Here is a 115343-nt window from a genome sequence, read left to right on the forward strand (position 1 = left end):
CGAGGCGTGGACGGTCACCCCGTTCCAGGCGAAGGGCAGTACCGGCTCGGCAGCCCCCTCCAGGGTCACCACCATCACGGCGTGCAGGGCCGCGTCGAGCAGCGCCGGGTGCAGCACATACAGCGGGGCGTCGGCGCGCTGCTGCTCGGGCAGGGAGACCTCCGCGAAGACGTCGTCCCCAAGCCGCCAGGCGCGCCGCAGGCCCTGGAAGACCGGCCCGTACTCGTACCCCAGGTCGAGGAAGCGGTCGTAGACACCCTCGACGTCGAGCTCCTCGGCGCCGGCGGGCGGCCAGGCGCCCGACTCGACCAGGGGCTCGGCGATGTCCGCGGTCCCGGTGATGAGCGATCCGGCCGCGTGCCGGGTCCAGGAGGAATGTTCCTCGTCGCCGCCTGACCTCGAGTGGATGACCAGCTCGCGCCGTCCGTCCGCGTCCACGCCCTTGGCGGTGACCTGGAGTTGGACCGTTTCCTGCTCGGACAGCAGGAGCGGGGAGGCGAGGGTCAGTTCTTCCAGCCGCTCGGCGCCGACCTGGTCCCCGGCGCGGACGGCGAGCTCCACGAAGACGGTGCCGGGCAGCAGGACCTGCCCGTTCACGGCGTGGTCCGCGAGCCAGGGATGGGTGCGCAGCGAGAGCCGGGACGTGAGCACCACGCCGCCGTCGTCGGCGAGCTCGACCGCCGCGCCGAGCAGGGGATGCCCGGCCGTCTTCAGACCGGCGGCCGACAGATCCTGCGCCGCGCCCTGAGCCGGCTCCAGCCAGTAGCGGCTGCGCTGGAAGGCGTACGTCGGCAGATCCACCGTGCGCGCCGAGGCCACGGCGAAGGCCGCCCGCCAGTCCACCGGCACGCCCTGTACGTAGAGTTCGGCGGCGCTCAGCAGCAGCCGGTCCAGCCCGCCGTCGTCCCGGCGCAGCGAGCCGACGGACACGGTGGTGGCCTCGGCGTCCTCGAAGGTCTCCTGGAGCCCGACCGCGAGGACGGGGTGCGGGCTGATCTCCACGAAGGTGGAATGACCGTCGGTGAGGAGGGCGCGGACGGTGTCTTCGAAGAGGACCGTCCGGCGGAGGTTGGTGTACCAGTAGCCCGCGTCCATCGTCGCCGTGTCGATCACGCCGCCGGTCACCGTCGAGTAGAAGGGGACGGCGGATGCCTGCGGCTCGACGGGGGCGAGCAGACCAGCCAACTCACCCTCGATCGCCTCCACATGAACGGAATGCGAGGCGTAGTCCACCGGAACACGACGGACCCGCACACCCTCGCCCTCCAGCACGGCGAAAAGCTCGTCCAGCGCCCAGGCGTCTCCCGAGACCACCGTCGAGGACGGACCGTTGACCGCAGCCACCGAGATCGCACCCTCCCAGGCCGCGACCCGCTCCCGCACCACAGCCACCGGCAGCGGCACCGACAACATCCCGCCCCGACCCGACAAAGCCAAAATCGCCTGACTGCGCAACGCCACCACCCGCGCCGCATCCTGCAGGGACAGAGCGCCCGCAACGCAGGCGGCCGCGATCTCCCCCTGCGAATGCCCCACCACCGCAGCCGGCGTCACACCGAGCGACTCCCACAACGCCGCCAACGACACCATCACCGCGAACAACACCGGCTGCACCACATCCACCCGGTCAAAACCAGGCGCACCCTCCACCCCCCGCACCACGTCGAACAACGACCAGTCGGTGAACGGGTCCAGCGCCTCCGCACACTCCGCAAAGCGAGCGGCGAACACCGGCGAGGAGTCGAGGAGCTCCACCGCCATCCCCACCCACTGACCCCCCTGACCAGGGAAGACGAAGACAGGTCGGCGCATGGAGCCGCGAGGCGCGTGGGCGGCGCCAGTCACGGTGTTGGCGGCGGGCTGACCGGCCGCGAGGGCTTCGAGTCCGGCGCGGAGGAGGTCCGTTGTTGCGCCGACGACGACTGCCCGGTGGTCGAAGACCGCGCGCGTAGTGGCGAGCGACCAGCCGATGTCGGCGGGCGTGCGTCCGGGTTCGTGGTCGAGGTGGGTCAGGAGTTTGCGCGCCTGGTCCGCGAGGGCCGCTTCGGTGTGGGCCGAGAGCAGCCAGGGCCGCGGGGTGGTCTCGTCTTCACGTTGCTCGGCCTCCGGATGCGCCTCGGGTGCTTCTTCGACGATGAGGTGGGCGTTGGTGCCGCTGGCACCGAAGGAGGAGACGGCGGCCCGGCGGGGCGCCTCACCGCGCGGCCACGGCCGGGCGTCGCTCAGTAGCCGTACGGTCCCGGACGACCAGTCGACCTTCGGGGTGGGCTCCTCCACGTGCAGGGTCCTGGGCAGGACCTGGTGGTGCAGCGCCATCACCATCTTGATGACCCCGCCGACACCGGCGGCGGCCTGGGTGTGACCGATATTGGACTTCAACGAGCCGAGCCACAAAGGCCGTTCGGCATCCCGGCCCTGTCCGTAGGTGGCCAGCAGCGCCTGCGCCTCGATCGGGTCGCCGAGGGGTGTGCCCGTGCCGTGCGCCTCGACCGCGTCCACCTCAGCGGGGCGCAGTCCCGCGTTGGCGAGGGCCTGTCGGATGACCCGCTGCTGGGAGGGGCCGTTCGGGGCGGTCAGGCCGTTGGACGCACCGTCCTGATTGACGGCGCTGCCGCGCGCCACGGCGAGGACGCGGTGCCCATTGCGCCGGGCGTCGGAGAGCCGTTCGACGACGAGGACGCCCACCCCCTCCGCCCAGCCGGTGCCGTCCGCGCCGGCGGAGAACGCCTTGCAGCGGCCGTCGGGCGACAGCGCGCGCAGCCTGCTGAACTCGACGAACGTGTTGGGGGTGGTCATGGCGACGACGCCGCCCGCGAGCGCGAGGGAGCACTCGCCGGAGCGCAGCGCCTGCGCCGCGAGATGCAGGGCAACCAGCGACGACGAGCAGGCCGTGTCCACGGTCACCGCCGGGCCCTCCAGGCCGAAGCTGTAGGACAGGCGGCCGGACATCACGCTGGCGGCGTTCCCGGTCATCAGGTAGCCGTCGTAGTCCTCGGGGCGGCCGGTCAGCAGGTCCGGATAGTCCTGGCCGTTGGAGCCGACGAAGACGCCGGTGCGGCTGCCGCGCAGGGCGTGCGGGTCGAGGCCCGCCCGCTCGAACGCCTCCCACGCCGTCTCCAGCAGCAGCCGCTGCTGCGGGTCGAGGGAGCGGGCCTCGCGGCGCGAGATGCCGAAAAACTGCTCGTCGAAGAGCGGCAGCTCGGGTAGGAATCCGCCCTGCTTGGTATAGGTCTTGCCGGGCTTGTCGGAGTCGGTGTCGTACAGGTCCTCGATGTCCCAACCCCGGTCGGCGGGGAACTCGGAGACGGCGTCGGTGCCGTCCGCGACGAGCCGCCACAGCGCCTCCGGCGAGTCAACGCCGCCCGGGTAGCGGCAGGCCATGCCGACGATCGCGATCGGCTCGTCGGCGGGCACGGCAGCCGGGATCTCCTGTGCGAGGCCGTCGTCGGCAGCGCTCTGGCGGCCCAGGTCCAGCAGGTACGCGGCGAGGACGAGCGGGGTGGGGTAGTCGAAGACGAGCGTGGTCGGCAGTTCGAGGCCGGTGACCGCGCGCAGGCGGTTGCGCAGCTCGACGGCCGCGAGCGAGTCGAACCCGACGTCCTTGAAGGCACGTTCGTCCGCCACCGCGTCCGTGGACACGTACCCCAGGACCTGGGCGACCTCTCGGCGTACGGCGTCGAGGACGAAGGCGAACCGCTCGGCGACCGGCCGCTCGGCGACGCCACGCTGCCAGTCCGAGGCCCCATCGCACTCGGGCTGCCGGCTCTTTGCCTCGGGCAGGGCGGCGAGCACCGGCCGGTGCCGGGCGGCGGTGAACTCGGGCAGGAACTCGTCCCAGTCGATGTCCGCGACGACGCGCCCTGGTTCGGCCCGGTCGGCCACGGCCCGTGCCAGGGCGTCGAACGCGGCTGCCGGATCGAGGAGCCCGATGCCCCGGCCGTGGCGCGGCCCCGCGTCCCCTGTGGCCCACGGGCCCCAGGCGATCACCGTGCCGGCGAGCCCCCGCGCCCGGCGCCGTTCGACCAGCGCTTGCGTGTATGTGTCCGTGAGCGCCTGCGCACCCAGCCCGGGGGATCCCAGGACCCCGACGAGGGAGCCGTACAGCACGAACTGCGTCGCGGGGTCGTCGATCAGCTCGTCCAGGTGGGTGGCACCCAGGATTCGCGGGGTGGTCGCGGAGCGCAGCTCGTCCGCGGGCACGTCGACGAGGTGCCGCCCCTCCACGTCGTCGGCACCGGAACCGGCCAGGTGCAGCACGGCGTCGAGCCCGGCGCCCTTCAGGTCCCCCACCACCCGGGTGAGCTCCGCGCGGTGGGTGACATCGCAGGAAAGGACCGTGGTCGGCACCCCGTCACCGGTCAGCGAGTCCGCCAGCTCCGCGGCACCGGGCGCGGCGGGGCCGCTGCGGGAGAGGAGGACCAGCCGCTCGGCACCGTTTGCCGCGGCCCAGCGCGCCGCCCGGCTGCCGAGCTCGCCGGTGCCACCGGTGATCAGGACAGTGCCGGTCGGCTTCCAGGGCTCTGCCCCTGCCGCGCCGCCGCCTTCCGACCGCGCCGGGTCAGGGGTGCGCACGAGACGCCGGGCCAGGATCGCCGAACCGCGTATGGCGGTCTCGTCCTCGCCGCCCGCGTCCCTTGCGGCGGCGCCGAGGACGGCCACAAGCCGCTCGGCCGACTCCGACGAGACGGCATGGCCGTCACCGCCCGGCAGGTCGATCAGGCCGCCCCATCGCTGCGGCTCCTCTACGGCGGCGATCCGGCCGAAGCCCCAGAGCTGGGCAGATCCGAGAGGGCCAGGGTCATCGGGACCGGTCGACACGGCACCGCGCGTGACGCACCAGAGGCGGGCTTCGACACCTGCGTCGGAGAGGGCCTGCCACAGGGCGAGGGTGTCCGGCACCTCGCCGGGTGCGTCGAGGAGGGAGAGGACGCCGAGCAGGGGCTCATTCGGACCCAACTCTGCAATGTCCTCGGCGAGTCGGGCGCGATCGCGCTCGGACACGACGAGGCGGCGCACGTCGGCACCACGGGCACGCAGGGCGGTCTCCACCACGCCCGCCCACCCCTCTTCCGGCTCGGGGCCAAGGGCCAGAAGCCAAGTTCCCGGCAGATCGACGGGAGACATGCCGTCGACCTCATGCCACTCGACGCGGTAGCTGCGGTCGGCCGGGGACGGGAGGTCTGCTCCTCCGTCGCGCCAGGTGTGGGTGACGTCGGAGGTGAGCCAGTAGCGGTCGCGTTGGAAGGCGTAGGTGGGCAGGTCGACGGTTCGGGCGCCTGAATTCTCGAACAGCACCTCCCAGTCGACGGAAGCCCCGATGGTCCACAGCGCGGCGAGAGCCTTGACGGCGGTCTGGGGTTCGTCGCGGTTGCGGCGCAGCATCGGCGTGCAGCCCAGGACCAAGGGGGAGAGCGCCGCGTCCGGGCCCACCTCCACGAAACGGACGGCGCCTGCCCCACGGGCGGCTTCGACGTCGTCGTGGAAGCGAACAGTGTCGCGCACATGCCGTACCCAGTACTCCGGATCGGTCACCTCCTTGACAAGCGTGAGCTGCGGCTCGTGGAAGGTGACCTGGGCCAGGACCTGACGGAAGTCCTCCAGCATCGGCTCCATCAACGGCGAGTGAAAGGCATGGCTGACCGACAGCCGCTTCACCTTCCGGCCCTCGGCCTCGAAACGAGCGGCGATCGCCACAACGGCCGACTCCTCGCCCGAGACCACCACCGCCTCGGGACCGTTCACCGCAGCGATGGATACGTCGTCCGTCAGCAGCTCGGCCACCTCGGCCTCAGTCGCTTGGAGGGCCACCATCGCGCCGCCCAAGGGCAGTCGGCTCATCAGCCGACCGCGCGCGGTGACCACTCGTACCGCATCCTCGAGCGACCAGACCCCCGCCACATGGGCGGCCGCCAGCTCACCGATCGAGTGCCCCACCAGCACCTCAGGGGTCACACCCCACGACTCCAACAGCCGGAACAGCGCCACCTCACACGCGAAAATCGCCGGCTGCGCCCACGCCGTGTCCCCCAGCACCTCCACCGGACCGTCGAACATCACCTCCCGCAACGACCCGCCAAAAGCCCCGCACACCTCATCCAGAGCCCTCGCGAACACCGGATACGCCGCATACAACTCCCGGCCCATCCCCACCCGCTGAGAACCCTGACCGGAGAACACAAACCCGGTCCCACCAGTACCCGCGAATCCGCGAGCCAGTTGACGGCCGTCGTCCATCACCACGGCCCGGTGCTCGAACACGGACCGAGTCGAGACCAGCGACCATCCGACATCCACGGGATCCAGCCCCGGAGTCCAGTCCCCCAGCCGGCTCAACTGCCCCCGTAGCGCCTCGGAGGACCGCCCCGACACCACCCACGGCACCACAGGCACCGAAACACGTGCAGGAGTCTCCCCCGTCTCCTCCGCCGGCGCCTCCTCCACAATCACATGCGCGTTCGTCCCACTCGCCCCGAAGGCGGACACCCCGGCCCGGCGAAGCCGCCCCTCCTCAGACGCCCACTCCCGCGCCTCCCGCAACAACTCCACCGCACCCGACGCCCAGTCCACCTGCGCCGTCGGCTCATCCACATGCAGCGTGCGCGGCAGCACCCCCTCACGCAGCGCCATCACCATCTTGATCACACCGGCCACACCCGCAGCCGCCTGCGCATGCCCGATGTTCGACTTCAACGAACCCAGCCACAGGGGGCGTTCGGTATCCCGCCCCTGCCCGTACGTCGCCAGCAGCGCCTGCGCCTCGATCGGATCCCCGAGTCGCGTCCCCGTGCCGTGAGCCTCCACCGCGTCCACATCCGCCGTCGACAACCCGGCACTCTCCAAAGCCGCCCGGATCACCCGCTGCTGCGACGGACCGTTCGGCGCCGTCAACCCATTACTCGCCCCGTCCTGGTTGACCGCACTCCCCCGCACCACCGCCAACACCCGATGCCCCAACCGCCGGGCATCCGACAACCGCTCCACAACCAGCACACCCACACCCTCGGCCCACCCCGTGCCATCCGCATCCGCCGAGAACGCCCGGCACCGCCCGTCCATCGACAACCCCCGCTGCCGACTGAACTCCAGGAACTCCCCCGGGGCGGACATCACCGACACGGCGCCGACCAGTGCCTTTTCGCATTCGCCCGAGCGGAGTGCCTGGATCGCCAGGTGCAGGGCGACCAGGGAGGAGGAGCATGCTGTGTCCAGGGTCACCGCCGGGCCCTCCAGGCCGAGCGTGTAGGCGATGCGGCCGGAGAGGAAACTGGCGATGTTGCCGGTGAGGAGGTATCCCTCGTAACCCTGCGGTGCCTCGTGGAGCGCCAGGTAGTCCTGGTTGGTGAAGCCCGCGAAGACGCTGGTGCGGGTCTCACGCAGGGAGTTGGGGTCGATGCCGGCCCGCTCCACGGCCTCCCAGCAGGTCTCCAGCAGCAACCGCTGCTGGGGGTCCATCGCCAACGCCTCGCGCGGGGAGATACCGAAGAACCCGGCATCGAACTCGGCCGCGTCGTGCAGGAAGCCGCCCTCGCGGACGTAGATCTTGCCGGGCTTGTCGGGGTCGGGGTCGTAGAGCCGCTCGACGTCCCAGCCACGATCGGCAGGGAACTCGGAGATGGCGTCCGTGCCGTCGGCCACCAGCCGCCACAGGTCCTCGGGGGAGCGCACACCGCCCGGGTAGCGGCAGGCCATGCCGACGATCGCGACGGGCTCGCCGCTCTCCAGCGCCTTGATGCGGCGGCGGAGTTGTTCGTTCTCCTTCACCGAATTGCGCAGTGCGGCGACGATTTCTTCGGTCGATGCAGCCACTTGTCCGACCCCTTCGCAATGCCGTAGGACGCTAGTTCTGGCGGGACGCGATCCTGACGAGTTCTTCGATGTCCATGGCGTCGACCTCGGCCGCTGGGTCCTCGCCGTCGTGCGGGTCGCTCCCGCGTGTGTCGCCCTGGGCGGCCGCCTCATCGTCGGCCTGCGCGTCGGCCAGTGCGCGCAGTTGCTCGAGCAGGCCCACCTCACGGAGGCGGCTCAGCGGGATGACGCTGATCAGCTCCTTGACGTAGGTCTCGTCCTCGCCCGGGTCCGCCGGCTGCCGGTGGCCGTTTCCGGCGGCGGCCGGTCGTTCCGGCAGGAGTTGCTCGCGCAGGTGTTCCGCGAGCTTGGCGGGGGTCGGGAAGTCGAAGACCAGCGTGGCGGGCAGGGCGAGCCCGGTGGCGGTCTTGAGGCGGTTGCGCAGCTCGACGGCGGTCAGCGAGTCGAAGCCGATCTCCTTGAGCGCGCGCTCCGCCCGGATGCCGGTGCCGGAGGTGTGTCCGAGGACCGCCGCCACCTCCGAGGTGACCAGCTGCAGAATCCGCTTGCGCCGCTGGGCGGGCGGGAGCGCGGCCAGGGTTGCGGCCAGCTGGGGCGGCTGCTCCGGTGTGGCCGATGCCGTGCTGTCGTCGCGCAGTCGCCGTGCCTCGGGCAGGTCCCCGAGGAAGGCGCTGGCACGGCGCAGGGTGAAGGTCGGCAGGAAGATCTTCCAGTCCATGGCGGCGACCGTGAGAGTGGCGCGGCGTTCGGCGACGGCCTGTGCCACGGCCCTGATCGCGAGGTCCGGGTCCATGGTCAGGACGCCGCTGCGGTCGAGCTGTCGGCGCTTGTCGTCGGCGAGCATGCCGCCGCTGCCCCAGGATCCCCAGGCGATGGAGGTGGCGGGCCGGCCCTGGGCGCGCCGCCGGTGGGCGAGCGCGTCGAGGTAGCTGTTGCCGGCCGCATACGACCCCTGTTCGCCGCTGCCCCACACTCCGGCGACGGAGGAGAACAGCACGAACGCCTCCAGGTGGGTGTCGTCGATCAGTTCGTCGAGGTGCCGGGCGCCGATCACCTTGGTGGCGAGGGCACCCGCGAACTCGCCGGGGTCCGTCTCGGCGAGCGGAACGTAGTCGACGGCGCCCGCGGTGTGGACGACCCCGCGCACCGGGCCGTGTGTCTCCGCTTCGCGGATCAGCGCGGCGACCTCCTCCCGGTCGGTCACGTCACAGGCGGCAATCGTCACTCTCGCGCCCAAGGCCTCAAGTTCGGCGGCGAGTTCGCTTGCGCCCGCAGCGTCCGGACCGCTACGGCTGGCCAGCACCAGATGGTCGGCGCCCGCCCCGGCCGCCCACCGCGCCATGCGGGCGCCGAGCGAACCGGTGCCGCCGGTGATCAGCACGGTCCCCGTCGGCCGCCAGGCGGGCGTGGCGGAGTCGTCGTACCGTTCGGCGCGGGTGAGGCGGCGGGCGAGGAGACCGGACGGCCGCACGGCGATCTGGTCCTCGCCGGTGGCGCCGGACAAGGCGAGCAGCAGCCGGTCGACGGTCTGCGGGGTCGGTGTCGCGGGCAGGTCGACCAGGCCGCCCCAGCGCTGCGGGTGCTCCAGGGCGGCGACGTAGCCGAGTCCCCAGACCAGCGCGCCGGCCGGGTCGGCGGCCTGACCGTCGTCGGGCGCGACGGCGAGCCGTGTGGCGCACCAGAGCGGTACGTCGGCGTCGAGGTCGCCGAGGGCCTGGAGCAGACTCAGTGTGGCGGCGACTCCCCTGGTGACTCCCCGGTGTTCGGGGTCCTGGCCGGTGTCGAGGGAGAGCAGGGAGACGATGCCCGCAACCGGTGCGGCGGTGGCCGTCCGCAGCTGGTCGGCGAGTGCCGTACGGTCCAGGGATGCGAGTGTCAGGGCGAGGTGGCGGACGTCGGCGCCGTGCCCCGCGAGTCCGTCGACTACGGCCGTCACCCAGGCGTCGTCCCGGCCCACCTCGCTGTACACCAGCCAAGTCCCCTTCGTCTCGGCCTTGCCGGCGGGCGGCACCGGCTGCCAGGTGGTCCGGTACCGCCACCCGTCGAGCCTGCCCTGGTCCTGTCGTCGGCGGCGCCACGACGCAAGGACGGGCAGCACCGCCCCGAGCGGTTCCACGAGGCCGTCGTCCGCGATGGACGCGGCCAGCGCCTCCACGTCGCCGTCCTCCACGGCCCGCCAGAAGTCGTCGTCGACCGGATCGCCGGCGGCCACGGGGGCGTCGCCCGGCAGGGGGCGGGTGGTCAGCCAGTAGCGCTCGCGCTGGAAGGCGTACGTGGGCAGCGCGACGGGCCGCACGGGTGTGTCTCCGAGCACCGCCTTCCAGTCGACGGCGGCGCCACGGACGTAGAGCTCCGCCGCGGAGTGCAGCACGCGCCGCATGCCGCCGTCGCCCCGGCGCAGGGTGCCGATGCCGCCCGCCTCGACGCCGGCGTCCTCGGCGGTCTCCTGAAGGCCCATGGTGAGCACGGGGTGCGGGCTGGACTCGACGAACAGGCGGAAGCCGTCGGCGAGGAGGGCGCGGACGGTGTCCTCGAAGCGGACGGTCTGGCGGAGGTTGGTGTACCAGTAGCCCTCGTCCATCGTCGTCGTGTCGATCAGGCCGCCGGTGACCGTGGAGTAGAAGGGGATCCGGGACGTGCGCGGCTCGATCGGCGCCAGTGCCTCGGCCAACTCGGCTTCGACGGCTTCCACATGGGCGGAGTGGGAGGCGTAGTCCACCGGGATGCGACGGACGCGTACGCCCTCGCCGGAGAGGTTGGACAGCATCGCCTCAAGGCTGGCCTCGTCGCCGGAGACCACGGTCGAGGCCGGACTGTTGACCGCAGCCACGGAGAGTCCCTCGCCCCACTCGGCGAACCGGGCGCCCACCTCGTCCGCGGGCAGCGCGACCGAGGCCATGCCCCCGCGCCCGGACAGGGCGAGGATCGCCTGGCTGCGCAGGGCCACCACGCGCGCCGCGTCCCGCAGCGACAAGGCGCCCGCCACGCAGGCCGCGGCGATCTCGCCCTGCGAGTGGCCGACGACGGCCGCGGGCATGACGCCGAGTGACTCCCAAACGGCGGCCAGGGACACCATCACCGCGAACAGCACCGGCTGCACCACATCCACCCGGTCCAGGCCCGGCGCCCCCTCGGCCTCCCGGACCACGTCCGTCAGGGACCAGCCGGTCAGCGGGTCCAGCGCCGCCGCGCACTCCGTGAAGCGGGCCGCGAAGACCGGCGAGGACTCCAGCAACTCCACCGCCATTCCCGCCCACTGGCCTCCCTGACCCGGGAAGACGAAGACGGGCCGACGCGACTCCGCGGTGTCCGCGATGCCCAGGACGACGTCCGGGTGGGACTCGCCGCGGGCGATCGCAGCCGTGCCGCTCACGAGTCGTGCGTAGTCGGCCCCGAGGATCACGGCACGGCACTCGAAGGCCGTACGGGACTCCAGCAGCGCCCGTGCGACGTCCCGGGAAGGCGCGTCACCGGCGGCCGCGATCAGCCGCTCCGCCTGGTCCCGCAGCCCGGCCTCGGTCCGCGCGGAGACCAGCCAGGGCACGAGGCCGCCGGGGCGCTCCTCCGGGTCCTGGGCGGCGGCCCGCGGGTCCGGCGTCACAGGGGTGCCGTGGGCCGGTGCCGCGGCGCTGCTCCGGTCCGACGCCTCGATGATGACGTGGGCGTTGGTGCCGCTGATCCCGAACGACGAAACCGCCGCCCTGCGGGGCGCGCCGCTCTCGGGCTCGGGCCAGGGCCGCTCCTCGGTCAGCAGCCGTACCGTTTGGGACGACCAGTCGACCTGCGGAGTCGGCTCGTCGGCGTGCAGGGTCCTGGGCAGTACCGCGTCGCGCAGCGCCAGTACCGTCTTGATGACCCCGCCGACCCCGGCGGCGGCCTGCGTGTGCCCGATGTTCGACTTCAACGAGCCCAGCCACAGCGGCCGTTCGGTGTTCCGCTCTCTTCCGTACGTGGCCAGCAGGGCCTGCGCCTCGATCGGATCGCCCAGCTTCGTCCCCGTACCGTGCGCCTCCACCAGGTCGACGTCCTCGGGTCGCAGTCCGGCGGCGGACAGCGCGCGGCGGATGACCCGCTGCTGGGAGGGACCGTTCGGCGCGGTCAGGCCGTTGGATGCACCGTCCTGGTTGACCGCGCTGCCCCGCACCATGGCGAGCACCGGGTGTCCGTGGCGCCGGGCGTCGGAGAGCCGCTCGACGAGCAGGACGCCGACGCCCTCGCCCCAGCCGGTGCCGTCCGCGCCGGCCGAGAACGCCTTGCAGCGGCCGTCGGGCGACAGCCCGCGCTGACGGCTGAACTCGACGAAGGTGCCGGGCGTCGACATCACGGTGGCGCCGCCGGCCAACGCCATGTCGCACTCGCCCGCCCGCAGCGACTGCGCCGCCAGGTGCAGGGCTACCAGCGACGACGAGCACGCGGTGTCCACGGTCACCGCCGGGCCCTCCAGTCCGAGGGTGTAGGCGATGCGCCCGGACACGACGCTGCCGGTGTTGCCGGTGAGCAGTACGCCCTCGAGCTGCTCGGGCATCCGCTCCAGGGGCGGCGCGTAGTCGTGGTACATGATCCCGGTGAAGACGCCGACACTGGTGCCGCGCAGGGTGCCGGGGTCGATGCCGGCCGTCTCGACGGCCTCCCAGGAGGTTTCGAGGAGCAGCCGCTGCTGGGGGTCCATCGCCAGGGCCTCGCGGGGCGAGATCCCGAAGAACGCGGCGTCGAACTCGGCGGCGTCGTGCAGGAAGCCGCCCTGGCGGGTGTAGGTCGTGCCCTGCCGGTCGGGGTCGGGGTCGTAGAGCCGCTCGATGTCCCAGCCCCGGTCGACGGGAAAGGAGGAGATGCCGTCGGTGCCGGTGCGCACGAGCTGCCACAGCTGGTCGGGAGACATGACCCCGCCGGGGTAGCGGCAAGCCATGCCGACGATCGCGACGGGCTCCTCGTCGTCGACGGGCCCGGCGGCCCGCGTCGTCTCGGCGGCCGGAGCGCCCAGTGCCTCGGCCTCCAGGAACGCGGCGAGGGCGGTGGGGGTCGGATAGTCGAAGAGGAGCGTCGCGGGCAGCCGCAGCCCGGTCGCCGCGTGCAGCCCGTTGCGCAGTTCCACGGCGGCCAGGGAGTCGAAGCCGATGTCCTTGAACGGCTTGGCCGGATCGATCGCGTAGGACGAGGGGTGGCCGAGCACGAGCGCCGCCTGCTCGGCGATGAGCAGCATCAGCACCCGCCCGCGTTCCTCGGCTGTGAGCCCGACGATACGGCCGTGCAGCGCACCGCCCCCGTCCGCGGCGCGCGCCGCCGCCGCGCGCCGGACCGGGGACCGGACCAGGCCGCGCAGCAGTGCCGGTACGCCGTCCGGACCTGCGTGCGCCCGTACGGATGTGGTGTCGAGCCGCAGCGGGACGAGGAGGGCCTCGTCGTGGGCCAGTGCCACGTCGAAAAGCGCGAGCCCCTCGTCCTCGTCGAGGCTCGCCACACCGGCGCGGGCCATGCGCGCCAGGTCGGCGGTGTCCAGACGCTCCGCCATGCCCCCGCTCTGGTCCCACAGCCCGAAGGCGAGGGCGTGCGCCGGCAGCCCCAGGGCACGGCGGTGGGCAGCGAGCGCGTCGAGGAAGGTGTTGGCGGCCGCGTAGTTGGCCTGCCCGGCGGCCCCCACCAGTCCGGAGACCGAGGAGAACAGCACGAACGCTGAGAGATCGAGGTCGCGCGTCAGCTCGTGCAGATGCCAGGCCGCGTCCAGCTTGGGCCGCAGGACGCGGTCGAGCCGCTCGGGGGTCAGGGCCCCGATGACACCGTCGTCCAGGAGGCCGGCGCTGTGGACGACCGCGGTGAGCGGCAGGTCGTCGGGGACGGTCGCGAGCAGCGCGGCAGTCTGCTCCCGGTCCGCCACGTCGCACGCCTCGATCCGTACCCGGGCGCCGAGCGCGGTGAGTTCGTCCGTCAGCTCCCGGGCCCCTTCGGCGGCGGCTCCGCGCCTACTCGTAAGGAGCAGGGAGCGCACCCCGTGCCGGGTGACGAGGTGCCGGGCGAGCAGACTGCCGATCCGGCCGAAGGCACCGGTGAGGAGGACCGTGCCGGAGGGGGCGAAGCGGAGCTCCGCGGCGGTGTCGGTGGCGGGAACGCGCGCCAGCCTCGGCACGTGTGCGGTGCCTGCGCGCAGCGCGAGTTGCTGTTCACCGGTGGCGACCGCCGCGACGACGGTGGCCGTGCCGGCCTGGACACTGTCGGTGTCGACGAGCACGAGGCGTCCGGGGTGCTCGGTCTGCGCGGTGCGCAGCAGGCCCCAGAGAGGGGCAGCGGCGAGCCCGACGGGGTCGTCGACGGCCGAGGTGGCGGTCGGGACGGCGCGCTGGGTGACCACGACGAGCCGGGCGGCCGCGAACCTCTCGTCCTCGAGCCAGCCCCGTGCGAGCTCCAGGGCCTGCGTCACCTGCGTGTGCGCACGGTCAGGTACGGCGCTTTCGGCGCCGTCCGCCCCCGTGGCGAAGTGCGCGACGACGGCGTCCGGGACAGCCCGGCCCGCGTCGACGGCTCGACGGAGGGCGTCGAGGTCGTCGTAACGGTCGAGTCCGGTTTCGGCCGGCCACGGACCGATGTACGCGGCGGAGAGGGCGGCGGTTGCGGGCAGCGGGTGTTCGACCCAGTCCACACGGTAGAGGTTTTCCTGGAAGGCGGTCCGCGCGCCGCGCAGTTGACCTGCCTCGACCTGCCGCCAGGTCAGGGCGTCGACGGCGGCCACAGCACGACCGGCGGCGTCGAAGACAGTGAGCGCCGTGATGTCGGTACCGGCGCGGATGAGCCGTACCCGCAGGGTGGTGGCGCCCCACGCGTGCACCCGCACCCCGCTCCACGAGAACGGCAGCCGCCCGGTCATGTCCTCACCCAGCAGCCCGCTCAGTCCGACGGCATGCAGCGCGGCGTCCAGCAGGGCGGGGTGAACGGCGAACTCCTGGGCGCTCTCAGCGATTTCCCCGGGAAGCTCGACCTCGGCGAAGACCTCGTCGGCACGGCGCCAGAGGGCACGCAGCCCCTGGAAGGCCGGCCCGTAGGCGAACCCGTCCCCGGCGAGCCGTTCATAGGCCTCCACCGCGTCCAGTTCGACGGGCTCTGCACCGGCGGGGGGCCACTGGGCCAGGCTGTCCGCCGCCTCTACCGCGGGCGCGCCGAGCACACCGGTCGCATGCCGCTCCCACGACGCCTCGTCCCCGCCCTCGGGCGTCTCGGCCCGCGAGTGCACCACAATCTCGCGCCGGCCGGACTCGTCGGGGACACCGACGGTCACCTGGAGCTGGACGGCGCCCTGCTCGGGGAGGACCAACGGGGCCTGGAGGGTGAGTTCCTCGACGGTGGGGGCGCCGACCTGGTCCCCCGCCCACACGGCCAGCTCCAGGAAGGCGGTGCCGGGGAGCAGGACCGTGTCCAGGACGGTGTGATCGCTCAGCCAGGGATGCGAGCGACGGGAAAGACGGCCGGTGAGGACCAGGCCGTCGCCTTCGGCGAGGTGAAGGACTGCGCCCAGCAGCGGGTGCGCGGCTCTGCCCAGACCGGCGGACGACAAGTCACCGGTGTGGGTGACGTCGGGGGTGAGCCAGTAGCGGTCGCGTTGGAAGGCGTAGGTGGGCAGGTCGACCGTGCGGGCGCCTGAATTCTCGAACAGCGCCTGCCAGTCGACGGAGGCCCCGGTGGTCCACAGTGCGGCGAGGGCCTTGACGGCGGTCTGGGGTTCGTCGCGGTTGCGGCGCAGCATCGGCGTGCAGCCCAGGACCAAGGGGGAGAGCGCCGCGTCCGGGCCCACCTCCACGAAACGGACGGCGCCTGCCTCGCGGGCGGCTTCGACGTCGTCGTGGAAGCGAACGGTGTCGCGCACATGCCGTACCCAGTACTCCGGATCGGTCACCGGCGAGGTCAGGGTGAGCTGCGGCTCGTGGAAGGTGACCTGGGCCAGGACCTGACGGAAGTCCTCCAGCATCGGCTCCATCAACGGCGAGTGAAAGGCATGGCTGACCGACAGCCGCTTCACCTTCCGGCCCTCAGCCTCGAAACGAGCGGCGATCGCCAGTACGGCCGACTCCTCGCCCGAGATCACCACCGCCTCGGGACCGTTCACCGCAGCGATGGATACGTCGTCCGTCAGCAGCTCGGCCACCTCCGCCTCGGCCGCCTGAAGCGCCACCATCGCCCCACCCGACGGCAGCCCACTCATCAGCCGACCGCGGGCAGCCACCACCTTCACCGCATCCTCCAGCGACCAGACCCCCGCCACATGGGCGGCCGCCAGCTCACCGATCGAGTGCCCCACCAGCACCTCAGGGGTCACACCCCACGACTCCAACAGCCGGAACAGCGCCACCTCACACGCGAAAATCGCCGGCTGCGCCCACGCCGTGTCCTCCAGCACCTCCACCGGACCGTCGAACATCACCTCCCGCAACGGCCCGTCGAACACGGCGCACACCGCATCCAGAGCCCTCGCGAACACCGGATACGCCGCATACAACTCCCGGCCCATCCCCACCCGCTGAGAACCCTGACCGGAGAACACAAACCCGGTCCCACCGGCAGCCGCGACCCCCGTCACCGGCTCACCAACCCCGTCGACCACCACGGCCCGCTGCTCAAAGACCGACCTGGTCGTGATCAGCGACCACCCCACATCGACGGGATCCAGACCACCCGCCCACTCCGACAGCCGACCCAGCTGCCCCCGCAACGCCTCGGCCGTCCGCCCCGACACCACCCACGGGACGACCGGGACGGAAACACCGGCTCGCGTCTGCTCACCCTCTTCCTGAGCCGGCGCCTCCTCCACAATCACATGCGCGTTCGTCCCACTGATCCCGAACGACGAGACCCCGGCCCGCCGCAGCCGCCCCTCCTCAGACGCCCACTCCCGCGCCCCCCGCAACAACTCCACCGCACCCGACGCCCAGTCCACCTGCGCCGTCGGCTCATCCACATGCAGCGTGCGCGGCAGCACCCCTTCACGCAGCGCCATCACCATCTTGATCACACCGGCCACACCCGCAGCCGCCTGCGCATGCCCGACGTTCGACTTCAACGAACCCAGCCACAGGGGGCGTTCGGCGTCCCGCCCCTGCCCGTACGTCGCCAACAGCGCCTGCGCCTCAATCGGATCCCCCAGCCTGGTCCCCGTACCGTGCGCCTCCACCACATCCACATCCGCCGCCGACAACCCGGCACTCTCCAAAGCCGCCCGGATCACCCGCTGCTGCGACGGACCGTTCGGCGCCGTCAACCCATTACTCGCCCCGTCCTGATTGACCGCACTCCCCCGCACCACCGCCAACACCCGATGCCCCAACCGCCGGGCATCCGACAACCGCTCCACAACCAGCACACCCACACCCTCGGCCCACCCCGTGCCATCCGCATCCGCCGAGAACGCCCGGCACCGCCCGTCCATCGACAACCCCCGCTGCCGACTGAACTCCAGGAACATCCCGGGAGTCGCCATGACCGTCACACCGCCCGCGAGGGCGAGGGAGCACTCCCCCGCCCGCAGCGCCTGCACCGCCAGATGCAGCGCGACCAGCGACGACGAGCACGCCGTGTCGACCGTGACCGCCGGCCCCTCCAGGCCGAAGGTGTAGGCGATCCGGCCGGACATCACGCTGGGAGTGGTTCCCGTGAGGAGGTAGCCGGCGAAGCCGTCGGGGGCGTCCTGGGCTCGGGGGCCGTAGTCGTGTGTGGTCGCGCCGACGTAGACGCCGGTGCGGCTGCCGCGCAGTGTCCCCACGTCGAGGCCCGCGCGCTCCAGCGCCTCCCAGGAGGTCTCCAGGAGGAGCCGCTGCTGGGGGTCCATCGCCAACGCCTCGCGCGGGGAGATACCGAAGAACCCGGCATCGAAGTCGGCCGCGTCGTGCAGGAAGCCGCCCTCGTGGGCGTAGCTGGTGCCCCATTGCTCGGGATCGGGGGCGTAGAGCCGCTCGACGTCCCAGCCGCGGTCCTCGGGGAACGCGGAGATGGCGTCCGTACCCTCGGCAACCGTCCGCCACAACGCCTCCGGCGAGTCGATCCCACCCGGGTAACGGCAGGCCATGCCGACGATCACGACGGGCTCGTCCACGGCGACCGTGGCGGCGGCGCCGACGCCGGTCCGAGGATCCGGGGCGCCCGCCAGTTCGCCGAGGATGTGCTGTATCAGCCGCTCGGGCGTCGGATGGTCGAAGACGACTCCGCCCGAGAAGGCCAGCCCGGTCGCGTCGTGCAGGGCATCGGCGAGTTCGACGGACGTCATTGAGTCGAAGCCGAGTTCCTTGAAGGTCCGGGTCAGGTCGGTCGAGCCTGCCTCGGGGCGGCCGAGGGTGCCGGCGATCCGGTCGCGTACGAGCTTGCGCACCGCCACGGTACGGTCGTCGTCCGGCAGTTGGGCGAGCGGATGGTCGGTGGCGGCGACCCGGTCGGCCGCGACGGCCGCGGCACGCCGCTCACCGCTTCGGCCCGCCCCGGGGCGCGCCACGTCGAGCCAGAACCGCTCCCGTTGGAAGGCATAGGTGGGCAGGTCGGCCAACGGACCGTTCAGCGTCGGCAGCTGCGCCGCGAGGTCCACCGGCACTCCGCGGGTGTGCAGCTGGGCGAGAGCCGTGGCGGCGGTGAGGTTCTCGTCGCGCTCGCGCCGCATCACGGGCACTGCCGTGGCACCGGGGATCGCGGCCGGCACCAGAGCCGACAGGACGGCGTCGGGGCCGATCTCCATCAGGGTGCCGACATCCCGGTCGGCGAGGGTCCGCAGGGTGTCGTGGAAGCGGACGGGCTCACGGACATGGCGTACCCAGTAGGTGGGATCGCGCAGTTCGTCGTCCTCGGCGATCCGACCGGTGAGGTTGGAGACGACCGGGATCATGGTGTCGTGGCAGGCGGCGGTCTCGACGACCGCGCGGAAGGCGTCCAGCATCGGTTCCATGCGCGGGGAGTGGAAGGCATGGCTGACGGCCAGACGCTTGGTCTTGCGGCCCTGCCGGGCGAAGCTCGCGGCGACGACGGTGACGGCGTCCTCGTCGCCGGAGATCACCAGGGCATCGGGACCGTTGACCGCGGCGAGGGCCACCCGCTCGGGACCGACGGCCTCGAGCGCCTCGCCGATCTCGGCCTCGGTGGCCTGGACGGCGGCCATGGCGCCGCCAGCGGGCAGCTCCTGCATCAACCGGCCCCGGGCGGCCACGATGCGGGCGGCGTCCTCAAGTGACCACAGCCCGGCGGCGTGGACGGCCGCGAGTTCGCCGATGGAGTGTCCGGCGAGAACGTCGGGCCGTACCCCCCAGGAGCGGACCAGGCGGTAGAGGGCGGTCTCGACGGCGAACAGGGCCGGCTGTGTCCATGCGGTGCGGTCGAGCAGTCCGTCCGGACCGTGCAGCATCACTTCGCGCAGGCTGCCGTCGAGGAACGGGTCAAACGCCTCGCAGACCTCGTCGAAGGCGCGTGCGAACTCGGGATGGTCTGCGAGAAGCCGGCGTCCCATGCCGACGCGCTGGGCGCCTTGTCCGGTGAAGAGCAGGGCGAGGCCGGCGTCCATGACCTCGCCGCGTACCGCTCCGGGCGTGGTGGTACCGGCGGCGAGCGCGGTGAGGGCGCGGGTGAGGGACGGCAGGTCGCCACCGACGGCGACCGCCCGGCGCGGGAACGTCTCCCGGGTGAGCAGCAGGGAGCGGGCGATGTCGGCCGGTGGCGGGCAGTCGTCGCGGGCCGCGAGGTCGAGCAGGTTCTGTGCCTGGGAGCGCAGGGCCGATGCGGAGGTGGCGGACAGCGGCCAGAACATGAGGGGCCTGGCGTCGTCGGCTGCCCCGGATGCGGAGGGCGCGGCGGGCCCCTCGTGGAGGTGGGTGCCTTCTTTCGGAGAGGGAGTGACGTCACCGGTGCGGGGAGCTTCTTGGAGGACGACGTGGGCGTTGGTTCCGCCCATCCCGAAGGAGCTGACGCCCGCGATGAGTGGTCGGTCGGGGTTCGGCCAGGGGGAAAGCCTCTGCTGGACGCGCAGGTTGAGGCGGTCGAGGGGGATGTCCGGGTTCGGTGTCTCGTAGTTGAGGCTGGCCGGGATCATCCGGTGCTTGAGGCAGAGGACGGTCTTGAGGAGTCCGGTGATGCCTGCGGCGCCGCTCAGGTGGCCGAGGTTGGTCTTCACGGATCCGACGGCCAACGCGTCGCCCGAAGGGCGGGCCGCTCCGAGGACCGCGCCGAGCGCGGCTGCCTCCACGGGGTCCCCGGCCCTGGTGCCGGTGCCGTGCAGCTCCACGTACTGCACCGCGTCGAGCGGTACCGCTGCCTGTCGGTAGGCCTGCCGCAGGACGGCGCTCTGGGCCTGCGGATCGGGGGTGGTCAGGCTGCGTCCGCCGCCGTCGTTGTTGGTGGCGCTGCCCCGGATGACGCAGTGGATGCGGTCACCGTCCGCGACGGCCTGCCTGAGGTTCTTGAGCACGACCGCTGCGCCGCCCTCGCCCGGGACGTAACCGTTGGCGCGGGCATCGAAGGCGTAGCAGCGGCCGTCGGGGGAGATTCCCCCCCAGCGTGCGGCGAGGAGGGTGCTCTCGCCGAGCAGGTGCAGGTTGACGCCGCCCGCGAGGGCGAGCCCGGACTCGCCCCGGCGCAGGCTCTCGCAGGCGAGATGGACGGCGACCAGGGAGGAGGACTGGGCGGAGTCCAGGGTCAGACTGGGACCGCGGAGCTTGAGGAAGTAGGAGAGCCGGTTGGCGACGAGGGCGCGCTGGGCGCCGGGCATGGCGTGGTGGGCGCCTGCTTCGTAAGTGGCGTCCTGGTGGAGGAGTCTGGCGTAGTCGTCCGCGTTGACTCCGACGAAGACCCCTACGTCGAGGCCCCGCAGTGTGGAGGGGCGGATGCGGGCGTCCTCCATGGCCTCCCACCCGAGTTCCAGCATGAGGCGTTGCTGGGGGTCCGTGAATTCCGCTTCGCGGGGCGTGATGCCGAAGAAGTCGGCGTCGAAGTCGGCGATCCGGTCGAGGAAGGCTCCACGTTCGAGTCCCGCCGTGTTCCCGAAGCCGGGGAGGTCCGCCGAGTCGTCGGCCCACCAGCGGTCCCGGGGCACGTCGGTGACGGCGTGCCGACCGTCGCTCAGCATGTCCCACAGTTGATCGGGTCCGTCGGCCTTCGGCAGGCGGCAGGAGATCCCGATGATCGCGACGGCGTCGTCGGGGACGTCTGCCGTCCGGAGTTTCTCGGCTGTGACGTGACCTGCTTCGCGCATCGTCGCTCCCCGTTCGGAATTGGGCGGCAGTCCGGCTGGTGAATTTCAGTGCAGGAGAATCGGCTTGACCGTCACTCCGTTTTCGGAGTCCTTGACGGCGGCCGAGATCTCGTCGAAGGCGTAGGTCCGCACGAGTTTTTCGAAGGGAAATCGTCCGGCGGCGTGGAGATCCATGAGCTGTGGAATGAACAGGGCGGGGACGATGTCGCCCTCGATGACGCCGTGCACGGTGCGCCCCATCAGCTGGGTGAGGTTCAGGGACACGTCCTGTCCGCTGCCGGCCGAGCCGGCGATCGCCGCGACACCGGACATGGTCAGCGAGTCGACCGCGCTGCGGGCCGTCTGCGGCAGGCCGACGGCATCGAGGGCGAAGTCCACTCCGCCGCCGGTGGCCCGGACGAGGTCGCCCGCGATGTCGGGTGCGCCGGCGTCCAGGAGGTGGGTGGCCCCCAGCTCGGCGGCGAGGTCCAGCCGCCCGCGGTGCAGATCGACGGCGTAGATGGGGTCGCAGCCCGCGATCTTGGCGGCCATGATCCCGGCGAGGCCGACCGCACCGGCGCCGAACACGGCGATGGAGGCGCCGGGTCGGGGTGCGAGCACGTTGAGGACGGTTCCTGCGCCGGCCTGGAGTCCGCAGCCGAGCGGGCCTGCGAGCCGCAGGTCCAGATCGTCCCGGACCTTGATCACCGACCGCTGGGGGACGACGACGTGTCCGGCGAAAGAGGACTGCCCGAAGAAGTGGCCGTTGAGTTCAGCGCCGTCCCCGTCGTGGTAGGCGGTGGTGCCGTCCGTGCGGCGGCCGCGCAGGTTCAGCGGGCCCCAGTACGCGCAATGCATGGGGTGCGCCGACCGGCAGTTGCGGCAGCGCCCGCAGCTGAGCGGGGCCAGGACGACCCGTTCGCCGACCGCGCAGGTGTCGACGCCGACACCGACCGCCTCGACGATGCCGCTGCCTTCGTGGCCCAGGACTGCCGGTAGCGCGGGGGGCAGCACCTGGTCGCGGACCAGCAGGTCGGTGTGGCAGACGCCGCTGGCGACGATCCGTACCCGGACCTCGTCGGGACGCAGTTCGTCTGTAACCGATATCTCTTCGATCCGGAAATCCCCCGCCCTGTCGCGAAGAACAGCGGCCCGAGTAGTAACCATCCACTCTCTCCCTGCCAGGCAATGCGTTCTCCGAGACTCCGTCGCCGGCCTGCGGTCCACAACCCCTAGAAAACCGGTACCGCCACGGATGCAGAAACGGGAGCGGCCACCCCCTAGATATCCACTATCCGCGGGTAAGGCGATCCGCGGTAAGCCGTCGATACCGCCGCTCTCTTTCCGGATATTTAGGGGTTGTTGGATCGGACGGCCGCTGCGAGATTCGTGGAAACAGTGATGCGCCGAGAGGAAGGGCACAGGCGTCCCCACGATGAGCAACGTCAGGACGGACAGCGATTGGATCCGCCGGTACCACCCGTCCGAGAAGGCCGCGATCCGTCTGGTCTGCTTTCCGCACGCGGGTGGTTCCGCCAGCTACTTCCGTGATATCTCGGTCGCGCTGGCACCGGAGGTCGAGGGGCTCGCGGTCCAGTACCCGGGCCGGCAGGACCGCAGGAGCGAGCCTCCGCTACGCAGCATCGAAGAACTCGCCCGGGGTGCTGCGTCGGCGATCGCCCCGTGGACGGACCGCCCGCTGGCCCTGTTCGGGCACAGTATGGGGGCGATGGTGGCGTTCGAGGTTTCCGCGTCACTCGCCCGTGACGGCATCGCCCCGTCAGTGCTCTTCCTCTCCGGGCGCCGGGCCCCCTCCCGGGTGCGTAAGGAGAACGTACGGCTTCGCGACGACGCGGGAATCATGGCGGAGCTCCGTCGACTCGGCGGCACGGATGACGCGTTGATGGAGGACGAGGAACTCTGGCAGATGGTTCTGCCCGCGCTCCGCGCCGATTACCACGCCGTGGAGACCTACCGCCCGCGCCCCGGCGCCGTACTCGACTGCCCGATCGTCGCTCTTGTGGGCGACACGGATCCCCGGACCACCGTCGACGAGGCCCGTGCCTGGTCCGAGCACACGACCGGCCCGTTCGACATGAAGGTCTTCCAGGGCGGCCACTTCTATCTGAACGCACAGGTCCCGGCGGTGCTCGACGTGGTGCGTACGCGGCTGCACTCGCTGGGGTCGCGCGTCACCCCACCCGAGACCGCCGCATAGCCGGCAACTCGTTCCCTCTCTTCAACGCGGAGGTGCCCACGATGTCCCAGATCAAGGTTCTCCTGGTAGGCGGCCCGTCCTACTTCCCCGACGAGGAGCGCATTCAGTTCACTGCCTCGCTCACAGAGAAGATCAAACACCGCTTCGAGGCGGGCTACGAGCACTTCGTCCACGAGGGCGACTTCACGACGCTCGACAACGAGAAGCTGGCGGTGTTCCAGTGGACCGCGCGCACCGCCATCGCGGAGTGAGCGCCGGGTGACCTCCAGCAGTCTGGCCGAGTTGCGCGAGATCCGTGCGGCGGCTTTGGCCGGTCCGAGCGAGAAGGCGACCGAGGCGCAGCACGCCAAGGGCAAGCTGACCGCACGGGAGCGCATCGAGCTGCTCCTCGACGCGGGCTCCTTCCAGGAGGTCGAGCAGCTGCGCCGGCACCGGGCGACCGGGTTCGGCCTGGAGGCCAAGAAGCCGTACACCGACGGTGTCATCACCGGCTGGGGCACGGTGGAGGGCCGTACGGTCTTCGTCTACGCCCACGACTTCCGCATCTTCGGCGGCGCGCTGGGCGAGGCCCACGCCACGAAGATCCACAAGATCATGGACATGGCCATCGCGGCCGGAGCCCCGCTGGTGTCGTTGAACGACGGCGCGGGCGCCCGTATCCAGGAGGGCGTCTCGGCCCTCGCGGGCTACGGCGGCATCTTCCAGCGCAACACCAAGGCATCGGGCGTCATCCCGCAGATCAGCGTGATGCTCGGCCCGTGCGCGGGCGGCGCGGCCTACAGCCCCGCCCTCACCGACTTCGTCTTCATGGTCCGCGAGACGTCCCAGATGTTCATCACCGGACCGGACGTGGTGAAGGCGGTGACGGGCGAGGAGATCACCCAGAACGGCCTCGGCGGCGCCGACGTGCACGCCGAGACGTCCGGTGTCTGCCACTTCGCCTACGACGACGAGGAGACGTGCCTCGCCGAGGTGCGCTACCTGCTGTCGATGCTCCCGCAGAACAACCGGGAGAACCCGCCGCGGGTGGAGTCCTCCGACCCGGCGCACCGGCGTTCGGACGTCCTGCTCGACCTGGTGCCGGCGGACGGCAAACGGCCGTACGACATGGCGAAGGTGATCGAGGAGATCGTCGACGACGGCGAGTACCTCGAGGTCCACGAGCGCTGGGCCCGCAACATCATCTGCGCCCTGGCCCGCCTCGACGGCCAGGTCGTCGGCATCATCGCCAACCAGCCGCAGACGCTGGCGGGGGTGCTGGACATCGAGGCGAGTGAGAAAGCGGCGCGTTTCGTCCAGATGTGCGATGCCTTCAGCATTCCCCTGATCACCCTGCTGGACGTACCGGGCTTCCTGCCCGGCGTCGACCAGGAGCACGGTGGAATCATCCGCCACGGCGCGAAGCTGCTGTACGCGTACTGCAACGCCACCGTGCCGAGGATCTCCCTGATCCTCCGCAAGGCGTACGGCGGGGCCTACATCGTGATGGACAGCCAGTCCATCGGCGCGGACCTCACCTACGCCTGGCCGACGAACGAGATCGCGGTGATGGGTGCCGAAGGTGCCGCCAATGTCATCTTCCGGCGTCAGATCGCCGAGGCGGAGGACCCCGAGGCCATGCGGGACCGCATGGTCAAGGAGTACAAGTCCGAGCTGATGCACCCCTACTACGCCGCGGAGCGCGGCCTGGTCGACGACGTCATCGACCCGGCGGAGACCCGCGAGGCTCTCATCAGGTCCCTGGCCATGCTCCAGTCGAAGCACGCCGACCTGCCCTCCCGCAAGCACGGCAACCCCCCGCAGTGACGCTGCTCGCCCCACCACGAAGCAGAGAGGTCTCGCCATGGCCAACGACGCGATACCGGGCAAGGCACACATGGCCGAACCGGGCACCGAAGAGCAGGTCCCCGATCCGGCAGAGGTGGTCCGCAGGGTCGTCGCGTGTTTCAACGCCGGGGAGTTCGACCCCTCGCTCTTCGCCGCGGACGTGGTGGACCACGTGGCCCCACCCGGAACACCCCCCGGCCCGGCCGGCTGGCGCCATAAGTGGGAGTCCATGCGAGCGGCCTTCTCCGATCTGCGGTCCACGATCGAGGAGACCGTCGTCAGCGGTGACCTGGTGTGCAATCGTCACACCGTCCGGGGGACACATACGGGCGACTTCATGGGCGTGCCGGGCACGGGCCGCACGTTCGAGGTGCTGGCGCTGGACATGCTGCGGGTGCGCGACGGACAGATCGTCGAGCACTGGGCGGTGAACGACCTGTTGTCGCTGGTCGCCCAGTTGGGACTGGAACTGCCGGGGCCGGGCAGCGACTGAGGCGGACGCACACATCGTGGTGCCCCGGTCGCGACGGACGTCGAGACCGGGGCACCGGGTCGAGCAGAAGCTCCTGTGGATCGCCGGGCGTACCCGACGCCTGACCGGTCATGCACGCTGTGGCTCCACCCGGACGGCCGACGATTCCAGCCACGGACTTCGAAGCGCCAGTCGGTCCACGGGCCAGACCCCCGAGCGGAGCCACAGCGATCCTCACCTTCAGTCCAGATTGAGCTCCGGTTGCTCCTGTCGGACCGCTGCGGGCATCCTCTCGGCGCCGCGGACGCCCGGCCGTTCGGCCCTCGGCCTGCTCCACCGCCGCATGGCGGGCATCTCGACCCATTCGTGCAGCAGCCAGGCGGCGATCAGCGCCACGACGAACCCGGCGGCCCACAACCCGAGCGCGGCAGGGGTGCTCCACGTCTCGACGGGGCCGATGAGACGGTGCCCATAGTGCAGCACCAGCCAGTGCACCATGTAGAACGCGAAGGAGATCTCGCCGAGCCGCACCATCACCTTGCTGCGCAGGCCCCAGGTGGTGGCGGAGCGGCGGTCCGCCTCCGCCGCGGCCGGCACGAGAAGGGCCAGCGGGATGATGCCGGCCGCGGCGAAGGAGTAGAACATCGGGACCTTCACGACGACGTAGTAGTCGCACACCGCCAGGATCGCCGCGGGGGCGAAACCCAGGTTGATCCATCGGCCGGTCAGCACGATGCGCGCCATCAGAATGCCCACCACGAACTCGAAGAGGTGGGCCAGTGGAAAGACCTTCATGAACCACGAGCCGTAGAAGGTGACGTTGTAGCCGGGGATCACGGGCTGCTGAGGCAGCAGCGAGGTGACGAGCGGGGTGCACATCACGACGGCGACGGCGACGATCGCCGCCGGCCACAGCAGGGCCGGCCGTATCTTGCGGACGAGCCAGATGATCAGCGGAAAGGCGAGGTAGAAGAGCGCCTCGCAACACAGCGACCAGGACGGCGCGTTCAGGCTGACCATCGTGTCCGACCAGGGGAACCATGCGTGCAGCAGGAAGAGATTGAGCGTCGCCACGTGCCAGTTCAGTACGAGCCCGGGGGACTTGACCGTGACCAGCAGGACGAGTGCCATCACCCAGGTGACGACGTGCAGCGGGTAGATCTTGGCCAGCCGTCGCCGCCAGAAGCCCCGTACGGTGTCATGGGGTCTCGCCGACCAGGTCAGCACGAAGCCACTGAGGACGAAGAAGAACGAGACGCCGTACCTGCCGCCGGGCTCCAGAACGCGATGTGTCCAGGAGGCGACCCCCTGATCGCTGAAGACGGATTCGATCGACGCGTGCGTAAAGAAGACCAGTAAGGCAGCGATAAAACGCATTCCGGTCAGCGACGGGAGACGCGCGCCAGGTGGCCTCTGATTGTTTTCAAGCATGCCGGATGGCCTCCGAGTCAGGTATGGCAGCCTTGACCGATCTGTGCTGGAAAACACATTACTTTATGGCTGGATTGATGCGGCCCCTAAGAATCCACAGGGAAAACGGAGGCAAACACTCCACCTTGCTGACGGAAAATGCGCCGACCACACGACCGGACAGTGCAGAGCATGCCGTAACGCGGCCCGCGTTACGGCATGAGACTTCCCTAATGGGGGGTGGTGGTAGTTGTTGGGAGTGGGCAACGATCAGTCACGGAACTGCAGTGATCAACTATTCGATCACGGAGGCCCGCCCCGGACCCGACCGACACTGCAGGGACGAGGCCGGCACCATGAGGGGGCAGGTGGAGAAAAGCCCGCCCAAATTTTTCCGCGCCGATGACGCCGCGTACCGCTAAGGCAAGAGACGATTACCGAGCGGGAGAATCCGTGGAACACTTGGAAAGGGTCACCGAATTCAACATTCTCAGCTCGCTCCTGGACAATGCCGCGCAAGGCGACGGTAGCATCGCGATTGTGCTCGGCCCGCAGGGATCGGGCAAGACGACACTCATGTCGGCTGTCGCGAAAACGGCAACCTCCCGCGGTTTCGAGGTGGAGACAATTACGTTCCCGCACCTCTCGAAGACCCTTCCGCTGGAATCCCCGGTCCGGCCCGGCACGGTACCTCGGCTGCTCTGCGTCGACGACGTGCAGGACGCGGACGTCGCGTCGCTGCGGGCGATGACCGGGTTCGCACGGGACATACAGTCGCAACCGGTGCTCCTCGTCCTCGGGGAGAGATCCACACTGCACCACACGCACCGGCGGGGACTCGCCGAACTCGCCGGCCGGCCCTACTGCCGCACCCTGCACATGGAGCAACTGCCCCCCACGGCGGTCGTACGCATGGCTGCCCAGCAGTTCGGGCTGACGCTGAGCAGCAGCAGCACCGCCGAGCTGATGCAGCTGGCCGGCGACAATCTGTCCCTGCTCAAGGCGCTGCTCGCCGACTACCAGCGGCTGCGGGAGGGGGGCGCCGTCGCCCCCTCGGTTCCCCAGGTACCGGGCGCGTGCTACCGCGAGGCGGTTCTGAGCTGCTACAACCGCAGCACCGCGGAGGTCCGGGAGGTGGCCCAGGCCATCGCCGTCCTCGACGAGTACAGCACGGCGCGCAGCCTGGCCGAGGTGGTCGGCACGACTCCGGAGAACGCCGCCCGGACGCTGACCGCTCTCGCTTCGGCCGGGTTGGTGGCCAACAGCCGTTTCCGGCACCCGGTGGCCTCCCAGGCGATCCTGTCCTCGATCCCGTTGCAGCAGGGCTCCGCATTACGCCGTCGGGCGGCCATCGTGCTGCGGACGATGGGGGTGCAGGCGGTCAAGGTGGCACGGGTTCTGATCGCGGCAGACCACACCGACGCCTCCTGGACCGACTTCCTGGCCCAGGAGGCCGCCGCCCAGGCGCTGGCACTCAACGACCGGGAGCTGGCGGTCAAGACCCTGTGGTTGGCGGTGCGCGGCATGTCGGACGGCGCGAGGCGCGCGGAGACCCTGGGCCAGATCGCCGAGATCCAGTCGGCCGACAACCCCGAGCACTGCGCACAGTGCCTGCACGAAGCGCGAGCGCTGATCGGCACCGACGCGTTGTGGCAGAAGCGGTCCTCCCTGCTCAGCGAGCAGATGGCGCGGCGAGGCATGGCGACGGAGGCAGTCGCCGAACTGGAGACACTGGCCGGTCGGCTCGATGCGCGGCAGCTGTCGGCGCATGCCGAACTGGAAGCCGATCGCCTCCTCCTCTGCGGTGACTACCCGGCACTCACCCGTACGTCGTCGGCACGTCTGGACGACCCCGTCAGGACCACCGCGTTCAGCACCGCCTCCAACCGGTTCGCGGCGGTCTGGCCCCTGGTGCGGATGCTGACGAGCGAACAGCCGGATCCTGCCGCCGCCGAAGCCGCGTCCAAGGCGTTGTACCACTCCTCCTTCACTGAGAACTCCGCGCCGGCCGTGCTCGCCGGCCTCTCCGCGCTCCTGTACGCGAAGGAGTGGAAGCTCGTCCATTCCCTCACGGACAAGCTGGTGGACGAGGCCGCGGTGCGACGCGCACCTGTATGGCAGGCCCGGTTTCTTGCGATACGGGCCGAGGCGTCGCTGGGTGAGGGGCGGTACTCCGACGCGGCCGCGGACTCCGAGGAGGCCATGGCCATGCTGCCCACGCCGTCCTGGGGCGCCCGGTTCGGCGGCCCACTGGCCTCGCTCCTGCTCGCCCGGGTCATGACCGGCGAACTCTCGGACGCCAGGAGAGGGGCGGCGCAGCCTCTGCCCCCCGCCTCGTTGGACACCCGGCACGGACTGAGATTCCTGTACGCCCGCGGTCAGGTCAACCTGGCCGAGGGCCGGGCCGAAGCGGCGCTCGCGGACTTCCTCACCTGCGGCCGGCTCATGGTTGCCTGGGGCGTCGACCACGAGCACATCCTGCCGTGGCGGCTCGCGGCGGCCGGTGCCCAGCTGCTGCGGGGCGACCAAGAGGCCGCGGTGGATCTTGTCGACGAGCGGAACACCCGGCTGGAGACACTCGGACGGCCGATGAGCGCCGACGAGGGGTACCGCTCGGCGCGTGAGCAGCTGTACGACGTACTCGCCAGAGCCGTGGAGCGCGGCGAACTCGTCGAGTCCATCAGGACCCTGACCCTGAACGAGACGGCTCCGCCCAGCGCGAGGCCCGCCCGTTACCGGATAGAGGACCGGTTCTCCCGCTACCTCAACAAGCTCACCTTCTCCGAGCGGAAGGTGGCCATGCTGGCGGCGACCGGCAGCAGTAATCGTGTCATCGCCCGCTCGCTGTCGCTGAGCATCAGCACGGTCGAACAGCACCTCACCCACACCTACAAGAAGCTCGGTGTCGCGGGACGGCAGCAACTGCGCGCCATGATCGGCTGAGCCGCGCCTCGCCGCACGAACACACCACGATCCCACGGGCCGAACATGCGCCCGCCGCACGACGACCAAGGGTTCCGCCTCGTGCCACAGCGTGGCGTCATGGACGGAATTCCCCTGCCACACGAAGGAGAACGACGGCATGCTGACTTCCGTCAAGGACGGAGCGTGGACGGTGGGAGCGGCTCCCGGAGCGCTGCCGGTGCTCGGTCACTCGCGCCAACTGCGTCAAGATCCCCTGGGTTTCCTCAGTTCCCTGCACGAATACGGCGACATCGTCGCGATCCGCATGGGGCCCGTACCGCTCAACGTCCTGTGCCGCCACGACCTCGCGCACCATCTGCTGGTCGAGCGCTCCAAGGACTTCGGCCGGGGCGGTCCCTTCCTCGAGAGGTCCCGCACGATCATGGGCAACGGCCTGGCCACGTCGACCGGGCCGGAGCACATGCGGCAGCGCAGAATGTCACAGCCTGCCTTCCACTCCCAGCACATAAAGTCGTACATGCGGGTCATGCAGGAGGAAGCGGACGCCATGACCGGCGGCTGGCGGCCCGGTCAGGAGGTCGACATCGTCAAGGAGATACACGATCTCACCACCCGGGTGACGCTGCGCTGCTTCTTCACCATGTCGACCACCGGGTCCGAGTCGGCCGGGACCGTCAACCAGGCGGCGGACTCGCTGGACCGGTTGACGGCCGGCATGTACAAGCAGATGACAGCGCCCCTGGCGATCCTCGGGAAGCTGCCCACCGCCGCGAACCGGCGATACCAGGAGGCGGTGCGCCAGTTCGACGAGACGGTCGACAGGATCATCGCCGACCAGCGCAGCACCACGACCCGCGACGACCTGCTCGGTCTGCTGATGTCGGCCCAGGACGACGAAACCGGTGCCACGTTCAGCAACGAGGAACTGCACGACCAGGTCATCACCTTCCTGGCCGCCGGCATCGACACCACCGCCAACACCCTCGCCTGGGCTCTGGGTCTGATCTCGCAGTATCCGGACGTGCAGCAGAAGTTCCAGGCCGAGATCGACTCCCTGCTCGACGGCGAGGACGTGTCGTACGACAACATCCGCTCGCTGACGTACATCAACGCGATCCTCGACGAGACGCTGCGCCTCTACCCTCCGCTGTGGATGCTGACCCGCCGGGCGCTGCGCGACACCACGCTGGGCCCGCACCGCTTCCCGGAGGGCACCCAGTTCGCGGTCAGCCCGTATGCCCTCCAGCGCGACCCCCGCGTGTTCGAGGAGCCCGAACTGTTCGACCCCGAGCGGCGCCAGCGGCAGCCCGACCTTCCGCGTAGCTCGTTCATCCCGTTCGGGGCGGGCGTGCACAAGTGCATCGGCGACGCGTTCGCCATCACCGAGTCCACCATCGCACTGGCCACGATCGGGCGGCGCTGGCACCTGCGCCTCGCGCCGGAGAGCAACCCGCTCAAGCCGCAGACGGAGATGACGCTGGGCCCCGCGTCGGTGCGCGTGACCCCCGTTCCCCGGGCGGCGTGAGCCGCCGCACCCGCCCCGCGGCGGCGCTACCCACGCAGCGCGGTCCTGGCCCAGGCGGCGACCTGAGCCCGTGACTCGATGTTCAGTTCGCTACGCAGACGAGCCAGGTGGGTGGCCACCGTCCGCGGGGACACGCCCAGCCGATTGGCGATCTGGCTGTTCGTAAGCCCTTCCGCCACGAACAGCGCGATGTCCAGTTTCCTCGCGGACAGCACACCGGTGCGTTGCTCCTCCGCGGTCTCGTGCGGCCAGGTCGCGCCCAGCGCGAAGGCCCGCGCGAGCCGCGGGGAGAGGGTGACCGCCACCCTTCGGATCCGCTGCACCTCAGCCGGCTGCTGCCGACCCACGAACGCCTGCAGCTGGCGCTCCACTTCGTCGTCCAGCCACATCTGCTCGGTCACCCTGCCCTGTTCACTCATGGCACGGGCCAGCTCCGCGAGCCGCAGCGCCCGCAGCCGGTCCCCGTCGGCCACGACGGCCGCGGCCAGCCGGCTGAGTGGCCGGTGCAGCAGTCCGGCGTCGTCCGGCAGCCTGCGCAGCAGCTCTTCGGCGTGGGCCGCGGCCCTGGCGGACTCTCCCGCGGCCAGGGCGATGTCGGTCGCGACGTCGAAAGCCTGTACTGCGCCCGCCTCGTCGTACTCGGGCAGGGACCCCAGCACATCGGAGATCGTCCGGGAGGCCTGGTCCAGGTCGCCCGCGGCCATGCTCGTGATGGCCAGATGCTCAAGACAGGCGGCTTCGTCGAGGACACCGCCGTACTCCCGCACAATGGCCAGGGCCTGCTGCGCCGTGGCCTCCGCAGCCGCGTGCTGCCCGATCCGACGCAGGCAGGAGGCCAGGGCGAGAAGCGCGCGGGCCCGTACGGTCCGGTACTCGCACTCGCGCCGGCCACGGGTGCCATCAGCGGTGTGACGCTCCCCGATCAGCTCGGCCGCGCGCGAGGCGTAGGTGACCGCGTCGATCAGGAAGCCACCGGCCAGTTTGACCTCGGCGAGTTCCGTCATCAGGACCGAACGGTCGGCGCAGTCGGCCGCCATGTGCAGGGCCCGCTCCCCCAGACGTCCGATCAGGGCGTGCTCACCCCTGGCCCGCAGCGCCCTGGTGAGTGCGGCGACCAGCACCACGTGCCGCTCGTCGTCGGCGCGGGCCGTCCACTCGACGGCGCTGAGGAGGTGCTGGTGCACCTGGCAGACCCTGGACAGCAGTTCCCGGGGCACGGTGATGCGCTCCACCACCGGTTGACACAGGTCCACCAGCCAGTCGATCAGCAGGTCGCGGGTGGTCTCCGCCTCCCCGGCCTCCTCCAGCAGCTCACCCGCGTATCTGCGTACCGAACCGTACTGGCGCAGCTCCGTCCCGTTCGGCGAGTCCACCGTGGCCACCAGCAGGGACTTGGCCCGAAGCTGGGTGAGGAGTTGTGCACTGTGCTGGGTGGACGGCGCGTCCTGGCCGCATACCGCCATGGCCAGGTCCAGGTCGAACGGCCCGGAAAGCACCGACAGCCGACGGAACACGGCCTGCTCGGCGGCGCTCAGCCGGTCGTAACTGGAAGCGAACGCCGACAGGAAACTACTGTGCCGGTCGCTCGCGGTGCGGCTTCCGACGGTCAGTACCTTCGCCGACTGCCGGACCCGGGTCAACAGCTCGGTGACCGTCAACAGGCCGACCCAGTGGGCGGCAAACTCGATCAGTAGGGGCAGTCCGTCCAACTCGACGCAGAGTTCGGCGACGGCGGCAGCGTTGTCGTGGCTCAGTGCGAAGTTCGGGTTGCCCGACGAGGCCCGCTCCACGAAGAGTTGGCCCGCCTCGGAACGCAGCAGCGCCTTGGGGGTGCTCGCGGTCGGCGCGGGCAGGGACAGCGGGTCGAGCCCGAGCACGGTCTCGCAGGGGATGCGGAACGCCTCCCGGCTGGTCGCCAGTATCCGCAGCCCGGGGCAGCGGGACAACAGCGTCTCCAGAAAACTGGCGTAACGTTCCACCACCTCCTCGCAGTTGTCGAGCACCAGCAGCACCTGCTGAGCGCCGAGTGCCGCGAACAGTGACTGCTCGTCATCGTGGTCCGCCCCAGGGGCGAGTGCCGTGGTCAGGAGGCCCGGAAACCGCTCGGTGCCGCCTCGTCCGTCCAGGTCGAGCCAGACCACCACCGCGCCGTCGCCGGACGACGCCTCGACGTGCTGCATGGCGAGCCGGCTCTTGCCCACGCCCGGTGCCCCCGTCACCGTCAGAAGCCGCTTGCCGGACAGGGTCCTGAGACGCTCCAGTTCCCCGGCCCGGCCGGTGAACTTGTCCAGGCGGACGGGAAAGGTGGTGGCGCCGAGCGGCCGCGGGTGAGCGGTCGACCGCTCCGTGGCGGCCAGTCTTCGCCGGTAGGCCCGCTGCCGGCACGCGTTGGAGCAGTACTGCTTGTGTGTTCTGGTGCGCCGCGTGGACGGTACGACGATACGAGATTCACAGATGACGCAGTAGATTGCCGATACTCCCAAGGATCGCGCTCCTCTTCGTCTGTTCCCTTCGCGGTACAGCGGGCGTCCAGGAACGGTGCTCCCACGGCGCGGACGAGGACTACATCTGCAGCGCGCCTCCGGAGAAGGGGCCGTCTCCCGCCGACGAGACCGTCTCCTGGGCCGACTCGGCGATCACGTGACGCGGAATGCCGCAGGGGCTCTGGGCGGCCACCCAGGCGGCGAGCTGGGTGCGTGAGTGGATGCCGAGTTTGGCGTAGATCCTCTTCGTGTGGGACGCCACGGTGCTCTCGGCTATCTGCAGGTAATCGGCGATCCGCCGGTTGCTCAGCCCCTGGGCGATCAGCATCGCGATCTCGTGCTCCCGCCTGGTCAGGGCCGACGACTCCGGGACCGACAGCCGGTCTGCGCTGCCCAGCGCATAGCTGATGAGCTGCTGGTCGGTGCACGCCTGGGCGGTCTGCCGGATGTCATCGGCCTCCTCGGCCGTCAGGTGCGCGGTGGCGACGAAGCGCGCGTCCGCGAGCTTTCCTTCCCACCACCGGGGGACGCGGGTCGACTCGCCCGCTCCGTTGCGGAACCTCTCGTAGGCGGTCAGCAGCACCAGGCAGCGGCTCGGCTGTCCCCGGAGCAGCGCGATGAGGGCAAGGCCGCCGATGGGATAGAAGCAGCTCGGGCCGGAGGAGTGGAAAATGCCGACCGCGGTCCGCATGTGGTCCTCGGCGGCGTCCAGGGCGCCCGTGGCGAGATCACTGGCTCCCGCCACGAAGCAGTAGCTGGCGTACTGAAACGGCTCGGCCTGCTGTTCGAAGGACGGGGTGGTGACGGATATCGCGGCGCACGCTTCGGCATTCTCGCCGACGCCGAGCAGGAACCAGGCGTAGATGTGCGAGCACAGGGAGAGGCTGAAGTCGTCGTTCAGCTGCCTCGCCAGAGCGATGGACTCCTCGAAGCACCGGCGCGCCGAATCGTCGTCCTCCAGCCGTACGTAGACGCAGGCGAGCGACGTGAGCGCGCGGACGAGCACAGAGCTCGCGCCCGCGGCACGGGCCGCGACCACCGCGTCCAGCGCGACGTCCAGATACTCGTCCGACTGGTCGTCCCGGTGAGTGAGCCACAGCCCCCACAACAGTAGGTCGCTGCGGTAAGGCGACCGCGGGCTGCGGCGCAACGCCCTGTCGACGAGGCGCCGGCCGGCCTCCTGCCGACCGTTGTGCAGCCAGAGGTTGGCCAGCAGAACCACCATCAGGTCATGCCGGTCGTCGTGACGCGTGCGCCAGGTCCACTCGACGGTCCGTACGAGATAGTCCACGCGGTCGACAAACCATTCGTTCTGCTCGCGGGAGAGCATGTAGGCGTGGGTCAGCCGACGGACGTGGTCCCATATCCAGTCCACCAGGCGGCTGTTGGCGGCGACCAACTCTCCGCATTCCGCAAGACGTGCGGCGCCGTACTCGACCGTGCTCTCGGGCCACCTGAACCGGCTCTTCTCGGAGTCGCTGCGCACCCGTTGTATCAGTCCTCTGAACTCCAGCACGTCCAGCGCACCCACCACGTCCATCGCATCGAGCCGGTTGTCGTGGCAGACCACGACAGCCGCTTCGGCGTCGAGTTCGGGGCCCAGCACCGACAGTCTCCGGAACACCGCACGTTCGTCCGGTGTGAGGTGCTGGTAGTGCTGGTCGAGCGGCGATCCCGCCGGGTGGCCGGCCGGGGCCCAGGCCCCCGAGTCATCGGCCGCCGAGTGCGCATCCCAACGGCGTGCGGCCTGGACACCGCCGCTCGTGCTCGCGTACTCCATCCGTCCTTCCCCCGTTTTCTGTGTGAGCGGTTCCGCAGACACCACTCCACTAGGTATGTCCGCTCGCGCTCAGCGGATCACAGGTCCCGCAAGGGATCCTCGCGGGTTCGCAGTCCGTCCAGCAGCAGACGCAGCAGCCGGTCGGCGTGTTCCTCCCTGTCCGGCGCCCGCTCTGCGGCTACCGCGATGGCGTGGGTGAACGTGATCAGGTCCGAGACCTCCAGGTCCGGGTGGAATGAGCCGTCTTCCTTGACCCGCTCCAGCAAAGGGGTGGCCGCCGCGTCGAGCGTTTCCCGGCAGTAGCGGAACAGCTCGGAGCCGCCGTCCTTGTTGTCCGAGGCGAGCGCCGCGGCGAGCCCGCGCCGCATCGTCAGCCGGATGAGGCTGCGAAGCCAGACGACGATGCCCTCGACCGGCGACTCGGCCGTGAGGAGGCTTTCGGCCTCCTTGCACAGCGCGTCGATCCGTCCCCAGAACACCGCCGCGAGCAGGGCGTCGCGGCTGGCGAAGTGACGGTAGAGCGTGCCAGAGCCGAGCCCGGCCCGGCGGACGACGTCGTCCAGCGGCACCTCCGTGCCCCGTTCCTCGAACAAGTCGTCCGCCGCGGCCACCAGACGGTCGTAGTTCCGCCGGGCATCCATCCTGGTCGGGCGGGAGGGCAAGCTCGGCGGAGCCGGTCTCGAGTGCTGCATCAAGCCTCCATGTTGCAATGCGGAGAGTATCCCCCGTATCGTACTCGCTACACCCGGAGAGAACTCCCCGCTTTTTTGGCCGGGCACTCCGACCTGAACAGGCCGTCATCCGTTCGCGAGCATCGGCTCGCCGAAGGAGGCTCCGAACCTTGTCCAGCACCGCACCCCCCGGCCAGGACGCGAAGACCCCCGCGCACCGCGGCGCCATCCTGACCGTCATCCTCTGTGTCCAACTCCTCAGCGCCATCGACATCACCGTCATGAACATGGCCCTGCCGAAGATCCAGCACGCCCTGGACGTCTCCCCCACCGGGCTGTCCTGGGTGCTCAACGCCTACACCCTGGTGTACGGCGGATTCCTGCTGCTCGGCGGCCGCATGGGCGACATCCTCGGTAACCGCAGGGCGCTGATGACCGGCGTCGCGCTCTTCACGCTGGCCTCCTTCGCCGGAGGCTGCGCCCAGGAAACCTGGTGGCTGCTCGCCGCTCGGGCCCTGCAGGGCCTGGGCGCGGCTCTGGCACTGCCGTCCACCCTGGCGCTGATCGTGAGGACGTTCACCGGCCAGGAGGAGCGCACCAAGGCCCTCGGCATCTCCGTCATGGCCTCCGGTATCGGCTCCACCGGCGGCCTGCTCCTCGGCGGCGTCCTGACGGACCTCGCCTCATGGCGATGGGTGCTGTTCATCAACGTGCCCATCGGCGTCGCGGTGCTCGCCCTGGCACCGCGGCTGATCCCTGCGGCCGAGCCCCAAGGCGGCCGGTTCGACGGAGCCGGCGCGCTGCTCGGCACCGCGGGCATGAGCGCGCTGGTGTACGGCTTCGTCCACGCCGCCGACAAAGGCTGGTCCAACGCCCTCACGGTGGGTTCCTTCGTCGCAGGCGTCGTACTGCTCGGCCTGCTCGTGCTGGTGGAGTCCCGGCATTCCCAGCCGGTCCTGAACCTGGGCCTGTTCACCCACCGCAACCGAGCCGGCGGCTTCCTCGTCTTCGTCTGCTCCGGCGGCGCGATGTTCGGGATGTTCTTCTTCCTGACCCAGTTCGTGCAGAACGTACTCGACATGAATCCGATCGAGGCGGGACTCGCCTTCCTGCCGATGTCCCTCGGCATGGTGGTGGTGCCGAGGACGCTGACCCCGAAGATCGTCAAGCGTTACAGCCCGAAGACCTCCATGACGACCGGATTGCTGATGGTCGCCGCCGCAATGGTGTGGCTGACACAGATCTCGGCGTCGACCGGGTACTTCAGCGGCATCATGCTCCCGATGCTCCTGGCGGGAGCCGGTGTCGGCCTGCTCAACGCGCCGCTCGCCGCGACCATCCTCGCGGACGTCCCGCCGAAGGAGGCGGGCGGTGCGTCGGGCGCGCTGCAGACGGTCGGCATGATCGGTGGTTCGATCGGTACCGCGGTCCTGGTCACGATCTTCGGCAACGCCCTGCGCGGGCACGGCGGCGGGACGACCAAGGCCGCCCTGGCGGACAGCATCGCGACCACGTGCGTGGGCGGGCTGGCGTTCGCGGTCGTGGGACTGCTCCTGGTGCTGGCCGTCATCCGCACACCCAAGCCGGAGCCGGCCGGCCAGCGACAGGCCGTCGGCGCCGCCTGACGACACGAAAAGGAGGGAGTCGGGAAGCGGAGGTAAATCCGCTTCCCGACTCCCTCTTCCCGCCGGAACCGTCCGGTCGACTCAGTCGGATTCCGGGAAGACCCAGCGCGTCGCCGTGTTGAAAAACGGCGCGTTCCACCCCAGCACCTTGGTCGGCGTCACCTTGAATCCGGGACCGCCATAACCTTCCGGGGTGAAAACACCCTCGTCGGTGGCGACCGTTTCATGACTGAAGTGCTCCCGATAATTGTCCGATATCACCTGGAGCTTATCTTTTCCGTACAGCCTTTCACACCGGCCTTCCACGATGACCACCTCATCACCGCTCTCGGTGTGTACGGTGACATTGTTGTCCGCCTCCATGTACTCCACGGAGCGATTCGTCGTCGAGAACCACAGACCGCCCTGGATCCAGAACCCCCAGACGGGCCGGGTGTGCGGACGACCGTCCAGGGCCTTGGTGGTCAGCCAGAAGTTCTTCGACTCCCGCAGCCGTTTGTGCGCCCACTCCCAGTCCAGCTGCGGCCCGGTGGCCGTGTAGCTGAATATCCAGGCAGGCTCCGTGACCGGCTCACGGTCCACACGCAGCAAATCCGGGTTGGTCATCGGAATTGCCACCTCCATTCCGTCTAGGCAGGGACGCGTCACGTTCGTCTCCACGCTAGCGGTGTGGCTGTCCGCTACAACCCCTAAGAAGCCACAGTGCGGCGCCCTCCCTGTACGGTTTTCCATCTCTGAATCCGGATGACTTTCGCCCGGCAGCTCGAAAAGCTACGATGGCGGAGCTCCATCGGATTTCCGCGGCGCGGCATTTGGCCAGCGGTCATCCGTCCCGGCGCCGACTCGCAGGTTTCACTCCTGCCGTACGAGTCGGTCGGCCGCCGCGTTCACGGCACGCCCGGGCGGCGCGGCACCAGAGCGGTGCGGGAAGGACAGGGCCATCCCCCGAGCCCCCTCCTTCCCGCACCGCGCCACTTGCCGAAACACAGCGGCCATCGCGCGCTCAGTCCTCGCGGTCGACCCACTCCAAAGCCATCGCGCGGACAACGTCGAGAGCCGAGGTGTCAGCGTCGGCATCGTCGTACGCGGCGGCGAGTTGGAGAAAGGCCGCCGCGAATCCGCCGGTCACCAGAGCGATCCGCTCCTGTGCCCTGCCTACGGTGATCGCCGCGGCCTCCTCCGCCGACACTCCCGCGGGCAACTCCCCGTCAAGACGGGCGAGCTCGTCCATCAGCAGCGACAACCGGTCCAGCTCACCGTCCCACGGCTCCTCGGGCATCAGGGTCAGCGCCAGGATTCCCGCGACCAGCCGCCAGATATCGTTCTTCTTCATGCAGAGCATGGTGCCCGCCCCGTCCTCGCGTGCCGCAGGCAACTGCTCCTTCAAGCGTCCGACGCAGCCGACGCCTAGAACCGTCGTTGATCAATTTTCCAGATCCCGCTGACGACAAGGGCCGCTCGACCTGCGCGAGCGATGCCACCGATCCGACCCGAAGTCGAGACAGTGCGCTGCAGGGCACAGCCATCGGTGTCCAAGTTCGGCCAGAGCGGGTCGGCGAAAAGACACGCCGTACATGTACTTCTGGGGCATCCATCGACAGATGGACATCACATTTGCAATGAAGCGGACATCTTTGGGCGATTACCATACGCAGTGAGTAGTCGCCCTCGCTGTCACCTTCTCCAGCTAACCCACTCTGGCGACTAGGAGCTGACAGGACAGGGCTCTGACCAGCCTCTTTACGAAAGTCCTTCCGCCTGGCAGAAGCCGCCTTGCCGAGCCGATACAAGCCTCACCACCCTGATTCCAACCACGGCACGCGGGGCGACGGCGCCCCGCCGACAGGGACGGGAAGCCCATGCCTCACACGACCGCCTTCGCCAGGAACCAGTGGTACGTCGCCGCCTACAGCCATGAGGTCGGGCGCGAGGAGTTGCTCGGCCGGACGATCCTCGGTGAGCCGCTCGTGTTCTACCGGACCGAGGAGGACGGGACGCCCGTCGCGCTCGCCGACCGGTGTGTGCACCGCAGGTTCCCGCTGCACGAGAAGCCCAGTCGGCTCGACGGCGACCGGCTCGTGTGCGGGTACCACGGGTTCACGTACGACACGACGGGCACCTGCGTGTACGTGCCGGGCCAGAAGCGCGTACCGCGCACCGCGCGCGTTGCCTCCTACCCCGTCGTCGAGTTGGACTCCCTGATCTGGGTGTGGATCGGCGACCCGGCCCTCGCCGATGCCGACACCATCCCGCGGGCCAGGCACCTCGACTCCCCCGGCTGGGTCACCGTCCGCGGCATGGAACCGATCGACGCCGACTACGGCCTGCTGGTCGACAACCTCCTCGACCTCTCCCACGAGACCTATCTGCACGGCGGCTACATCGGCACCCCCGAGGTCGCCGAGACGCCGATCACCACGGAGGTCGACGAGGGCGCGGGCATCGTGCGGGTGAGCCGGCACATGGACGACGCCGCGTGCCCGCCCTTCTACGCCAAGTCCACCGGCATCAGCGGCCGGATCACGCGCTGGCAGGACATCGAGTACCACGCGCCCTGTCTGTATCTGCTGCACAGCCGCATCGCGCCGGTCGGCGTGCTTCCCGAGGCCGACGGCAGCGATCCGAACGGCTTCCACACCGAGATCACGTACGCCATCACCCCGTCCAGCGACGGTCACGTGTACGACTTCTGGATGGTCTCGCGCGACTGGGCGACCGAGGACGCCGAGGTGACCGAGTTCCTGCGGGGCAACAACCACACCGTCGTCATGCAGGACGTCGACGCGCTCAACCTGCTGCAGCGGACGCTCGGTACCGAGCGCACCGGCTACCAGGAGCTGAGCATCAACATCGACACCGGCGGTCTCGCCGCCCGCCGTATCCTCGCCCGTTTGGTCGAGGAGGGCGACAAGCCCGTGGAGAAGATCCTGTGAGTGCCGGACCCACCGGGGAGATCTACCGCATCGACTGGCTACCGGGCACCGACGTCCTGCACGGCACCTGTCACTGCGGGCGCGAGCACACCTCGCAGGACCCGATCGAGATGTGGGAGTGGATGCTCGCCCATCCCCAGGGACACGAGCCGCCCTCACACGAGCCGCAAGGAAACAGTTCATGAGTGACGCGTACGAAGCCGAACTCGTCGTCGACCGCAGGGACTCGGCGGCCGACGGCGTGCTCGCCCTCACCCTGCGCCACCCGCTGGGCGAACAGCTCCCGCAGTGGGAGCCCGGCGCCCACATCGACGTGGTGCTCGGCCCCGGCCTGGAGCGGCAGTACTCCCTGTGCGGCGACCCGGCCGACCGGACCTCCTGGCGGATCGCCGTGCTGCGCGAGCCCGTGGGACGCGGCGGATCCGCCCATGTGCACGAGCAGTTGGGGCAGGGAGACAAGGTCAGGGTGCGCGGTCTGCGCAACCACTTCGCCCTGCGGCCCGCACCCCGCTACCGCTTCATCGCGGGCGGAATCGGCATCACCCCGATCCTCCCGATGCTCGCGGCGGCGGAGGCCGAGGGCGCGGAGTGGACCCTGCTGTACGGCGGACGGACCCGCGAATCCATGGCGTTCACCGAGGAGTTGAGCCGCTACGGCGATCGGGTCACCGTCGCCCCCCAGGACGAGACCGGCCTCCTGGACCTGCCGTCGGTGCTCGACGGCGCCCCCGAGGGAACCCTCGTCTACTGCTGTGGGCCCGGCCCGCTGCTCGACGCGGTGGAGGAGCGCTGCCCGGCCGGGCTGCTGCACGTGGAGCGGTTCACGCCGAAGGAGCAACCGGCCGCGGAGAACACGGAGTTCGAGGTCGAGCTGGCACAGACCGGCACGACGGTCACCGTCGCCCCGGACGTCTCCGTGCTCGACGCCGTGCGCGCCTCGGGTGTAGAGGTGCTGTTCTCGTGCACCGAGGGCACCTGCGGCACCTGTGAGACCGACGTCCTCGACGGCACCCCGGACCACCGGGACTCGGTGCTCACGGACGAGGAGCGAGAGGCCGGGGAGACGATGATGATCTGCGTGTCCCGGTGTCGTGGGAAGAAGCTGGTCCTGGACCTGTAGCCATCACGGGGATGTTGCCCCCCTCGCCGCCCCGGTCCCGCACCGGGGCGGCGATCGAGCGCAGCCCCTCCATAAATGTCAACAATATTGTCAGCCAAAGGCATTGACCCCACCCCCGCCAGCCCCATACCTTTCGCGCTGAGCACCACTGTGCGGTCCGTGCACAGCCTGTCGGAACAACAAGTCTGCACAGGAGGAGCCATGCGTCGTCTGCTCGTCGCCCTTGCGGCCGGAGCATTAGTGGTCACCGCGTCGGCCTGTGGTTCGTCCGGAGACTCGGGGGCCTCGGACTCGGGATCGTCGTCCGGCGGCACCACCACCGTCAAGCTCGGCCTCATTCCGATCGTCGATGTCGCGCCGGTCTATCTGGGCCAGAAAAAGGGCTTCTACGGCAAGCGCGGGCTGAAGCTCGAGATATCGACCGCGTCCGGCGGCGCGGCGATCGTGCCCGGAGTCGCCAGCGGGCAGTTCCAGTTCGGTTTCTCCAACGTCACCTCCCTGCTGATCGCCCAGTCGTCCGGGGTGCCGGTCAAGGCGGTCTCCAACGGCATCGCCTCAACGGGCGTGGCGGGCAAGGACTTTGCGGCGATCGCGGTGAAGAGGGGCAGCTCGATCAAGTCCGCGAAGGACCTGGAGGGCAAGAAGGTCGCCATCAACACGCTGAAGAACATCAACGAGTCCGCCGTGCGCGAGTCGGTCCGCAAGGACGGCGGCGACCCGGACAAGGTGAAGTTCGTGGAGCTGGCCTTCGACCAGATGCCGGCCGCTCTCGACGGCGGCCAGGTCGACGCGGCCTGCGCGGTCGAGCCCGCCCTCGCCACGATCAAGAGCCAGGGCGGCCAGGTGATCGCCTCCCCCATGGTGGACGTGGCGCAGGGCACCACGGTCGCCATGTACTTCACCTCGACGCGCTACCAGCAGCAGAACGCCGACGTGGTGAAGAAGTTCCAGGAGGCCACCGCCGAGTCCCTCGCCTACGCGGACGCCCACCCGGACGAGGCACGCCAGGTCATCACGACGTACACCAAGATCCCGGCGTCGGTGCTCGCGCAGGTGACTCTTCCGAAGTGGCCGGCCGAGCCGAACAAGGAGTCCATCGAGGCGCTGGCGAAACTGGGCGAGGAGGACGGGTTCTTCAAGAAGACCCCCGACGTGGACGCGCTGCTTCCGTGAGGCTCCAGAACGCGGCGCTGGGCGCCGCCGGCCTCGCGGCCTTCCTCGCCCTGGGCGAGGTGGTGCCGCGGCTCGGTCTGGTCAAGGAGGAGTACTTCCCGCCGACCAGCCGGATCGCGAGCGCCTTCGCCGACGAACTCTCCGACGGCTCCTTCTGGACGGCGCTCGGCGACACCCTCACCGGCTGGGCCCTGGGCCTGGCCATCGCCGTCTCGGCGGGGATCGTCATCGGAGTGGCCGTCTCCGTGGTGCCGTATCTGCGCGAGGCGACGGCCTCGACGATCGAGTTCCTGCGCCCGATCCCCTCGGTCGCCCTCATCCCGCTGGCGGTGCTGTTGTACGGCAGCGAACTGCGCTCGGTGCTGTTGCTCGTCGTGTACGCCTCGTTCTGGCAGGTCCTCATCCAGACGCTCTACGGCGTCCAGGACGTCGACCCCGTCGCCGACGAGACGGCACGGTCGTACGGTCTCGGCACCTGGGCACGGATCCGGCATGTGCTGTGGCCGACCGCGCTGCCGTATGTGATGACCGGTGTCCGGCTGGCCGCGGCCGTCGCGCTGATCCTCGCCATCACCGGTGAACTCGTCATCGGCGCACCGGGGTTGGGCGCCAGGATCGCGGTCGCGCAGAACTCGCAGGCGGTCCCGGAGATGTACGCGCTGATCGTGGTGACGGGTCTTCTGGGGCTGCTCATCAACGTCGGCGCGCGTACCGTGGAGCGACGGGCGCTGGCCTGGCACCAGTCGGTGCGCGGGGAGGTGGCGGTGTGAAGCGGCTCGTTCTCCGGCTGGTCCTCGTGCTCGCGCTGCCCGCGCTGCTGATCGCCGTCTGGTGGTTCGCCTCGGCCGGCAGCACCAACATCTTCTGGCCGCCGCTGCGCACGATCCTCCAGACCTTCCCGGACGTGTGGACCGCCGAGCGGCTGCGCGCCGACGTCCTGCCCAGCCTCTGGCGACTGGCGGCCGGTTACGCGTTGGCGGCCGTCGTCGGGGTGGCGGTCGGCACGGTCATCGGCTCCTACCGGCGGGTGCGGGCGGTGTGCGAACCGGTCCTGGAGTTCCTGCGGGCGGTCCCCCCGCCGGTGCTGATCCCGGTCATCATGCTGTTCGCGGGCATCGGCGACACCATGAAGGTCACGGTGATCGCGAGCGGCTGTGTCTGGCCGATCCTGCTCAACACGGTCGAGGGCGTGCGCGCGGTCGACCCGGTGATGCTGGAGACGGCCCGCTCCTACGGCATCACCGGCCCTTCGCGGCTGCGCGACCTGGTGCTGCGCTCGGCGAGTCCGCAGATCTTCGCGGGGCTGCGCCAGGCCCTCTCGATCGGCATCATCCTGATGGTGATCAGCGAGATGTTCGCGGCCAGCAACGGCATCGGTTTCACCATCGTCCAGTTCCAGCGCAGTTTCGCGGTCCCCGACATGTGGACCGGGATCCTCGTCCTCGGTCTGCTCGGCTATCTGCTCTCCCTCGTCTTCCAGTTGGTCGAGCGGCGGGCCCTCGCCTGGTACCACGGCCTGCGCGCCTCGACGCGGCGGTCCCCGTGAATCACCCGAACCCGAAAGGGCGGTCCATGCCCGCGCTTCTTGGCGTATCCGGCCTGCAGAAGGTCTACGAGGGTTCCGGCCGTCGTGTGGAGGCGGTCCGCGACCTCACCTTCACCGTCGAAGCGGGCGAACTCGTGTGTCTCGTCGGCCCGTCGGGCTGCGGCAAGACGACGCTGCTGAAGTGCATGGGAGGGCTGCTCACCCCGACCGCCGGCGAAGTCCACCTGGCGGGACGGAAGGTGACCGGTCCCCCGCCCGGGATGGCCTTCGTCTTCCAGGAGTACGGCCGCAGCCTCTTCCCCTGGATGCGCGTCGCCGACAACGTCGAACTCCCGCTGAAACAGAAGGACTTGAGCAAGGCGAGACGACGTGAACTGGTCGCCGACGCGCTGGAGTCGGTGGACCTCGCGGAGGCCGCCGGGGCGTATCCCTGGCAGCTCTCCGGCGGTATGCAGCAGCGCGTCGCGATCGCCCGCGCACTCGCGTACGAGCCCGAGGTCCTGCTGATGGACGAGCCGTTCGCGGCCGTGGACGCGCAGACCCGCGCCGACCTGGAGGATCTCGTACGACGGCTGTGGCGGGAGCGCGGCATCACGATCCTGTTCGTCACCCACGACATCGACGAGGCGGTCTACCTGGGCGAGCGGGTGATCGTGCTGTCCGCCTCGCCCACGGTCGTGCAGGAGCAGCTCAAGGTCGATCTCCCGGACGAGCGGGACCAGTTGCACACCCGTGTGGCCCCGCGCTTCGCCGAACTGCGCACCCATGTGTACGAGCAGATCCAGGCGGCGAAGCGCGGAGTCGTCCAGGAGGCTGTCGTCACGACGTCGGATACGCCTCCACTTCGCTGAACTGCCCTGCGGTCGGCCGGTGTTGGCGCTGACGGCGAGGCGGAGTACTGCCTGACGCTGTCGGCGCCGGTCGAGGTGGCGGGCCGGGTCGCCGCGTCCGCCGCCCCGCGCCGCCTGGTCGGCTCCCTCGGCAAGGGCCCGGACTTCGCGGGCGCGTTGGCGACGGGCAGGCCCACGCGGGCCGACGGGGTGCGGCTGATGCCGTGCGAGGGGGTGCCGTTGGTGCTGGCGGAGTGAGCCGCGAGGGGCTGCCCCGTGGAACACCCTTGCGCCACGGGGCCCGGCACCTACTGACGAGGCGCCGTCGACGACCTGAACGCCGACGGTGCCCGTCAGACCTGGGGGGTGGGGACCACCGTGAGATGTGTCGTCGTGCGCCGCGGGCGGCGCCTGGTGGGAGCCGGGCGGAGCACCAGGGTCAGCCGGGTGTAGCCCAGATCGCGCAAGGTCCGCGGGGTCTCGTCGACGAGCCGGCAGTCGGTGGCGCCCCAGCGCGGGTCGGGGTGCATCAGCGGGCGTACGGAGCCGTCGTGCTCCACGGCCCGCTCGCCGACCGCGCGGATCCAGTGCGGCAGGCCGTGCCGGTAGGCGGCGTCCATGATCGGGTCCTGGGCGATGTCCCGGCGGATCGCCTGGATGCCGTGGTCGTGGCCGTGCCGCTCCACCGCGGCCGCGAAGTGCGCGAGCATCGGCAGACACCAGCGCGACTCGTGCTCACCGAGGACGCTGCTCGCGTCGGGGTGGAAGAGGACGAACCGGAGGAAGTTGTCGCCCGGCATGGCCGTCGGATGGGGACCCACGGCACGGAAAAGTGACGCGAAAGCGGCGTTGGCGAGGACGACGTCCCAGCGGTGGTCGAGGACGACGGACGGGAAGGGGACGGCTTCCAGGAGCGTGGCGTAGTCCTGAAGATACGCCTGGGCCTCCAGCCCCTCGGGGACGGGCCGCAGTTCGGACCGCTGCCCACCTGCCTGATATGCCATCGGGAGGTCACCCCTCTTGCCTATGCGGCCTTCACGCGGCGCCTTGATCCTGCTTCCCCGGAGCTTGTGGTGTCAACTATCGTGGCATTCCGCTGCGGTTGACGGCTGAAATTGGCCACAGTTGTGGCGACACCTGGATGTGAGTTCGAACAAAGGGCTACTCTCCGGGAAGTTCACGGCGACCGCCTGTGAGTCATCGGGTGAGAGACGTAGGAGATCTGTCGGTGTCGGATGGCTTCGAGAGCCCGGACGACGCGGCAACGGTCGTGCTGACGGCCGTCGTCGCCCGCGTCACCGCACTCTCCGACCGGCTCGGCGTGCCGCACGCTCAGGTCTTCGACACCGGTCGGCTCTCCGTCGCCTCGGGCGTCCCCGAGCCCGTGGTCAAGGCTCTGCTGAGCGGGCGCCCGGCGGGTGAACCGGACGTCCAGGCGCGGTTCCTGCAGCGGCTCGACCTCTTGCGCCGCACCCGGCTCAAGCCCAACGGGCGCAAGTACACCCAGCAGGAGATCGCCGACGGCGCGGGCATGTCCCGGCAGCAGGCGGGCGCCCTCATCAACGGCGACCGGCGCCCCACCATGGAGCACTGCGACGCCATCCAGCGGTTCTTCCGGGTGCACGCCGGGTTCCTGACGGCCGAGGACCCCGAGGCGCTCGCGGGTGCGCTCCAGCACACCGAGCAGGAGCTCCTGCACAAGCTCGCCGACCGGGAGCGGGAGGCCGCCGCGGCCGCCCACGACCCGTTGGAGCGACTGCTCCAGGACCACGGCGTCCGCGGAATCGCCTGGCGGGCCGCGCAGCTGCCCACCGACCAGCACCGTGACAAGGTCGCCGAGTGGCTGGACATGCTCCTGGAGAGCGTCAAGCGGCCCGAGTCCTGATCCGGGAGACAACTGTGGGCATCGGTAAGCACATGCGCCGCCTGAGCGGCGAGTTGGTGGCGGAGCTGGAACTCGACGCCCCGGCACGGCCCGAGGACCTCTACGGCGCCCTGTGCGAGGCGATGAGCAGACGCCGGGGCCGCCCGGTCCACTTCCGTACGGCGCCCTTCCCGCCCGGCACGGCCAGCGGGCTGTGGCTCGACATGGCCGACCAGGACCTCGTGGTGATCGAGGAACGCACCGCCCCCGACCACCAGTTGGTCATCCTCGGCCACGAGCTGTGGCACATGAACGCCGGCCACTGCTCCCACCACGTCGAGGGCGCCGCGGTCGCCGCCCGCCTGCTCTGCGACGACGCCGATCTCCAGGCCACGGTCCGCAAGGTGGCCGCCCGTAGCCGCTTCGAGCTCGACGACGAGCGGGAGGCGGAGAGCTTCGGCCTGTTACTGGCCAGCAAGTGCCGGACGTGGCTGGCCGGTTCGTCGCTGCGGGGGCCTGTGCAGCGGGACCGTCTGGCGGGACGGATCGAGGCGTCGCTGGGGTATCTGGGGCCACAGGGCTGAGCCTGCCCCGACGTCACGTCGCGCTGCGTTCGCTCGCCTCTCTCAGGTCGCGCTCCCCGCGCCGCGCTCGCGAGGTGCCGGGGCCGCCGTCCCGGAGCAGTTGCCTCCAGTGGTCACGGCTCCAGTCCGCCGGAGCCGTGGTCGCCGTGAACTCCTCGACCAGCGAGACGAACCGCGTGGGATCGCTGTGGAACGGGAAGTGACCGGCGCCCTCGAAGATCTCCAGGCGGCTGCCCGGCATCGCCTCGTGCGCCCCGAAGGCGTGCCGGACGGGCACCACGCTGTCCCGGTCGCCCCACAGCAGCATGGTCGGCATGCCCTCGGTGAGGTAGCAGCGGTCGAGCATCGTGACGACCTGGCCGCGCCAGTCGACGACCGCGCGCAGGGTGCGGATGAAGGCGTTGCGCGAGGTCTCGTCCGGGAGCGCGTCGACGAGGTTGAGCAGATCCGGGGCGTCCTGTCCGAGATCGGTGTCCAGCAGCTTCATCAGGCGGACGGCGAGGCCCACTTGGAGCCGCATGCCGGGCAGCCGCAGCGAGGACAGCATGAGGTGGGCACCGGGCAGGGAGACCAGCCGCAGCACGGGGTTGACCTCGCGGCCCACACCGCCGGCGCTGACCAGGATGAGCCGCTCGGTGCGCTCGGGGAACTGGTAGGCGAACTGCATGGCCACTCCCCCGCCCAGTGAGTGCCCGACCAGGGTGGCCGACTCGATGCCCAGGGTGGTGAGCAGATCACGGACACCGTTGGCGTACGCGGCCACCGAGTAGTCGGCCCGCGGCTTGTCGGAGTCGCCGTGACCGAGCAGGTCGGGGGCGATCACGGTGTGGGTGCGGGCGAGGTCGGGAATCAGCTCGGCCCAGGTCGCCGAGGAGTCGCCGATGCCGTGGATGAGGACGAGCGGCGGACCCTCGCCCGCCATGCGGAAGGCACGGCGGTAACCGTGCACCACGCGGTACCGCAGCTCCAGTTCTGCGTCGCCCACCGAGCGCAGCCGGACGGCGCGCACCGGGCGCCTGCGCGGGTCGTCGACCATGTGCTCGCCTCCCGTTCCCCTGGCCGCGGATCAAGACGGCCGAAAGCCCTTCCTCCCAGCCTAGGACCGCTTTCCCTCCAGTGATTTCGGTGAGGTTTCGCCTCCGCTAAGCGGGCGAACGAGCGGGCGCGGAAGCCGGATTGTCAGTGGTGGACGGCAAGCTGGAGATGCACGCCCGTAGGGGCTGCGACCGACGCGCCCCGTCCGGGGGTGCCACCGACGCCGACTTGGGGAGAGCCGCCGATGCCCACCGCCGTACTGACCGACCGTGAGCGCACCGCCGTCCAGGCCTATCTGCGGCTGTTGCACACGGTCCGAGCCGCCTTCGACACCGCGGCCGGCCCGCCCGACACCGCCCGACCACCGGTCGTCCCGCCGGCGGTCCTCGCCGAGGCCGAACAGGCGCTGGCGGACGCGGGCCTCGCGGGCAACGAGGAGGCGTTCTTCAGGCTCCTGCAGAGCTGGTGTCCGCCGGAGTCCTAGACATACGACCCGCGCCGTGCGCTCAGGCGTGCGGCACGGTCATCGATGTCGCGACCAGACCGCCCCGGACCGCCCAGCGGCCCTCGAAGACGCCGCGGCGCTCGCCGCGCACCAGCGGGCCGGGGACGAGGAGTTCGGCGCGCAGAGCGCCGCCTGAGGGCTGTGCGGGGTCGACGAGGATCTCTATGTCGGCCTCGCTGAAGTCCAGCCACGTGCCGGTGAGCGGGAACCACGCCTTGTAGACGGACTCCTTGGCGCTGAACAGCAACCGGTCCCAGTGGACCGCGGGGTACGCCCCGGCGAGGTCCCGCAGCCTGACCCGTTCCCCCGGCAGGGAGACACTCCCCAGCACGCCCTCCGGGAGCGGTCCGTGGGGTTCGGCGTCGATGCCGAGGGAGGCCAGGTCGGCGGCGCGGACCAGGGCGGCGGCGCAGTAACCGTCGCAGTGGGTCATGCTGCCGGTGAGGCCGGCCGGCCACCGCGGGGCGCCGCGTTCCCCGGGCAGGACCGGCTGCGGCGGCACCCCGAGCTTCTCCATGGCCCGGCGGGCGCAGGCCCGCACGACGGTGAACTCACGACGGCGTTTGGGGACCGCGGAGGCGACGAGCGCGGCTTCCTCCGGGTACAGCGTGGCGTTCTCGGGCTCGTCGTGACCGTGGACCTCGACGGCCACCACCGAGTCCGGCAGGAGTTCCTCGATCACCGTGAGCCGACCTCCCTGGGCACGATCCGGCGCAGCCGTCCGGGCGGCTCCGGCCGCTTGCGCCACTCCCGCGGATAGCCCACCGACACCTCCTCGAAGCGGACACCCTCGTGCCAGGTGGTCCGCGGGATGTGCAGATGGCCGTAGACCATGGTCTCGACGCGGAACCTGCGGTGCCAGTCGGCGGTCAGCGTGGTGCCGCACCACATCGCGAACTCGGGGTACCACAGGACGTCCGTCGGGTGCCGGTCCAGCGGGTAGTGGTTGATCAGGACCGTGGGCAGGTCGTCGGGAAGCGCGGCGAGTCTGCGCTCGGTCTCGGCGACCCGGGCCCGGCACCAGGCCTCGCGGGACGGGTAGGGATCGGGGTGCAGCAGGTACTCGTCGTTGCAGACGACGCCGGTGCCGTGCGCGTACGTGAGGCCCTGCTCCTTGGTGGTGCAGCCGGCCGGCAGGAAGGAGTAGTCGTACAGCAGGAACAGCGGGGCCACGGCGACCGGGCCGCCGGGGCCGTCCCAGACGGGATAGGGGTCCTCGGGGGTGAGGACGCCGAGGTCCCGGCACATCTGGACGAGGTGCTCGTAGCGGGCGACCCCGCGCAGGGTGACGGTGTCCTTCGGATGGGTCCACAGTTCGTGGTTGCCGGGGGCCCAGACGACCTGGCGGAAGCGGCCGGCAAGGGTCTTGAGGGCCCAGCGTACGTCGGCGACGGTCTCGGCGACGTCACCGGCCACCAGGAGCCAGTCGTCGTCGGTGCCGGGGCGCATCCGCTCGACGAGGGAGCGGTTCTCGGGATAGCCGATGTGGAGGTCACTGATGGCGAGCAGCTGGGCCGCACCACCGGCCGTAGACGTCACCTCTCGCCCCCTCCTCGCACCCGGGTGGGACCACGAGAACACATTTGGTTTCCTGGTACAAGAGTGGTCCGGGGCGGCGGAGCTTCATGATCGGAAATTCCGTAACACGGGCGTTGCACGCGTGGCCCCTGGAAAGCCGTATGATCGCCGCACCACCACCGCTCTGAAACTTCCCTTCGCAAGGGGCGGTTTGGTGACCCTCCAACCACCCTGCCCGGGCACGGGCCTGCTTCGCCCTGCCCGAAAACCCGAAAGGCGGCCTGCATGCTCTCTCGCGTACGCGTCTGGCTCAACCGCACGTACGCGGAGAACGTGTTCTTCATGGATCAGTTGCGGCGGAATCCCAGCGCCAGAGCCGTCGAGATCCATGCGACGCACGGAGACGCCGACTCTCCCGTGCTGGCCGCCGCGGACACCGCCGAGCTGGAGCCGGAGGGACTGTCGCCGGCCGGCTACGTCGAGTTCGCTCTCGACCAGTGCCAGCGGCGTGGCATCGACGTGTTCGTGCCCCGGCTGCACCAGGCGGCGATCGTCGCCCACCGCGCCGACTTCGCCGCGATCGGTACGGCGCTGCTCGCACCACCCCCGGAGGCCGTGGCCGTCTTCCACGACAAGGTCGTCGCCTACGAGGCGGTCCAGGCGGTGGGTGTTCCGGTGCCGCCGTGGTGGCGGGTGCGGACCGCGGACGAGCTGGTCGCGGCCGTGGAGGAACTGGAGGCCGGCGGCCACAAGGCCTGCTTCAAGCCCGCGTCCGGTGCGGGCGGGGTGGGCTTCCGGGTCATCACGCGCGCGCCCTTCTCCCTCGCGCAGCTCAACGGCTTCCCCAGCCCGTACGTGTCGCTCGACACGGTCGTCGAGGCGCTGGACCGGGCGGACGAGCAGGTGGACTGGCTGGTCATGCCGCGTCTTGAGCAGCCGGAGGTGTCGGTGGACACGCTCACCGGGACCGACAACCGGGTGCGGCTGGCGATCGGCCGCACGAAGAACGGGCGGCGGCGCGGGTTCACCCAGCACGAGCAGTGGCTGGAACCGGCACGGCTGATCGCCGAGGGGTTCGGGCTGCACTATCTGTCCAACATCCAGTTCCGGATGTTCGGTGACCGGCCCGTGCTCATGGACGTCAACACGCGGCCTGCGGGCGGGCTGCACCAGCTCTCCCTGTGCGGGGTCAACGTGCCTTGGGCCGCTGTGCAGTTGGCGCTCGGTGAGGACACCGGGGTGATCGATCCGCCGTTCCTGGGTCAGGACTACACGGTGGTGTCGGGGCTCAGGCAGCTGCGGCCGGTGTCGGTGCCTCATCAGCGGGTCGAGGAGGTCGAGCCGTTGTTGCCTTCCGTTCCCGCACCTGTGCCTGCGGTGGAAACGGCTCAGGCCCTGCCGCTCTAGGTAGTTCCGCGCCCCTTGGGCAGCTCCCCTCCACCGGTATGGACCAATCCTCGCCGCTCATCTTGACAGGCGGATTGGTCCATACCAACTTGGTTGCGCACCCCCCTGCACCTCTCTGCACTCCCGAACACCCCCATATCTTCAGGGAGATCGCGTGCGCAACCCACTCGGACGTTCCAGACTTCTCGCTCTCCTCGGCTCCGCGGCACTGGCTTTCGTCGGTGCCGTCGCTCTGCCCGGCACGGCTCAGGCAGCCAACATCCTGACCAACCCCGGCTTCGAATCCGGGAACCTCTCCCCCTGGACCTGCACCGGCAACCTCGGTTCGGTCGTCTCCTCCCCCGTACACGGTGGCACCAAGTCCCTTCAGGGCGCGGTGAGTTCGAGCGACAACGCCCAGTGCAGCCAGACCGTCGCCGTCCAGCCGAACACGACCTACAGCCTCAGCGGCTGGGTGCGCGGCTCCTACGTCTACCTCGGCGTGGACGGCGGCGCGTCCACGTGGACGACCTCCCCGTCGGCGTACAGCCGGCTCACCACGAGCTTCACCACCGGCGCCTCGCAGACCAGTGCCACCGTCTACGTCCACGGCTGGTACGCCCAGGGCACCTACTACGCCGACGACATCAGCCTCGACGGGCCCGGCGGGGGCGGTGGTTCGGACACACAGGCGCCGAGCGCGCCGACCGGACTTGCCGCCACGGGCAAGACGTCGTCCAGCGTGTCCCTGAAGTGGAACGCCTCGACGGACAACGTGGGCGTCACGGGCTACGACATCTACAGCGGCTCCACCAACGTCCTCACCGTCTCCGGGACGTCCGCCACCGTCAGCGGTCTCTCGCCGAGCACGGCGTACACCTTCACCGTCAAGGCGCGCGACGCGGCCGGGAACGCCTCCGGGGCGTCCAACTCCGTGAGCGTGACGACCGACGCGGGCGGCGGGGGCGGCACCGGCTTCAAGCAGGCCGCGCCGTATCTGTACGAGGGCTGGGGCGATCCGCCGAACCCGAGCACGGTGATGAGCGCGACCGGCGTCAAGTGGTTCACGATGGCGTTCGTGCTGGACTCCGGTGGCTGCAATCCCGCCTGGGACGGCACCCGGCCGCTGACCGGCGGTGTCGACCAGACGACCGTCAACCAGATCCGTTCCGCCGGTGGTGACATCGTGCCGTCGTTCGGCGGCTGGCAGGGCAGCAAGCTCGGCGCCAACTGCTCCTCCGCGAGCGCGCTCGCGGCCGCCCTCCAGAAGGTGATCGACGCCTACTCGCTCAAGGCGATCGACATGGACATCGAGAACAGCGACGAGTTCGAGAACGAGGCCGTGCAGGCGAGGATCCTGACCGCGCTGAAGACGGTCAAGGCCAACAACCCCGGCCTGAAGACCATCGTCACCTTCGGCACCTCGACCACCGGCCCGACCTACTACGGCAACCGGCTCATCGAGCAGGCGCAGTCGCTGGGCGCGAACATCGACGTCTTCACCATCATGCCGTTCGACTTCGGCGGCGGCAGCGACATGTACGGCAACACCGTGAACGCGTCGGAGGGGCTGAAGACCAAGCTGAAGTCGACCTTCGGGTGGGACGACGCGACGGCCTACGCCCACATCGGGATCTCCGGTATGAACGGGCTCAGTGATCAGCAGGAGTTGACGAGCACGGCGATCTGGACCCAGATCCGTGACTGGGCGAACTCCCGTCACATCGCCCGGCTCGCGTTCTGGTCGGTCAACCGGGACCGGCCGTGCCCGGGCGGCGGAGTGACGAGCAACTGCTCCGGCATCAGCCAGAACAACTGGCAGTTCACCTCGATCACGGCCGGCTTCACCGGCTGAGCTGACCGGCGGTCACGCGGCCGAACTGCCCCCACGCCTGCGCCAACTCGGGCAGGCGTGGGAGCAGTTCGGCGGCAGAGTCGCACACGGACCTGAGGTGGCCCTCAGAACCGTCCGGCCCCTCGGTACAGCTCCGCTTCCCCGTCCAGTTCGACCTTGAGCACCGTGGCGTACGGATCGAGGTCGGCCTCGGCGGGCGGGTCGATCCACACGATGCCCACGGCCTCGTGGAGTCCGCCGACCACCTGGTGCCCGAGCTCGGCCCCGGTACCCAGGACGGTGACCTTGCGGACCGGGGTGACCAGCCCTCGCAGCCCGACCTCGGCGCGCGGCGCGTCGAAGAGCACCAGATAGAGCGTCCGGCCGTCCGCGGAGAGCGTGCTGGGTCCGTAGTGGTGCCCGGCGGGCAGCCCGCGCACCGTCCCGTACACGGCCTCGGAGTGCTTGCGGATCCACTCCCCCAGACCCTCCAGGCGCTCCACCTGGGGCTCGGGGATGGTGCCGTCCTCCATCGGGCCGACGTCGAGCAGCAGATTGCCGCCCCCGCCGATGGTCTCGGTGAAGTAGCGGATCAGCTGGGCGAGCGACTTGTGGTGGTGGTCCTGGTGCTGGTACCCCCAGGAGTCGTTGATCGTCAGGCACAACTCCCAGGGACCGTCAGGCGGTTCGATGGGAGCGCCCTGTTCGGGGGTGGCGTAGTCGCCCTCGCTGAGCATGCGCGCGTTGAAGACGACGTCCGGCACGTACGACCGTATGAGCGCGGCGAGTTCGGGGATGCGCCATTGCTCCTCGCTGCGGTCCCACTCGCCGTCGAACCACATCAGGTCGGGCCGGTAGCGGGAGGCGAGCTCCCGGATCTGGCCGTCCCGGTAGGCGATGAACCGCTCCCAGGCCGCCAGGTCCTCGTCCTCGGCGGCGACCTCGGAGTAGCGGTTGTCCTCCTGCTCCGGCGGGCGGCCCGGCTTGCGCGTGGAGGCGTAGTCGGGGTGGTTCCAGTCGGAGTGGGAGTAGTAGAAGCCGACCTTGAGGTCCTTCTCGCGCAGGGCCTCGGCGTAGGGGCCGACGTAGTCCTTGCCGAGGTTCAGGTCGCCGTACTCCGTGTCCCACAGGGCCACGCCGTCATGGTGACGGGTCGTCAGCACGGCGTACCTGGCGCCGGCACGCGCGAACAGGCCGGCCCACTCACGGGGGTCGTACGTGGCCCCCGTGAAACGCTCCAGCTGGGACATGTACTGATCGTGCGGGACGATGTCGTCGTAGAACGACCAGGACTCCTGGACGCCGTCCACGGCGTAGATGCCCCAGTGGATGAAGATCCCCAACTTGGCGTCGGTGAACCAGGGTTGCATCGGCACGCGGTCACCCCCTCCGCAGGCGGAGCGTCAGCACCTGGAACGGCCGCAGCGAGACCGCCACACCGCCGTCCGTGACCTCGGCCGTCTCGTCCTCCAGCGGGCGCTCCAGCAGGTCGGTGACCTGGGCGCCGGCGAGCGGGAAGCCGGTGCGCAGCACGCCCCGGGCGCGACCGCCGCCCGACTCGTACAGCCGGACCACCACGTCACCGGACCCGTCGTCGGCGAGCTTGACCGCCTCGACGGTCACGCCCTGGCCGTCGACCGAGACGACCGGCTCGGGGGCACCGGCCGCGTCCGCCACCCGGAGCGGGAGGTTGAGGGAGTAGCCCTCGGCGACGGTGTCCTCGATGCTCGCGCCGGGCAGCAGCGCATAGGTGAAGCGGTGCGTGCCCTGGTCGGCCTCCGGGTCCGGGATGCGCGGGGCGCGGACCAGGCTGAGCCGGACCGTGGTCGTCGTACCGCCGTCCTCACGGACCGTACGGGAGACGTCGTGGCCGTAGGTGGAGTCGTTCAGCACCGCGACGCCGTAGCCCGGTTCGCCGACGTGCACCCAGCGGTGGCCGGAGACCTCGAAGCGGGCCGCCTCCCAGCTGGTGTTGGTGTGCGTGGGCCGCTGGATGTGGCCGAACTGGATCTCCGCGGAGGAGTGCGCGGCCCGGACGTCCACCGGGAAGGCGGCCTTGAGGATCTTCTCGGCCTCGTGCCAGTCGATCTCGGTCTCGAAGTCGATCCGGGGGCTGCCGGCGCGCAGGGTGATGGTCTGGGTGATCGTCGAGCCCTTGCCGAAGGACCGGGTCACGCGGATCGCGCCCAGCAGCGGGTCCTCCGAGACGACCTCGACCGACGTGGGCTCCAGCAGATCCGTGTACCGGTTGTTGTAGTGCTTGTCGATGTCCCAGGCGTCCCAGTAGTTCGGGAGGTCGGTGTGCAGGCGGAGCAGGTTGCCCTTGTCGCCCAGCACCTCCCGGCCGGCCCGCAGATCCAGGACGGACGACAGCGTGCCGTCCTCCGCCACCTCCACCCGCACCAGACCGTTGTCGAGGACGCGACCGGAGACACGGACCGGCTGCGCGGGCTCGGCGCCGGCCGGCGATGCGCTGCCGTTCGCGGGCACCTCGACGTACGCCAGAGCCTGATCGCCCGTGCGCACCACCTCGGAACGGTCGAACGGGCTGGTGTTGAAGACCCGGGTGCCACCGGCGCCCAGCGCGGCCACCGCCTCGGCGGTCAGCGCCTCCAACTCCTCGGCCACACGGGCGTATTCGGCCTCCGCCTCGCGGTGCACCCAGGCGATCGAGGAGCCCGGCAGGATGTCGTGGAACTGGTGCAGCAGGACGGTCTTCCACAGGCGGTCGAGCTTCTCGTACGGGTAGGAGTAGCCCGGCGCGTGCAGCGCTGCCGTCGTCGCCCACAGCTCGGCCTCGCGCAGCCGGTGCTCGGAGCGCCGGTTGCCCTGCTTGGTGCGGGCCTGCGAGGTGTAGGTGGCGCGGTGCAGCTCGAGGTAGAGCTCGCCCACCCAGACCGGGGCGTCGGGGTACTCCTCGCGGGCCTTGGCGAAGAACTCGTCGGGGTGCTCGACGACGACCTTGGGCGAGCCCTCCAGGTCGGCGAGGCGCCGGGCCCGCTCCATGATCTCGCGGGTGGGGCCGCCACCGCCGTCGCCCCAGCCGAAGGGGGCCAGGGAGCGCGTGCCGCCGCCCTTCTCGTTGTAGTTGCGGACCGCGCGGTCCATCTCCTCGCCGCTGAAGCGGGCGTTGTAGGTGTCGACCGGCGGGAAGTGGGTGAAGATCCGGGTGCCGTCGATGCCCTCCCACCAGAAGGTGTGGTGGGGGAACTTGTTGGTCTGGTTCCAGGAGATCTTCTGGGTGAGGAACCAGTCGTTGCCGGCCAGCTTGGCGAGCTGCGGGTAGGCGGCGGTGTAGCCGAAGGAGTCCGGCAGCCAGACGCCCTTGGTCTCGACGCCGAAGTGCTCGATGAAGAACCGCTTGCCGTGGATGAGCTGGCGGGCGATGGCCTCCCCGCCGGGCAGGTTGCCGTCGGCCTCGACCCACATGCCGCCGACCGGGGCCCACTGGCCCTTCTTCACGGAGTCCTGGATGCGGGCCCAGACGTGCGGGTAGTTGTCGCGGACCCATTCGTACTGCTGGGCCTGGGAGCAGGCGAAGATGAAGTCGTCGTACTCGTCGGCGAGCGCGGTGACGTTGGAGAAGGTGCGGGACGTCTTGCGCTTGGTCTCGCGGATGGGCCAGAGCCAGGCGGAGTCGATGTGGGCGTGGCCGACACCGGAGATCGTGTGGGCGCTGGCGTTGGCCGGCTTGGCCAGCACGGGCGCGAGGACCTCGCGGACCGCCGCCGCGCTGGCGGAGACGTCGTCCAGGTCGAGGGCGTCCATGGCCCGGTCCAGGGCGTGCAGGATCTCGTGGCGGCGGGGCTCGTGCTCGGCGAGGTGGACCATGAGCTCGCGCAGCACCTGGAGGTCCAGGTCGAGGTGGAAGACCTCCTCGTCGAGGACGGCGAGGTCGGCGCGCTGGAAGGTGTAGAGGGGCGCGGAGCCGGCCGTGAGCTTGTCGCCCATCGGCGTGATCTTCGAGAAGTTGTCCTTGAGGATGTCCGGGTTGGAGGCGGCCTCGACCAGGTAGTCGATCTCCTCGCCGCCGTTCGCCGGGTTGGCGATGGGGACGTACTGGTTGAGCGGGTTGACGGCCTTCAGGGGGCGGCCGTCGGCGAGGTGGACCAGGGCCTCGGCCTGGTTGCCGGGCCAGTCGCCGACGAAGCCGAGGTCGATGACCGCCTCGACGCGCCGTCCGGCCCACTCGGCGGGCACCCGGCCGCGCATCCGGAACCAGGTGGTGCCCCAGGGCGGGCCCCACGGGGTGTCCATCGCGAAGGGCGTGTAGCGGGCGGCCGCGGCCTCCTCGAAGGAGACCGGCTCGCCCGGCGCCTGCCAGGCCTCGACCTCGAAGGGGACGGTGGCCGCGTAGATCGCGGGCTTGATGCGCTGGTCGTGGGCGCGCTGGACGCGCTCCTCGATGCGGCGGCGTTCGTCGTGCATGAAAGGTCTCCAGGGAGGGAGAGAGCGAGCTGGTGGGGCCGACAGGCGAGGGGAAAGCGCTTTCTAAAAAACGGACGCTACTTAAGGTACGCGAGCCCGGGATGCACCGAGGTGTAGCCCTCGACCAGCTTGCGGGCGACATTGACGGAGTCGACCAGCGGATGCAGCGCGAAGGCCTTCACCGCGGTCGCGCGCGAGGCGGACCCGGCGGCGGCCAGCACCTCCCGCTCGACCGCCTTGACCGAGCAGACCAGTCCGGTGGCGTGGTCGGGCAGCGGTGCGACGGAGACCGGGTGGGCGCCGTTGGCGTCGACGAGGCAGGGCACCTCGATGACGGCGTCGTGGTCGAGCACGGAGAGCGTGCCCTGGTTGCGGACGTTGAGGATCAGGGTGGTGCGCTCGTCGCGGGCGATGGCCCGCATCAGGGCGAGGGCGACCTTCTCGTAGCCGCCGGAGAGATCGTCGGCGTCGCGTTCTCCGGCGCCGGCCGTCTCCCGGTTCTCGGACATGTAGGTGGCCTCGCGCTCGGCACGCGTGCGGTCCCAGACGTCCAGCGCCTTGGCGCCGGGGGCGCCGACCTCGTCGTAGAACCGCGCCTGCTGGTCGGCGAGGAAGGCGCCGCGGGTCTTCTCGGCGTGCTGGTAGGCGCGAACGGCCTCGCGGTTGAAGTAGTAGTAGTGCAGGTACTCGTTGGGGATCGCGCCGAGGGACTGGAGCCAGTCGACGCCGAAGAGCTTGCCCTCCTCGAAGGAGCCGAGCAGGTCGGGGTCGGCGAGCAGGCGGGGCAGCTCGTCCCGGCCGGCGATCTTCAGACCGCGGACCCAGCCGAGGTGGTTGAGGCCGACATAGTCGATCCAGGCCTCGTTGGGGTTGGCGCCGAGCACGCGCGCGATACGGCGGCCGAGGCCGACCGGGGAGTCGCAGATGCCGATGACCCGGTCGCCGAGGTGACGGGACATGGCCTCGGTGACCAGGCCCGCCGGGTTGGTGAAGTTGATGACCCAGGCGTCGGGGGCGAGGCGCGCCACACGCCGGGCGATGTCCACGGCCACCGGGACCGTGCGCAGGCCGTAGGCGATGCCGCCCGCGCCGACCGTCTCCTGGCCGAGGACGCCCTCCGCGAGGGCCACCCGCTCGTCGTCGGCACGGCCCTCCAGGCCGCCGACGCGGATCGCCGAGAAGATGAAGTCGGCGCCGCGCAGAGCCTCGTCCAGGTCGGTCGTGGTGGTCACCGTGGGGGCGTCGGGGACGGCCGCCGCCTGTTCGGCGAGGACCCGGCCGACCGCGGAGAGCCGGCCGGCGTCCAGGTCGTGCAGGACGACCTCGGTCACCCGGCCCTCGGCGCGGTCCGTCAGCAGCGCGCCGTACACGAGCGGGACCCGGAAGCCGCCGCCGCCGAGAATGGTCAGTTTCACCGGGTGCCTCCAAGAATGCCCCGGCGTTCCGGCTGGGACGAGTCATCTCCGGACAGCGCGCCGCGAGAACCGGGCACGCGCTGCCTCCTTGCACTTGCTCCGAGAACCCGGGCCGGCGTCGACCCGGCCGGTGCCGATCGGGTACGACCCGGTCGCCCACCGAGCGGTCGAGCGGCGTGAGCCAGGAATCTCCTTCGATTCCGGGGGCGGGGATTCAAGCTTGTACCTTTCCTGCCAGGACCACTTCGACGCCCGCCTCCTCCAGGGAGGAGCGGGTCGCCGCGTCGACCGGCGCGTTCGTCACCACCACGTCCAGGTCCTCCGGGCCGCAGACCTTCGCCATGCCCGTGCCCGGGAACTTGGCCGTGTCGGCGAGCAGGACGGTCTTGTCGCTCGCCTTGATCATGGCCCGCTTGACCGGCACCTCGACGACCGTCGTGTCCATCACCTGCCCACCGGGGCGCACTCCACTGGTGCCGAGGAAGAGCCAGTCGGCGTGCAGCTGGCGGAGGTTGTCCTCGGTGAGGAAACCGACCAGGGAGCGGTACTCGCGGCGGACCATGCCGCCGAGCAGGACCAGCTCGATGCCCTCGTCGTCGGCGAGCTCCTCGTAGACCACCAGATTGCTGGTGATCACGGTGAGGCGGCGGCCGTGCAGCTGCCGGGCCAGGCGGTAGGCGGTGGTGCCGATGTCGAGCAGCACGGACTGGCCGTCGGCGATCAGCGCGGCCGCCCGGGCGGCTATGGCGTCCTTCTCCGCCACCCGGACCTCGGCGACCTCGGCGAAGGGCTGGTCGCCCTCCTCGGCGCGCGCGCCGCCATGGACCCGGGTGAGCAGCCCGTCCTCCTCCAGCTTGACGAGGTCACGCCGGATGGTGGCGGGGCTCACACCGAGTTGCTCGGAGAGATCCGTCACGGCCGCGGGGCCGCCAGAGCGCAGGGCCCGCAGGATGAGTTGGTGTCGTCGTTCAGCCAGCACACCGTGAACACTACTCGTCATCTTCAATCATTTCTATGCTCAGTTCTGCTTAGGTATTGACCAATGTCGCCGAGCGGCGCACGATTCCCGTCATCGAAATTGACGAGTTTTGACGAGAGGCGCTCACGTGGACGACGACCGGCCCGAGGTGCTGCTGACCGGGCTGCTCTTCTACGACCTCGTCCTGACGGGTCTGGGAAAGCCGCCGACGCCGGGCGAGGAGATCTGGACGGCCGGCATGGGCTGCGGCCCCGGCGGCATCGCCAACCTGGCGGTCGCCGCGTCCCGCTTCGGCCTGCGCACCTCCCTGGCCACGGTCTTCGGCGACGACTTCTACGGCGCCTACTGCCAGGAGATCCTCGCGGGTCAGGAAGGTGTCGACCTCTCGCTCTCCCGGGTCGCGGACGGCTGGCACACCCCCGTCACCGTCGCGCTCGCCCACGGTGACGACCGGGCGCTGGTCACCCACGGCCAGGAACCGCCGTACTCCCAGGACGCGCTGATGGGCGACCCGCCCGAGGCGCGCACGGCCCTGGTGCACCTGGAGTCCGAGCCGCGCGCCTGGCTCTCCAAGGCCGCCGCGAACGGCACGCACATCTACGCGGACGTCGGCTGGGACCCCACCCAGGTGTGGTCCACCGACCTCCTCGACCAGCTGGCCCTGTGCCACGCCTTCCTCCCCAACGAGACCGAGGCGATGGCCTACACCCGCACCGACAGCGCGGTCGCGGCCCTCGGCACGCTCTCCGAGCTGGTGCCGGTGGCCGTGGTCACGCGGGGAGGGGACGGCGCGATCGCCGTCGACCAGACCACCGGCGAGTACGCGGACGTGCCGGCGCTGGCTGTCGACGTCCTCGACGCCACGGGCGCGGGAGACGTCTTCGGCGCCGCCTTCGTCGCCGCCTCGCTGGGCGGCTGGCCGCTGGAGGAGCGACTGAGGTTCGCCGTCCTGGCGGCCGGGCTCTCCGTGGGGCACCACGGCGGCGCCCTGGCGGCCCCCGGCTGGTACGGCGTCGACCGCTGGTGGCGCTCGCCGGCGGATCCCGATCTGAAGCGGGCGTACGGCTTCCTGGTGGACCGCATCCCGGCGGACGTCGGTCCACCGGTCCACCACGCGCCGGTCACCCCGCCGGCCCGGCCCTTCCCGGTCGCCCGGGACACCGCGTCGGCCGAGCACCCCCCGGCCGCCCGGGACACCCCGCAGACCACGCACCCCCCGGCGGCCCGGGACACCCCGCAGACCACGCACCCCCCGACCACCCGCGACACGTCGGCCGAGCACCCCCCGGCCGCCCAGAACACCCCGCAGACCACGCACCCCCCGACCACCCGCGACACGTCGGCCGAGCACTCCCCGGCCGCCCGGGACACCCCGCAGGCCGCGCACCCCCCGGCCGCCCAGAACACCCCGCAGACCACGCACCCCCCGACCACCCGCGACACGTCGGCCGAGCACCCCCCGGCCGCCCAGAACACCCCGCAGACCACGCACCCCCCGACCACCCGCGACACGTCGGCCGAGCACCCCCCGGCCGCCCAGAACACCCCGCAGACCACGCACCCCCCGACCACCCGCGACACGTCGGCCGAGCACTCCCCGGCCGCCCGGGACACCCCGCAGGCCGCGCACCTCCCCGTCGCGCCACCCGACACCGCACGGCAGCACTGACCCCGCGACACCCCCGCAAGCCCCCCCCGAATGCACGTCCCGAAAAGATCCGAAAGGCGGTGGGAGCTGTGCGGCTCTCACGAAGAGGCCTGCTCCGCGCGGGCCTGGGCGGTACAGCCGCCACGGCACTCGGCGGCCTGGCCACCGGCTGCGCCGTTCCGACCGGTTCGACCGGCCGGAACATGGTCCTCTGGTACTGGAGCGGCGGCCTGAGCGACACCGTCGTGAAGAACGCCAGAGCCCGCTACGGCAGTTCCGTGAGCCTGGACGCCATCCAGATCGGCGGCCAGTACCGCTCCAAGCTCATCACCACCATCACCGGCCGGGCCCACATCCCCGACATCGCGGGGCTCAAGGGCGAGGACATGGCCGCCTACCTGCCCAACGCGGACCAGTTCATCGACCTGCGGACGCTGGGCGCGGAGAAGTACAAGAGCCAGTACCTGTCGTGGAAGTGGGACCAGGGCATCGCCGACGACGGCACGATGGTCGGCTTCCCGATCGACTGCGGACCGGTCGGGCACTTCTACCAGTACGAGATCTTCCGCAAGGCGGGGCTGCCGTACGAACCGGACGACGTCTCCAAGGAGCTGAACACCTGGCAGAACTACTTCGCCGCGGGTGAGCAGCTCAAGAAGCGGATCCCGGGGACCATGCTCCTCACCGACGTCAACTCCGTGTTCGAGAACGTCGTACAGCAGGGCTCCAAGCGGTACGTCGACAAGGACCGCCACTTCATCGGCGACCAGGAGCACGTGCGCGACGCCTGGGCGCTCGCCGTGGAGGCCAAGCGCCGCGGGATCGTCTCCGACCTCGTGAGCGGCACCCCGGACCAGCTGTCGGCCAAGCAGGACGGCAAGCTGCCCAGTGAACTGGGCGCCTCCTGGGCGGCCTTCGACATCAAGAACGGTGTGCCGAAGGCCAAGGGCAGGTACCGGGTCGCCCAGATGCCGGTACGGCCCGCCAACAACGGCGGATCGTTCCTGTCGATCACCAAGGCGTGCCGGGAACCCGAGCGGGCCTTCCAGATCATCACCTGGATCCTCGACGCGTCCAACCAGGCGCAGGGTTACGTCGACGCGGGCCTCTTCCCCTCCACGCCCGCCTCGTACGGCCTGAAGCAGATGCGGGAGCCCGACCCGTACTTCGGCGGGCAGGTCACGACCGACATCTTCGGGCCGGCCGCGCAGCAGATCGTGGTCGCCTACAACAGTCCGTTCGACGTCGCGCTCGGGCAGCCCATCAAGGACGAGATCAAGAACGTCGGCGTCCTCGGCAAGGACCCCAAGAAGGCCTGGAGTGACGCCATGAGCAAGTGCCGTCGCATCGCGAAGCACCTGGGGGTGAGCTACTGATGGCCGTCCTCGAGCAGACTCCGCCCGCGGTGGCACAGCCCTCGCCCACGCGGCCCAAGAAGGGGCTGCGCAAGTACTGGCACCTCTACGCCGCGATCTCCCCCTTCTATCTGCTCTTCCTCGGCTTCGGCCTGTTCCCGGTCGGCTTCTCGCTCTATCTGTCCTTCCACCGCTGGGACGGCCTCGGCTCGATGGAGTGGGCCGGTCTCTCGCAGTACCAGTACCTGCTGAGCGACGGCGACTTCTGGAACTCGATCGGGAACACGCTCATCATCTGGGTGCTGGCCACCTTCCCCATGATCTTCCTGGCGATGGTCACAGCCGTGATGCTCAACTCCGCGGTGCGGTTCAAGGGCCTGTACCGCGTCGCGTACTTCCTGCCGAACGTCACCTCGGTCGTCGCCATCGCGATCGTCTTCGGCTCGATCTTCTCCACCAACAGCGGCGTGGTGAACGCCGTCCTGCACTCGGTGGGCATCGACCAGGTGGCCTGGCTGAACACGCCATGGGGCATCAAGGTCACCATCGCCGCCCTGATGACCTGGCAGTGGACCGGCTACAACGCCATCATCTTCCTCGCCGGGCTGCAGACCGTCCCGGGCGAGCTGTACGAGGCGGCGCGCATGGACGGCGCCGGTCCGATCCAGACCTTCTTCCGGATCACGCTCCCGCTGCTGCGGCCCACGCTGCTGTTCGTGCTCGTCGTGTCGACGGTCACGGGTCTGCAGAGCTTCTCCGAACCGCAGGTCCTGCTCCAGACCTCGTCCAACGACTCGACGTTCGCGGGCGGCCCCGGTCACTCGGGCCAGACGATGGTCCTCTACTTCTTCCAGCAGACCTTCGACAACAACGACTTCGGGTACGGCGCCGCGGTGGCGTGGGGCATCTTCCTCGTCGTCGTCCTCTTCTCGATCATCAACTGGCGCCTCGTGCAGCGCCGCGGCGACTAGGAAGGGCGCGCATCATGGCTGCCATCAAGGGATCCCGCCGCAGAGGGATCGCGCTGCACCTCCCGCTGATCATCGGCACACTGCTCTCGGCCTTCCCGTTCTACTGGGCCGTGATCATGTCGACGCACAGCTCGTCGGAGATCTTCGCGTACCCGCCGAAACTGCTGCCGGGAACGCACTTCCTGGAGAACGTCCGCAACCTCTTCGACGCCATCGACTTCTTCGGGTCCATGTGGAACTCGCTGCTGGTCGCGGTGTCGGTGACCTTCCTCGTCCTGCTCTTCGACTCGCTCGCGGCCTTCGTCTTCGCCAAGTTCGAGTTCCCGGGCAAGAACGTGCTGTTCGGGCTGCTCATGGTCATCTTCATGGTGCCGGCGCAGCTGTCGGTCATCCCGCAGTTCGTGATCATGGCGAAGATCGGCTGGATCGGCTCGATGACCGCGCTGATCGTGCCGGCCGCGGCCAACGCCTTCGGCATCTTCTGGATGCGCCAGTACATGAAGTCCGCCATCCACGACGAGCTGCTCGACGCCTCCAAGCTGGACGGCGCGCACTTCCTCCGCCAGTACTGGCACGTGGCGCTGCCGGTGGTCCGCCCCGGTCTCGCCTTCCTCGGCATCTTCACCTTCATGGGCCAGTGGAACGACTTCGCCTGGCCCCTGATCTCCCTCACCAACCCCGACAACGTGACCCTCCAGGTCGCGCTGTCCCAGCTCAACGGCACCCACGGCACCACCGACTACGGCATCGTGATGACCGGTGCCCTGCTCGCCCTCGTCCCGCTGCTGATCGTGTTCGCCATCGGCGCCAAGCAGATCATCGGCGACCTCGCCAAGGGGGCCGTACGCGGATGACGGACGATGCCCTGCTCGCCCTGCGCCCCTGGCAGGCACCCGAGGTGACCTCCTGGGGGCGGCTGCCCATGAACGCCGTCGACCGGCGCTCCGGAGTACTCCCCCTGGACGGCGACTGGCGCTTCCAGTTGCTGCCCGCTCCGGACGCGCCGGTCGGCGGCTCCTGGTCCTCGGCGCACGTGCCGGGGGCCTGGACCGTGCAGGGCACCGACGACCTGCCGCAGTACACGAACGTGCGGATGCCGTTCCCCGAGTACCCGCCCCACTCCCCCGCGGCCAACCCCACGGGCGTCCACGAGCGTGAGGTGGACGTCCCCGCCGAGTGGGCCGGACGCCGGATCGTGCTCCAGGTCGGGGCCGCCGAGAGCGTGCTCCTCGTGCACGTGGACGGGCGGCCCGTCGGCGTATCCAAGGACTCCCATCTGGCGGCCGAGTTCGATCTCACGGGACATGTGCGCGCCGGCGCGCGGAGCGTCGTACGACTGACGGTGATCAAGTGGTCGGACGCCTCGCACATCGAGGACCAGGACCAGTGGTGGCACGGCGGGATCACGCGGTCCGTGCTGTTGTACGCGACGGATCCGCTGCATCTGGCGGACGTGACCGTGCGGGCGTCCCGCAGTGGCGAGCTGCGGGTGGACTGCCGGGTGCGGGACGCGGCCGGCGCACTGCCCGAGGGGTGGTACGTCAGCGGCGAGCTGGAGGGGCAACCGCTGCCCCAGGACACGGAGTTCGACCGGCTCAACGCCGAGGACGAGCGGGTCTCCGACTTCCTCGGCGAGGCACGTCTGCGGACGGTCGTGGAGGACGTCCGCACCTGGAACGCCGAGAAACCCGAGCTGTACGCACTCACCGTCCGACTGCACCGCGCCGACGGCACGGTCGCCGACACCTCACGGCACCGGACCGGCTTCCGGGACGTCGAGATCAGCGGCCGGGACCTGCTGGTCAACGGCGAGCGGATCTTCGTCCGGGGCGTGAACCGGCACGACTTCCACCCCCTGACCGGGCGGACGGTGTCGTACGACGACATGCGGGCGGACCTGATCACGCTCAAGCGCTTCGGGTTCAACGCGATCCGCACCTCCCACTACCCCAACGATCCCGCCCTCTACGACCTCGCCGACGAACTCGGTTTCTACGTCGTCGACGAGGCGGACGTCGAGTCCCACGACCACGCCCATGAGATCGCCGACGACCCGCGTTATCTGAACGCCTTCGTGGACCGGGTCTCGCGGATGGTGCTGCGGGACAAGAACCATCCGTCGGTCGTCATCTGGTCGCTGGGCAACGAGTCGGACTACGGCGCCAACCACGACGCGGCCGCCGGGTGGGTGCGCCGGCACGATCCGACGCGGCCGATCCAGTACGAGGGGGCGGCCAAGCTCGACTGGGCGGACCCGTCCGTGGCCTCCGACATCGCCTGCCCCATGTACGCCTCGCTGGAGGAGTGTGTGGAGCACGCGCTCTCGGGGCGGCAGACCAAGCCCCTGATCTGGTGCGAGTACTCCCATGCCATGGGCAACAGCAACGGCACACTCGCGGACCATTGGGCGGCCATCGAGTCAACGCCAGGTCTTCAGGGCGGGTTCATCTGGGAGTTCTGGGACCACGGCATTCTGCAGCGTGTGAACGACGGCAGACCGGTCGGACGTGGGGGCGTCGGGCTCTATGACAACGGTGTCGCCGCGCCCGGCCACCGCTGGGCGTACGGCGGCGACTTCGGTGAGCTCCCGCACGACGGCGCCTTCATCGCGGACGGCGTGGTCTTCCCCGACCGCACGCCCAAGCCGGTGATGTACGAGCACCGGGAGATCGCGGCGCCGGTGCGCATCGAGTGCTTCAGGCACGAGGGCATCGTGCTCGGCAACCACCAGCACTTCCGGGGCCTGGCCTGGCTGACCGGCGAGTGGGAGCTCTCGCTCGCCGACGGACGCTCGCTGACCGCTCCCGCCGAGCTGCCCGATCTGCGGCCCGGTGAGACGGCGGCGGTACCGCTGCCGTTCGAGCTGCCCGAGGAGGGCGGCGAGGCGTGGCTGACGCTCCGGGTGACGACCGCCGGGGACGAGCCCTGGGCGCCGCGCGGGACGGTGGTGTGCGTGCCGCAGGTGCGGCTGCGGGAGGCGGCACCGCAGACTCCGGTGAGGGTGAAGAGTCGTTCCGTCGGGGTCGACGACGACGGTCTCCTGGTCCACCCCCTGCTCACCTCCGCACCCACGCTCTCCTTGTGGCGGGCGCCCACCGACAACGACGAGCTCGGCGGCATGGCACCGCGCTGGCGCGACTGGGGACTCGACGCCCTGGTGCGCAAGGTCGCGGACGTACGGCAGAGCCCCGGACGGGTCACCGTGCACGCCGAGTACGCCTCCGAGGCCGGTGTCGTCCGCCATCTGCAGGTCTTCACCGCGGTCGAGGGCGGAATCCACGTCGAGGAGTCGGCCGAGCTGCCGGACGAGCTCGACGACGTGGCGCGGGTCGGCTCCGTCTTCGAGACGGTCGCCGGGCTCGACCTGATGGAGTGGTACGGACAGGGCCCCTGGGAGTCGTATCCGGACCGCGCCTTCGGGGCGCCCGTCGGCCATCACTCCGTGCCCGTGGACGACCTGTTCACCCCCTATCTGCGCCCGCAGGAGAGCGGCGGCCGTCACGGCGTACGCCACTTCACGCTCTCCGCGCCGGACGCCACCGGCCTCGCGGTCGTCCTGGACGAACCGCGCCAGGTCGGCGTGAGCCGGTACCGCGCCGCGGACCTCACCGGCGTGACGCATCACGACGAACTCGTCCCGCGGGCGGGCTGTGTCGTGCACATCGACGCGGCCCACCGCGGCCTCGGCACCGCCTCCTGCGGACCCGACACCACCGCCTCCTACCTCGTCGCGCCGGGCGTCCATCGCTGGAGCTGGACTCTGCGCGCCCTCTGACTCCCCTTTCTTCTTCACTTCCCTCGTAACGGAGCACACGTGTGCACTTCGCATGAGCACGATCAGGGCGAGGCCGCCCAGGCCGGTGCCGGACGGCGCAGTTTCCTGCGGGCGACGGCTCTGCTGGGCGCGGCCGCCACTGCGGCCGCCACTGGGGGCGTCGCACTGCCCACGGTGGCCGAGGCCGCGGTGTCCGGGTATCGTCCCGACACCCGGAGCCGGCGCTTCACGCTCGCCGTCATGCCCGACACGCAGTACCTCTTCGACGGGCCGAGCATCGACAAGGCTCCCGTCGAGGCCGCACTGCGGTATCTGCTGGAACACGGGAAGGACGAGAACATCGTCTTCCTGTCCCACCTCGGCGACCTCACCCAGAACGGCGCGGCACCCGAGTTCGCCGCGATCGGCGAGGCGTTCGAGCTGCTCGACCGCCGGGGTGTCGGCTACAGCGTCCTCGCGGGCAACCACGACGTGAAGTCGTCCACCACCGACCAGCGCGGTGCGACGCCGTACCTGGACGTGTTCGGTCCCGACCGGTTCAAGGGCCGAAAGACCTTCGGCGGAGCCTCGCCCGACGGCTACAACACCTTCCACCTCTTCGAGGCCGCGGGCCGCGAGTGGATGGTGCTCGCGCTGGACTGGCGCCTTTCGGACCAGGGGTACGCCTGGGCGAAGGGCGTCCTGGCCGCCCACCCGAGGACGCCGGTCGTCCTGACCACGCACGAGCTGGTCGTCGAGGACGACACCCTCTCGGACTACGGTCAGCAGCTGTGGGACCAGCTGGTCAAGGACCACGACCAGATCTTCCTCACCCTCAACGGGCACTACTGGCCGGCCGGCCGGGCGACCCGCAAGAACACAGCGGGCAACGACGTACACCTGCACCTGACGAACTACCAGAACCGGTACTTCGGCGGCGCCGCCATGATCCGCCTGTACCGCTTCGACCTCGACCGCGGCGTCATCGACGTGGAGACGGTCTCCCCGTGGATCCTGGGCCGGGCCGCCAAGGGGCTCAACGAGCTGGAGCGGCAGGAGATCGAACTCAGCGGCGACGCCGACCGGTTCTCCGTCGACATCGACTTCGCCTCGCGGTTCGCCGGCTTCGCTCCGGAGCCCGCGCGTGCGGCGCGTCCGGCGGCCAGAATGCTCGTGCCGGGTACGGCCGCGTACTGGCGCTTCGAGTCGGCGGTCTCCGGCACGGTCCGTGACCTCTCCGGCCGCGGCAACGACCTCACCGTGGTCTCGGTCGGCGGCGGCTCACTGGGCTGGTCCGCCGACCACCACCCCGACCAGCCCGGCCACGGCAGCCTGGAGTTCCAGGGCTACAAGTCGCCGCTCAAGGGCGCGTACCTGAAGACCGTCGACGGGGCCCCGCTCAACAGGGCGACCTTCAAGGACGGTTACACCATCGAGGCGTTCTACCGGCTCCCCGCGGACTGGGACGCCTCGCACAACGCCTGGTCCGGCCTCGTCAGCCGCACCGGCCGCAACGGCTCCGTCGGCACGGTCACCGACGACCCGGACGAACCGCTGGCCACGCTGTCCCTCTCCGACGGACCGGGCCCACAGTGGGCGGTGCATCCGCTCAACCAGCAGCAGCTCGCCACCAACTGGGGGGACGAGACCGCCCGCGAGAAGTGGTGGCACGTGGCCGTGGTCAACGACGGGCGGCACACGATCCTGTACGTCCAGGGCTGCCCCGTCGCCCGCAACCCGCACGCCCCCGCTGTCGGCATCGCCTCGGCCGGGCTGCCCTGGCTGCTCGGCGGCTACGAGTACGCCGACAAGATCGACCAGATCCTGCACGGCCGTCTCGGCGACGTCCGGATCGTCGGACGCGCCCTGCCCGTCTCCTCCTTCATGACTCACTGACGGGAATCACCATGAACGAGCAGCAACTGCCCTCCTGGGCCGACCCCTCCGTCAACCCCGCCGACCTCGATGCCCAGGGCGTGTCGAGACGCGGGCTCCTGCGCCGCGCCGGCCTGTTCGGCGCCGCGTTCGCCCTCGGCTCGACGGCGGCCCCCGCCTTCGCCTCCTCCGACAAGCCGGGCTTCGGCGGCGACGACCCGCGCCTCGCCTACCTGGTGGGCGACCACCACGTTCACTCCGTGTACAGCCACGACGCGAAGTACACGTTCTCCCAGCAGGCGCAGGCCGCCGCCAGGTACGGCCTGGACTGGATGGTGTTCAACGAGCACTCCAACTTCGGACACGCCTACTACGGCGCCAAGCTGGAGCACGCGGAGATCGTCAAGGCCCGCGCGGAGAACCCGCGCCAGCTGATCTTCCAGGGCCTGGAGTGGTACATCCCGGCCGCCGAGCACTGCACGGTGTTCGCGGCCCCCGGCCCGCACGAGACCGACCTGCTCACGCAGTTCGAGCTCGCCTACGACGGCAAGCTCCTGGGCTACACCGAGGGGTCCGCGGGCGCCGCCGACACCGCGCGCAACGAGGCCCACGCGGTCAAGGCGATCAAGTGGCTGGCGGAGCAGCGCCGTTCGGGCTACGTCGACGACGTCCTCGTGCTCGCCAACCACCCGCTGCGGCTCGGCATCGACTCCCCGCACGAGATGCGCGGCTGGCGGGACGCCGCCCCCGAGATCATGATCGGCATGGAGGGCGCCCCGGGCGCACAGGGCGCGGCGCTCCCCGACTGGCGCGGGGCCACCTCGATCCGCGGTGAGTACGAGAACAAGCCGTCGGTGCAGTCGTGGCCGGGCTATCCGACGGATGCGTATCTGACGTACGGCGGCTTCGACTGGGCGACGGCGACCGTCGGCGGGCTGTGGGACTCGATGCTGGCAGAAGGCAGCCTGTTCTCGATCACCACGAACTCCGACAACCACCGCACCGTCTTCGACACGTGGAAGAACGGCGACTGGCCGGCCGGCCAGAACTTCGACAACACCGGCAAGCTGCCCGACCCGGTGAACACCGACACCCCGCAGCCCGGCAGCGACTTCTGGCCGGGCGAGTTCAGCCGCACCCACGTCGGCGTGACCCGCTACGGCTACCGCGCGGTGATGGCGGGCCTGCGCGCGGGCCGGGTCTGGCTGGACCACGGGCATCTGCTCGACGGACTCGACGTCCGCGTGAAGCGGGACTGCGACGCGGGCCGCGGGGTCACGCTGGGCGGCCGGCTGCGGGTCCGCAAGGGCGAGAGGATCACGCTGTACGTCACCGTCACCAGCGCCTCCCGGACCAACCCGCAGGGAATCCTGCCGGAGCTGGCGCACGTGGACGTGATCCGGGGCGCGGTACGGGGTCCTGTGAGCGACCGGGACGGCTGGAAGGCGCCCGACACCAGGGTCGTCCAGACGAAGGACGTGTCCGGCCGGAAGGGGACGTACACCCTGCGCATCCCGCTGACCGCCGGGGACGAGTCCTTCTACGTCCGGCTGCGCGGCAGCGACGGCAAGCGGCACGGCACGGGGTATCTCGGCGCCTCGGTCGACCCGCACGGTCCGATCCCGCACGAGCCCGGCAACGGTGACCCGTGGGCGGACACGTGGTTCTATTCCAACCCCGTCTTCGTCGACGTGGCGGGTGCCTGATGCAGGGCACACTCCGGGCGGAGCTGACCCGCCCGGAGTGTGCGCGCTGTCGACGGCCGTGTACTCCTGCCGTCAGGCGTAGAAGCGCGACAGGCTCTGCAGCACCGCGGCCGGCTTGGCCCCGCCCTCGATCTCTATCGCCCCGTCGACGGTGACCTGCACACCGCCCGGGACCTCCTCGACGTCCGTGAGCTTGGCGACGAGGCGGATGCGCGAGCCCACCTTCACCGGCGAGGGGAAACGGACCTTGTTCAGGCCGTAGTTGACCTTCGTGGTGACGCCCTGGACGTCCAGCAGCTCGGTGAAGAGCGGGATGAACAGCGAGAGAGTGAGGTAGCCGTGCGCGATGGGCGCGCCGAAGGGGCCTGCCGCCGCCTTCTCGGGGTCCACGTGGATCCACTGGTGGTCGCCCGTGGCGTCGGCGAACGTGTTGATGCGCTCCTGGGTGACCTCGATCCACTCGCTGGTGCCGAGGTCGCTGCCGGCGAGCTTCTTCAGTTCGTCGAGGCCGTTGACGGTGACGCTCATGTAGCTGTCCTTACCTGAGAGTGGGAACCTAAGAGTGGGAGCCGAAGCGCTTGCGCACCCGGGACTTGAGGAGCTTTCCGGAGGCGGTGCGCGGGAGTCCGTCCGCGATCACCACCGACTTGGGGATCTTGTACTTGGCGAGCCGTCCGGCCAGGGAGGCCAGGACCTCGTCGGGGTCGGGCGTGGCGCCCTCGCGCGGCACGACGACCGCCCGCGGCACCTCGCCCCACTTGTCGTCCGGGACACCGATGACCGCGCACTCGGCGATGTCCGGATGGCCGAGGAGCAGGTCCTCGATCTCGGCGGGGTAGATGTTCTCGCCGCCGGAGATGATCATGTCCTTGATGCGGTCGACGATGAAGACGTAGCCGTCCTCGTCGACGCGGGCCGCGTCCCCGCTGCGGAACCAGCCGTCCGCGAAGGAGGCGGCGGTCTCCTCGGGCAGCCCCCAGTAGCCGGGCATCACGTGCGGCCCCCGGAGCACGACCTCGCCGGTCTCGCCGACGTCGACGGGCGCCAGGTCCGGCCGTACGACCCGGACATCGCTGAAGAAGTGCGGCACGCCCGCCGAACCCGCCTTGCCGATGGCGTGCTCGGCGTCCAGGAACAGGGTCCCGGGAGAGGCCTCGGTCATGCCGTAGCCCTGGAGGAAGGTGAGCCCGCGCTCCTGGTACGCGGCGATCAGGGGGGTCGACACCGGGGAGCCGCCGCAGGTCAGGATCCGCAGGGAGGACAGGTCCGCGTCCGCCCAGCGCGGGTGCCTCGCCACCTGCTCGAACATCGTCGGCACCCCGAACATGAAGGTGATCCGGTGCTGTTCGATCAGATCGAAGGTCGCGTTCGGCTCGAAGGCCTCGACCAGGACACAGGTGCCGCCCTTCAGCAGCACGGGCAGCGTCAGCATGTTCAGGCCGGCCGTGTGGAACAACGGCGCGGAGACCAGGGCGCGTTCGTCGGCGATCAGGTCGGTGTCGACGAGGACGTTGATCGCGTTCCAGGTCAGGTTGCCGTGGGTGAGCATGGCGCCCTTGGGACGGCCGGTCGTGCCCGAGGTGTACATGATGATGCAGGTGTCGTCGGCGGTGACCGGCTCGTCGATCGGTTCCGCCGCCGACTCGGCGAGCAACTGCTCGTATTCGGCGCCGACTTCGACGTACGTACGGACGTCGGTGCTGCCCGGCAGTCCGGCGACGAGCCCCGCGTGCGAGGGGCCGTAGACCAGTGCCCTGGCCCCGGAGTCGGACAGCTGGTAGCCGATCTCCGGTCCCGCGAGGCGGGTGTTGAGCGGGACGAACACCGCGCCGAGGGAGCCGGCCGCGAACAACGTCTCCAGGTAGGAGGGGTGGTTCGGGCCGAGGTAGGCGACGCGGTCGCCGCGCCGGATGCCCCGGGCGCGCAGGGCGTGCGCGAGGCGGGTGACGCGGGTGTGCAGTCCGGCGTACGTGAACGTCGTGTCGCCGTGGATCAGGGCGGTGCGGTGCGGGGTCTTGCGGGCCCGGCGTGCGGGCCATGAGCCCAGTCCCTCGTTGCGCATCTGAGGCCCCTTATGGCTTGGTGAGCCCGAGCAGACGGGCGGCGTTCTCCTTGAGGATCCTCGGCTTCACCTCGTCCTTGATCGACAGCTTCTCGAAGTCGGCGAGCCAGCGGTCGGGGGTGAGGACGGGGAAGTCGGAGCCGAAGAGGACCTTGTCCTTGAGCAGGGTGTTGGCGTACTGCACGAGCTGCGGCGGGAAGTACTTCGGCGACCAGCCGGACAGGTCGATGTGCACGCCCGGCTTGTGTGTGGCGACGGCGAGGGCCTCGTCCTGCCAGGGGAAGGACGGGTGGGCCAGGATGATCTTCAGGTGCGGGAAGTCGGCCGCCACGTCGTCCACGTGGAGCGGGTTCGAGTACTTCAGGCGGATCCCGCCCCCGCCGGGGACGCCCGCGCCGATGCCGGTCTGGCCGGTGTGGAAGAGGGCGATGGTGCCGGTTTCCTCGATGACCTCGTAGAGGGCGTAGGCGACCGAGCGGTCGTTGGGGAAGAAGCCCTGGATGCTGGGGTGGAACTTGAAGCCCTTCACCCCGTACTCCTCGACCAGGCGACGGGCCTGCTTGACGCCCGCCTTGCCGCGGAAGGGGTCGATGGAGGCGAAGGGGATCAGGACGTCGGAGTTGGCGGCCGCCGCTTCGGCGACCTCCTCGTTCGGGACCGGCGCCGTGCCGGTCGCGGACTCGGCGTCCACGGTGAAGATCACGGCGGCCATCTTCCGCTCGCGGTAGTAGGCGGCGGTCTCCTCAAGGGTCGGCTTCCGCTTGCCCTCGACCTTGAAGTAGGCCGAGGAGGCGTCGTGCAGGTCGTCGTCCAGGGAGGAGTGGCCCTTGGAGGACACCTCCGCGTGGGTGTGGACGTCGATCGCGACCAGGTCCTCGACGTTCATGGAGAGGTCCATCACGCCTCCGGAAGCTTCGGTGCCGGGATGCCGACCGTCTGGAGTTCGGCGCCCACCGACGTCGGGAAGGCGTCGGCCAGGGTGTCGGGGGTCCAGCCGCCGTCGGCGTAGGCCGCCCTGATCTCCTGCGGATGGGACCAGAGTGCCACCTTGTCGCCGCCGATGCCGATGGCCTGCCCGGTGATGCCCCGGGCCGCCTCGGAGGCGAGGAAGGGGACGAGGGCCGCGCAGTCCTCGGGGGTGCCGAAGCCCTCGCCCTTGCGGAGGAAGTCCGGGAGCGGCTCGCCGTTCCTCATGGCCTCGATGTACGGGGCGAAGGCGGGGATGGTCTCGGTCATCGCGGTGGCCGCGACCGGCACGATCGCGTTGACGGTGATGCCGGCGCGGCCCAGTTCCATGGACCAGGTGCGGGCGAAGGCGGCGATGCCGGCCTTGGCGGCGGCGTAGTTCGTCTGTCCGAAGTTGCCGCGCTGCCCGGCCGGGGAGCCGACCAGGATCAGGGAGCCGCCCTCGCCCTGCTCGCGCATGCGGACCGCGGCGGCGCGGGCGCAGGTGAAGGTGCCCTTGAGGTGGGTGGTGATCACCGCGTCGAAGTCGTCGTCCGTCATCTTCCACAGCACCTTGTCGCGCAGGATGCCGGCGTTGGTGACCAGGATGTCGAGCCGTCCGAACTCCTCCACCGCCCGGCCCACCAGCCGCTCGGCGGCCTCGGTGGTGCCGACCGGGACCACCTCGGCGACGGCGGTGCCGCCCGCCTCCGCGATGGACTTCACGGCCTGGTCGGCGACCGCCTCGTCGATGTCGTTGACGACCACGGAGGCGCCGTGGGCGGCGAGGGCCTGCGCGTAGGCGAGGCCGAGGCCCCGGCCGCTGCCGGTGACGACGGCGACCTTGCCGGAGAGATCGATGCTGGACACGAGCGGGTCCCTTCACGAACGGATGCTGGGGTGCGGCTACGAGATCGAAGCTAAGAGCAATAATTGGTGACGTCAATAGTTGTTGGAGACCTTCGGGTGCGTCATGCTGGAATCTCCCTGACCCACCGAGCACGAGGAGCCCGCCATCACACGCCAGCACGTCACCCCGAAGCCCATCGACTCGGAGGAGCCGTGGATGCGCGGGCTGCACGCGGACACCGGTTATCTGCTGTACCGCCTGGGCCTGCGCTCGGGTCAGTTGTTCAACACGTTCCTCCAGGAGTCGGGGCTGCGACTGCGCCACTACGCGGTGCTGCGCTATCTCGCCGGGTCCGCGGGCGCCCTCCAGCGGGAGCTGAGCACCCGGCTCGGCTACGACCCCAGCGCGATCGTCGGCCTGGTCGACGACCTGGAGAAACTGGGCCTGACCGAGCGCCGCCCCTCTCCCGACGACCGCCGCAGCAAGATCGTCGTGCTCACCGAGGACGGTCGCGCCTTCCTGCGCGGCACCGACGAGGCGGGCCGGCGGGTGACCAACGACCTGCTCGCCCCGCTCGACCCCGCCGAGCGTGAGACGCTTCAGGCCCTCCTGCTGAGGGTCGCCGACCAGCCATGACCATGCGCCCCCACTCCCGACTTCGCTCGCGCGGGGGGACCCCCAGCGCGCCGGACCGGCTGCTGTCCGTGCTCGCCGCCTTCGACCACGAGCACCCGGCGCTGTCCCTGACCGACATCAGCCGGCGCGCGGGGCTGTCCCTGACCACCACCCACCGGCTGGTGGGCGCGCTGACCGACTGGGGCGCTCTGGAGCGGGACGACGCCGGCGCCTACCACGTCGGGCTGCGGCTGTGGGAGGTCGCCGCGCTCGCGCCGCGCGGGGTCGCGCTCAGGCAGCTGGCCCTGCCGTATCTGGAGGACCTGTACGAAGCCACCCACGAGAACGTGCAGTTGGCGGTGCGGGACGGCTCGGACGTCGTCTACATCGAGTGGATCGCGGGGCGTTCGTCGGTCGGCGTGCACATCAGGGTGGGGGCGCGCTGGCCGCTGCACGCCACCGGGGTCGGCCTGGTGCTGCTGGCGCACTGCGAGCCGCACGAGCAGGAGGAGTACTGCGCGACCCCGCTCGCCGTCTTCACGCCGTACACGATCACCGAACCGGCGAAACTGCGCCGGGTGCTCGCCGAGGTCCGGCGCACCGGCGTCGCGGTGAGCAGCCGTCAGGTCACCGACGACGCCCTCTCGGTGGCCGCCCCCGTGTGCGGACCCGACGGGACGGTGGCCGCGGCCGTGTCGGTCGTGGTCCCCCAGGCCGACGCCCAGGTGCCGGCGTTGATCCCCGCGGTACGGCTCGCGGCGCTCGGCATCTCGCGGGCACTGGGCTGGCAGCCCACGGTCCCGCCCCGTTCGGGTGCCGGATATCCCTCTCACCGGTGAGGTCCCGGCCGCGTCGGCGTCGTGATACTGGAACGGCCCCGGCCCCGAGGAGCCGCTCATGTCCGCCGCCCGGTCCTGGTACGCCCCCGTCGTGACCCGCCTGAGGACGACGAACCCGTACGTCGTCGACAGCGCGCTCGCCGTGCTGGTGCTGTTCGCCGCGTCCCTGCAGTGGATGTTCCCGGACGAGGGGGACGACCGCCTGACCCTCGTGGGCTGGCTGCTGGGGGCCGCCACCGCCGTCCCCCTCATCTGGCGGCGCCGCTCCCCCTACGCGTGCGCCCTGGCGGTCTCGGCGGCCACCACGGCGATGGCCTACTACCACGCGCCACCGCCCGACGTGCTCTACGGCGGCTTCGTCGTCCTCTACACGATGGCCGCCCAGGGTCTGCCCTGGCAGCGCCGCACGATGCTGGCGAGCTGGCTGCTCGGGGCCGTGCTGACCATGCAGCACAAGGAGCACTCCGAGCCCTTCGAGTACGCCTTCCACCTCACCGGCATGATCTGCGCCTACGGCCTCGGTGTACTGGCCCGCGTCCAGCGCGCGTACACCGCCGCCGTCGAGGACCGGGCCGGCCGGCTGGAGCGGGAGCGGGCCGCGGAGACCGCGCGCGCCATCGCCCAGGAACGGTCCCGGATCGCCCGGGACATGCACGACATCCTCGCGCACGCGGTGAGCCTGATGGTCGTCCAGGCGGAGGCGGGCCCGGTCGTGGTGCGCAGTGATCCGGACCGCGCCGAGGCGGCGTTCGACGCGATCGCGGCCAGCGGACGGGACGCGATGACCCAACTACGGCGGATCCTGGGGGTGTTGAAGGAGGAGGAGCGCCGTGGCGGTGCCGCCAGGCTGCCCCAGCCGGACCTCGCCGGACTGCCCGACCTGGTCCGGCAGGTCTCCGACTCGACGGGCCTGCGCGTCGGGTTGAGCGTACGGGGCCGACCGCGCCCGCTCCCCCCGGACACCGAGGTCGCCGCCTACCGCGCGGTGCAGGAGGCCCTGACCAACACGGTGAAGCACGCGTACGCTTCCTGCGCACAGGTGGAACTCGACTGGGCGGAGGACGAGTTGACCCTCACGGTGACCGACGACGGCCGAGGACCGGCCCGCTCGGAGGGCGGGCACGGACTGATCGGCCTCAGGGAGCGGGCGGCCGCCTACGGGGGCAGTGCGGAGACCGGGACGGGTCCGGAAGGGGGCTTCCGAGTGGTCGTACGGCTGCCCGCCGGCGCGGACCGGGAAGCGGCCCTCGGGTGAGCATCCGGGTGGTCGTCGCCGACGACCAGGAACTGGTCCGCAGCGGCTTCAGCATGATCCTGGAGGCGCAGCAGGACATCGAGGTGGTCGCCGAGGCCGGGGACGGCGCCGAGGCGGTCGACGCGGTGCGCCGGCACACCCCCGACGTGCTGCTCCTCGACATCCGGATGCCGGTCATGGACGGCCTGGAGGCGGCCCGGCGGGTGTGCGCGCAGTCGAGCTGCAAGGTGGTCATGCTGACCACGTTCGACCTCGACGAGTACGTGTACGACGCGCTCTACGCGGGGGCCAGCGGCTTTCTCCTCAAGGACGTGCGCCGGGACGACCTCGTGCACGCGGTCCGCGTGGTCGCGGGCGGCGACTCCCTGCTCGCGCCGACCATCACCCGCCGCCTGGTCGCGGACATCGTGCGCCGCCGCCGCGGGGAGGCCGCCACCGAGGCGACCCCCGACCGCCTGGACGTCCTGACGGCCCGCGAGGTGGAGACCCTGCGGATGCTGGCGCGGGGCCTGTCCAACGCGGAGATCGCTACGACGCTGTTCGTGAGCGAGCACACGGTGAAGACCCATGTCAGCAACGTCCTGAGCAAGCTGGGCCTGCGGGACCGGGTCCAGGCGGTGATCTGCGCGTACGAAACGGGTCTGGTGGCGCCGGGTTCCCCCTAGTCCCCGAGTTCGGTGAAGAGGGTCACCTGAAGCGAACCGGGCGCTTCCAGGCGGGAGTTCAGCGAGTTCCACGGCGTACGGGTCGGCTCGGCGACCACCTCCGCGCCGGCCTCCGCCAGCCTGGCCGTGGTGAGAGCCGAGTCGTCCACCTCGAACGCCACCCGGATGTGTCCCGCGACCCGCCGCCCCACCTCGACCTCGTCGATGAACGCCGCATGGTTCGGGTCGGTCAACTCCAGCGTCGCCCGCCCCGCCTCCAGGATGGTGACCCGCCCGTCAGGTGAGGAGAACGCGGCCCGTTCGGGCAGTCCGAGGACGTCCCGGTAGAAGCGCAGCGCCTCGTCGTAGTCCTCCGCCGTGACGACGAGCCGGAGTTCACGGACGGCGGGTGGTACCTCGGACATACGGCCTCCTCGATGGTGTCTGCTCCGTCAACCCCGCGACCGGTACCGGAGATTCCTCCCTCCGAGGAGTGAGGGAGCACCCGTCTCACCCGTACGGCGGAGGCCCGGAAACCGCCCGCCCCGGCGATCCGGTGATCACGCCCGCGGCACGAATCTGGGGCGGTATCACTCCTCAACTCGCCGGGAGGCGACCGTGCTCTCCACCCTCGCCCGGGCAGCGACCCGCCGCCCGCTGACCGTCATCGGCCTCTGGGCCGCCTTCCTGCTGCTGGGCTTCGGCCTCGGGACGGGCGTCTTCGCCGACCTCTCCGACGACGTGCCCGATGTGCCCGGCACCGAGTCCGACATGGCCGACGACTATCTCTCCGGCGTGGACCCGACCGGCGAGTCCGTCACCGCGGTCGTCGCGGGCGAGCCGGTCTCGGACGCCGCCTTGCGCGCCCAGGTCGAGCGGACCGTCGCCGAGGTCCGGAAGATCGCCGGGGTGGCCGAGGTACCGGACCCGTACACCACGCCCGGTCTCACCGCCCGCGACGGGCAGGCTCTCGTCGTCCCCGTCACCTTCGAGGGCGGCCTGAGCGACGAGGCCGAGGAGGAGGCGACGGACTCGGCGGTCGAGACCATCCAGCGGATCGACGCGCCCGACGTCCACGTCAGCGGCGGCGAACTGCTCGGGCGACAGCTCGGTGAGCGCGCCCAGGAGGATGTGAAGAACGCCGAGTTGATCTCCCTGCCGGTCGTCCTCGCCCTGCTGCTCGTCGTGTTCGGCGGACTGCGCGCCGCCGCGCTGCCGCTGGTGATCGCGGTGAGCGGGATCGCGGGTGCCTTCCTCGGACTGTTCGCCTTCAGCCAGGTCACCGACATCTCGGTGTACGCGATCCAGGTCACCACCATGCTGGGCCTCGGACTCGCCATCGACTACGCCCTGTTGATGCTGGTCCGCTTCCGCGAGGAACGACGGCACACCGAGTCCACCGAAGACCTGGTCGAGGCCGTGCACCGCACGGTCGACGCGGCCGGCCGGACCGTGCTGTTCTCCGGGCTCACCGTGGCCGTCAGCCTGACCGGCCTGCTGGTCTTCCCGAGCGTGTTCCTGCGCAGCATGGGCCTGGCCGTCGCCGCCGTCGTGGTGGTCGACATGCTGGCCGCGGTCACGCTGCTGCCCGCGCTGCTCACGACGTTCGGGGGGAGGATCCGGCCCTCGAAGGCACGCTCCCAGGACGAGGAGGGCCGGGTCTTCGCCCGTCTCGCCCGCTTCGCGCAACGCCGCCGGATCGCCGTCCTGGTCACCGTCGTCCCGGCCCTGCTGCTCCTCGCCCTGCCCGTGATCGGCATGCGGATCGCCATCGGCGACGCCCGGCAACTGCCGTCCAGTACCGAGGCACGGCAGTTGTACGACACCGTCGACGCGCACTTCCCGAAGGGCACCGGCGTCTCCCCCGTGATCGTCGTCCTGAAGCCCGGCACCGATACGGCCACCGGCGACCGCATCCGCGCCCTGGTTCCGAACTCCGAGTCCCGTGAACTGCCGGGCGGCAACACCGTCGTAGAACTGCAGCCGCCCGGCAGCGTGGACGGCAAGGCGGCCACCGGCCTCGTCGAGCGGGTGCGGGACGTGCGCGGCGACGAGCCCGTCGAGGTGACCGGGGTCGCGGCCCGGCTGGTCGACTTCCGCGCGATGCTCGCCGACCGGGCGCCCTGGGCGGCCCTGACCGTCCTGGCCGGCATCTTCGTCCTGCTGTTCGCCTTCACCGGCTCGGTGCTGATCCCACTGCGCACGATCGCGACCACCCTGCTCAGTCTGGGCGCGGCGCTCGGCGTGGTGGTGTGGGTCTTCCAGGACGGCCACGGGGCCGGGCTGCTCGGCGGCGAGGGGCTGGGCGCGCTGAGCCTGACCGCGCCGCCGCTGATCGTGTCGATCGCGTTCGGGCTCGCCATGGACTACGAGCTGTTCATCCTGGCCCGGATGCGGGAGTCCCGGCAGCGCACCGGGGACGACCACGAGGCCGTGGTGACCGGGCTGCGCCGCTCCGGGCGGGTCGTCACCTGCGCCGCCCTGCTCCTCGCGGTCGTGTTCGGCGCCTTCATGACCGGCGGATTCTCCCCCATCCTCCAGATCGGCCTCGGACTGACCCTGGCGGTGCTGATCGACGCGACGGTCGTACGGATGCTGCTGGTCCCGGCGACCATGGCGCTGCTCGGCCGGCACGCCTGGTGGGCGCCCCAGCCGCTGCGCAGGGTGCACGACCGGTTCGGGCTGCGGGAGGCAGCCGCGGCCGAGCCGTCCGCGACGACGAAGGTCTGACGGCCGCGACGCACGGGGCCCGGGCGCTCGCCGCGAGCGCCCGGGCCCCTCGCGCACGTCCTCAGCGACTCCTCACCGGAATCTCAGACAGTCATCCCCCGTTTCAAAGGATCACCCCAGGTACGAGGCGCACGATGCACCCGCAAAGGTGGATATCTCAGGAAGGTGTGCCGTGGGCGTCCCGCACATATCGAACCGGTCCGGGCGACAGCCGGAGAGGTGGTCCCGGCGCGGGATACTCGCCGCCCTGGGTGCCGTACCGGCGGCCTTCGTCCTGACGGGCTGCAGCGGATCGGCGGACGCCTCGGAGGGGACGTCGACCGCGTCCGCCCAAGCTGCCGCGAAGAAGGCGGCCATCACGGTCACCCCCGCCGACGGGACCAGGAAGGCCGACTTCGACGGTCCCGTCGAGGTCACCGTGACCGACGGCACCCTGGCCTCCGTGAAAGTGACCGGCAACGACGGCTCCACGCTGGCCGGATCGCTCAACGGCGCGAAGACCACATGGACTTCGACGACGAACCCGTACTCGGGCACCAGGTACACGGTCGCGGTCACGGCACAGGACGGCACCGAGGACACGGCGACCTTCACCACGAAGTCCCCCGGCGAGACGTTCGTGGGCTGGTTCACCCCCGAGGCGAACACCACCTCCGGCGTCGGCATGCCGGTCTCCATCAACTTCTCGCACGCCGTGTCCGACAGGGCCGCCGTCCAGAAGGCGATCACCGTGACCGCCGAACCCGCGGTCGAGATCGTGGGCCACTGGTTCAGCGACACCCGGCTCGACTTCCGGCCCGAGACCTACTGGGCGGCCGGCACGAAGATCACGCTCGGCCTGCGGCTCAAGGACGTCCAGGGCACCGCCGGGGTCTACGGCGTGCAGTCCAAGGACGTCACCTTCCACATCGGCCGCGAGCAGATCAGCACGGTCGACCTGTCCACCAAGGAGATGGTGGTGAAGAGGGACGGCGAGACGATCGCCACCTACCCCGTCTCCGGCGGCGACTCCGACCACACCACCTGGTCCGGGATCATGGTGATCAGCGAACGGTTCAAGCAGACCCGCATGCAGTCCTCGACGGTCGGCCTCGGCGACGAGTACGACATCTCCGACGTCCCGCACGCCCAGCGCCTGACCACTTCCGGCACCTTCGTGCACGGCAACTACTGGGCGTCCACCTCGGTGTTCGGCAGCCGGAACACCAGCCACGGCTGCGTCGGCCTGCACGACGCCAAGGGCGCGAACGACAGCTCCGTGGACGGCTACAAGTTCTACGAGAGCTCCCTGCTCGGCGATGTCGTGATCGTGAAGAACTCCGGCGACAAGACCGTGGAACCGTCGAACGGGCTCAACGGCTGGAACCTGTCGTGGTCGGACTGGAAGGCGGGCAGCGCGGTCTGAAGGGCGTCAGAGCAACCTGGCGAGGGCTTCGGCGGAGGGACTCGAGGGCACCGCCTGGTAGACGATGATCACCTGCTGCTCCGTGCCCCCGACGGTGAGCGCCTGCCGCCGCAGGGCGAGCTCCCCGACGTGCGGGTGCGCGAACCGTTTCAGTTCGTCGCGGGAGGGCCGCGCGTCGTACCGCTCCCAGAGGCCGCGGAAGTCCGCGTCGCTCTCCAGCTCGGCCACGAGCCGCGCGGTCACGGGGTCGCGTGGGTCGGCCTCGGCACGCAGGGCCGCGACGGTCTGCGCGGCGATCTCCGGCCAGTCGGGGAACAGCCGGCGGGCCGCGGGGCCGAGGAACATGTCCCGGACCAGGTTGTGCCCGGGCTCGTACATCGGCGCGAGCGCGCGGGCCCACTTGTTGGCGGCCAGCACCTCGAACCGCCGGTTGCGCACATACGCCGGTGTGCCCACCCACCCGTCGAGCAACTGGTGCAGATCCGGGGCGACTTCGGTCTCCACCGGCGGTACGGGATCCGGGGCGGCGAGCGCGAACAGATGCGCGCGGGTGTCGTCGTCCAGTTCCAGCGCCCGCGCGAGCGCCCGCAGCACCTGCGGCGAGGGATGCCGGTCCACGCCCTGTTCCAGCCGGGTCAGATACGGCTCGCTGATGCCCGCCAGCCGGGCCAGCTCGTCCCGGCGCAGTCCCGCGACCCGGCGTCTTCCGTGGGCGGGCAGATCCGCGCGCGAGGGCGGGACCCGTCCCCGCCTTGCCTTCAGGAACTCTCCGAGCGCGTTGTCGGCCGCCATGGCCGAAGGGTAACCCTGCGGGGGTGCTGGCTGCCGTCCGGTGGGAGGCGCAGGGTCGAGGGCATGAAGAAGACCTGGTTCATCACCGGCGCGTCCCGCGGCTTCGGCCGGATCTGGGCGGAGGCCGCGCTTTCCCGAGGCGACCGGGTGGCCGCCACCGCCCGCCGCCCCGAGTCCCTCGAGCCCCTCGTCGACACCTACGGGGACAGCGTCCTGCCCCTCGCCCTCGACGTCACCGACCGGGCGGCCGCCTTCGCCGCCGTCCGACGGGCCGCCGACGCCTTCGGCCGCCTCGACGTGGTCGTCAACAACGCGGGCTACGGCCTGTTCGGGATGGTCGAGGAGACCAGCGAGGAGCAGGCCCGCGCCCAGCTGGACACGAACGTGCTCGGCCCGCTGTGGGTGACACAGGCGGTCCTGCCCCTCCTGCGTGCCCAGCGCGGCGGGCACATCCTGCAGGTGTCCAGCATCGGCGGCCTGGCCGCCTTCCCCTCCCTGGGCCTCTACAACGCCTCCAAGTGGGCGCTGGAGGGCATGAGCGAGGCGCTCGCCCAGGAGGTCGGTCCGCTCGGCGTCCGCGTCACCATCGTCGAACCCGGCCCCTACGGCACCGACTGGTCCGGCTCCTCCGCGGTGCACGCCGAGCCCCTCGCCGCCTACGAGCCGATCCGTGAGGCCCGCCGGGCCGGTGCCGGCGCCCGGGCGCCCCAGGATCCGCAGACCACCGCCGAGGTCATCCTCGAACTGGTCGACACGGACGAGCCGCCCCTGCGCCTGTTCCTGGGCACCTACCCCTATCCGGTCGTGGAAGCCTCCTACCGCAGGCGACTGGACACCTGGAACACCTGGCGGCCACTCGCCGCCAGGGCCTGACGCGGACGTGCGGGCCGGCGCCTCGGCGGTGGCCGAGGCGCACGGCCCCGATCCGCACCCTTCACTGGGTGAACTCACCTGCGCCGCAGCGACTTTCACTGTTTCACCTCTTGACGACCGGAGTGGCCGAGAGCACATTGGGCGCACTTTGAGAGCGCTCTCAGACCGCGCTCGAAGGGCACCCCCGCACTCGCACCACCACTCCGTACTCGAGAGGCAGCACCCCCATGAGTGAAACCTCCGGCATACCCAGACGGCGGCGAGCCCTCGTCGCCGTGCTGAGCACCCTCGGTCTGGCCGCCGCCCTCGCGACGGCCGCGACCCTCCCCGCCGACGCCTCCGCCCCCACCCCTCCCACGGGCTGGTCGCAGGTCTTCCTCGACGACTTCAACGGTTCCGCCGGAACCGGCGTGAACACCTCCAACTGGCAGTACGCGACCGGCACTTCCTATCCGGGCGGTCCCGCCCACTGGGGCACCGGCGAGGTCGAGACGATGACCAACAGCACCAGCAACGTGGCGCTGGACGGCAACGGCAACCTGCGCATCACGCCCCTTCGCGACGCGGCCGGCAACTGGACCTCGGGCCGTATCGAGACCAACCGCACCGACTTCCAGCCCCCGTCCGGCGGCAAGCTGCGCGTCGAGGCGCGCATCCAGATGCCCAACGTCACCGGCACCGCGGCCGAGGGCTACTGGCCGGCGTTCTGGGCACTGGGCGCGCCCTACCGCGGCAACTACCAGAACTGGCCGAGCGTCGGTGAGCTGGACATCATGGAGAACGTCCAGGGCATGAACCGCGTGTGGGCCACGATGCACTGCGGCACCAACCCGGGCGGCCCGTGCAACGAGACGACGGGCATCGGCAACAACGTCGCCTGTCCGGGCTCGACCTGCCAGTCGGCGTTCCACACCTACACCATGGAGTGGGACCGCTCGGTGAGCCCCGAGACGATCCGCTTCTTCGTGGACGGCACCCAGTTCCACTCGGTCAACGCGAGCCAGATGGACGCGACGACCTGGGCCAATGCCACGGGCCACGGCTTCTTCCTCATCCTCAACGTGGCGATGGGCGGCGCCTTCCCGGACGCGCTCGGCGGCGGCCTCGACTCCGGCACCCAGTCCAGCGTGCCCATGACCGTCGACTACGTCCAGGTGCTGTCGGCGAGTGGGAGCGGTACCACGCCTCCGCCCACGGGCGGCGTCGACGCCTACGGCACCATTCAGGCGGAGTCGTACAACAGCCAGAGTGGCGTGAGCGCCGAGGCCACGACGGACTCCGGTGGCGGCCAGGACATCGGCTCGCTCGCGAACGGTGACTGGGCGCTCTACCAGAACGTCAACTTCGGTTCCACGGCGGCGACTCAGTTCGTGGCGCGCGTGGCGAGCGGCGCGGCGGGCGGCGTCAGCGGTCTGGTCGAGGTGCGCCTGGACAGCCGTACCGCCACTCCGGTCGGCAGCTTCTCGATCGCCAACACGGGTGGCTGGCAGTCCTGGAGAACGGTCCCGGCGAACATGAGCGCCGTCACCGGCACGCACAACGTGTATCTGGCCTTCACCAGCGGCCAGTCGGCCGACTTCGTGAACGTGAACTGGTTCAACTTCGGTCACTGACCGGTGTGTTGACGCTGCCCCGCGAGTCCTGTGCGGTCTCGCGGGGCGGCGTTCCGTCACCCCAGGTAGGCGGGGGCGACGGCGGAGGTCATCAGGCGGCGGGCCGTGCCGGTGCCGTCGGCGGGGACGGTCCACAGGTCGGAGCCGTAGTCGCCGGGGAGGGCGTAGACGAGGGTGTCGTCGTCGGCCCACAGGGCCTGGTCGTCGATGTCGCGCGACTCGGCGGTCGGGGTCTCCTTCATGGTGTGCAGGTTCAGGACGTACAGCCGCCAAGGGGCGTCGGGCGAGGCCCCCTTGACGCGCTTCTTGTAGGCGACGCGGGTGCCGTCGGGTGAGAGGGAGGGGCATTCGACGTTGCGGTGCAGGGTGGTGAGCGTGCGCGCGGTGACGTCGCCCCGCACGAGATACGTCCGGCCACCCGTCGCCAGCGTGGCGTAGAAGCGGTTGTCGTCGGCGAAGGTGACGCCCCAGACGTTGGTGTCGGCGGCTCGGTAGGTCCGGCCGTCCTTGACGATGTGGAAGGTCTCCAGGTTGTCGTCGATCGCCCAGGTGCGGGTGTCGACGACGGCCGTGCGGGTGGAGAAATTCGTTCCGGCGTACGAGTCCCCGCTGACGAACACCGTCCAGGCGACCATGCGTCCGGAGGGCGAGACCCGGGCCCGGGTGGGGATGCCGGCCGCCGGGAAGCGGTGGCGTTCGCGCAGGTGCGCGTCGAGCACCACCGCGCGGTAGGTGTCCTGCAGCGCGCCGTGCACGGCCTGGAGGCAGACGCCGGTGCCGGCGGCCGCGTGGAAGCGCAGGCACTTCACCCCCGAAGCGGTGCGCGGGCCCTCGGGATCGTCGGCGGGGACGGTGGCGATCTCGTCGCGGTGCGGACCCCAGGCCAGATTGCGTACCAGCAGGCGGCGCCCTGCCGTCGGCCGCAGCGAGACGGTGCCGGCCCGGACGGTCGGACCGTTCGCCTGCTGCTGGTCCTTCATGCCCGAGCGGTGGGCGGCGTACAGCACCGACCCGGTGCCGACCGCGCCGAGCAGCAGGACAGCGGCGAGCAGGATCGACAGACGGGCGGTTCTGGTCACGCGGACACCTCATCGGCGGTACGGAGAAGGAACGAGGCCACGACGGCGCTGACGGCCAGTGCGGCGGCGGTGACGGCGAGGGCGGTCCGCTCGCCCCACAGGCTCCAGGCCGCGCCGAAGGCGAGCGAGCAGGCGAACCGGGCCAGCGCCTGGGCGGTGCCGACGAGTGCCTGCCCGGCGCCCTGGTGGCGTGCCGGGACGGTTCCCGCCGTAGCGGCCGCGAGTACGCCGTCGGTGGCCGCGTAGAAGGTGCCGTGCAGGACGAGGACGGCGATCACGGCCGGGACGCCGTGCCGGGGGGAGAGCACCACGCCGTAGCCGAGCAGCAGGACGCCGTGGCCGGCCAGGAAGAGCCGGCGACGGTCGACGCGGTCGGCGAGCGCGCCGAGTGGGACGGCCAGCAGCAGGAAGACGGCTGCCGTGCCCAGCGGCAGCAGCGGGAACAGATGGGCGGGCAGGTTCCCTTCGCGCTGGAGCAGGAGGTAGAGGAAGGAGTCGCTGACGGTGGTGAGACCGAGGAGGGTGGCGCACACGGTGAGGCGGCGCAGGTCGGGGCGGCGCAGCAGGGCGAGCGAGTCGCGCAGTGCCGGGGGCCGTTCGGGACGGCGTTCGGCATCGGCATCGGCATCGGCGAGGGTGACGCGGCGGGGCACGAACAGCAGCAGGACCAGGACACCGAGCGCGGCCACGCAGCCGCTGACCGCGAAGACCGCGTCGTAGCCGTCGACGGTGGCCCGCAGTACGGCGAACGCGACGAGCGGGCCGAGCAGCGCGCCGGTGGTGTCCATGGCGCGGTGCACCCCGAACGCCCGTCCCCGGTGCTCGGGTTCGGTGGACAGCGAGATCATCGCGTCCCGGGGAGCGGTGCGCAGCCCCTTGCCGGTGCGGTCGACCGCGAGGACCGCGCTGATCACGGGGAGGGTGTGGGCGAGCAGCAGCAGCGGCTTGCACACCGCCGACAGGCCGTAGCCGAGGCCCGCCACCACCTTGTGCCGGCGGCCTCCCCGGTCGGCGAGGTGGCCGCCGGCCAGTCGTACCAGGGCCCCGACGCCGTTGTTGATGCCGTCGAGGAGGCCGAAACCGAGGGGGGACAGGCCAAGGGCGGTGACCACGTAGAGCGGCAGGACGGCGGCGACCATCTCCGAGGAGACGTCCGTGATCAGGCTGACCGCGCCCAGGGCCAGCACGGTGGGGGGCACGGCGGCCGGCCGCCGCCCCGGACGGGTGTCCGGGACGACGGCGGCCTCGGTGCCGCGGGAACCCGTGCTCCGGGAGTCCGCGAGGTACACGGGCGTCAGTTCCAGATGCCGGTGATGTCGGAGGCCGAGGCGGCGTTGCCCGCGTGGGCGCTGAGACCGGCCAGGTCCTCCACCGTGCGCAGCACGTTGTAGTGGTTGTAGGTCGTGGAGCTGGAACTGCCGGGGGTGACGTGCTGCCCGTAGAACAGGGTGGGGATGCGGTTGCCGGAGAGCTTGTTGTCCTCGTCGAAGGTGACGGCGAGGATGCTGTTGTGGGTCTTGGCCCAGGTGGCGTAGGCGCCCAGGTTGTTCTTGATCCAGGTGTCGCCCGTGGCGACCGAGCAGTCGTGCATGTCGCTGCACAGGTTCGGGACGACGAAGGACACCTTGGGCAGGGTCGTGTAGTCGGCCGGGAACTGCGCGAAGGTCTTCGCGGTGCTGGTGGGCACGTTGGAGAAGCCGAACCACGGATTGTGCTTCTGCGCGTAGTTGCCGCTGCTGCAGGTCGTCGAACCCTGGCTGGGCAGCGACTCGTTGTAGCTGGCCCAGGTCTTGCCCGCGGCGATCAGCTCGGAGGCGAGGTTGGGCTGGTTGATGGATCCGACACCGACGCAACTGTCGTCGGTACGGCCCTGGTTGGAGCCGGAGAAGAGCATGTAGTAGTTCGGCTCGCTGGGGTGGGTGAGGCCGTAGGACTGGGTGAGGTCGGCGCCACCCGCCTTGAGGGTGTTGTTGAGATAGGGGGCGCTGGAACTGCCGATGACCTGTGAGTAGGCGTGGTTCTCCAGCACCACGACCACGACGTGGTCGGGGGTGGGGAGAGCGGCTGCCTCGGCGGTGGAGGCCGTTGCGGCCCACACGCCGATCGAGGTGGCGGTGAGGGCGAGGGCTCCGGCGAGTGCGGAGAGGGAACGTCGGTTGCGCTGCGGTGCCTTGACGGCGGCCATGACTGTCCTCCGGACAGAGGTGACGGACGTTCGGGGGAGCGGCGCCGCAACCCTAGGAGCCTTCGGCCGGGTCCGCGTGAAGGCCGGGCGAACCGTGGGTTCCGCCGGGCAAAGATCACCCCACGCACAGGTCACGTACAGCAAAGCGCGAGTCAAGTGGCCATCGGACGGGCCGGTTTGACGGGATGTCGTCAGCTCTCGTCGATGAGACAGAACTCGTTGCCCTCGGGATCGGCGAGCACGAGATGGTCCGGGTACCGGTCCCGGACCGTCGCACCGAGCCCGACGAGCCGCTCGGCCTCCGCTTCCCTGTCCGCGGCGGAAAGGTCCAGGTGGACCCGGTTCTTGACGCTCTTGCCCTCCGGCACCAGCTGGAACCACAGCCGGGGCCCGCCCCGCGAGGACTCGACGAGCACGGTCGGGTCGTCCTCGACGTCCGTGATCCCGAGCGACCTGAGCCGGGCCAACTCCTCGTCGTCGTACGGGGCGACGGCGTAGCCGTCCATCGCGGCCGCCCAGAACCGCGCCGTGGCGGCGGGGTGGGCGCAGTCGAAGACGATGTCTCGCAGTCGGGCCATTCGGTCCGCTCCTAGAGAAGTTCCGTCCGGAACGCCGCCGGCGTCATGTCGGTGTGCTGATGGAAGAACTTGGAGAAGTTCGCGGCGTCGGGAAACCCCACCGCCGCCCCCACCCGTCCGATCGGCATGTCCGTGTGGGCGAGCAGCCGCTTCGCCTCCAGCACGACCCGCTTGTCGATGAACCCCTTGGGCGTCTCCCCGGTGGCGGCGCGCACCGCACGCACCAGGGTCCGGCGGGAGTAGCCCAGCGCGTCGGCGTACGCGCTGACGCTGTGGTTCGTGGCGAACCCCTTCTCCACCGCGTCCCGGAACAGCGTGAACGTCGACTCGGTCCGCCGCCCCGCCTCGGCCGAACTCGCGGCGAGGTGGGCCAGGCGCAGCAGGAATGCCGTCAACGAGTGCCGCAGGACCGAGGTGTGCAGGCTCAGCGGGAGGGTCGACGTGTCCTCGTACTCCCGTTGCAGCTGGTCCAGTGAGGCCTTGAGACCCGCCAACTGGGCGCCGGAGGGCCGCAGGAGCGGCGGCAGGTCGTAGCGGTAGAGCCCCGTCGCCTCCACCGTCGACCGCGGCAGGAAGCCCGGTTGCATGGTCAGCACGGTTCCGCGGTACTCGCTCGTCGGCGAGAAGCGGTGGACCTGACCCGGCCGGATCCACAGCAGGTCGTCCGCCGTCGCCTCGTACTCGGCGAAGTCGATCATGTGGCGCACGGGACCGCCGCCGAAGAGCATCACGACATGGAAGTCGATGCGGTGCACCCGCTCCAGCGGGGCATCCGCGTGCCAGGTGCGGCCGGTGCCCATCGGGCCGACCTGCATGCCGACTCCGCCCACGCTCAGCTCTATGGGGAAGGGGAACGTTCTGATCCCGTCCACTCCGCCGTCACCGTCTCCGCCAAGGATGGAACCTTGGGCTGTTCTGTCCGCCATGTCCTTGTCGCGCCGCCTGCCTGGAGCGTTCCGTGTCCCACTTTCACCACAGGCTGACACACGGCGACCTTCCCCCGTAAAAGTCAGACTTTTAAGTTTGAACGCGTCAGACCAGCTACTACGCTCCGATCGAGGACTTCTTGAAGATGAGCACGCAGACACCGGACCGCTTCGAATGGACCGAACTCGACCGGCGTGCCGTCGACACCGCCCGCCTGCTGGCGGCGGATGCCGTGCAGCAGGTCGGGAACGGCCACCCCGGCACCGCGATGGCCCTGGCCCCCGCGGCGTACACGATCTTTCAGAAGGTGATGCGTCATGACCCGGCCGATCCCGAGTGGACCGGGCGCGACCGCTTCGTCCTCTCCCCCGGCCACACCTCGCTGACGCTCTACACCCAGCTCTACCTCTCCGGGTACGAGCTGGAGCTGGACGACCTGAAGGCCTTCCGGACCCACGGCTCCAAGACGCCCGGTCACCCCGAGTACGGGCACACGGCAGGAGTGGAGACGACCACCGGTCCGCTCGGGCAGGGTGTCGCCAACGCCGTCGGCATGGCGATGGCCGCCCGCTACGAGCGCGGCCTCTTCGACCCCGAGGCCCCCGAGGGCGAGTCCCCCTTCGACCACACCATCTGGGCGATCGTCTCCGACGGCGACCTGGAGGAGGGCATCTCCGCCGAGGCCTCCTCCCTCGCGGGCCACCAGAAGCTCGGCAACCTGGTCTTCGTCTACGACGACAACCACATCTCCATCGAGGGCGACACGGCGACCGCGTTCTCCGAGGACGTGCTGAAGCGGTACGAGGCCTACGGCTGGCACACCCAGCGCATCGAGCCCGGCGCCGACGGCGACATCGACGTAGCCGCCCTGTACGCGGCACTGAAGTCCGCGCAGGCCGAGACCGAGCGCCCCTCGATCATCGCGATGCGCACGATCATCGCCTGGCCCGCCCCGAACGCCCAGAACACCGAGGGCGCCCATGGCTCCGCGCTCGGCGCCGACGAGGTCGCCGCCACCAAGCGGGTCCTCGGCTTCGACCCCGAGCGGGCCTTCGAGGTCGCCGACGAGGTGCTGGCCCACTCCCGCAAGGCCCTCGACCGGGGCGCCGAGGCGCACGCCGCCTGGGACAAGCAGATCGCCGGATGGCGCGGTGAGCAGCCCGAGCGGGCCCAGCTCTTCGACCGGATCGTCGCCGGCCAGCTCCCCGAGGGCTGGGAGTCCGCGATCCCGGTCTTCGAGGAGGGCACGTCCGTCGCCACCCGTGCCGCCTCCGGCAAGGTGCTCCAGGCCCTCGGCGCGGTGCTCCCCGAGTTGTGGGGCGGCTCCGCCGACCTCGCCGGCTCGAACAACACGACCATCGACAAGACGAGCTCCTTCCTGCCGAAGGGCAACCCGCTGCCGGAGGCCGACCCCTACGGCCGTACGGTCCACTTCGGCATCCGCGAGCACTCGATGGCCGCGGAGATGAACGGCATCGCGCTGCACGGCAACACCCGTATCTACGGCGGCACCTTCCTGGTGTTCTCCGACTACATGCGCAACGCCGTACGCCTGTCCGCGCTGATGCAGCTGCCCGTCACCTACGTCTGGACGCACGACTCCATCGGCCTCGGCGAGGACGGCCCCACGCACCAGCCGGTCGAGCACCTCGCGTCGCTGCGCGCCATCCCGGGCCTGAACATCGTCCGCCCGGCCGACGCCAACGAGACCGCGACCGCCTGGGCCGAGATCCTCCGCCGGCACGCCACCGACCCGGCCCCGCACGGCCTCGCGCTCACCCGCCAGGGTGTGCCGACGTACGCGCCGAACCCGGACGCGGCCAAGGGCGGGTACGTCCTCGTCGAATCGTCCGGGGAGACGCCCGACGTCGTTCTCATCGCCACCGGCTCCGAGGTCCAGCTCGCCGTCGCCGCGCGGGAGCGGCTGGAGGCCGAGGGGGTCGGTACCCGGGTGGTGTCGATGCCGTCCGTGGAGTGGTTCGAGCAGCAGCCGCGGGAGTACCGGGAGAGCGTCCTTCCGCCGTCCGTGCGAGCCCGTGTCGCGATCGAGGCCGGTATCGGTCTCACGTGGTACCGCTTCGTAGGTGACGCAGGACGCATCGTCTCCCTCGAGCACTTCGGCGCCTCCGCCGACGCGAAGACCCTGTTCGCCGAGTACGGCTTCACCGCCGAGAACGTCGCCGCCGCAGCCCGGGAATCCGTGGCCGCCGCGCGTGGTTGATCCGATCGCCAGAAAGAAGATGATCACAGTGACCGAAGCAACCGCGACCGCGGGAGCACTCAAGCGCCTGTCCGACGAGGGCGTATCCATCTGGCTGGACGACCTGTCGCGGGGACGGATCGAGTCCGGGAACCTCGCCGAACTGGTCGCGACGAAGCACGTGGTGGGTGTCACCACCAACCCGTCGATCTTCCAGGCCGCCATCGGCTCGGGCAAGGGCTACGAGGAGCAGCTGACCGACCTCGCCACCCGGGGCGTGACGGTCGACGAGGCCGTTCGGATGATGACCACGGCCGATGTCCGCGCCGCCGCCGACGTGCTGCGTCCGGTGTACGACGCCACCGGCGGCCGGGACGGCCGGGTCTCCATCGAGGTCGACCCGCGCCTCGCCCACGAGACCCGGGCGACGATCGCGGAGGCCCGGCAGCTCGCCTGGCTCGTCGACCGCCCGAACGTCATGATCAAGATCCCGGCGACCACGGCGGGCCTCCCGGCGATCACCGAGGTCATCGGCCTCGGGATCAGCGTCAACGTCACGCTGATCTTCTCGCTGGAGCGCTACCGCGAGGTCATGGACGCCTACCTGGCGGGTCTGGAGAAGGCCGCGAAGAAGGGCCTCGACCTCTCCACGATCCACTCCGTCGCCTCCTTCTTCGTCTCCCGCGTCGACTCCGAGATCGACAAGCGGCTCACGGTGCTGGGCACGGACGCCGCCCTCGCGCTCAAGGGCAGGGCGGCGCTCGCCAACGCGCGGCTGGCCTACGAGGCGTACGAGGAGGTCTTCTCCGGCGAGCGCTGGAACTCCCTCGGCGGCGCCCGCGCCAACAAGCAGCGCCCGCTGTGGGCCTCGACCGGCGTGAAGGACCCGGCCTACAAGGACACCCTCTACGTCGACGACCTGGTCGCGCCCGGCACGGTCAACACCATGCCGGAGGCCACGCTGAACGCCACCGCCGACCACGGCCGGATCACCGGTGACACGGTGACCGGCGGCTACGCGCAGGCCCGCGCCGACCTGGCCGCCGTGGAGGCGCTGGGGATCTCGTACGACGAGGTCGTGCAGCAGCTGGAGGACGAGGGTGTCGCCAAGTTCGAGGTGGCCTGGCAGGACCTGCTGGACGCCGTCACGAAGTCGCTGAACAGCAAGGGAGTTGACGCGGAATGACCGTCACCGCCGACTGGGAGAACCCGCTGCGCGACGAGCGCGACCGGCGTCTCCCCCGGATCGCCGGACCGTCCGGACTCGTCATCTTCGGGGTCACGGGCGACCTGTCCCGCAAGAAGCTGATGCCGGCCGTCTACGACCTCGCCAACCGCGGCATGCTGCCGCCGGGCTTCTCGCTCGTCGGGTTCGCCCGCCGGGACTGGGAGGACGAGGACTTCGCCCAGATCGTGCACGACTCGGTGCGCGAGCACGCGCGGACCGAGTTCCGTGAGGAGGTCTGGCAGCAGCTCGCCGAGGGGATGCGGTTCATCCCGGGCGACTTCGACGACGACACGGCGTTCAAGCAGCTGCGCCAGACCGTCGATGAGCTGGACAAGGCCCGCGGCACCAGCGGCAACTACGCCTTCTACCTCTCCGTACCGCCGAAGTTCTTCCCGAAGGTCGTCCAGCAGCTCAAGAAGCACGGGCTGGCGAACGCGCCCGAGGGCTCCTGGCGGCGCGCGGTCATCGAGAAGCCCTTCGGCCGCGACCTCAAGAGCGCCCGCGAGCTCAACGCCCTCGTGCACGACGTGTTCGACCCGGACCAGGTCTTCCGCATCGACCACTACCTCGGAAAGGAGACCGTCCAGAACATCCTGGCGCTGCGCTTCGCCAACCAGATGTACGAGCCCATCTGGAACCGGTCGTACGTCGACCACGTGCAGATCACGATGGCCGAGGACATCGGCATCGGCGGCCGGGCCGGCTACTACGACGGCATCGGCGCCGCCCGTGACGTCATCCAGAACCACCTGCTCCAGCTCATGGCCCTCACCGCCATGGAGGAACCGGCCTCCTTCGACGCCGAGTCGCTGCTCACCGAGAAGCTGAAGGTCCTCAGGGCCGTGAAGCTGCCGGAGGACATCGGCGCGCATGCCGTGCGCGGGCAGTACGCGGGTGCCTGGCAGGGCGGCGAGAAGGTGCTCGGATACCTGGAGGAGGAGGGCATCGACCCGGCCTCCACGACGGACACGTACGCGGCCATCAGGCTGAACGTCGACAACCGCCGCTGGGCGGGCGTCCCCTTCTACCTGCGCACCGGCAAGCGGCTCGGCCGCCGGGTCACCGAGATCGCGGTCGTCTTCCAGACGGCCCCGCACTCGCCGTTCGACTCCACGGCCACCGAGGAGCTCGGCTCCAACGCGATCGTCATCCGGGTGCAGCCCGACGAGGGCATGACGGTCCGGTTCGGGTCGAAGGTGCCGGGCACCTCGATGGAGATCCGGGACGTGACGATGGACTTCGCCTACGGCGAGTCGTTCACCGAGTCCAGCCCCGAGGCGTACGAGCGGCTCATCCTGGATGTCCTTCTCGGGGACGCCAACCTGTTCCCCCGCCACCAGGAAGTGGAAGAGTCCTGGAAGATCCTCGACCCGATCGAGGGGCACTGGGCGAACCACGGCCGTCCGGCGCAGTACGCGTCGGGTACCTGGGGACCCGAGGAAGCCGACGAGATGCTCGCACGAGACGGACGGAGCTGGCGCAGGCCATGAAGATCGACCTGACCGACACCACGGCAAGCAAGATCAACAAGGCGCTGGTGCAGGGTCGCCGCGCCATCGGCACACCGGCCGTGGGCATGGTCCTGACGATGGTGATCGTCACGGACGAGGAGAACGCCTACGACGCGATCAAGGCCGCCGAGGAGGCCTCGCACGAGCACCCCTCGCGCACCCTGGTCGTCATCAAGCGGCACGCCCGCACCCCGCGCGACCGCACCAACTCGCACCTCGACGCCGAGGTCCGGGTGGGCGCCGACGCCGGCACCGGCGAGACGGTCGTCCTGCGGACCTACGGCGAGGTCTCCGAGCACGCCGACTCCGTCGTGCTGCCGTTGCTGCTGCCGGACGCCCCGGTCGTCGTGTGGTGGCCGGTGGACGCGCCGGAGAACCCGGCGAAGGACCCGCTGGGCGCTCTGGCCCAGCGCCGGATCACCGATCTGTACGCCGTCGAGAACCCCCTCGACGTCCTCGCGACCCGGGTCCGCTCCTACGCGCCCGGCGACACCGACCTCGCCTGGACCCGGCTGACCCCGTGGCGGTCGATGCTCGCGGCGGCCCTGGACCAGGCCCGCACGGAGATCATCTCCGGGGCCGTGGAGGCCGAGGCCGACAACCCGGCCGCCGAGCTGCTCGCGCGCTGGCTGGAGGCGCGGCTGAAGGTGCGGATCGACCGCGTGGTCACCGCCGGTCCGGTCGTCACGGCCGTCCGCCTGGGCACGGCGAACGGCGAGGTCGTCATCGACCGCCCCGAGGGCCCGCTGGCCACGCTGTCCCTGCCGGGCCAGCCCTCCCGCACCCTCGCGCTGAAGGTCCGCACCACCTCCGAACTCATCGCCGAGGAGCTGCGGCGCCTCGACGCGGACGAGATGTACGCCGTCGCTCTCCGGGGCGAGGCCACCAAGGAGACCCCCTCTCATGTCTGACTCTCCCAAGCTGACGCGCCGCCCCGAGTGGACGGCGCTGGAGGACCACCGCGCCGAGGGCGACCCCCATCTGCGTGAGCTGTTCGCGACGGACCCGGGGCGCGCGGAGCGGTACGTCGTGCGCGTCGGCGATCTGCGCATCGACTACTCCAAGCACCTGATCACCGACGAGACCCTGGCCCTGCTCCAGGAACTGGCCACCGCCACCGACGTGTTCGGGCTGCGGGACGCCATGTTCCGCGGTGAGCGGATCAACCTCACCGAGGACCGGGCGGTGCTGCACACGGCGCTGCGCGCTCCCGCAGGCGCCGTGGTCGAGGTGGACGGGGAGAACGTCGTGCCGCGGGTGCACGCCGTGCTCGACAGGATGAGCGACTTCGCGAACCGGGTCCGCTCCGGCGAGTGGACCGGCCACACCGGCAAGCGCATCAAGAACGTCGTCAACATCGGCATCGGCGGCTCCGACCTCGGTCCCGCGATGGCGTACGAGGCCCTGCGGGCCTACACGGCACGGGAGTTGACCTTCCGTTTCGTGTCCAACGTGGACGGCGCCGACCTGCACGAGGCGGTGCGGGACCTGGACCCGGCGGAGACCCTGTTCATCGTCGCGTCCAAGACCTTCACCACGATCGAGACGATCACCAACGCCACCTCGGCCCGCACCTGGCTGCTCGACGGCCCGGGCGGACTCCGCGACGACAAGGCCGTCGCCAAGCACTTCGTCGCCCTGTCGACGAACGCCGAGAAGGTCACGGACTTCGGCATCGACCCGGACAACATGTTCGAGTTCTGGGACTGGGTCGGCGGCCGCTACTCCTACGACTCGGCGATCGGCCTCTCCCTCATGATCGCCATCGGCCCCGACCACTTCCGGGAGATGCTCGACGGCTTCCGGATCGTCGACGAGCACTTCCAGAACGCGCCCGCCGAGGCCAACGCCCCGCTGATTCTCGGCCTGTTGGGCATCTGGTACGGAAACTTCCACAACGCCCAGTCGCACGCGGTACTGCCGTACTCCCACTACCTGTCGAAGTTCACCGCCTATCTCCAGCAGCTGGACATGGAGTCCAACGGCAAGTCGGTGGACCGTGACGGCAACCCCGTGGAGTGGCAGACAGGGCCGGTGGTGTGGGGCACGCCCGGCACCAACGGGCAGCACGCCTACTACCAGTTGATCCACCAGGGCACCAAGCTCATCCCGGCCGACCTGATCGGCTTCGCCCGCCCGATCGACGAGCTGAGCGACGAACTCAAGGCGCAGCACGACCTGTTGATGGCCAACCTGTTCGCGCAGGGGCAGGCGCTCGCCTTCGGCAAGACCGCGGAGGAGGTCCGCGCGGAGGGGGTCGCCGAGGAGCAGGTGGCGCACCGCACCTTCCGGGGCAACCACCCCACGACCACCATCCTGGCCAAGGAGCTCACCCCGTCGGTCCTCGGCCAGCTGGTCGCCCTCTACGAGCACAAGGTGTTCGTCCAGGGCGCGATCTGGCACATCGACTCCTTCGACCAGTGGGGCGTCGAGCTCGGCAAGGTCCTGGCCCGGCGCGTCGAACCCGCCCTGACCGAGGGCGCAGACGTCCCCGGCCTCGACTCCTCCACCACCGCCCTGGTGGCCGCCTACCGTGAACTGAAGGAAGTGCTCTGACATGACAGCGATGCAGCTCGGCCTCATCGGCCTCGGCAAGATGGGCGGCAACATGCGCGAGCGCATCCGCCGCGCCGGCCACACCGTCATCGGCTACGACCGCAACCCCGACGTCTCCGACGTGGCGAGCCTGTCCGAGCTGGTCGACAAGCTCGAAGCGCCGCGCACGGTGTGGGTGATGGTCCCCGCCGGCGCCGCCACCCAGTCCGTCGTGGACGAGCTCGGCGAGCTCCTCTCCCCCGGTGACACCGTGGTCGACGGCGGCAACTCCCGCTGGAGCGACGACGAGAAGCACGCCGAGGAGCTGGGCGCCAAGGGCATCGGCTTCGTCGACGCCGGTGTCTCCGGCGGCGTGTGGGGCCTCCAGAACGGCTACGCCCTGATGGTCGGCGGTGACAAGGAGCACGTGGACCGGCTCCAGCCGATCTTCCACGCGCTCAAGCCCGAGGGGCCGTACGGCTATGTCCACGCGGGCAAGGTCGGCGCCGGGCACTTCTCCAAGATGGTCCACAACGGCATCGAGTACGCCATGATGCAGGCCTACGCCGAGGGCTGGGAGCTGCTGGAGAAGGTCGAGTCGGTGGACAGCGTCCGGGAGGTGTTCCGCTCCTGGCAGGACGGAACCGTCATCCGCTCCTGGCTGCTCGACCTCGCGGTCAACGCCCTCGACGAGGACGAGCACCTGGACAAGCTCAAGGGGTACGCACAGGACTCCGGCGAGGGCCGCTGGACCGTGGAGGCCGCCGTGGACAACGCGGTGCCGCTGCCGACGATCACCGCCTCGCTCTTCGCACGGTTCGCGTCCCGCCAGGACGACTCCCCACAGATGAAGATGATCGCGGCGCTGCGCAACCAGTTCGGCGGGCACGCCGTCGAAGCGAAGAAGTAGGCGCGCCGTGGGGGATCTTCTTCTGGTCCGCCACGGCGAGACGGAGTGGAGCGTGTCGGGACAGCACACCAGCTGGACCGACCTGCCCCTCACCCAGCACGGCGAGGAACAGGCCAAGTCACTCGCTCCGCTCCTCTCGGGCCGGACCTTCTCGCTCGCGCTGACCAGTCCGCTGGGCCGCGCGATACGCACCGCCGAACTGGCGGGCATCACCGGGGCCTCGACCGACCCCGACCTCCACGAGTGGGACTACGGCGCCTACGAGGGCGTCACCACCGTCGAGATCCACCGCACCCGCCCCGACTGGTACCTGTGGACCGACGGGGTCCCGCCCGGCCCGGAGGGGCACCCCGGCGAGTCCCCCGAGGAGGTCGGCCGGCGCGCCGACCTGGTGCTGGCCCGGGTGGACGCCGCCCTCCCCGAAGGCGATGTGGTCCTGGTGGCCCACGCCCACTTCCTGCGGGTCCTGACGGCCCGCAGGCTCGGGCTGGCCCCGGCGGGGGGCCGGCTGTTCCAGCTGGCGACCGGGACGGTGAGCCGGCTGTCGACGGAACACGAGCGTCCGGTGCTCGCGGAGTGGAACACCAGGGCCTAGCACGGCAGTTGTGGACGGCCCGGGAACACGGACTCCCGGGCCGTCGTCGTCGGCAGGGCCTGTTGACACCGTGACGTGAGCGTTGGAGAGTCACGGCTGATGGCGATCAACAACCTGACCCCGGCCGAACGGCGGGTGTGGCGTGCCTTCCCGAAGGGCGAGGCCGTGGACTTCCGTACGGCCGAGGACGAAGACGTGGCGGACGGCGCCGAGTGGGGTGCCGAACGCACGGTCCGGGCCGCCGTGTTGCGGGCGCTGATGCTCAACGGACCGCAGGAGGACGGGGAGATACCCGCCCTCAAGCTCGCGGGCGCCCGGATCACCGGTGTGCTCGGGCTCCAGTACGGGACGGTCGACCACGCCGTACGCCTCAGCCACTGCCACTTCGACGACGTACCGCTGCTGTACGGCTGCCGGCTGCGCCAGTTGAACCTCAGCAACTCCGTGCTGCCCGGACTGACCGCCGCCACGATGCACGTGGACGCCGTACTGCGGCTGACGGACTGCACGGTGAACGGCCCGGTGCGGCTCGGCGGGGCACAGATCGCCGGAGCGCTGTTCATGGACCGCGCCGAGATCATCGCGGTCGACGCCGGCGAACCCGCGCTGCAGCTCAACCACATGACCATCGGCGACGACCTGTGGGCGCCGGGCCTGCGTGCCCACGGCGAGGTCCGCCTCAACGGCGCCACCGTCGCCGGTTCCGTCAACCTCATCGACGCCCGGCTCAGCCACCCCGGCGACATCGTCCTCGACGCGCAGACCCTCGTCGTGGAGGGCGACGTCCATCTGCGGCGGGTGCACACCTTCGGCTGGATCGGCCTGCGGGGCGCACGGATCGCGGGCCGGCTCGACTTCTCGTACGCGCACCTGTCGAACCCGGGCGACGCGGCGCTCAGGGCGAACAGTTCCACCATCGGGGAGCTCTGGCTGCGCAAGGGGCCGCCCATCCAGGGCACCCTGAGCCTGCGCCGCGCCCAGATCGACGACCTGTTCCTGGAACCCGAGGTGGTGCCGGACGAGGTCCAGTTCAACAAGCTCGTCTACACCTCGCTCACCCCCCAGGAGCCCGCCGACCGCCGCCTACCGATGCTGGAGCGGGACCGCGAGGGCTATGTCCCGCACGCCTACGAGCAGTTGACCGCCGCCTACCGCCGCATCGGCGACGACCGGGCCGCTCGGCTGGTCCAGCTCGCCAAGCAGCGTCGCCACCGCGCCACGCTCGCCTGGTACGGGCGGCTGTGGGGCCACGTCCAGGACGCCACCGTCGGCTACGGCTTCCACCCCCTGCGGGCCTGTGTCTGGCTGGTCTCCCTGCTCGCCGTCGGCACGGTCGCCTACGGCCTCCACCACCCGCCACCGCTCAAGGCGGACGAGGCCCCGCACTTCAACGCGCTGTTCTACACCCTCGACCTGCTGCTGCCGGTGATCTCCTTCGGCCAGGAGAGCGCCTTCGCCCCGCAGGGGTGGTACCAGTCGCTGTCGTACGCGCTGGTCATCGCGGGCTGGATCCTCGCGACGACGGTCTTCGCCGGTGTGACGCGGACCGTCAACCGCCAATGATCCCGGGTTACTTGGGGGCGCCGACCACGCCCGCCAGTTCCGCGATGTCCCCGAGCATCCGCGCCGCGTCCGGCTCCCGCCCGGTGAATTGCCGGAACGCGTCCGCGGCCTGGAAGACGGCCATCCCGCCCCCGTCCAGAGTGGCGCAGCCGAGCGCACGGGCGGTCCGGAGCAGCTCCGTCTCCAGCGGGCGGTAGACCACCTCGGCGACCCACAGCTCGGGGCGGAGCAGGTCGGCCGGGAAGGGCAGGCCGGGGTGGGCGGCCATGCCGGTGGGGGTGGCGTGCACAATGCCGTCGGTGTCGGCGAGCAGCCGCGGCAGTCGGTCGGGGGTGGCCGCGGCCGCCCGGCCCTCGCCGAAGTGACGGTTCAGCGAGGCCGCGAGCTCCGCAGCCCGGTCGGCGAGCGCGTCGACGACGGTGACCCGCCCGGCGCCCAGGGTGAGCATGGCGTGCGCGACGGCCGCTCCCGCGCCGCCCGCCCCCAGCTGCACGACCCGTTCGAGCGGCACGTCGGGCAGCCCGCGCGCGAAGGACGCCGCGAAACCGGTGACGTCGGTGTTGTGGCCGGTCGCCCGGCCGTTCTCGAAGACCACGGTGTTGACCGCGCCGAGCGCCTCGGCCTGCGGAGCGAGCGCGTCCAGGTGCCCGATGACCAGCTGCTTGCACGGGTGGGTGATGTTCAGCCCGTCGAAGCCCAGGTCACGGGCGGCCCGCACCAGATCGCCGACCGCCTCGGGGCGCACCCCGAGCACGTCGATGTCGATGAGCCGGTACACATAGCGCAGGCCCTGCCGGTCCGCCTCCCGCTCGTGCAGCGCCGGGCTCAGCGAGGGGCCGATGCCGGCGCCGATCAGTCCGACGAGAAACGAGTCCTTGGCCACGCGGACCTCCTGAGGCGAGCCTTAATGTACGAACCAGTACGTTAGCTATATCAGCCGGGCTGCCGCCGGGGAAGACTCCCGCCGCGCCTTCTAGAATCTGCGGCACCGGCCGCACTCCCGAAGGAACCCGATGACCAGCGTCGACGAACCGGCACGACCGAACGGGCGGATCCGCGACGCCGCCCGCACCCAGGCCGAGATCCTCGACGTGGCGACCCAGGAGTTCGCGCGGGCCGGCTACGACGGGGCCCGCGTCGACGAGATCGCCGCCCGCACCCGCACCACCAAGCGGATGATCTACTACTACTTCGGCGGCAAGGAACAGCTGTTCACGGCCGTCCTGGAGCGGGCGTACACCGTGATCCGCGAGGCCGAGCAGGAGCTGGACGTCGAGCACCTGGACCCGGTCGCGGCGATCCGGCGCCTGGCCGAGGTGACCTTCGACCACCATGAGCAGCACCCGGACTTCATCCGCCTGGTCAGCATCGAGAACATCCACGGGGCCGAGCACATCGCCGCCTCCGAGAAGCTCGGGAAGATCGGCTCGCCCGCGCTCGACGTGATCCGCCGCATCCTGGCCTCGGGGCAGGAGTCCGGTCTGTTCACCGCCGACGTGGACGCGGTCGACCTGCACGCGATGATCAGTTCGTTCTGCTTCTTCCGGGTCGCCAACCGGCACACCTTCGGCGCGCTGTTCGGGCGTGATCTGGTCGCCGCCGAGCAGCGGGAGCACTACCGGACCATGTTGGGAGACATGGTGATCGCCTACCTGACGGCGGACCGCGCGGCGGAGTGACCCGGCACGTCGCGACCCCTTGACACCCGGGAAACGCGGGCGCACCATCCTCGGCAACCGCTACTAACTACCCAGTGGGTTAATTAGCTGGGTAGCTCCCGGAGTCCCCCCGAAGGAGCAACGCCGTGTCCGTCCCCGCCGAAGCCGTCGGGCAGCCGAAGAAGGCGGCGACCGCCGCCTGGATCGGCAGCGCCCTGGAGTACTACGACTTCTTCATCTACGGCAGTGCCGCAGCCCTGATCTTCCCGAAGGTGTTCTTCGACGAGTCCGACCCGGCCACCGCGACCCTGCTGTCGCTGGCCACGTTCGGTGTCGCCTACGCGGCCCGGCCGGTCGGCGCGCTCTTCCTCGGGCATTTCGGCGACCGGGTCGGCCGTAAGAAGATCATGGTCTTCACGCTGATTCTGATGGGCCTGTCGACGTTCCTCATCGGCTGTCTGCCGAGCCGCCACCAGGTCGGCACCCTCGCCCCGGTCCTGTTGGTCCTGTGCCGCGTCCTCCAGGGCATCTCCGCGGCCGGTGAGCAGGCCAGCGCCAACTCCATGAGCCTGGAACACGCGCCGGCGCACCGACGGGGCTTCTTCACGAGCTTCACGCTCAGCGGCACACAGGGCGGACAGCTGCTCGCCACACTGGTCTTCCTACCGGTCGCGGCGCTGCCCGAGGACCAGTTGCTGTCCTGGGGCTGGCGGGTGCCGTTCTGGCTGAGCGTGGCGGTCGCCGTGGTCGGCTTCGTCATCCGCCGCAAGCTGGACGAGACGCCGGCGTTCGAGCAGCAGGCCGCCTCCGAGGGTGTCCCGAAGCTTCCGCTGGTGGTCCTGCTGCGCGAGCACTGGGCCGATGTGCTCCGGGTGATCGGGGGCGCGCTGATCGCCTCGGTCTCCACGATCTTCACGGTGTGGGCGCTGGCGTACGCCACGAGCGACGCGGTCGGGATGAGCCGTTCCTCGATGCTGTGGGTGGGCGCGCTGGCCAACCTCGTCGCGCTCGCCGCGATCCCGCTGTGGGCCACGCTGTCGGACCGCATCGGCCGGCGTCCGGTCTTCCTGATCGGCGCGGCGGGCAGCGCGGTGACGATGTTCCTCTACCTCTGGGCGATCTCCACGGGCAACTACCCGCTGACACTGCTGCTCGGCATCGTCGCCTTCGGCGTCGTCTACAGCGCCGCGAACGGGGTCTGGCCGTCCTTCTACGGCGAGATGTTCTCCACCAGGGTCCGGCTGTCGGGCATGGCGATCGGCACGCAGATCGGTTTCGCGGTGGCCGGTTTCGCGGTCACCTTCGCGGCACGGATCGCGGGCCCCGACGGCACCGACTGGTCCTCGGTGGCGCTCTTCACCGCGGCCCTGTGCGTCCCCCCGTTGATCGCCGCCCTGACGGCCCGCGAGACCCACAAGGTCCCCACGGAGAACCTCGGCGAACGCTCCGGTCAGGAGGCGCCGCGCCCGGAGAAGGTGACGGCCTGACCCTCCTCCCCTCCGCCCTCCCCCACGTCGAGCCCCCGGGCGCCCTGCCGGCACCGGGGGCTCGGGCCCGCCCGCTTCTCCACGCCTACGCGTTCGACCAGCCCCGCGTGCACAGCACCAGCCGGTACCCGTCCGGGTCCTCCACCGTGACGCCCCACTCGTTCCAGTACGGGTTCGGCGACGACACCCGTTTGCCGCCGCGGGCCTCGAGGCGGGCCACGAGGTCCTCCGGTACGGGCCCGTCGACGTAGATCACCAACAGGTCCTCCTCGGTGGGGCGGGGTTCGACCGGACGGCCCTGCTCGTGGACGAGTTCCAGGTGCCAGCCGGCGTCCGGCCACCCGAGCATCAGCAGGTCGTGCTCGCCGGGTTCGGGACCGCCCTCGGCACGCCACACGACACCGAGGCCGAGCCCCTCGACCCAGAACCGCTCGGCGGCGGCCAGGTCCCGGGACGGGCGGGCGATGCGGATGTGGCTGCGGCCGTTGACCGGCATGGTGACCTCTTCCCCTCGGTGTGCCGGTCAGCGTAGGCAGCCCCTGATCGCCGGCACATCGGCCAAGCGCCCTGCTCCCCGGGTCGTAGGACCACTCCCGCGTCCACGCACCGTTGACAGCCGACTTTTCCGGCAAGAACATCGGCACGAACAAGCAGAACAGACGCCGACGTCGTACGCCCACCCGCACAGACCACCGCGCACTCCGGCCGGATTCAGGGGCGGCCGGGGTGCGCGGGGTGTCCCGTCGGTCAGCCGCGGTCCGTCCGGGCCGCAATCCCGTACGCCCGCTCCACCCGCAACCGCAGCACCAGCCGCCGGTCACGGACCATCGCCGCGCGGTAGTCGTCCCAGTCGGGGTGCTCGCCCTGGACGTCCCGGTACAGGCGGACGAGTTCCTCGACCGTGTCGTCGTGCGGGTCGTTCGCCACGGGAGTGAGGTCGGCCGTGCCCTCGGCGACCGTGTACGCCCATCGGTCCGACGTCGTCACGTGGTACGAGGCGCGGGGGTCCCGGCGCAGGTTGCGGGTCTTGGCGCGGTCGTCGGTGAGGGAGACCCGGATGATCCGCTCGTCGGGGTAGTAGGCGTGGCTGACGTTCGACAGCTGGGGCCGGCCGTCGCGCTTGAGGGTGACCAGCACCCCGCCGTGGCCCTCGGAAAGCAGCCGGAGCAGTGCGTCCTGCGTCGCGTCCTGAGTCATGCCAGGATCAACCGGCCCGGCCGCACGCGGCATTCCCGCGACCGGCGATTCGCCGCCGACCCGCGTCTCGTCGCGGTTTCCTGAGCGACGATGATGTCTGAGGTGGTCCGGGCCGGGTATATCGGTCCGCACCTCGACGGATGCGACGGAGGAGAGCGATGGCACAGCTTCGGCAAGAGGTCGATCCCGCTGAGGTGGGGCTGGACGGCAAGGCGCTGGACCGCCTCGACCAGCATTTCGCCCACTACGTCGACGAGGGCCGGATGCCCGGCTTCCTGGTGTCGGTCGCCCGAGGCGGACGCGTCGCCCACCTCACCACGCACGGCCACCGTGACCTCGCGGCCGGCCTGCCGGTCGAGCCCGACACCCTGTGGCGGATCTACTCGATGACCAAACCGGTCACCTCGGTGGCCGCCCTCCTGCTGGTCGAGGAAGGACGGCTGTCGCTGGACGACCCGGTCGCCGAGTATCTGCCGGCGTTCGCGGAGCCCCGGGTCTACGTGGACGGTTCCGGCGAAAGCCTCACCACGCGCCCCGCCGACGGTCCGATCCTGGTCCGGCATCTGATGACCCACACCGCCGGTCTGACCTTCGCCTTCTACCACTGTCACCCGGTCGACGCCCTCTACCGCGAGGCCGGTCTGGAGTCGTCCGTGCTGCCGGGCTCCGACCTCGCCGAGACCGTCGCCGTGTACGCGAGCCTGCCGCTGCAGTTCGAGCCGGGCACGCAGTGGAACTACTCGGTCGCCTCCAACGTCCTGGGCCGGGTCATCGAGATCGCGTCCGGCCAGACCCTCGACGCCTTCCTCGCCGAGCGCGTCCTCGGGCCGCTCGGGATGACCGACGCCGGCTTCTGGGTGCCGGACGAACAGACGGACAGGCTCTCGGAGTTGTACGGCGAGAAGGACGACGGCACGATCGAGCCGGTCCCCGGACTGCCGCTGCGGGGCCGCCCCCGCCTGCTGTCCGGCAGCGGTGGCATGGTGGCGTCCGCGCACGACGTGCACCGCTTCGCGGAGCTGCTGCGCCGCCGCGGCGAACTGGACGGCACCCGTCTGCTGTCCGCCGAGACGGTGGACCTGATGACCGCCAACCACCTCCCGGGCGGCGCCGACCTGCGCGCCTTCGGCGCCAAACCCGCCCACGACGAGCCCGGCAACGACGGCGTCGGCTTCGGCCTCGGCGTCTCCGTGGTGACCGACCCGGCCCGCACCCTGGCCCCTTCCGGCCTCGGCTCCTACGGCTGGAGCGGGGCGGCGTCCACGACCTTCTGGGTCGACCCGGGCCGCGATCTGACCGTGCAGTTCTTCACCCAGGTGCGGCCCAAAACGCTGAAGCTGTTTCCCGACCTCAAGCGGCTGGTCCACGAGGCGGTCGTGGACTAGGCGACCCGGGTCGCCTAGTGATCGACCCGGAGCGTGAAGTGGACGCCGTCGCGGGCGAGTTCGCCCAGCCACTGCTCGGACCGGGCCGCCGTCTCCGCCGCCCGGTTCAGACCTGCCGGGAGGGAGCCGTCCAGGATGTGACCGATGCCGAGGGCGAGGGTGCGGGAGACACAGCGGGCCATGGCGCTGTCCTGCTCGTCGCCCACCAGGTCGAGGAGGTAGCCGCCGGACCAGGTGCGGCCGTCGTGCGCGCGTACGTCGAGGGAGACGGCGAGGACGACCCGGTCGCGGTCGGCGTCCGTCGTCGGGTACCTGGCCGCCAGTTCCTGGGCCAGGGCGGCGATCCGGGTGTCGTCGCCGGTCCTCAGCTCCTCGAAGACCGGCTCCCAGGCGCGCAGCCAGCCGTCCAGCCGCAGGGTCCCGCGCACGAAGGTCCGCGGTGTCCAGGCGGCCGGCAGTCCGTACTGCTCGACGAAGGGGACGCTGTCGCGGTTGGGGTAGACCTCGAAGGTCTCGCCGTCCACGACATGGCGCCGGGTCGCCTCCCAGGGGCGGTCGGCGATGGTCGGGGTGCCGTTGTCGAGGTAACGGGCGGGCGAGCGCAAGGCGTTCAGGACTCCGGCGGGGGCCCAGCTGAAGCGGTACCTGAAGTCGTTCGGGACGGCGGGGACACCTCCGCAGTAGGAGGTGAGGGCGTACGACGCCGGTGTCGCGTCACCGATCACACCGCGGGCCCGGGCGACCAGGCTGTGCGCGAAGAGGTGGTCGATGCCCGGGTCGAGGCCCGCCTCTGTGAGGACGACGATCCCGGCCTTCTGCGCCTCCGGCACGTGTTCGAGGACGGCGTCGGACACATAGCTGGAGCAGGCGAAGTGGGCCTTTTCGCGTACGCAGGCGGCGAGGATCCCGGCGTGTTCGGGCGCGGGCAGCATCGACACGACGACGTCCCCCGGCGCCAGCGCGGCCGCGAGCGCGGACAGCGTGTAGGCGCGCGGCTCGGCCCGTCCGGTGAGCCCCAGTGCCGCGAGGGCCTCGGCGGCACGCTCCTCGGTGCGGTGCCACAGGCGGACCCGGTCGGCGGTGTCGCACAGCTCGGCCAGGCCGCTACCGGTGGAGAGCCCGGCGCCGATCCAGTGGACGGTGCCGGTCGCGGGAACCAGGTCAGACACGGCGGAACTCCCCTTCGTCGATGCCGAGTTCACGGCACGCCTGATGGAGCCGGTCCAGACAGCGCCCCCAGGGGCCGCCGACCCCGAACGCCGGCAGCAGGGGCAGCAGGGCCGCCGAGAAGTCGACGCTGGACTCCTCCGGGAGCAGGGACGGCAGGTTGTCGATGGCGATCAGGTCGAGCGGGGGCTCCTTGTGCAGCCGGCGGACGGGCTCGGCCCACTCGGTGACGCGGTCGTAGACCGGCAGGACGTTCAGGGGTGATCCCACGTCGCAGGTGACGTCGGAGAGGGTGCGCAACCGGCGGGTCGGGTCGTCCAGGTCCGCCTCACGGACGAAGGGCGGGACGGGAGTGGTGGCGAGGACGCAGTTCACGAGCAGGTCGTGGGCGAGCAGGGCGGGGCGGTCCAGGTTGCGGGTCTCCTCGAGGTCCCAGCAGGCCGGTTCGACCCCGGCGGCCCGGAGCGCGACGCGTGCGCCCCGGCCGCTGCGGCCCAGGGCCCCGATCACCAGCGCCCTGAACTCCTCGTCCCCGGCGACGGGCCGCAGGGCCTCCGTCAGCTCCTCCTGCGAGGTGGGTGTGAGGGGCGCGGACAGCCTGCCCCGGTGCTGGAGCACGGCCAGGGCCGCACCCAGGTAGCCGGCCCAGTAGCCGAAGGCGGCGAGCCTGCGGCCGTGGTCGTCGACCAGGTACTCCAGGTCGAGGAGCGCCCCTCCCCCGGCGGCGAACCGGCGCAGCAGTTCCGGGGCGCCCGGCTGCTCCTTGTAGGCGTGCCCGAAGAAGACGTGCCGGTGCGGCAGGGCGGCGGGCTCGTCGGGGAGTTCCTTCAGGCCTACGACCACGGCATCCAGCGGCGCCCGGGACGCCCACGAACCGGCGGGCGCGACTCCGCAGCCGGCCGCCTCGTACTCCTCGATCGGGAAGATCCGTTGCGGGGACTCCTCGACGGTCAGCGTCACCCCGCCGTCGACGAGCCGCCGGGCGTCGGACGGCACGACGGGCGTGCGTCGCTCGGTGGAACGGACCTCGTGGCGCAGCCACAGATGGAGCTCGGTCATACGCGGTTGGCCTCCGGGCGCGGGGCGTCGGCCGCGAACCGGCCGGCGCTGAGCGGGCTGATGTCCACGAAGGGTACGCGGCCGAGGTACAGGTCGCGGACGACCTCGCCGACGGCCGGTCCCTGGAGGAAACCGTGGCCGGAGAAGCCGGTCGCGTACAGGAAGCGGGACACCGAAGTGGCCTCGCCGATCAGGGCGTTGTGGTCCGGGGTGAGCTCGTACAGGCCGGCCCAGCCGCCGGTGCGGCGCAGGTCGAGGAGGGCGGGGGCGCGATGAGTCATGGCCTCGGCGAGGCGGGGGATCCAGCGGTCGTGGGTGGCGGTGTCGAAGCCGGGTGTCTCGTCGGGGTCGGACATGCCGAGGAGGAGGCCGGGGCCCTCGGCGTGGAAGTAGAGGCTGCTGGTGAAGTCGATGGTCATGGGGAGGTCGGGCGGCAGCCCCTCGACCGGTTCGGTGACCGCGATCTGGCGGCGCAGCGGCTCGACCGGCAGGTCCACGCCGACCATCGCGCCGACGGCCCGCGACCAGGCGCCGGCCGCGCAGATCACCGTGTCGGTGGCGATCCGGCCCCTGCTCGTCACGACGCCCGTGATGTCGTCGCCGCGCAGGTCGATGCCGGTGACCTGGGTGTGCCGCAGGATCGTCGCACCGTGGCGGCGGGCGTCGGCGGCGTAGCCGTACACGACGGACTCGGGGGTGCAGTGGCCGTCCTCGGGTGAGAAGGCGGCGGCGAGCAGGCCGTCGGTGGTGATGAGGGGGGACAGCCGGCGCGCCTCGGCCGGGTCGGTCATGCGGCTCGGGACGCCGAGGGAGTTCTGGAGGCGCACGCTCTCCTCGAAAGAGGTGACCTCCTCCGGGCTCGACAGGAGGAACAGATAGCCGACCCGGTGCAGCCCGATGTCCTGCCCCGTCTCCTCCTCGAAGCGGCCGAACGCCTCCAGGCTGCGCGCCCCGAGCCGGATGTTGAGCTCGTCGGAGAACTGCGCCCGCACCCCGCCCGCGGCCTTCGAGGTGGAGCCGGAGGCGAGGTCGTCGCGCTCGACGAGCACCACGTCCCGTACGCCCGCGCGCGCCAGGTGGCGGGCGATGCTCGTGCCCATGACTCCGCCGCCGATCACGACGACGTCGGCCGTGTCCGTGCTCACCGGCGCTCCCCCTTCGCCGCCTGCACCGCGTCCTGGATGCCGAGGCCGACGCTGTTGCAGTGGACGATGTCACCGGGGGCCGCCCGGGCCACGGCTCGTCCGGTCAGGACGTCGCCGAGCCCGACGAGATCGGTCAGCAGCCCTGTCCTGAGCGCGTCCACGACCGGCCCGGCGTGCTCCGCCGCGGTCACCGGGTCGTCCACGACGACGGCCGCGGATCGCCGTGGGCCGTCGGTGTCTCGGCGGGGTGGGCGCGGTCTCGCGGAGCCGGGCTCCACAGCCGTACGGATTTCAGGTCCCGCACCCGGGCGATCACCCGCACATGGGCCAGGGTCCGGGTGCGGGAGCCCAGCAATGCCAGGTCGATGCTGCCGGGCGTGGCGGCGCGTCGACGTGACCTGCGGTCCGGAGAGGAAGAGGACGTCGTCGGTCATTCCCTCTTCCTGTCCGGATTTCCCGCCCCGGAATCAGTCCGGTGATCAGGACAGGTGGGCCACCGCGTCCAGGTGGGGCAGGACGTGGTCCAGCCGCTCCCGCTTGGTGCGCAGATAGGTGATGTTGCTCTCGCACGGCGTGATGAGCAGCGGTACCGTCTCGGCGACCTTGATGCCGTGCCGCAGCAGCGCCTCACGCTTGCGCGGATTGTTGGACATCAGGCGGACCGAGTTCACGCCCAGGTCGTGGAATATCCCGGCGGCGACACCGTAGTCCCGGGAGTCGACCGGCAGACCGAGCGCGAGGTTGGCCTCGACGGTGTCCAGACCCTCCGCCTGGAGCGCCATCGCCCGCAGCTTGGCGAGCAGTCCGATGCCCCGGCCCTCGTGGCCCCGCAGGTAGACGACGATGCCGCTGCCCTCCTTGACCACGGCCCGCAGCGCGGCATCCAGCTGGTCGCCGCACTCGCAGTGCTGGGAGCCGAACGCGTCACCGGTCAGGCATTCCGAATGCAACCGGACGAGGACGTCGTCCGAGCCGATGTCACCGTAGACCAGGGCGACCTGTTCGTCACCGCGGTCGTGATCGAGGTATCCGACCGCCTGGAATTTCCCGTACACGGTGGGCAGCGGGGCATTCACCACGCGTTCCACGCCGGTGCGCTGTGGTGCCTTCTTGCCGAGGACGCCAACTTTATCTGTCATGATCTGTTTCCTAAGCAGAGACGAAAGGCCGTGAAAAGATGAGCGGTTCGGGAATACGGTCGGCGGCGTACGGTCTGGTGCCGACGGACACTACGGAAGACGTACGGACGCGGGGGGCGGGCGTCTCAACGCAGGTCGCCGTCCTTCCGGTCGGAAGCTTCGAACAACACGGTGCGTACCTTCCCCTGGCGACCGACACGCTCGTCGCCTGTGCCGTCGCGCGGGAGATCGCCGCGGCGTACCCGGTGCACCTCCTCCCCCCGGTGACGATCTCCTGCTCGCACGAGCACGCGGCCTGGCCGGGGACCGTCAGCATCTCCTCCGTCACCCTTCATGCGGTGGTACGGGACATCGCTGCCTCGCTGCGCCGCTCGGGCGTCGAGGCGCTGGTCGTGGTCAACGGACACGGCGGCAACTACGTGCTGGGCAATGTCGTCCAGGAGGCCTCCGCTCGCGGGGAGCGGATGGCGCTCTTCCCGGCAGCGGAGGACTGGGAGGCCGCCCGTCTGGAGGCCGGGGTGGTCACCTCGCTGCTCACCGACATGCACGCGGGGGAAATCGAGACCTCCATTCTTCTGCACACCGATCCGGAATGTGTCCGATCCGGTTACGAGACCTCCGATTTCGTCGCGGACGACCGTCGTCATCTCCTCACCCTCGGTATGTCCGGTTACACCGATTCCGGTGTCATCGGGCGCCCTTCACTGGGCTCGGCGGAAAAGGGCAAAGCCTTGCTGGAGAGCCTCGCGGCGTCCTTCGGTGCGTATTTCTCGACGCTCACCGGGGAGTAGCGGTTCGCCGGGCGCAGACCCTGGTACCAGCGGACGACCAGGACGACCGCGCCCGGCAGGCTCGCCACGAAGCTGAGGACGCCGTACACGACGGCGGTCGCGAGACCGGCGCCGGCGCCGAGGCCCATGGCGGCGAACGCCCAGGCGGTGACGCCCTCCCGGGGGCCGAACCCGCCGACGTTCAGGGGCAGTCCCATGGCGAGCAGCGCGAGCACGGCCAGGGGCAGCAGTTCGGCCACGGAGGCGTCGGAGCCCGCGATGCGGGCGGCGAGCACGAACATCCCGAGGTGGCCGGCGAGGACGACGGCCGAAGAGAGCGCGACGCCGGGCCAGTTGCGGCGGGACAGCAGTCCCTCGCGGGCCTCGGCGAGGGTCGCGCGCAGGAGCCGGCCACGGCGGGAGGAAGGGGTCCGGTTCATCCGCAGGGCCACGACGACGGCGAGGGCGCCCAGGGCGGCGAGGCCGACGGCGGGGGCGAGGTGGCGGGCCTCGCCCAGCACCGGGGACTCCATGGTGAGCAGCACGGCACCGCCGACGACCGCCAACGCGATCTGTCCGGCGACCCGTTCGAGGACGACCGCCCGTACACCGCGGCCCATGTCACCGGTGCTCTGCCCGTGCCGCACCGCGCGGTGCACATCGCCGAGGACACCGCCGGGCAGGGCCGCGTTCAGGAACAGGGCACGGTAGTAGTCGGCCACGGCCTCGCCGAGCGGCAGCCGGATGCGCAGCCCGCGGGCCACCAACTGCCAACGCCAGGCGCTGAACACGGTGGTCAGCACGCCGATCACGAGCGCCGCCAGCAGTGCTAGGCCGTCGATCCGGCGCAGCCCGTCCAGGAAGACGCCGGTGCCGAGGCGCCACAACAGGACCGCGAGGATGGTGACGCCCGCGACGGTGCCGATGTGGGTGCGCAGGGCGCGGGAGTTGAGGACTCCTCGCAGCGCGGAACGCCACCGGGGGGTCTGAGCGGTCCCGGGCCGTGCCGCGGTCACGATCACGCCGATCCGGTCCCGGGAGACGGCGGCGTCGGTCAGGTCCGCGACGGACTCTCCCGTTGCCTCCAGGATCCGGGCCCTGGCCACGAGCGCCTCGGCCCGCGCCGTGAGCACCTCGTCGCGCGTCTGGACGACTTCGGCCCGGAGCGTGAGGGCCCGTTGGGAGAGGGTGCCCGGCTCGGGCGTCTCCGCGGGTCGCCGGACGGGCAGCCGCGCCGTGCCGTGGCCGGTGCCCTGGCCAGTGCTGCGGACCGGGAGGCTCGCCCTGCTCCGGTCGGAGCTACGGACCGGGAGGGCCCTCCGCTCGCCCGCCCCGGCGTCGTCGCCGCGCGTCGAGTGGTCCTCCTCCCGGCGTCCGGTGCGCTCCGCACGCCGCCCGGTGTCCGGCCGCACCGTCTCCAGGCTCATGACGCTCCGCCCGTCGGCCGGCACAGCGCCAGCAGGTCGCTGTGGTGGACGACGACCTTCAACTCGCCCGCGCGGCAGGCCTCCAGGCGGTCCCGGAGGTAGCGCTCGGCGGGCTCCTTCAGCTCGGGGCGCTCCTCGACGGCCGCGCCGACCCAGCCGCGCAGCCACTGGGCGGTGAGCGCGGACTCGGCGGGTCCGAGGCGCCAGGCGCTCGGGTGCAGCCGTACCGTCGCGCCCCGTTCGGAGAACGCCTCGCAGGCGACGGTGACGGCGTCCGGGCCGAGCAGTCCGCCGCGCCGCTGGTGGGCGTTGAACGCGTCGGCGATCTCGTCGTCCAGCGGGTCGGACGGGGTGAGTTCGACGCGGCCCGCCACGGACAGGGTGAGCAGGGCCGGGCAGCCGGCGCCCGTGCAGGCCGTGGCGAGGGTCTCGATCTCCTCGCGGGTGAGGACGTCGAGGAGCGCGGAGGCCGTCACCAGGGAGGCACCTGCGAGGGCGTCCGGGGTGAGCAGGCCGACGTCGCCGCGGCGGGTCTCGACGGTGACCCGGCTGCCGTCGGCGGCGGAGCGCGGGGAGGCGACCGCCGCGAAGTGCAGG

82 protein-coding genes and 3 pseudogenes (2 of these 85 only partly in view) are annotated in these 115343 nt (G+C 70.7%); 47 read left to right on the forward strand and 38 right to left on the reverse strand.

The annotated features are described in order from the left end of the window. The 3 genes and pseudogenes from OG841_RS08105 to OG841_RS08115 form a co-directional block, all read right to left on the reverse strand. Window positions 1–7773 (reverse strand): annotated as a pseudogene (locus tag OG841_RS08105) (SDR family NAD(P)-dependent oxidoreductase); its annotated part reaches 2118 nt to the left of the window's first position; the annotation flags it as partial. Window positions 7774–7837: 64 nt separating this feature from the next. Then, window positions 7838–21004, reverse strand: a complete 13167-nt coding sequence (locus OG841_RS08110) for a type I polyketide synthase (RefSeq protein WP_371564235.1) — start codon at window positions 21002–21004, stop codon at window positions 7838–7840. Window positions 21005–21049: 45 nt separating this feature from the next. Continuing rightward, window positions 21050–22150, reverse strand: a complete 1101-nt coding sequence (locus tag OG841_RS08115; RefSeq protein WP_328642060.1) for an NAD(P)-dependent alcohol dehydrogenase — start codon at window positions 22148–22150, stop codon at window positions 21050–21052. 268 nt (window positions 22151–22418) lie between these two features. Here OG841_RS08115 and OG841_RS08120 point away from each other — a divergent pair, with 268 nt between their 5' ends. From OG841_RS08120 to OG841_RS08135, 4 genes are read left to right on the forward strand one after another with little or no spacing between them, the layout of a single operon-like run. Continuing rightward, a complete protein-coding gene (locus OG841_RS08120) occupies window positions 22419–23201 on the forward strand; it encodes a thioesterase II family protein (RefSeq protein WP_328642059.1) in 783 nt (260 codons plus the stop codon). Window positions 23202–23242: 41 nt separating this feature from the next. Next, window positions 23243–23452, forward strand: coding sequence for a DUF5988 family protein (locus tag OG841_RS08125; RefSeq protein ID WP_328642058.1), 210 nt, complete (start codon window positions 23243–23245; stop codon window positions 23450–23452). A gap of 22 nt (window positions 23453–23474) precedes the next feature. Further along, on the forward strand, window positions 23475–25007 hold the full coding sequence (locus OG841_RS08130; RefSeq protein ID WP_328643708.1) for an acyl-CoA carboxylase subunit beta: 1533 nt from the start codon (window positions 23475–23477) through the stop codon (window positions 25005–25007). 37 nt (window positions 25008–25044) lie between these two features. Further along, window positions 25045–25521: an ester cyclase gene (locus OG841_RS08135; protein WP_328642057.1), complete on the forward strand. Its 477-nt coding sequence runs from the start codon at window positions 25045–25047 to the stop codon at window positions 25519–25521. Window positions 25522–25740: 219 nt separating this feature from the next. Here the strand turns inward: OG841_RS08135 and OG841_RS08140 are convergent, their stop codons facing one another. After that, window positions 25741–26877 carry an acyltransferase family protein gene (locus OG841_RS08140; RefSeq protein ID WP_328642056.1) on the reverse strand — a complete coding sequence of 379 codons (1137 nt, stop codon included), beginning with the start codon at window positions 26875–26877 and terminating at the stop codon, window positions 25741–25743. A gap of 651 nt (window positions 26878–27528) precedes the next feature. On the opposite strand from OG841_RS08140, the gene OG841_RS08145 reads away from it, so the two are divergent. Then, window positions 27529–29853 (forward strand): helix-turn-helix transcriptional regulator, encoded by a 2325-nt coding sequence (locus OG841_RS08145; protein ID WP_328642055.1) that lies wholly within the window; start codon window positions 27529–27531, stop codon window positions 29851–29853. Between the two features lie 139 nt (window positions 29854–29992). Further along, window positions 29993–31360 carry a cytochrome P450 gene (locus tag OG841_RS08150; protein WP_371564239.1) on the forward strand — a complete coding sequence of 456 codons (1368 nt, stop codon included), beginning with the start codon at window positions 29993–29995 and terminating at the stop codon, window positions 31358–31360. Between the two features lie 26 nt (window positions 31361–31386). Here the strand turns inward: OG841_RS08150 and OG841_RS08155 are convergent, their stop codons facing one another. The 3 genes from OG841_RS08155 to OG841_RS08165 form a co-directional block, all read right to left on the reverse strand. Continuing rightward, a complete protein-coding gene (locus OG841_RS08155; protein WP_371564241.1) occupies window positions 31387–33843 on the reverse strand; it encodes an ATP-binding protein in 2457 nt (818 codons plus the stop codon). A gap of 79 nt (window positions 33844–33922) precedes the next feature. Then, window positions 33923–35623, reverse strand: coding sequence for a response regulator transcription factor (locus OG841_RS08160; protein WP_371564242.1), 1701 nt, complete (start codon window positions 35621–35623; stop codon window positions 33923–33925). A 77-nt stretch (window positions 35624–35700) separates the two neighbouring features. Continuing rightward, on the reverse strand, window positions 35701–36315 hold the full coding sequence (locus OG841_RS08165; RefSeq protein ID WP_371564244.1) for a TetR/AcrR family transcriptional regulator: 615 nt from the start codon (window positions 36313–36315) through the stop codon (window positions 35701–35703). Window positions 36316–36464: 149 nt separating this feature from the next. On the opposite strand from OG841_RS08165, the gene OG841_RS08170 reads away from it, so the two are divergent. Further along, on the forward strand, window positions 36465–37919 hold the full coding sequence (locus OG841_RS08170) for an MFS transporter (RefSeq protein ID WP_365123842.1): 1455 nt from the start codon (window positions 36465–36467) through the stop codon (window positions 37917–37919). A gap of 81 nt (window positions 37920–38000) precedes the next feature. On the opposite strand, the gene OG841_RS08175 is transcribed toward OG841_RS08170, so the two are convergent. Both OG841_RS08175 and OG841_RS08180 read right to left on the reverse strand, forming a co-directional pair. Further along, on the reverse strand, window positions 38001–38525 hold the full coding sequence (locus OG841_RS08175) for a pyridoxamine 5'-phosphate oxidase family protein (protein ID WP_328642049.1): 525 nt from the start codon (window positions 38523–38525) through the stop codon (window positions 38001–38003). A 397-nt stretch (window positions 38526–38922) separates the two neighbouring features. Next, window positions 38923–39252: a hypothetical protein gene (locus OG841_RS08180; RefSeq protein ID WP_365122308.1), complete on the reverse strand. Its 330-nt coding sequence runs from the start codon at window positions 39250–39252 to the stop codon at window positions 38923–38925. A 526-nt stretch (window positions 39253–39778) separates the two neighbouring features. Between OG841_RS08180 and OG841_RS08185 the strand changes: the two genes are divergently transcribed. The 8 genes from OG841_RS08185 (at window position 39779) to OG841_RS08220 (ending at window position 45779) form a co-directional block, all read left to right on the forward strand. Further along, a complete protein-coding gene (locus OG841_RS08185) occupies window positions 39779–40852 on the forward strand; it encodes an aromatic ring-hydroxylating dioxygenase subunit alpha (RefSeq protein WP_328642047.1) in 1074 nt (357 codons plus the stop codon). After that, window positions 40849–41037, forward strand: coding sequence for a hypothetical protein (locus tag OG841_RS08190; RefSeq protein WP_057610121.1), 189 nt, complete (start codon window positions 40849–40851; stop codon window positions 41035–41037). Before OG841_RS08185 ends, OG841_RS08190 begins: the two co-directional genes overlap by 4 nt. Continuing rightward, window positions 41034–41972 (forward strand): PDR/VanB family oxidoreductase, encoded by a 939-nt coding sequence (locus OG841_RS08195; RefSeq protein ID WP_371564248.1) that lies wholly within the window; start codon window positions 41034–41036, stop codon window positions 41970–41972. Before OG841_RS08190 ends, OG841_RS08195 begins: the two co-directional genes overlap by 4 nt. Window positions 41973–42173: 201 nt before the next feature. Next, window positions 42174–43145, forward strand: coding sequence for an ABC transporter substrate-binding protein (locus OG841_RS08200; protein ID WP_328642045.1), 972 nt, complete (start codon window positions 42174–42176; stop codon window positions 43143–43145). Next, window positions 43142–43915, forward strand: coding sequence for an ABC transporter permease (locus OG841_RS08205; RefSeq protein WP_365122301.1), 774 nt, complete (start codon window positions 43142–43144; stop codon window positions 43913–43915). Before OG841_RS08200 ends, OG841_RS08205 begins: the two co-directional genes overlap by 4 nt. Beyond that, the gene (locus tag OG841_RS08210; protein ID WP_365122299.1) at window positions 43912–44691 is read left to right on the forward strand and encodes an ABC transporter permease; all 780 of its coding nucleotides are present in this window, start codon (window positions 43912–43914) and stop codon (window positions 44689–44691) included. Before OG841_RS08205 ends, OG841_RS08210 begins: the two co-directional genes overlap by 4 nt. A gap of 26 nt (window positions 44692–44717) precedes the next feature. Next, window positions 44718–45542, forward strand: coding sequence for an ABC transporter ATP-binding protein (locus tag OG841_RS08215; RefSeq protein WP_328642042.1), 825 nt, complete (start codon window positions 44718–44720; stop codon window positions 45540–45542). A 75-nt stretch (window positions 45543–45617) separates the two neighbouring features. Next, the gene (locus OG841_RS08220) at window positions 45618–45779 is read left to right on the forward strand and encodes a hypothetical protein (protein ID WP_328643785.1); all 162 of its coding nucleotides are present in this window, start codon (window positions 45618–45620) and stop codon (window positions 45777–45779) included. Window positions 45780–45874: 95 nt separating this feature from the next. Here the strand turns inward: OG841_RS08220 and OG841_RS08225 are convergent, their stop codons facing one another. Then, window positions 45875–46525 carry an MmyB family transcriptional regulator gene (locus tag OG841_RS08225; RefSeq protein ID WP_328642041.1) on the reverse strand — a complete coding sequence of 217 codons (651 nt, stop codon included), beginning with the start codon at window positions 46523–46525 and terminating at the stop codon, window positions 45875–45877. A gap of 224 nt (window positions 46526–46749) precedes the next feature. Between OG841_RS08225 and OG841_RS08230 the strand changes: the two genes are divergently transcribed. Together OG841_RS08230 and OG841_RS08235 are read left to right on the forward strand one after the other, a co-directional pair. Next, the gene (locus OG841_RS08230) at window positions 46750–47406 is read left to right on the forward strand and encodes a helix-turn-helix domain-containing protein (protein WP_059209310.1); all 657 of its coding nucleotides are present in this window, start codon (window positions 46750–46752) and stop codon (window positions 47404–47406) included. 32 nt (window positions 47407–47438) lie between these two features. Further along, a complete protein-coding gene (locus tag OG841_RS08235; RefSeq protein WP_328643707.1) occupies window positions 47439–47969 on the forward strand; it encodes a toxin-antitoxin system, toxin component in 531 nt (176 codons plus the stop codon). A 13-nt stretch (window positions 47970–47982) separates the two neighbouring features. Here the strand turns inward: OG841_RS08235 and OG841_RS08240 are convergent, their stop codons facing one another. Further along, a complete protein-coding gene (locus OG841_RS08240) occupies window positions 47983–49005 on the reverse strand; it encodes an alpha/beta fold hydrolase (protein ID WP_328642040.1) in 1023 nt (340 codons plus the stop codon). A gap of 243 nt (window positions 49006–49248) precedes the next feature. On the opposite strand from OG841_RS08240, the gene OG841_RS08245 reads away from it, so the two are divergent. Next, entirely contained in the window at window positions 49249–49488 is a 240-nt protein-coding gene (locus tag OG841_RS08245) for a hypothetical protein (protein WP_057610106.1), read from the forward strand. A gap of 22 nt (window positions 49489–49510) precedes the next feature. Here the strand turns inward: OG841_RS08245 and OG841_RS08250 are convergent, their stop codons facing one another. Both OG841_RS08250 and OG841_RS08255 read right to left on the reverse strand, forming a co-directional pair. Next, window positions 49511–50191: a 4'-phosphopantetheinyl transferase family protein gene (locus OG841_RS08250; RefSeq protein WP_365122294.1), complete on the reverse strand. Its 681-nt coding sequence runs from the start codon at window positions 50189–50191 to the stop codon at window positions 49511–49513. Further along, window positions 50188–51048: a metallophosphoesterase family protein gene (locus OG841_RS08255; protein ID WP_328642038.1), complete on the reverse strand. Its 861-nt coding sequence runs from the start codon at window positions 51046–51048 to the stop codon at window positions 50188–50190. The genes OG841_RS08250 and OG841_RS08255 overlap by 4 nt, the downstream gene beginning before the upstream one ends. A gap of 264 nt (window positions 51049–51312) precedes the next feature. On the opposite strand from OG841_RS08255, the gene OG841_RS08260 reads away from it, so the two are divergent. Together OG841_RS08260 and OG841_RS08265 are read left to right on the forward strand one after the other, a co-directional pair. Then, window positions 51313–52434 carry an ATP-grasp domain-containing protein gene (locus OG841_RS08260; protein WP_328642037.1) on the forward strand — a complete coding sequence of 374 codons (1122 nt, stop codon included), beginning with the start codon at window positions 51313–51315 and terminating at the stop codon, window positions 52432–52434. 154 nt (window positions 52435–52588) lie between these two features. Then, the gene (locus OG841_RS08265) at window positions 52589–54268 is read left to right on the forward strand and encodes a carbohydrate binding domain-containing protein (RefSeq protein WP_328642036.1); all 1680 of its coding nucleotides are present in this window, start codon (window positions 52589–52591) and stop codon (window positions 54266–54268) included. Between the two features lie 104 nt (window positions 54269–54372). Here OG841_RS08265 and OG841_RS08270 read toward each other — a convergent pair whose 3' ends face one another. The 4 genes from OG841_RS08270 to OG841_RS08285 form a co-directional block, all read right to left on the reverse strand. Further along, on the reverse strand, window positions 54373–55623 hold the full coding sequence (locus OG841_RS08270) for an alpha-L-fucosidase (protein WP_328642035.1): 1251 nt from the start codon (window positions 55621–55623) through the stop codon (window positions 54373–54375). A 4-nt stretch (window positions 55624–55627) separates the two neighbouring features. Continuing rightward, window positions 55628–58675, reverse strand: coding sequence for an alpha-mannosidase (locus OG841_RS08275; RefSeq protein ID WP_365122287.1), 3048 nt, complete (start codon window positions 58673–58675; stop codon window positions 55628–55630). A gap of 77 nt (window positions 58676–58752) precedes the next feature. After that, complete coding sequence (locus tag OG841_RS08280) at window positions 58753–60090, reverse strand: 6-phospho-beta-glucosidase (RefSeq protein ID WP_365122284.1); 1338 nt, start codon at window positions 60088–60090, stop codon at window positions 58753–58755. A 214-nt stretch (window positions 60091–60304) separates the two neighbouring features. Continuing rightward, window positions 60305–61069, reverse strand: a complete 765-nt coding sequence (locus OG841_RS08285) for a DeoR/GlpR family DNA-binding transcription regulator (RefSeq protein ID WP_266510300.1) — start codon at window positions 61067–61069, stop codon at window positions 60305–60307. A gap of 127 nt (window positions 61070–61196) precedes the next feature. Here OG841_RS08285 and OG841_RS08290 point away from each other — a divergent pair. The 7 genes and pseudogenes from OG841_RS08290 to OG841_RS08320 all read left to right on the forward strand — a co-directional run. Beyond that, window positions 61197–62201: pseudogene (locus OG841_RS08290) on the forward strand (carbohydrate kinase family protein); the annotation flags it as partial. 605 nt (window positions 62202–62806) lie between these two features. Then, a complete protein-coding gene (locus OG841_RS08295) occupies window positions 62807–64093 on the forward strand; it encodes an ABC transporter substrate-binding protein (RefSeq protein ID WP_328642032.1) in 1287 nt (428 codons plus the stop codon). After that, complete coding sequence (locus OG841_RS08300; protein WP_328642031.1) at window positions 64093–65043, forward strand: carbohydrate ABC transporter permease; 951 nt, start codon at window positions 64093–64095, stop codon at window positions 65041–65043. Before OG841_RS08295 ends, OG841_RS08300 begins: the two co-directional genes overlap by 1 nt. A 14-nt stretch (window positions 65044–65057) precedes the next feature. Next, window positions 65058–65897 (forward strand): carbohydrate ABC transporter permease, encoded by an 840-nt coding sequence (locus OG841_RS08305; protein WP_326661984.1) that lies wholly within the window; start codon window positions 65058–65060, stop codon window positions 65895–65897. Next, a complete protein-coding gene (locus OG841_RS08310; RefSeq protein WP_328642030.1) occupies window positions 65894–68818 on the forward strand; it encodes a glycoside hydrolase family 2 TIM barrel-domain containing protein in 2925 nt (974 codons plus the stop codon). The genes OG841_RS08305 and OG841_RS08310 overlap by 4 nt, the downstream gene beginning before the upstream one ends. A gap of 39 nt (window positions 68819–68857) precedes the next feature. After that, window positions 68858–70693 (forward strand): LamG-like jellyroll fold domain-containing protein, encoded by a 1836-nt coding sequence (locus OG841_RS08315; protein WP_371564255.1) that lies wholly within the window; start codon window positions 68858–68860, stop codon window positions 70691–70693. 11 nt (window positions 70694–70704) lie between these two features. Continuing rightward, window positions 70705–72378, forward strand: a complete 1674-nt coding sequence (locus tag OG841_RS08320; protein WP_328642028.1) for a histidinol-phosphatase — start codon at window positions 70705–70707, stop codon at window positions 72376–72378. Between the two features lie 72 nt (window positions 72379–72450). Here OG841_RS08320 and OG841_RS08325 read toward each other — a convergent pair whose 3' ends face one another. Genes OG841_RS08325 through OG841_RS08340 form a run of 4 tightly spaced genes read right to left on the reverse strand, consistent with a single transcriptional unit; the run spans window position 72451 to window position 76255 of the window. Further along, window positions 72451–72906, reverse strand: coding sequence for a MaoC family dehydratase (locus OG841_RS08325; protein ID WP_062047903.1), 456 nt, complete (start codon window positions 72904–72906; stop codon window positions 72451–72453). Between the two features lie 28 nt (window positions 72907–72934). Then, a complete protein-coding gene (locus OG841_RS08330; RefSeq protein WP_371564256.1) occupies window positions 72935–74440 on the reverse strand; it encodes an acyl-CoA synthetase in 1506 nt (501 codons plus the stop codon). A 10-nt stretch (window positions 74441–74450) separates the two neighbouring features. After that, the gene (locus OG841_RS08335) at window positions 74451–75326 is read right to left on the reverse strand and encodes an amidohydrolase family protein (protein WP_328642026.1); all 876 of its coding nucleotides are present in this window, start codon (window positions 75324–75326) and stop codon (window positions 74451–74453) included. An 11-nt stretch (window positions 75327–75337) separates the two neighbouring features. Then, window positions 75338–76255 carry an SDR family NAD(P)-dependent oxidoreductase gene (locus OG841_RS08340; RefSeq protein WP_328642025.1) on the reverse strand — a complete coding sequence of 306 codons (918 nt, stop codon included), beginning with the start codon at window positions 76253–76255 and terminating at the stop codon, window positions 75338–75340. 196 nt (window positions 76256–76451) lie between these two features. Here OG841_RS08340 and OG841_RS08345 point away from each other — a divergent pair, with 196 nt between their 5' ends. Genes OG841_RS08345 through OG841_RS08360 form a run of 4 tightly spaced genes read left to right on the forward strand, consistent with a single transcriptional unit; the run spans window position 76452 to window position 79609 of the window. Continuing rightward, window positions 76452–76871 carry a MarR family winged helix-turn-helix transcriptional regulator gene (locus tag OG841_RS08345; protein WP_306973976.1) on the forward strand — a complete coding sequence of 140 codons (420 nt, stop codon included), beginning with the start codon at window positions 76452–76454 and terminating at the stop codon, window positions 76869–76871. Beyond that, a complete protein-coding gene (locus OG841_RS08350; RefSeq protein ID WP_365122265.1) occupies window positions 76868–77689 on the forward strand; it encodes an IclR family transcriptional regulator in 822 nt (273 codons plus the stop codon). The genes OG841_RS08345 and OG841_RS08350 overlap by 4 nt, the downstream gene beginning before the upstream one ends. Before the next feature lie 58 nt (window positions 77690–77747). Beyond that, the gene (locus OG841_RS08355; protein ID WP_365122262.1) at window positions 77748–78944 is read left to right on the forward strand and encodes a sensor histidine kinase; all 1197 of its coding nucleotides are present in this window, start codon (window positions 77748–77750) and stop codon (window positions 78942–78944) included. Next, window positions 78941–79609, forward strand: coding sequence for a response regulator transcription factor (locus OG841_RS08360; RefSeq protein WP_328642022.1), 669 nt, complete (start codon window positions 78941–78943; stop codon window positions 79607–79609). Before OG841_RS08355 ends, OG841_RS08360 begins: the two co-directional genes overlap by 4 nt. Here the strand turns inward: OG841_RS08360 and OG841_RS08365 are convergent. After that, entirely contained in the window at window positions 79606–80013 is a 408-nt protein-coding gene (locus tag OG841_RS08365; RefSeq protein WP_371564261.1) for a VOC family protein, read from the reverse strand. The two genes, OG841_RS08360 and OG841_RS08365, sit on opposite strands and share 4 nt — an antisense overlap. A gap of 193 nt (window positions 80014–80206) precedes the next feature. On the opposite strand from OG841_RS08365, the gene OG841_RS08370 reads away from it, so the two are divergent. Both OG841_RS08370 and OG841_RS08375 read left to right on the forward strand, forming a co-directional pair. Beyond that, window positions 80207–82318, forward strand: coding sequence for an MMPL family transporter (locus OG841_RS08370; RefSeq protein ID WP_371564262.1), 2112 nt, complete (start codon window positions 80207–80209; stop codon window positions 82316–82318). 172 nt (window positions 82319–82490) lie between these two features. Continuing rightward, window positions 82491–83723: a L,D-transpeptidase gene (locus OG841_RS08375; protein WP_371564264.1), complete on the forward strand. Its 1233-nt coding sequence runs from the start codon at window positions 82491–82493 to the stop codon at window positions 83721–83723. A 6-nt stretch (window positions 83724–83729) separates the two neighbouring features. Here OG841_RS08375 and OG841_RS08380 read toward each other — a convergent pair whose 3' ends face one another. Beyond that, complete coding sequence (locus tag OG841_RS08380) at window positions 83730–84515, reverse strand: helix-turn-helix domain-containing protein (RefSeq protein ID WP_328642019.1); 786 nt, start codon at window positions 84513–84515, stop codon at window positions 83730–83732. A 63-nt stretch (window positions 84516–84578) separates the two neighbouring features. On the opposite strand from OG841_RS08380, the gene OG841_RS08385 reads away from it, so the two are divergent. Continuing rightward, window positions 84579–85388, forward strand: a complete 810-nt coding sequence (locus OG841_RS08385; RefSeq protein ID WP_371564266.1) for an SDR family NAD(P)-dependent oxidoreductase — start codon at window positions 84579–84581, stop codon at window positions 85386–85388. A gap of 227 nt (window positions 85389–85615) precedes the next feature. Further along, window positions 85616–87001 carry a glycoside hydrolase family 16 protein gene (locus OG841_RS08390; RefSeq protein ID WP_365122251.1) on the forward strand — a complete coding sequence of 462 codons (1386 nt, stop codon included), beginning with the start codon at window positions 85616–85618 and terminating at the stop codon, window positions 86999–87001. A 56-nt stretch (window positions 87002–87057) separates the two neighbouring features. Here the strand turns inward: OG841_RS08390 and OG841_RS08395 are convergent, their stop codons facing one another. The 5 genes from OG841_RS08395 to OG841_RS08415 form a co-directional block, all read right to left on the reverse strand. Next, window positions 87058–88080, reverse strand: coding sequence for a TolB family protein (locus OG841_RS08395; RefSeq protein ID WP_328642016.1), 1023 nt, complete (start codon window positions 88078–88080; stop codon window positions 87058–87060). Next, window positions 88077–89369 carry an MFS transporter gene (locus OG841_RS08400; protein ID WP_371564269.1) on the reverse strand — a complete coding sequence of 431 codons (1293 nt, stop codon included), beginning with the start codon at window positions 89367–89369 and terminating at the stop codon, window positions 88077–88079. The genes OG841_RS08395 and OG841_RS08400 overlap by 4 nt, the downstream gene beginning before the upstream one ends. Before the next feature lie 5 nt (window positions 89370–89374). Further along, entirely contained in the window at window positions 89375–90265 is an 891-nt protein-coding gene (locus OG841_RS08405) for an alkaline phosphatase family protein (protein WP_328642014.1), read from the reverse strand. Between the two features lie 191 nt (window positions 90266–90456). Continuing rightward, entirely contained in the window at window positions 90457–90843 is a 387-nt protein-coding gene (locus OG841_RS08410; protein WP_328642013.1) for a VOC family protein, read from the reverse strand. Between the two features lie 11 nt (window positions 90844–90854). Then, entirely contained in the window at window positions 90855–91769 is a 915-nt protein-coding gene (locus tag OG841_RS08415; protein WP_371564272.1) for a helix-turn-helix transcriptional regulator, read from the reverse strand. Window positions 91770–91915: 146 nt separating this feature from the next. Between OG841_RS08415 and tkt the strand changes: the two genes are divergently transcribed. The 8 genes from tkt to OG841_RS08455 all read left to right on the forward strand — a co-directional run bounded on the left by tkt (window position 91916) and on the right by OG841_RS08455 (window position 102312). Continuing rightward, on the forward strand, window positions 91916–93991 hold the full coding sequence (tkt, locus tag OG841_RS08420; protein WP_328642011.1) for a transketolase: 2076 nt from the start codon (window positions 91916–91918) through the stop codon (window positions 93989–93991). Between the two features lie 19 nt (window positions 93992–94010). Next, a complete protein-coding gene (gene tal / locus OG841_RS08425) occupies window positions 94011–95156 on the forward strand; it encodes a transaldolase (protein ID WP_328642010.1) in 1146 nt (381 codons plus the stop codon). After that, the gene (zwf, locus tag OG841_RS08430) at window positions 95153–96688 is read left to right on the forward strand and encodes a glucose-6-phosphate dehydrogenase (RefSeq protein WP_328642009.1); all 1536 of its coding nucleotides are present in this window, start codon (window positions 95153–95155) and stop codon (window positions 96686–96688) included. The genes tal and zwf overlap by 4 nt, the downstream gene beginning before the upstream one ends. Next, window positions 96685–97620: a glucose-6-phosphate dehydrogenase assembly protein OpcA gene (gene opcA, locus OG841_RS08435; RefSeq protein WP_328642008.1), complete on the forward strand. Its 936-nt coding sequence runs from the start codon at window positions 96685–96687 to the stop codon at window positions 97618–97620. Before zwf ends, opcA begins: the two co-directional genes overlap by 4 nt. Next, window positions 97613–99265: a glucose-6-phosphate isomerase gene (gene pgi / locus OG841_RS08440; protein ID WP_328642007.1), complete on the forward strand. Its 1653-nt coding sequence runs from the start codon at window positions 97613–97615 to the stop codon at window positions 99263–99265. The genes opcA and pgi overlap by 8 nt, the downstream gene beginning before the upstream one ends. A gap of 10 nt (window positions 99266–99275) precedes the next feature. Continuing rightward, window positions 99276–100154 carry a phosphogluconate dehydrogenase (NAD(+)-dependent, decarboxylating) gene (gnd, locus tag OG841_RS08445; protein ID WP_280863733.1) on the forward strand — a complete coding sequence of 293 codons (879 nt, stop codon included), beginning with the start codon at window positions 99276–99278 and terminating at the stop codon, window positions 100152–100154. A 7-nt stretch (window positions 100155–100161) separates the two neighbouring features. Next, entirely contained in the window at window positions 100162–100749 is a 588-nt protein-coding gene (locus OG841_RS08450) for a histidine phosphatase family protein (protein ID WP_371564275.1), read from the forward strand. A 99-nt stretch (window positions 100750–100848) separates the two neighbouring features. Then, the gene (locus OG841_RS08455; protein ID WP_328642005.1) at window positions 100849–102312 is read left to right on the forward strand and encodes a membrane-associated oxidoreductase; all 1464 of its coding nucleotides are present in this window, start codon (window positions 100849–100851) and stop codon (window positions 102310–102312) included. A 7-nt stretch (window positions 102313–102319) separates the two neighbouring features. On the opposite strand, the gene OG841_RS08460 is transcribed toward OG841_RS08455, so the two are convergent. After that, window positions 102320–103195 carry a shikimate dehydrogenase gene (locus OG841_RS08460; RefSeq protein WP_328642004.1) on the reverse strand — a complete coding sequence of 292 codons (876 nt, stop codon included), beginning with the start codon at window positions 103193–103195 and terminating at the stop codon, window positions 102320–102322. A gap of 130 nt (window positions 103196–103325) precedes the next feature. Here OG841_RS08460 and OG841_RS08465 point away from each other — a divergent pair, with 130 nt between their 5' ends. Both OG841_RS08465 and OG841_RS08470 read left to right on the forward strand, forming a co-directional pair. Beyond that, window positions 103326–103991, forward strand: coding sequence for a TetR/AcrR family transcriptional regulator (locus OG841_RS08465; protein WP_328642003.1), 666 nt, complete (start codon window positions 103326–103328; stop codon window positions 103989–103991). A 125-nt stretch (window positions 103992–104116) separates the two neighbouring features. After that, a complete protein-coding gene (locus OG841_RS08470; RefSeq protein WP_328642002.1) occupies window positions 104117–105457 on the forward strand; it encodes an MFS transporter in 1341 nt (446 codons plus the stop codon). An 85-nt stretch (window positions 105458–105542) separates the two neighbouring features. On the opposite strand, the gene OG841_RS08475 is transcribed toward OG841_RS08470, so the two are convergent. Together OG841_RS08475 and OG841_RS08480 are read right to left on the reverse strand one after the other, a co-directional pair. Next, on the reverse strand, window positions 105543–105953 hold the full coding sequence (locus OG841_RS08475; protein ID WP_328642001.1) for a VOC family protein: 411 nt from the start codon (window positions 105951–105953) through the stop codon (window positions 105543–105545). Between the two features lie 251 nt (window positions 105954–106204). Beyond that, on the reverse strand, window positions 106205–106654 hold the full coding sequence (locus tag OG841_RS08480) for a PPOX class F420-dependent oxidoreductase (RefSeq protein WP_328642000.1): 450 nt from the start codon (window positions 106652–106654) through the stop codon (window positions 106205–106207). Window positions 106655–106812: 158 nt separating this feature from the next. On the opposite strand from OG841_RS08480, the gene OG841_RS08485 reads away from it, so the two are divergent. Further along, window positions 106813–108039, forward strand: coding sequence for a serine hydrolase domain-containing protein (locus OG841_RS08485; RefSeq protein ID WP_371564278.1), 1227 nt, complete (start codon window positions 106813–106815; stop codon window positions 108037–108039). 14 nt (window positions 108040–108053) lie between these two features. Here OG841_RS08485 and OG841_RS08490 read toward each other — a convergent pair whose 3' ends face one another. From OG841_RS08490 to ribA, 5 genes are all read right to left on the reverse strand, one after another. Further along, the gene (locus tag OG841_RS08490; RefSeq protein ID WP_328641998.1) at window positions 108054–109208 is read right to left on the reverse strand and encodes a saccharopine dehydrogenase family protein; all 1155 of its coding nucleotides are present in this window, start codon (window positions 109206–109208) and stop codon (window positions 108054–108056) included. After that, window positions 109201–110265 (reverse strand): saccharopine dehydrogenase, encoded by a 1065-nt coding sequence (locus OG841_RS08495; RefSeq protein ID WP_371564280.1) that lies wholly within the window; start codon window positions 110263–110265, stop codon window positions 109201–109203. The genes OG841_RS08490 and OG841_RS08495 overlap by 8 nt, the downstream gene beginning before the upstream one ends. Further along, the gene (locus OG841_RS08500) at window positions 110262–111410 is read right to left on the reverse strand and encodes an NAD(P)/FAD-dependent oxidoreductase (protein ID WP_328641996.1); all 1149 of its coding nucleotides are present in this window, start codon (window positions 111408–111410) and stop codon (window positions 110262–110264) included. The genes OG841_RS08495 and OG841_RS08500 overlap by 4 nt, the downstream gene beginning before the upstream one ends. Next, a complete protein-coding gene (locus OG841_RS08505) occupies window positions 111407–111601 on the reverse strand; it encodes a hypothetical protein (RefSeq protein WP_328641995.1) in 195 nt (64 codons plus the stop codon). Before OG841_RS08505 ends, OG841_RS08500 begins: the two co-directional genes overlap by 4 nt. 288 nt (window positions 111602–111889) lie before the next feature. Then, window positions 111890–112549, reverse strand: a complete 660-nt coding sequence (ribA, locus tag OG841_RS08510) for a GTP cyclohydrolase II (RefSeq protein WP_057612671.1) — start codon at window positions 112547–112549, stop codon at window positions 111890–111892. A gap of 38 nt (window positions 112550–112587) precedes the next feature. Between ribA and OG841_RS08515 the strand changes: the two genes are divergently transcribed. Next, window positions 112588–113340: a creatininase family protein gene (locus OG841_RS08515; RefSeq protein WP_371564284.1), complete on the forward strand. Its 753-nt coding sequence runs from the start codon at window positions 112588–112590 to the stop codon at window positions 113338–113340. 110 nt (window positions 113341–113450) lie between these two features. On the opposite strand, the pseudogene OG841_RS08520 reads toward OG841_RS08515, so the two are convergent. Continuing rightward, a pseudogene (locus OG841_RS08520) lies at window positions 113451–114746 on the reverse strand (lysylphosphatidylglycerol synthase domain-containing protein); the annotation flags it as partial. Continuing rightward, window positions 114743–115343, reverse strand: the 3' portion of a protein-coding gene (locus OG841_RS08525; RefSeq protein ID WP_328641994.1) for a class I SAM-dependent methyltransferase. It continues 407 nt past the right edge of the window; only the last 601 of its 1008 coding nucleotides appear in the window; its start codon lies beyond the right edge, outside the window — the gene reads right to left on this strand; its stop codon occupies window positions 114743–114745. The gene OG841_RS08525 and the pseudogene OG841_RS08520, both read right to left, overlap by 4 nt.

The organism is Streptomyces canus (assembly GCF_041435015.1).
Taxonomy (GTDB): domain Bacteria; phylum Actinomycetota; class Actinomycetes; order Streptomycetales; family Streptomycetaceae; genus Streptomyces; species Streptomyces canus_G.

Coding starts and splice junctions, on each gene's coding strand:
- OG841_RS08140 (WP_328642056.1), bottom strand. CDS start 26,877: ATGCGTTTTATCGCTGCCTTACTGGTCTTCTTTACGCACGCGTCGATC.
- OG841_RS08320 (WP_328642028.1), top strand. CDS start 70,705: ATGAACGAGCAGCAACTGCCCTCCTGGGCCGACCCCTCCGTCAACCCC.
- OG841_RS08160 (WP_371564242.1), bottom strand. CDS start 35,623: ATGGAGTACGCGAGCACGAGCGGCGGTGTCCAGGCCGCACGCCGTTGG.
- OG841_RS08235 (WP_328643707.1), top strand. CDS start 47,439: ATGCGCCGCCTGAGCGGCGAGTTGGTGGCGGAGCTGGAACTCGACGCC.
- OG841_RS08305 (WP_326661984.1), top strand. CDS start 65,058: ATGGCTGCCATCAAGGGATCCCGCCGCAGAGGGATCGCGCTGCACCTC.
- OG841_RS08110 (WP_371564235.1), bottom strand. CDS start 21,004: ATGCGCGAAGCAGGTCACGTCACAGCCGAGAAACTCCGGACGGCAGAC.
- tal (WP_328642010.1), top strand. CDS start 94,011: ATGATCACAGTGACCGAAGCAACCGCGACCGCGGGAGCACTCAAGCGC.
- OG841_RS08215 (WP_328642042.1), top strand. CDS start 44,718: ATGCCCGCGCTTCTTGGCGTATCCGGCCTGCAGAAGGTCTACGAGGGT.
- OG841_RS08475 (WP_328642001.1), bottom strand. CDS start 105,953: ATGCCGGTCAACGGCCGCAGCCACATCCGCATCGCCCGCCCGTCCCGG.
- OG841_RS08355 (WP_365122262.1), top strand. CDS start 77,748: ATGTCCGCCGCCCGGTCCTGGTACGCCCCCGTCGTGACCCGCCTGAGG.
- OG841_RS08465 (WP_328642003.1), top strand. CDS start 103,326: ATGACCAGCGTCGACGAACCGGCACGACCGAACGGGCGGATCCGCGAC.
- ribA (WP_057612671.1), bottom strand. CDS start 112,549: ATGACAGATAAAGTTGGCGTCCTCGGCAAGAAGGCACCACAGCGCACC.
- OG841_RS08300 (WP_328642031.1), top strand. CDS start 64,093: ATGGCCGTCCTCGAGCAGACTCCGCCCGCGGTGGCACAGCCCTCGCCC.
- OG841_RS08410 (WP_328642013.1), bottom strand. CDS start 90,843: ATGGCCCGACTGCGAGACATCGTCTTCGACTGCGCCCACCCCGCCGCC.
- tkt (WP_328642011.1), top strand. CDS start 91,916: ATGAGCACGCAGACACCGGACCGCTTCGAATGGACCGAACTCGACCGG.
- OG841_RS08200 (WP_328642045.1), top strand. CDS start 42,174: ATGCGTCGTCTGCTCGTCGCCCTTGCGGCCGGAGCATTAGTGGTCACC.
- OG841_RS08275 (WP_365122287.1), bottom strand. CDS start 58,675: ATGCACGACGAACGCCGCCGCATCGAGGAGCGCGTCCAGCGCGCCCAC.
- OG841_RS08125 (WP_328642058.1), top strand. CDS start 23,243: ATGTCCCAGATCAAGGTTCTCCTGGTAGGCGGCCCGTCCTACTTCCCC.
- OG841_RS08135 (WP_328642057.1), top strand. CDS start 25,045: ATGGCCAACGACGCGATACCGGGCAAGGCACACATGGCCGAACCGGGC.
- OG841_RS08180 (WP_365122308.1), bottom strand. CDS start 39,252: ATGAAGAAGAACGATATCTGGCGGCTGGTCGCGGGAATCCTGGCGCTG.
- OG841_RS08405 (WP_328642014.1), bottom strand. CDS start 90,265: ATGGCCGCCGTCAAGGCACCGCAGCGCAACCGACGTTCCCTCTCCGCA.
- OG841_RS08115 (WP_328642060.1), bottom strand. CDS start 22,150: ATGGTTACTACTCGGGCCGCTGTTCTTCGCGACAGGGCGGGGGATTTC.
- OG841_RS08485 (WP_371564278.1), top strand. CDS start 106,813: ATGGCACAGCTTCGGCAAGAGGTCGATCCCGCTGAGGTGGGGCTGGAC.
- OG841_RS08165 (WP_371564244.1), bottom strand. CDS start 36,315: ATGCAGCACTCGAGACCGGCTCCGCCGAGCTTGCCCTCCCGCCCGACC.
- OG841_RS08120 (WP_328642059.1), top strand. CDS start 22,419: ATGAGCAACGTCAGGACGGACAGCGATTGGATCCGCCGGTACCACCCG.
- OG841_RS08385 (WP_371564266.1), top strand. CDS start 84,579: ATGAAGAAGACCTGGTTCATCACCGGCGCGTCCCGCGGCTTCGGCCGG.
- OG841_RS08175 (WP_328642049.1), bottom strand. CDS start 38,525: ATGACCAACCCGGATTTGCTGCGTGTGGACCGTGAGCCGGTCACGGAG.
- OG841_RS08515 (WP_371564284.1), top strand. CDS start 112,588: ATGAGCGGTTCGGGAATACGGTCGGCGGCGTACGGTCTGGTGCCGACG.
- OG841_RS08345 (WP_306973976.1), top strand. CDS start 76,452: ATGCGCGGGCTGCACGCGGACACCGGTTATCTGCTGTACCGCCTGGGC.
- OG841_RS08240 (WP_328642040.1), bottom strand. CDS start 49,005: ATGGTCGACGACCCGCGCAGGCGCCCGGTGCGCGCCGTCCGGCTGCGC.
- opcA (WP_328642008.1), top strand. CDS start 96,685: ATGAAGATCGACCTGACCGACACCACGGCAAGCAAGATCAACAAGGCG.
- OG841_RS08365 (WP_371564261.1), bottom strand. CDS start 80,013: ATGTCCGAGGTACCACCCGCCGTCCGTGAACTCCGGCTCGTCGTCACG.
- OG841_RS08310 (WP_328642030.1), top strand. CDS start 65,894: ATGACGGACGATGCCCTGCTCGCCCTGCGCCCCTGGCAGGCACCCGAG.
- OG841_RS08415 (WP_371564272.1), bottom strand. CDS start 91,769: ATGGCGGACAGAACAGCCCAAGGTTCCATCCTTGGCGGAGACGGTGAC.
- OG841_RS08480 (WP_328642000.1), bottom strand. CDS start 106,654: ATGACTCAGGACGCGACGCAGGACGCACTGCTCCGGCTGCTTTCCGAG.
- OG841_RS08245 (WP_057610106.1), top strand. CDS start 49,249: ATGCCCACCGCCGTACTGACCGACCGTGAGCGCACCGCCGTCCAGGCC.
- OG841_RS08185 (WP_328642047.1), top strand. CDS start 39,779: ATGCCTCACACGACCGCCTTCGCCAGGAACCAGTGGTACGTCGCCGCC.
- OG841_RS08325 (WP_062047903.1), bottom strand. CDS start 72,906: ATGAGCGTCACCGTCAACGGCCTCGACGAACTGAAGAAGCTCGCCGGC.
- OG841_RS08350 (WP_365122265.1), top strand. CDS start 76,868: ATGACCATGCGCCCCCACTCCCGACTTCGCTCGCGCGGGGGGACCCCC.
- OG841_RS08390 (WP_365122251.1), top strand. CDS start 85,616: ATGAGTGAAACCTCCGGCATACCCAGACGGCGGCGAGCCCTCGTCGCC.
- OG841_RS08335 (WP_328642026.1), bottom strand. CDS start 75,326: ATGAACGTCGAGGACCTGGTCGCGATCGACGTCCACACCCACGCGGAG.
- OG841_RS08150 (WP_371564239.1), top strand. CDS start 29,993: ATGCTGACTTCCGTCAAGGACGGAGCGTGGACGGTGGGAGCGGCTCCC.
- OG841_RS08380 (WP_328642019.1), bottom strand. CDS start 84,515: ATGGCGGCCGACAACGCGCTCGGAGAGTTCCTGAAGGCAAGGCGGGGA.
- OG841_RS08260 (WP_328642037.1), top strand. CDS start 51,313: ATGCTCTCTCGCGTACGCGTCTGGCTCAACCGCACGTACGCGGAGAAC.
- OG841_RS08225 (WP_328642041.1), bottom strand. CDS start 46,525: ATGGCATATCAGGCAGGTGGGCAGCGGTCCGAACTGCGGCCCGTCCCC.
- pgi (WP_328642007.1), top strand. CDS start 97,613: ATGTCTGACTCTCCCAAGCTGACGCGCCGCCCCGAGTGGACGGCGCTG.
- OG841_RS08495 (WP_371564280.1), bottom strand. CDS start 110,265: ATGACCGAGCTCCATCTGTGGCTGCGCCACGAGGTCCGTTCCACCGAG.
- OG841_RS08330 (WP_371564256.1), bottom strand. CDS start 74,440: ATGCGCAACGAGGGACTGGGCTCATGGCCCGCACGCCGGGCCCGCAAG.
- OG841_RS08455 (WP_328642005.1), top strand. CDS start 100,849: ATGGCGATCAACAACCTGACCCCGGCCGAACGGCGGGTGTGGCGTGCC.
- zwf (WP_328642009.1), top strand. CDS start 95,153: ATGACCGTCACCGCCGACTGGGAGAACCCGCTGCGCGACGAGCGCGAC.
- gnd (WP_280863733.1), top strand. CDS start 99,276: ATGCAGCTCGGCCTCATCGGCCTCGGCAAGATGGGCGGCAACATGCGC.
- OG841_RS08195 (WP_371564248.1), top strand. CDS start 41,034: ATGAGTGACGCGTACGAAGCCGAACTCGTCGTCGACCGCAGGGACTCG.